Source organism: Coralloluteibacterium thermophilum (genome assembly GCF_042654365.1).
Classification (GTDB): domain Bacteria; phylum Pseudomonadota; class Gammaproteobacteria; order Xanthomonadales; family Xanthomonadaceae; genus Coralloluteibacterium; species Coralloluteibacterium thermophilum.
The window spans coordinates 1-89491 of the sequence record NZ_JBHSGG010000024.1; the positions used below are offsets into that span (position 1 = coordinate 1).

Consider the following 89491-nt stretch of genomic DNA (forward strand, 5'->3'; position numbering starts at 1 on the left):
CGGCCTCCGCGGCCGCGCAGCCCGCCGCGCGCGCTCCCGCGCCGGCGGCCGCGGCCGCGGAGCGTGCGGCGCCGAGCGCCGGCTTCGCGGTGCAGGTGGGTGCCTTCCGTTCCGAGGGCGACGCCAACGCGCTGCGCGACCGCCTGCGCGGCGCCGGCTTCAGCGCGCTGGTGGAGCGCGCGCAGACCGACGCCGGCACCGTGTTCCGGGTGCGCGCGGGCCCGACCGCCAACCGTGCCGAGGCGGACCGCCTGCGTGCGCAGCTGGCCGAGCGCCTGCAGCTCACCGGCAACGTCGTCTCCTACCCGTAACACCGCCCGAACACCGGACCCGCGCGTGAGCCTGAACTGGGCCGATCTCGTCCTCATCGGCATCCTCGCGCTGTCCACGCTGATCGGCCTGGTCCGCGGCTTCCTGGTGGAGGCGCTGTCGCTGGCGATCTGGGCTGCGGCGTTCTGGCTGGCCTTCACCTACGGGCATGCGGCCACGGCACTGTTCGCCGGGGTGGAACCGCCCTCGGCGCGGCTGGTGCTGGGCTACGCGACGGTGTTCGTCGGGGCGATCCTGGTCGGCGGCCTGCTCACCTGGCTGCTGTCCCGGCTGATCCGGGTGAGCGGCCTGTCCGGCACGGACCGCCTGCTCGGCATGCTGTTCGGCCTGCTGCGGGGCGCCGCGCTGGGCTGCGTACTGGTGCTGGTGCTGGGCTTCACGGCCCTGCCGCAGGACCCCTGGTGGGCCGAGTCCCGCCTGCTGCCGCAGTTCGAGCGCGGTGCGGCCTGGATGGCCACTTGGCTCCCGGACTGGGCGGCCGCATCTATCGATTTCCGTCCGGAACCGGCTCCGCCGGCTCCGGCTCCGCCCGGGACGGCCGATGCCGTACCCGGGCCCGACGTTCCAGAGGTCTGACCTTATGTGCGGGATCATCGGCATCGCGGGCACTGCAGAAGTGGCCGGCGCGCTCTACGACGGGCTCACCGTGCTGCAGCACCGCGGGCAGGACGCGGCGGGCATCGCCACCGCGGACGGGCACCGCATCCACATCCAGAAGGGCAACGGTCTGGTGCGCGAGGTCTTCGGCGAGGCGCAGATGCGCCTGCTGCCGGGCCGCGCCGGCATCGGCCACTGCCGCTACCCGACCGCCGGCTCGGAAGGCTCGGACGAGGCGCAGCCCTTCTACGTCAACTCGCCCTACGGCATCGCGCTCGCGCACAACGGCAACCTGATCAACACCGAGGCGCTGCGCCGCGAGGTGTTCGAGCAGGACCGCCGCAACGTCAACACCGAGAGCGACTCCGAGGTGCTGCTCAACGTGTTCGCCCACGAGCTGGAGGCGCAGAAGGCGCTCAGCCCGCAGGCGGCCATCGCCGCCGTCGCCGGCGTGCACCGGCGCTGCAAGGGCGGTTACGCGGTGGTCTCGCTGGTGCTGGGCCTGGGCCTGGTGGCCTTCCGCGACCCCCACGGCATCCGCCCGCTGGTGCTGGGGCGGCGGGAGACGGCGGAGGGGGTGGAATACGCGGTGGCCTCGGAGAGCGTGGCCCTCGACCTCGCCGGCTTCCAGCGCGAGCGCGACGTGCGCCCGGGCGAGTGCGTGGTCATCTCGCCGCGCGGCGAACTCACCGCCGAGGTCTGCGCGCCGGAGAGCAGGCATGCCCCCTGCATCTTCGAGTACGTCTACTTCGCCCGGCCCGACTCGATGATCGAGAACGTCTCGGTGCACAAGGCGCGCATGCGCATGGGCGTGAAGCTGGGCGAGAAGATCCTGCGCCTGCGGCCGGACCACGACATCGACACGGTGATCCCGATCCCTGACTCCTCGCGCGACGCCGCGCTGGAGGTCGCCAACGTGCTGGGCGTGAAGTACCGCGAGGGCTTCATCAAGAACCGCTACGTCGGCCGCACCTTCATCATGCCGGGGCAGAGCGAGCGGGTGAAATCCGTCCGCCGCAAGCTCAACCCCATCCACCTGGAGTTCCGCAACCGCGTGGTGCTGCTGGTGGACGACTCCATCGTGCGCGGCACCACCTCGCAGCAGATCGTGCAGATGGCCCGCGACGCCGGCGCCAAGAAGGTCTACCTCGCCTCGGCCGCGCCGCCGGTGCGCTATCCGAACATCTACGGCATCGACATGCCGGCGGCCAGCGAGCTGGTCGCGCACGGGCGCACGGAGGAGGAGGTCCAGCGCCTGCTCGGCTGCGACTGGCTGATCTACCAGGACATCGCGGACCTCGAGGACGCCGTGGCCGGCGAGAAGCGGCTGGTGACGACCTTCGACTCCTCCTGCTTCACCGGCGAGTACGTCACCGGCATCGAGCCGGGCTACTTCGAGCGCCTCCAGCAGCTGCGCAGCGACGAAGCCAAGAACGGAAGGAAGGCGTCTTGAGCCGGACGCTCCGCATCGTCCAGGACGCCCGGGTCGGGGCGCCGGCGCCGCCCTCGGGCGACGGCGACACCCTGCTGCAGGCGGCGGAGGTGGAGTTCGTGTTCGCCTTCACCCGGCGCGCGGCAGCGGGCGCCTTCGTCGAGGCGGTCGAGCTGCTCTCGGAGTTCCGCGTGGAGCCGCCCTTCGACCGCGACGACGGCTGGCATCGCGCGCGGGTGCTGCGGGTCATGGTGCCGCGCCAGGCGGAGGTCGCGGCCTGCGTGCGCCGGCTGGCGGGCATCGCGGAACCCTTCGGCGGCCTGCCCGACAGCTGGGGCTGCATCCAGGTCGATCGCCTCAACTGAGATGGCGCGCAGCCTCTTCGAGCACGCCCGCGCCTGCCTCGACGCCGACACCGTCGAGCGCAAGCTGGCGCTCACCGCGGAGGGCTTCGCGGCCTTCCAGTGCGGCGACCTCCTGCCCGATGCCGACGCGCCCCCGCCGGCGCCCATCCGCATGCCGGGACGGCCGCCGCGGCCGCGCCTGGTCGAGCCGCGCGCGCTCGCGCAGCGCGGGCTCGGCACGCCGGAGGGGCGTCGCGCCTTCCTGCACGCCATCGCCCACATCGAGTTCAATGCCATCGATCTGGCCTGGGACGCAGCCTACCGCTTCCGCGGCATGCCGGCCGCGTACTACGCCGACTGGGTGCGGATCGCCGCCGACGAGGCGCGGCACTTCGCGCTGCTGCAGGCACGGCTGGCCGAGCTCGGCGCCGCCTACGGCGATTTCGATGCGCACAACGGCCTGTGGGAGATGGCCGAGCAGACCGCGCACAGCTGCCTGGCGCGCATGGCCCTGGTGCCGCGCGTGCTCGAGGCGCGCGGGCTCGACGTCACGCCGGGCATGATCGCCCGCCTGCGCCACATGGGCGACGACGCCACCGTCGCCATCCTCGAGACCATCCTCGACGAGGAGGTGCCGCACGTGGCCGCCGGCAGCCGCTGGTTCCACTGGTGCTGCGAGCGCGAGGGCGTGGCGCCGGAGCCGACCTTCCGCGACCTCCTGTCCAGGTACGCCCGCGGCTCGCTGCGCGGCCCCTTCAACGTCGAGGCACGCATGGCGGCGGGGTTCGGCCCCGAGGAGCTGGCCGCGCTGGAGGCGCTGGCGCCGCCGCCGCGCTAGCCGGGGCGCGCCGGGTCCCCCTGTGCCCGCTACAGGTAGCGCGTCCACAGGACGGCCGCCTCGAACGCGTCCGGCTCCGCCGCGGGGGGCTCGGGACAGGTGCCGGTCGCGGCGCAGGGCGGGACGATCGGCCGGTAGCCCGTGGGCAGGTTCCGCAGGTCGATCGTGGTGCTGCCGCTCATCCGGTGCGCGGCCACGCTCAGCGACAGCGCGCTGATGCTGCCGTGGATCGTCGAGTCGCCGCCGCTGGAGTAGCGGTTGCCGGCGAGCAGGCTGCCGAAGATGCGGTTGGACGCGCCGAGCACGACGTCGCCGCCGACGTAGCGCCCCGCGGCGTCGTAGCTGCCGGCGAGCAGGGCGTAGTGGCCCAGCCCGGCGTTGCCGGGATCGCGCAGGGCGCGGGCGGCCGTGTCGCAGTAGTCGGCGGGATGGCGCCCGGGGAAGGCGGGATGCGTGCAGATGCCGTTCGGGGCGTAGCGGCCGGTCGCCCCGTCCGCGGTGCGGGTGCCGTCGTAGCCGGCGTACGCGAGCGCGTAGACCGAGACCGACCCGCCGGTGGAGACGGTCCGGGTCGCGACGAAGGTGTTGAAGTAGGTGCCGTTGGCGATGTGCAGGCTGCCCTCGAACCAGGCGATGCCCGGCGCGAAGCCGATGCCGTTCAGCGTCCAGGTCCGGGTCGAGGCGTCGTAGGCGATGCAGTTGTTGTAGGTCGAGTGGCCGACGCAGAACGTACCCGGCGGGTCCAGCACGGGCGGGCGGCAGCGCGGCGCCGACGGCGAGGAGCCGGCCGCCAGTTCCCTGCACATGAAGTCCCTGTAGCCCCGGTTCCAGCCGGTCTCCGCGGTGTTGTCGTAGTCGCCGATGAAGTAGGTGCCGTCGGCGATGCCGGCGACCTCGCGCACCGTGACCACCCGGTAGCCGTTGCGGTCGATGTTGAAGGCGTAGTGCGCCGCGGCCTCCACGTCGTAGGCGTTGAAGCTGGCGGCCTCCAGGGTCACCGGCGAGACGGGGGAGATGGCGACCTGGAGGCCCGGCTGGACGCGCACGCCATGCCAGGCGGGGCGGTTCCCGGTGCACTGCGCCGCCGCGCCGCCCGCGCTGCCGCCGACCAGGCCCGATTCGCTGCCGCCGCAGTTGTCGTCCACCAGGTGGCCGCTCGCGCGCAGGCCGTCTTCCTCCGCGATGGAGCCGGAGTGGATGCGCACGCTGCCGGCCGCGGCGACGCGCCGGGCGCCGGCATTGCCCTGCAGGTCCACGGCATAGGGGAGGCCGTCGGCGTCGAGCGCGACCGGGCCGCAGAGCCGCGTCCGGTCGCCGCGGTCGCTGCTGCCGATGGCGGCGACCTCGCCCAGCAGCACGCCGCCGTCGGCGACCACCGAGCCGTTGGCCCTGACCGTCGCGTCGCGGGCGCTGGCGCCGCCGCTCACGCAGATGTCGCCGCGCGCCATGACCGCCCGCGTCGCCGAGACCGAACCGTCGAAGCGGATGTCGCCGTTGGAGCGCAGCGTCCCGAAGCGCGAGCCGCTGGAGATCTGGACCGAGCCCGTGCTCCAGATCGTGTCCACGCCGGTGATGGTGTTGCCGCCGGTGGTCAGGTCGCCCCGCACGTTGATCTGGTACTCGGTGTCGGTGTCCTTGAGCACGGCGATGCTGCCGGAGAGGTTCAGGTCGTCGTTGAAGGTGACGACGGCGTTGGACGGCGGCACGCCGCCGCCGCCGTCGGGCGTTGCGTCGTCCGGCTCCTCCGCCCCGGCCTCGTACACGACCTCCAGGGTCGCCGTGGTCTGCGCGGTGTTGCCGGCACCGGCCTCGCCGGTGATCTCCGCCGTGACCCGGTACACCCCGGGCGTGGCGGTGCGGCAGATCCGCGTCAGCCGGGCGCGCGGCACGCCGATGGCGGCGGTGCCGCCGACCTCCATGTCGAGGGCGGTGGGTGCGGCACCGCAACTGTCCTCCCAGGCGTCGCCGGCCGGTGGGCCGGTCCAGGCGGCGAGGGCGTCGGGCCCGGCCGCGCGCAGGGCCAGGCGCAGGGCCTCCACGCCCCGCCAGGCCGCACCCTGCGCGGCAGTGGCGGCGTGGGTGGTCAGCTGGCGCTGCTGGCTGCCGCGCAGGGCGTGGGCCGCGGCCAGGGCGGTGACGGCGAGGGCGAGGCCGATCAGGAGGATGATCAGCAGGGTCGCCATCCCGTGCTGGCGGCGCGCCGGGGCCCTCATGGCGATGCCGCCCCGGCCGCGCTCGTGCCGACCGCGATGTTCGACAGGCAGGCGGTGAACAGGACGCCCTCGCCGTCGCGCAGCACCAGGCGCTGCGCGAGCGGGCGGGGCGCCGCCGGGTCGAAGGCCTGCTGCGCGAAGGGCAGGGTGCAGGTGCCCTCCAGCTGGAAGCGGGCGTCGGCGAGGGTGGCGACGCGGGCCTCGTCGAGGACGCTGCCGTCGCGCGCCCGCGGGACGAAGAAGGCCGCCGCCGACGACAGCGGCTGGAGGTCCGCGTCCGCCCAGGTCGTGCCGGCGGCACCGGTGCAGGGCCGGGGCGGCAGCCAGTACAGGCCGGGGGCGTCGCCGCGCGTGGCCAGGCGCAGCCCTGCGCAGGCGTCGGTGACCAGGTCCGGCCGGAACCGCCAGACCACCTGGGCGACGCCGGGCGCCGGCTCTGCGATGGCGAGCAGCGCACCGTCCGGCGTGCCCGGGGTGCGTTCGATGCCGAACCCGGCCTGCTGCAGCTCGATCTGGACCGCCAGCAGGGCCGAGGCCAGCTGCCCGTCGCGCTGGCTGGTGCCGATGGCCTCGACCGAGATGTCGATCATCAGCCTGTAGACCGCCAGCATGGAGAGGATGGCGAGCAGCGAGATCAGCAGCCCGACCATCATCCCCACCAGCCCGATGCCCGACTGGGGCGGCGGCATGCGGGCACGCCGCGGGTTCATTGCCGCGTCCCGAGCGTCAGGGGCGGGTCGGCGCCGCCGCCCGTACCGAGGCCGAGCGCCTCCGCGTCGGCCTCGATGACGATCGCCGCCGGCGGCGTCACGGTGTAGCCCGCGCCGCCGATGGAGAGGGTGAGCGGCGCGGCGGCGGCGCACTCGACCTCCGCAGCGGGTCCGTCCGGCAGGGAGAGCGGCAGCGCGGTGCCGCACAGGGACAGGCCCTCGTCCAGCAGCGCGTTGCGCAGTTCGACCAGCGCGATCTGGCTCACCCGGGCCTGGCGCTGGCTGTCCATGATGCGCGCGGTCAGGTGGGCGATGCCGCCGCCCACCAGCGCGGCGACCAGCACGCCGATCAGCGCGTCCAGCAGGATGTCGCCGCGCTGGCGACGGAGGCGGTCACAGCAGGTCGACATCGAGCGGGTCCAGGTTGCCGACGCCCACCGCGAGCGCACGCACGCCGGGTGGCAGCGCGCATTCGCCGCTGCCGAGCGGGCGGCCGCGGGTGTCGAAGGCGACGCAGCGGAAGGCGCCGCCGTGCCCGGCCAGGCGCAGCGAGACGTCGCCGGCCAGCGGCGGGCTCTGCCAGGCGGGGGGCTCGGCGCCCGTCGGCCAGGTGCCGTCGGCGCGGCGCTGGACGACCCGCAGCCCGTGCGTGCCGGCGTCGTAGGCGAGGCGCGCGGCCTCGACCGGCGCACCCGCGGCATCGGTGGTGAGGCCGTGCGGATTGCGCAGGGCCAGCGCCCGGGCGTGCCCGATGCCCTCCATCAGCTGGCTGCGCATCTGCAGTTGCCGATTGCCGTCCGTCCACGCGCGGGCGAAGGGCAGGGCCGCCAGCGCCAGCAGCGCGACGATCAGCAGGGTGACGACCAGCTCGATCAGCGTGAACCCGCGCTGCGGCCGGGATGGGGCGGGTGCGGCTACCATCCGCCGCTCCCCGTACCGGGGCAGTCATTGGCGCTCCGGCTGCCGTTGGCGGTCAGGCGCAGGGTGCAGCCCGCGAGCCTGCCGGCGCCCGCCGCGGTCAGCGTATAGCCCTCGCTGGGCGCGTAGTCGAAGCGGAAGTCGCCGTCGTCGGAGGCGGGCGCGAAGCCCTGGCGGGCCGCGGCGGCGTCGGCGGGAAAGCGCAGCGTCCGCTGCCGGTGGTTCTCGACCACGGCCGACCAGGCCAGCAGGTCGCTCTGGGCCAGGCGGACCTTGCTGCGCAGGATGTAGTTGCCGTAGGCGGGCACGGCGATGGCCGCCAGGATGGCGACGATGGCCACCACCACCATCACTTCCACGAGGGTGAAGCCACGGCTGGCCCGCATCGCGCGGTCTCCCGTCTGAGCCGGCCGCGTCGCAGGTTCTCGCAGACCCGCCTGCCCTGTCCGCACGGCCACGGATGCATCGGGCGCGGGCACGGGAGATAGATGGCACGGCCGGCGTCAACGGGAGGTTGACCGCAGCCGCGGCGTCCCGTCGCCAGGGCCGCGGTGCGGCGGCCCGGGAGGCTCAGTGTGGTCCGGAGGCCGCGGAACGCCCCGCCGCGGCGGTCGCCCTCAGCCCAGCGCCGACAGCCGGACGGCGTCCCCGTCCACGCGCAGCACCGAGCCCTGGTCGAACCAGTCGCCGAGCACGATCCGCGTGCGTGCGACGCCGCCCACGTCGAGCGCGTGCACGGCGGGGCGATGGGTGTGCCCGTGGATCATGCGCACGACGCCGTAGCGGGCGAAGGTCGCCTCGACCGTCGCCGGCGTCACGTCGGTGACGTCGCCGCCGGGACCGGCGCCCACCTCGGCGAGGTGGGCGCGGCTGGCCTCGCGGGCCTGGCGTGCGAAGGCCAGCCGGGCCTCCAGCGGCTGCGCGAGGAAGCCGGCCTGCCATGCCGGGTCGCGGGTCTGGCGCCGGAACGCCTGGTAGGCGGCGTCGTCCGTGCAGAGCTGGTCGCCGTGGCCGATCAGGGTGGGCGTGCCGTAGAGATCCACCACGGCGGGATCGGGCAGCAGGCGCATCCCGGCGCGGGCGGCGTAGGCGTGGCCGATCAGGAAGTCCCGGTTGCCGTGCTGGAAGGCCACCGGCACCCCTGCGTCGGCGACCTCGCGCAGCCCCGCGGCGACGGCCGCCCCGGCGTCCGAAGGGTCGTCGTCGCCGACCCAGGCCTCGAACAGGTCGCCCAGCACGTAGAGCGCGTCCGCGCGCATCGCCTCCTCGCGCAGGAAGCGCAGGAAGAGGTCGGTGACGGCCGGGCGCGCATCCTCCAGATGCAGGTCGGAGACGAACAGCGTGGTCATGCGGCGCGGCTGCCCGCGCTCACTCGGGCGCGTCCAGCAGTTCGACCCGCTCGATGGTGACCGGCGTGGCGGGCACGTCGCGCTGCAGCGGCGCGCGCGCGCCGGTGGGCACTTCGCGGATGGCGTCCACGACCTCCATGCCGTCGACCACCCTGCCGAACACGGCGTAGCCGCGGGTGTAGTCGCTCTGCTCCGAGCTGTAGTCGAAGCGCGGGTTGTCCACGACGTTGATGAAGAACTGCGAGGTCGCCGAGTCCGGCTGCGCGGCGCGCGCCGCCGCGACCATGCCGCGCAGGTTGGAGAGGCCGTTGTTGGACTCGAGCGGGATCGGCGCGCGGGTCGGCTTGGGCTGCATGTCCGGCGTGTAGGCGCCGCCCTGGATCAGCATGTCCGGGATGACCCGGTGGAAGACGGTGCCGTTGTAGAAGCCGCTGCGCGCGTACTCGGTGAAGTTGCGGACCGTCTGCGGCGCCTGCTGCGGATACAGCTCGATGGTGATCTCGCCCATCGAGGTGTGCAGCACCGCCCGCGGCCCGCTGACCGGGGCGGCCAGCTCCTCGGCCGTGGGCACGCGATCGACCGGCGCTTCCTGCGCGCGCGGAGCGGAGGAGAACAGGCCGCCGCTGGCGAGGAGCAGGGCCGCGGCGAACGCGGGCATGCGCTGGAACATGGGGGACTCCGGAAGAACCTGGATCAGGCCGCCATCTTAGCCGAGCGCGCCCGCCGGCCGTGTCGTCGCGGCCCCCGGGCGCGGCCGGGCCGCGCAGCGCGGGCCCGGCGGCGCGAGGCCGGCAACGGCTAAACTAGCCGGCTTCCCGCAACCGCCCGATCCGCCGATGACCTGCCGCACCCGCTTCGCCCCCAGCCCCACCGGATTCCTGCACATCGGCGGTGCGCGCACCGCGCTGTACTGCTGGCTGCAGGCGCGGCACACCGGCGGCGAGTTCGTGCTGCGGATCGAGGACACCGACCGCGAGCGCAGCACCGACGAGGCCGTGCAGGCCATCCTCGACGGCATGCGCTGGCTCGGCCTCGACGCGGACGAGGGCCCGATCTACCAGACCCATCGCTTCGACCGTTACCGCGAGGTCGCCGAGCAGCTCGTCGCCGCCGGCAAGGCCTACTACGCCTACGAGACCCGCGAGGAGCTCGACGCCATGCGCGCCGCGGCCATGGAGGCCGGCACCAAGCCGCGCTACAACGGCCACTACCGCGACCTGGACGCGCCGCTGCGCGACGACCCGAACCGCGTCATCCGCTTCAAGAACCCGCAGGGCGGCAGCGTGGTGTTCGAGGACAAGGTCAAGGGCCGCATCGAGTGGGCCAACGCCGAGCTGGACGACCTCGTGCTGATCCGCTCCGACGGCTTCCCCACCTACAACTTCGCGGTGGTGGTCGACGACCTCGACATGCGCATCACCGACGTCATCCGCGGCGACGACCACGTCAACAACACCCCGCGCCAGATCAACATCTACGAGGCGCTGGGCGCGCCCGTGCCGCACTTCGCGCACCTGCCGATGATCCTCGGCCCCGACGGCGCCAAGCTGTCCAAGCGCCACGGCGCGGTGGGCGTGATGCAGTACCGCGCCGACGGCTTCCTCCCGCAGGCGCTGCTGAACTACCTGGTGCGGCTCGGCTGGTCGCACGGCGACCAGGAGATCTTCTCGCGCGAGGAGATGATCCGGCTGTTCGACATCGCCGACGTCAACCACTCGGCCTCGCGCTTCGACCTCGACAAGCTGTCCTGGCTCAACCAGCACTACTTCAAGCACTCCGACCCCGCCGAGGTCGCGCCCGAGCTGGAGTGGCACCTGCGCGCGCAGGGGATCGACCCGGCCAGCGGTCCCGCGCCGGCCGACGTGGTGGTGGCCCTGGCCGACCGCGTGAAGACGCTGAAGGACATGGCCGAGCGCGCGGCGGTCTGGTACCGCCCGCTGGCCGACTACGACGACAAGGCGGTGGCCAAGCACCTCACCGCCGCCGCGCGCGCGCCGCTGGAGGACATGTACCGGCGCCTCTCGGCGCTGGCGGAGTGGAGCCCGGCGGCCGTGGACGCCGCCGTCAACGCCACCGCCGAGGCGCTGTCGCTGGGCCTGGGGAAGATCGCCCAGCCGCTGCGGGTGGCGATGACCGGCACCCAGGTCAGCCCCTCCATCGACCACACCGTCTACCTTGCCGGCCGCGACGAGGCCCTGCGCCGCATCGACGCGGCGCTGGCCCGGATCCCCGCCGAGGGCTGAGGGGCGGCGGGGCGGGATTCACCGCGGCGGTGCTAGCATCCCGTCCATGGCCGCTTCCGCCCACGACGCCCACGCCTGCACCGCTCCCCACGACCACGTCGACGCGCCCGAGGACTTCGTGCGCGCGGTGGAGGCCGCCTGCGAGGAGCGCGGCCTGCGCCTGACCCCCATCCGCGCCCAGGTGCTTCAACTGATCGCCGATGCGCAGAAGCCGGTCAAGGCCTACGACCTCCTCGACCAGATGAGGAAGACCCGCGAGGGCGCGGCGCCGCCGACGGTCTACCGCGCGCTCGACTTCCTGCTGGAGCAGGGCTTCATCCACAAGCTGGAGTCGGTCAACGCCTACCTGAGCTGCCACCACCCGAGTTCGGCCCAGCATTCGGCGCCCTTCCTGATCTGCGACCGCTGCCTGGCGACGGTCGAGCTGGAGGACGTGCGCATCGGCCAGCAGCTGGAGAAGCAGGCGCTGGCGCTGGGCTTCACGCCCCAGGCCCAGACCCTCGAAGTCCACGGGCTGTGCGCGCGCTGCAGCGCGCAGGACTGACCGCCGTGCGGGCCCTGCTCCGGCGCGGCGCCGCGTTCGGCCTGCTGCTGGCCGCCGCCGGCGCGGCCGCACAGGACTTCCCCGTCACCGCGCCGGGGCGCGCCCAGAGCGCGCCGCAGCCGATCGATTTCGTGCGGCCCGAGGTCGATCCGGCCGAGATGGGCCCGCCGCGGGTCCCGCCGCTGCACGTCCTCGACCGCTTCGTGCTGCCCGGCACGCGCGTGCGCCTGGAGTGGCAGGCCAGCCAGGGCCTCGCCGGCGAGGCGGCGGCGCCGGTGGTGATCGTGCACGGGGCCGAGCCGGGACCGGTGCTGTGCCTGGTGGCGGGCGTGCACGGCGACGAGATCAACGGCATCGAGATCGTGCGCCGCGCGGTCTACGGCCTGCAGCCCGAGACCCTGGCAGGCAGCGTCATCGCCGTGCCCATCGTCAACGTGTTCGGCTACAGCCGCGGCAGCCGCTACCTGCCGGACCGGCGCGACCTCAACCGCTTCTTCCCCGGCAGCCGCTACGGCAGCATCGCCTCGCGGGTCGCCTTCAACTTCTTCGAGAACATCGTGCGCAACTGCGACGCGCTGGTGGACTTCCACACCGGCTCGTTCGACCGCAGCAACCTGCCGCAGCTGCGCGCGGACCTGACCCGGCCCGACGTGCTCGAATTCACGCGCGGCTTCGGCGCCACCCAGGTCCTGCACAGCCCCGGCAGCCGCGGCATGCTGCGGGTGGCCGCCAACGCGATCGGCATTCCCGCGGTGACCTTCGAGGTCGGCGCGCCGCTGCGGCTCGAGAAGCACGAGATCGACGCCGGCCTCGACGGCCTCCGTCACCTCATGCAGCGGCTCGGCATGACGCCGGCGGACCCGGAGGCCGAGACCGGCGAGGCGGCCGCCGAGCAGCCGGTGTTCTACGCCTCGCAGTGGGTGCGCAGCGACATCGGCGGCCTGCTGATCAGCGACGTCGAACTCGGCCAGCGCGTGCAGCGCGGCCAGGTCCTCGGCCGCACCTTCGATCCCATCCTCAACCGCGAGCGCGAGATCGTCGCGCCCATCCACGGCCGCGTGCTCGGCATGGCGCTCAACCAGCAGGTGCTGCCGGGCTATGCCGTCTACCACCTCGGCGAGGAGACCAGCGAGGAGCGCGCGGTCGAGGAAGCGGCCATCGGCGAGGGCGAGGCCGTGCCCGAGGACGGCGAGGGCGGCCCGCGCCCCCTGCGCCGCGTCGCCGCCGAGAACGGCGAGGATGCCGCGGAGGACGAGCTGGAGTACGAGTGAGGGCACCGGGCGCGGGGCACAGGGCGGGGCACGGGGCGCAGGGCACAGGGCACAGGGCACAGGGCACGGGGCACGGGGCACGGGGCACGGGGCACGGGCCACGGGGCACGGGGCACGGGGCACAGGGCTTCGTACGCTTCCCGAGCCCCGAGCCCCGAGCCCCGAGCCCCGTGCCGAGCCGAGCCGAGCCCCAGGCCCCAAGCCCCAAGCCCCGAGCCCCAGCCCCAGCCCCAGCCCCAGCCCTAATCAGCCGCGACGATGTAGTCCGCCCCATGCCGCAGTGCGCCGTCCTGTTCGATGACGGCGTGCGCGCGTGCGCGCAGGGTCTCGATGCGGTGGCGCAGCGCGGTTTCCAGGGCGGGGTCGTGCAGCCGCGGCAGGCGCCGCAGGCACATGTCGAGCTGGCCGTCCACGAAGCGGCGGCCGTAGCGGATCGGGTAGCGCTCCACCGCGACCGGCCGGAAGCCCGCGCGTTCGAGGTGGCGCAGCGTCCAGTCGATGGGGAACTCGCGGTAGGGCCGGTCGCGCACCATCAGCAGGCAGGCATCGCGCAGGCGTCCGATGTCGCCCACCAGGCGCGCATGGGGCTCGTCGCGCAGCACCGGCACGTAGGGCTCGGTGCCGATGACGTAGAGCCGGCCCGCGGTCAGCGGGCGCAGGCGCTCGAACAGCAGGTCCTGCCAGTACGGCGCGAAGCCCTCGATGGCGCCGAGCAGGTAGTCGGCGAGCACGGTGTCGTAGCGCTCGCAGGCGAGCAGGTCCGGGTCCTGCCAGTTGCCCAGCACCACGCGGTCGCCGTCGCGCATGGGGCGGCGCAGCGCGTCGCGGATGCCGTCGGCCATGCCGGGCGCGCCGGTGACGGCGGTCCAGCGCGCGGTCGGGAGCGTCTCGATCCAGCGGATCGAGGACGGACCGCTGCCGGCGTCCAGGACCGCGCCCCACGGCGTGGCGCCGTGGAGGGCTTCGATCTCCTGGAAGAGCGAGGTCATGGGCGTCTCCTTGCGTGCGGCCATGACGGAACAGGGGGCCGAAGCCCCCTGTTCCGTCGCAGCCTGCCGTCGGTGCGTCAGAAGAACGCGCGGATGCCGAAGGCCACGGCACGGCCGGGCAGCGGCGCGTAGTTGCGCAGCAGCGAGGTGTGCGGCCGTGCTTCCCGGTCGGTCAGGTTGGTGCCGTCGAGGAAGACCTCGTAGCCGACGCGCGGCGTATCCCAGTGGTAGGACACGTGCGCGTTGACCAGGGTGTAGGCGGGGCTCGCCTCCTCGTGCTCCGCGACGCGGTCCTGGGCGCCGTAGCGCACGCCGCCGATCGACGCGCGGAAGCCTTCGTGGCTCCAGCCGAGGTCGGCGCCGATGCGCGTCGGCGCGATGCGCGGCAGGTAGCCGGTCTGGTCCAGCTCCACCGTGTAGTTGTGGAAGTGGTCGCCGTGCGGCACCGCGAAGCTGCGCGTCTGGCTCGGCGCGCCGTCGAAGCGGGCGTGGACGTAGTCGCCGAACAGGCGCAGGTCCCAGCGCCCGGTGGCGGTGTCGGCCAGGCGGAACAGCGCCTCGGCCTCGGCGCCGCGGAACACCGCGTCGGTCTGCGCCCACAGGCGCACCGGCAGCCCGTATTCCTCGACGCCGGTATCGGCGAGATAGACGAAGTCGTCGAAGTTCGTGCGGTAGAGCGAGAACTTGAACTCGACCGGGTCGCCGTGGACGTGCAGGCCGATCTCGAGACGCCGCGCCTTCTCGGTGTCCATCCCGATGTCGCCGACCTCGTAGGTGGCGGTGGCGATGTGGGCGCCGTTGGCGTAGAGCTCTTCCTGCGTCGGCGCGCGCTCGGAGACGTCCGCGCCCAGGTGCAGGTGCACGGCCTCGTCCACGCGCCAGATGGCGGCGGTCGAGAGGCTGTTGGCGCTGAAGCGGCGGCCGGGCAGGCCGTTGGCGGGGTCCAGCTCCACGCGGTCGTGGCGCAGCCCGCCCTCGAGCTTGACCGGCCCGAAGTCCTTCTCCTGGATGACGAAGGCGCCGAGGCCCTCGGTGACCGTCGCCGGTACGAAGGCTTCGTCGCCCACGGCCTCGAAGTCGCTGCGGTTGAACTGCAGGCCGAAGGCGCCGCGCCAGCCGCCGTACTCCTTCTGCAGCGCCTCGATGCGCGCGTCGTAGCCCTTGTTGGTGAAGCGGGTGCCGACCGCGCCGTCCTCGAGCTCGACGTGCTCGTAGTCGTTGTAGGCGCCGCGGAAGGTCACGTTCTCCAGGAAGGGGAGCGGCTCGTAGAGGCCCGCGCGGACCTCGTAGCGGTTCTGCTCGAGGTCGATCCGGACGACGTGGTCGTCGTGGTCGTCGTGGTCGTCGTGGCCGTGCCCATGGTCGTGATCGTGGCCGTGGTCGTGCCCGTGGTCATGGCCATGATCGTGCCCGTGGTCGTCGCTCGCGTGGACGTGCGCGCCTTCCGGAATGCCGTAGTTGGTCCGGTAGGTGCTCACCGCGGCGCCGATGTAGCCGCGCTCGCCGAAGAAGGTGCCGCCGATTGCGCCGCCCTTGGTCCGGAAGTGGCTGTTGGCCAGCCGGCCGCGGGCCTGCGCGTCGCCGTCGTCGTGGCCATGGTCGTGGTCGTGATCGTGCCCATGGTCGTGCCCGTGATCGTGGTCATGATCGTGCCCGTGGTCGTCGTGCTCGAGCATGGCCACGCCGGGAATGCGGAAGTCGTCGCCGTCGCGGTAGAAACCGTCGGCATGCCAGCTGAAGCGCGCGTTGCCGCCGTCGAGGCGGAACATGCCGGTCGCCTCGTCGTTGACCGAGTTGCCGCGCAGCTCGGCGCGACCGCTGAAGGGGCTGGTCGCCGGCGTTTCGGGCACGCGGCCGTCCACCACGTTCACCGCGCCGCCGATGGCGCCGCTGCCGTAGATCAGCGTGGCCGGGCCCTTGAGCACCTCGATCTGGTCGGCGAGGAAGGGCTCGATGCTGACCGCGTGGTCGGCGCTGACGGTCGAGGCGTCCATGACGCCCACGCCGTTGGAGAGCACCTGGACGCGCGGCCCTTCCTGGCCGCGGATGATCGGGCGGCCGACGCCCGTCCCGAAGTAGGACGACTGCACGCCGGGCAGCAGCGAGACCGTCTCGCCCAGCGTCGCGGCCTTGCGGCGGTCGAGCTCCTCGCCGGCCAGCACCTCGACCGGCTGCGCGAGCGACTCGGTGTCGTTGCGCAGCGGCGAGGCGGTGACGGTGACCGCATCCAGCAGGCGCGCGTCGGTGTGGCGCTGGCCGTGATCCTGGTCGTGCTGGTGCGCGCCGCGGACCTGGCCGAAGGCGCTGGTCGACAGGGCGAGGCCCAGCGCCAGGACGAGGGGGCGACGGGGCAGGGACGTTCTCTTCATTCGGGTTCTCTCTCCGGAACAGCGCGGGCGCTGCACCGCGGGATGCGCCCGCGGGCAGGATGTTATAAGGTTGCTTATCGGGTTCATGTTATATTGTTTCAAAACATCTTCAACCCAACCTTCGTCATGGCGCACACGCATCCGTCCCATCGCTGGCTGGTCGCCGGAGACCGCCTCGGCTTCGCCGGCTCCCTGCTGTGCGCCCTCCACTGCGCGGCGATGCCGATCGTGCTGGCCCTGCTGCCGGCGCTCGGCATGGGCCTGGTGGGCGGGGTCGATCTCGACCAGGGCTTCGTCCTGTTCGCCGCCTTCCTCGGCATCACCATGCTCAGCCTCGGCTACCGGCGGCACCGCGCGCTGCGCCCGTGGCTGTACCTGTGGCCGGGCATCGCGCTGCTGGTGGCCGGCGCCTTCTCGCACCTGCACGACCACGGCCTCGCGCATGCGCTGGTGATGACCAGCGGCGGCCTGCTGCTGGCGGCCGCGCACCTGTCCAACCTGCGCCGGACCCGGACGGCCGCCGCCGGCTGAGCCTCCGCGCGCCGCATTGCCGGCGCCCTGCGGAATGCTTAGGCTTGCGGCCCCTTACGCACCGAACACATCAGGAGAGACCATGGGCAAGGGCGACAAGAAGACCGCCAAGGGCAAGCGTTTCGCCAGCAGCCACGGCAACGCGCGCCCTCAGTCGGGCAAGGCCACCGCCAAGACCGCGACGCCCTCGTCGCCGGTCGCGAAGAAGGCGCCCGCCAAGAAGGCTGCGGCCAAGAAGGCCTGAGCCGGCCCGGCACGCAGAACGAGAAGCCCCGCGGATGCGGGGCTTTTCGTTTCCGGGCGCTGCGCGCGCTCATGCGGCCGCGCGTCGCAGCTGCCAGGCCGGGAAGGGATCGGGATGGTCCTGCCACGCCACCGGGCCTTCCGCCATCTCGGCGTCGTCCAGCAGGCAGCGGTCCAGGTGTCCGCGCAGGACGCCTTCGTCGATGTCGATGCCGATGAGCGCCAGTTCCTGGCGCCGGTCGCCCCAGATCGGGTCCCAGAGGCCCAGCAGGGCGGCGTGCTCGGCGGGATCGCCGACCTCCTCCGGTGCCGGCGGATGGCAGGTCCAGGCGCCGGCGACGTGGCGTGCGGCGGCCTCCGGGGCGAGCGCCAGCGGAGCGGCCGCAGGCTGGGCCAGGCGTTCGCCCGCCCGGCCGGCCTGCACGCGATGGCGCGCGGCGAACCAGAATCCGGCGGCCTGGTACTGCAGCGCGCCGCCCACGCTGGAGAGTTCGCCGACCCAGTCCATCCGCGAGGCGAGCCAGAAGAAGCCCTTGCTGCGGATCACGCCGGGCAGGCCGTTCGCGAACAGCGCGGCGAGCCGCTGCGGATGGAAGGGCCGCCGCGCGCGGTACACGAAGCTGGTGATGCCGTAGGCCTCGGTCTCCGGGGTGTGTTCGCCGCGCAGTTCCTTCATCCATCCCGGCGCGAGCTGCGCCTGCACGAAGTCGAAGCGACCGGTGTCGAGCACCGCATCGAGCGGCACGCTGCCGCGGTCGGCCTCGACGATGGCGGCGTCGCGGTTCAGCGCGCGCACGACCTGGCGCGTGCGCAGCGCCTGTTCCGGCGAGGCGCGGTCCAGCTTGGTCAGCACGATCACGTCGGCGAACTCCACCTGTTCCGCGAGCAGGTGGACGAGGCCGCGCGTGTCGTCGGGGCCGGCCGCCATGCCGCGGTCCGCCAGCCGCTCGGGCGAGCAGAAGTCGCGCACGAAGGTCTCCGCGTCGACGACGGTGACGAGGGTGTCGAGCCGCGCCACGTCCGAGAGGCTGCGCCCCGCCTCGTCGCGGACGGCGAAGGTGGCGGCCACCGGCATGGGTTCGGAGATGCCGGTGGACTCGATCAGCAGGTAGTCGTAGCGGCCGGCGTCCGCCAGGCGCCGGACTTCCCTGTGCAGGTCGTCGCGGAGCGTGCAGCAGATGCAGCCGTTGCTGAACTCGACCAGCGTCTCCTCGGTGCGCGAGAGGGCGGCCCCGCCGTCCCGCACCAGGGCGGCGTCGATGTTCACCTCGCTCATGTCGTTGACGATGACCGCGACGCGGCGGCCCTCGCGGTTGCGGAGGATGTGGTTCAGCAGGGTGGTCTTGCCCGCGCCGAGGAAGCCGGAGAGGACGGTGACGGGAAGGCGTGGGTCGATGGCGTTCATGCAGTCGTTGATATTGTTATAACGTAACAATATCGTAGAGCCCCCGGCGCGGCGGCGCCAGCTTCGGCGTCTTCCATGGATCACCCCGTCCCCGATCCCGGTTTCCCCGGCCCGGCCCTGCCCGATGTGGCGCGGACCACCCCCGCGCCGCATCGGGTGGCGCTGGACTGGGTGGGCATGTCGCGCATCGAGGTGCCTCTGCGCTTCGGGGCCGCCGACGGCGGGGGCCACGGCGTCGCCAGCGTCGACCTGATGGTCGACCTGCCCGATCCGGACTGCCGGGGCATCCACATGTCGCGCCTGTACCGGCTGCTCACCGAGGCGACCGATGCGGCGGCCTGGACGCCCGCGTGGCTGCTCGACCTGCTGCGCCGCTGCGTGGACAGCCACGCCGACTGCGGCACCCGCCACGCGCGCCTCGCCGCCCACTCGACCTGGATGACGACCCGGCGCGCGCTGGAGACGCCCGGCCTCGCCGGCTGGCGGGCCTACCCGGTCCGCCTGGGCGCGACCTGGGTGGAGCGGGCGCCGGTGGCCTGGCTCGAAGTCGAGGTGGCCTACGCCTCGACCTGCCCCTGCTCGGCCGCGCTGTCGCGCGCCGCGCTCCGCGACGCCTTCCTGGCGCGCTTCGGCGACCGCGGCGACCTGCCTGTGGAGGACGCCGCGCGCTGGCTTTCGGAGCACGGCAGCATCGCCACGCCGCACAGCCAGCGCAGCGTCGCGCGCGTGCGCGTGCCGGTGGATCCCGGCGCACCGGCCTTCGGCATCCCGGCCCTGGCCGCACGCATCGAGGACGCGCTCGGCACGCCGGTGCAGGCCGCGGTGAAGCGCGCCGACGAGCAGGCCTTCGCACGCCGCAACGGCGGCAACCTGATGTACGTGGAGGACGCGGCGCGCCGCATCCGCAGCGCGCTGCGCGAGGCCTGTCCCGGCGCGTCGGTGCACGTCCGCCACCAGGAGAGCCTGCATCCGCACGATGCGGTGGCGCTGGTGGCGGACGCCGTGTGAGCGGGTCTCAGCGCGCGGCCTCGGCGCCCTCGGCGGATTCCGGCACGTAGACCATGCGTCCGTCCGCCAGCCGGTAGGTCACCCCCGCGCGCACGCCCTCGCCCTCGCCGATCTCGCTGTTGGCCTCGTAGCGGGTGAGCGTCTCGCCGTCCTTGATGGTGATGCGCATGTCCGCCTGGCCGGGGTTCTCGATCACGGTGACGTTGTCGCTCGAGAACGGGTTCAGCGGGTTGCGCACGATGACGATCATCAGGATGCCGACGACGACCAGGAAGACGTCGATCAGGTTGACCACGGACAGGATCGGGTCGTCGGCCTCGTCGTGTTCCAGGAAGCGCATCAGCCGGCCTCCCGTGCGCGCTCGACCTCGCGCAGTTCCTGCAGCAGCCAGCGCCGGCGCACGGTGAGGACGAGGAAGGCGATGCTGGCCGCGATCAGCGCCAGGACCACGGACGAGAAGGCGACCACCAGGTTCTCGCCGACGCCGGCCGCGTCCGACTGCGTCAGCGCCAGCAGCGCCGGGCCCATCGGGATCATCGTCGCCACCAGCCCCAGCATCGGCGCGCTGCGGGCGGTGATCCGCAGCCATTCCAGGCGCCGCATGATCCACAGCTCCAGGTCGTCGCTGCCGGCGCCGGTGGCCGCGGCGAAGGCGGCGAGCGCGGAGCGGTGGCGGCCGCGACGGCGTTGCAGCGCCTCCATCGCGAAGGCGCCCAGCACTGCGAAGGCATAGACCAGGGCGACGAGGATCAGCACCAGCACGGGTGCGAGGAAGAGGCGGGAGAGGTCGTAGAGCCAGTGTTCGAGTGCGTTCATCGGTGCGTGGACGGGGACGGGAGAGGACGGTTGGCGCGCGCCTGGCGGGCGGCGCCGAGAAGGAAGACGGCGAGGAGCGGCACGAGGCCGAGCCACGTGCGTTCGGGCCTGGGCTCGGCGGCGGCGACCTGCTGCAGGACCTGGCCGCGCACCGGCTGCACGGCGCCGTCGGCGCCGGCCTCGCCGGGCGACGCGGGCGCGGAGAGCCCGAAGCCCGCCGCCAGGTCCTCGGTGAAGGCGCGGGTGGCGGCCGCGGCGGGCAGGGCGCCGAAGCGCTCGGCCAGTTCGCCGCGGCGCGCGACCAGCTCGCGCAGCGTGCGCGCGTCGGCATCCCAGTAGTCCTTGCGGACCGCTTCGAGCAGGCGGTCGATGAGCTGCGCCTGCGCCTCGGGATTCGCCGCCTCGAACCAGGCGTCGATGCCGAGGTCGCGGACGTCGCGCACGTAGGTGTCGTGGATGGCCTGCCACTGGTCGTCGCGCACGGTGGACGGGTCCGCGACCTGCCAGCCGAACAGGTTGTTGGCGGCGTTCAGCACTTCCAGCGTGCCGGCATAGCCCTCGGCTTGCATCGCGCCGATCCAGTGCGGGTTGAGCGTGCGCGCGCGCAGCTCGCTGGCGAGGAACGCCGCGGCGCCGGCCAGTCGCGGCGTGTCCTGGCGCAGGTCGGAGACGTAGAGCGCGGGGCTCGTGCCGTCGAGTTGGCGCACGGCCAGCGACAGGCCGCCGAGGTACTCGAACGGATGGTCGGTGGACAGCAGGCCATGGAGGTTGGAGGAGCGCGAGAGCACCGCCGCCTGCACGCCGCGCAGCTGCTCGGCGAAGAGGTTGGCGCCGCCCGGTGCGTCGGCGAGCGCGACGCCCCAGTCCTCGGCGCCGTAGGCGTACTGCAGGCGCGAGAGGAACTGCTCGGCCAGCGGTGCCTCGTCCTCCCAGGCGGTCGAATCCAGCACGGCGCCCGACAGCCCGCTGCCGTACTCGCCCGGCGCGTTGCCGAAGATGCGCAGCCGCGCCAGCCGCGCCGCGCGCGCGGGCGGCACGCCGTCCCCGACCAGGCGCGCCGCCACCGCCTCGCTGTTCCGGCGCAGCGGGTTGTCCGGTTCGTCGAGCGCCGCGAGGCGGTCCATGGCCTCGGCGAGCAGGCGCATGAAGCCGTCGAACTGGTCGCGGTAGACGCTGGTGACCTGCACGACCACGTCGATGCGCGGCCGTCCCAGCTCGGCGCGCGGCACGATCTCCAGCGCGGTCACGCGGCCGCCGGCGTCCCACGCCGGGCGCAGGCCGAGCGCATGCAGCACCTGGCTTTCGCTGACGCCGAGGTGGCGGATGGCCTCCGAGGACCACAGGCTGAAGGCGAGCTTGCGCGGCGCCTCGCCGTGCTCGGCGCGGAAGCCCTCGACGAGCCCGTCGAGCGCCTCGCCGCCCGTGGCGTAGGCGGCCCGGGTGGGCAGCTTGTCGGCCTCGAAGGCGTAGAGGTTGCGCCCGCCGCGGACGTCCGGATTGCGGATCGGGTCGCCGCCTTCGCCGGGCGCGACGAGGTGGCCGTCGAGGGCGTCCAGGAGGGCCTCGATCTCGCCGGTCTCCGCGAGCGCCGCATCCAGCGTCGCGGCGCGCTCGACCATGGCGCGCAGCGCGGGGTCGTCGATCTCCGCGGACGGCGCGCCCTCGCGCAGGTGCCGATGGAGCAGGGCATGGGGTGGGGAGGCCGCGAGCGCCGCGAAGTCCTCGGCGAAGACCTCCTGCGGGTCCAGCCCCAGCGCCGCGTAGTAGGGCGTGCCGAGCTGCTGCATGACCGTCGCCAGCCGGTGCTCCGGCGCGGCGGGCACGCCGAAGCTGTGCAGGCCCAGCGGCATGACGCTACGTGCGAGCGCGTGGAGATGGTCGTGCAGCGCCTCGAAGAAGCCATCGAAGTCGCCGTCGATGCGCGCCGCGTCCCAGCCCATGTCCGCGTCGAGCCCGCTCGCCGTGGCCTGCGCGCGGAGCTGCGCGGCGGTGCGGTCGCGCACCGCGCCCGGCTCGGCCTGCAGCCATTCGTGCACCAGCGCGTGGACGTCGCGGAGTTCGTCGTAGAGGCCCGCCGGCGCGAAGGGCGGCGTCTGGTGGCTGACGATCACCGCGCGTCCGCGGCGCTTGGCCTGCATGGCCTCGCCCACGTTGTCCTGGACGTAGGGATAGAACACCGGCAGGTGGCCGACGGCGAGCATCGGGTAGTCGTCGGCGGCGAGGCCGCGGTCCTTGCCCGGCGTCCACTCCTGGGTGCCGTGCGTGCCCATGTGGATCAGCGCGTGCGCATCGAGGATCTCGCGCACGTAGAGGTAGGTCGCGAGGTAGGCGTGCGAGGGCAGGGCGCTCGCATCGTGGGTCGCCTCGCCGGGCCGTGCGCCGCGCGGCGGCTGCGGGAGCACGACGAGGTGGTCGAGCGCGAGGCGCGGCACGACGAAGGCCGACGTGCCGTCGACCTGGCGCACCGAGGGCTGCGCCTCCGGCTCGCCCCAGCGTGCCTGCAGGGCCTCGCGCCGGGCCGCGGGCAGGGTGTCGAGCCAGGCCCGGTAGCGCGCCACCGGCAGCGCGACCGCGAGGTCCCGGGCCAGCAGGGCGTCCAGCGTCTCCGGCCGATGGAGCCCGCCGAGCATGGCCTGCCCGGCCTCGATGAGCGCCGCCTCGTCGGCCGCCGCGACCCGGTAGCCCGCTTCGCGCAGACGCGCGACGAGGTGCTCCAGGCTGCGTGGCAGGTTGAGGTTGGAGGCGGAAAGGTTCTTCTCGCCCGCCGGGTAGTTCCAGAACATCAGCGCCAGCCGGCGCGTCTCGCGCGGCGCCGCGGCCAGCCGCGCCATCGCCGCGAGCTTGTCGGCCAGCAGGTCCACCTGGGCGGGCAGCGGGACCTGCCGGCCGTCCTCGACGGCCGAGATCACCAGCGGGTCGCTCAGGCCCCAGGTCTCGGGCTGCGCGAGGAAGGGGGCGACCAGGTGCTGGGCGAAGCCGCTCGGCGAGGCCGCCCACGCCCCGGCGCTTCCGCGGTGGCCGACGGTCTGCAGCACCGGCACGCCGATGGCCGCCAGTTCGTCGCGCAGCGCCGTCCCGCCCTGGAGGTGGGTCATGTTGACCAGGGCGACCAGGCCGGCGCCCTCGACCAGCGCCGACAGGCTGCCGGGCGCGCGGTCGAACCACAGCGGCACCGGCGCCAGCCCGCGTGCCTCCAGTGCGGCGACCACGGCATCGAGCGTCGCCGTCTGCAGGGCGCCGATGGCGCCGTCGGGCACGATCAGCCCGATCCGGGGCGCGTCCGCCGGCCAGCGCGCGGTGCCCCAGCGGAGGTAGTCGCGGACCGACGCGAAGGCCCCCGGGGCCTGCGGGTGCCAGACGCCCGCGGCGGGCAGGGCCGTCGGCGCGGGGAGGGCCAGCGGGTCGCCGCCCGCGCCCCAGGCCGCGAGCGCGGCGAGCAGGGTACGGAAGTTGGCCTCGCCGCCGCCGCCGTAGTAGCCGGCGAGGCGTCGCCACAGCGGCTCCGGCAGTCCGTTCCCGGCCGGCGGGCCGCCGCCGACGCGCAGCCACGGCGTCGCGGCCGTCGCGAGGCGTTCGTCGAGGGCGGCCTGCACGCGCGCCGCGTCGCCCGGGCGCGGCGTGTCGAGGATCAGCAGGTCGATCGCGCCCCAGTCCGCCGCCGCGGCCGCTTCCGGCGACCACTGCTGCAGGCGCACGCCCGAGGGCGCGCCCCAGGCGTCGAGCTGCCGCACCTTGGCGGGCAGGACGAAATCGGTGGCCACGACCGCGACCCGCACCTGCGCGGGTGGCGTCGCCGCCGTCGCGCAGGCCGCCGCCAGCCACAGCGCCAGTGCGCCGAGCAGCCGCCGCATGGTCAGAACGAGACCGTCAGGCCGAGGCTGTAGCTGCGGCCGCTCTCCGGGTAGGGATGGATGGCCGCCTCCTCGCCGCGCTGTTCGTCGGTGATGTTCTCCACGCCCGCGCGCAGGCTCAGCCACGGCGAGAACCGGTAGCGCAGGTCGGCCGACCACAGCAGGTAGGCGGGCAGGCCCACCGTGTTCGCGCCCGAGTACTGCACCTGGCTGCCGACGTACTCGCCGCGCAGGCGCGCGTCGAAGCGGTCCGCGGGCGCCCACGACAGGCCCAGCGCGCCGCCGTGCCGCGGACGCTCGGCCAGCGGGCGGTCGTTGGCGCGGTCCAGCGTGTGCAGGCGGGTGTAGTTGGCGTCGAGCCGCAGCGTCTCCGCCAGCGGCACGCCGACGGCCAGCTCCAGCCCGCGGATGCGCGCCTCGTCGACGTTGACGTAGGTGCGCTGCTCGCGGCCGCGGATGCCGCAGTCGCTGACGCAGAGCGTCTGCACGAGGTCGTGCAGGGTGTTCTGGAAGGCGGTGGCCTGCAGCGACCAGTCGCCGTGGCGGTACTCGGTGCCGAACTCCCAGGTGGCATTGGTCTCCGGCGCCAGGTCCGGATTGCCGACGATGGTGAACATGCCGCCGCCGCCGGTGGCGCGGTAGCCGGGCGAGAGCTGCTTCAGGCTCGGCGCCTTGAAGCCGCGGCCGTAGCCGCCCTTCAGCGTCCAGCCCGCGCCGAGCTGCTGCACCAGGTAGGCGCGCGGGCTGCGGTGGATGCCGAAGTCCTCGTGGTCGTCGATGCGGGCACCGACCACGCCGGAGAGGGTCGGGGTGAGCTCGATCTCGTCCTGCAGGAACAGGGCGCGATGGACGATGGCCGCGTGGCCGGCGGCGTTGACCGTCGGATCGTCCAGTTGCTCACGCCGCCACTCGCCGCCCAGGCTCACGCGATGCGCGGCTCCGAGCCGCAGGCTGGCGTGCCCGTCCACGGTGTCCTCGCGCAGGTGCTGCGCGCCGGTCGGCGTGCCCCGGCTGCGCGCGTTCACGCGGTCGAGGTCGGTGCGGTAGGCGCGCAGCAGGGTGTCGCCCCACTGCCAGCCGCCCTGGTGGGAGAGCGCCACCTGGCGGCGCTCGATGTCGTCGGCGTAGCGGTAGTGGTAGGGCGCGCCGCCGGCCTGGAGCGCGTCGCGCCAGCGGTCCTCGCGGCTTTCCATCACGTCCAGGTCCACCCGCTGCGCGGCCGAGGGCGTCCAGCGGAGGCCGATCCTGCCGCTGCGCGCGGCGCGGCCTTCCTGGGCGCTGACGAGGGGATCGGCCGCGTCCGGCGTCTCTGCACGGCGCCGGTCCTCGGCGTGGACGGTGAGGCCGAGCACGCCCGGGATCAGCGGGCCACCGGCATAGGCGCCGATCTGGTGGGTCTCGCCGCCGCGCCCGTCGTCGCGGACGCTGCCGCCGGCGGTCACGCTGCCGCGCCAGGCGTCGGTGGCGCTGCGGGTGATGACGTTCACCACGCCGCCCAGCGCCTCCGAGCCGTACAGCGAGGACATCGGCCCGCGCACCACCTCGATGCGCTCGATCGCCTCCACCGGCACCCAGCCCATGTCGAAGTCCGAGTGCGCGATGGCGCCGCCCGAGGGCGTGATGCGGCGGCCGTCCACCAGGGTCAGGGTGTCGTCGGAGGACATGCCGCGCAGGCGCACCCCGCGCCGGCCGAAGCCGATGCCGGTCAGGCTCACGCCCGGCGTGCCGCGCAGCGCGTCGGTCAGGTCCTCGATGGGGCGCCGTTCCAGTTCCTCGCGGGTGATGACGGTGACCGAGGCCGGCACGCCCTCGACCGGGCGTTCCGTGGCGGTCGCGGTGACCACGATCTCGGGAAGGGTCCGGGGCGCCAGCGGCTCGGCGGCGGCGGTGGACGACAGGCAGACGGAAAGCAGCGCCAGCGCGAGCGGGGCGCGGCGGGGAAGCGACAGCGGCATGTGGCCCTCGGGGAGACGGAAAGCGGACGGACGGTCGGCATCACGACCGGGTGAAACAATATATCGTTTCGTCCGCGTCGTCCCCATGACCGATGGCAGGGGCCGGATGCGGCCCCGCCCTCCCGGCGGCGACCCCGCGCGGCGCACATGGGCTACGCGACGCACCGTGGGCGCCTGGTCGCCTTTTCTCCCTGTTCCCCGCACCGACCCGTGCGGGGCGCGACGTCCTCAGCCGATGCGGCGGCCGCCGGCGTAGACGGCGCGCGCACCGCCGCCGCCCAGCCAGTAGCACAGCTCGGCCGGCTGCGCCGCGTCCCACACCGCCAGATCCGCGCGCTGCCCGGCGACGAGGCGGCCGCGGTCGTCCAGGCCGAGCGCCCGCGCGGCCTCGACCGTCGCGCCGCGCAGGGCCTCCTCCGGGGTCAGCCGGAACTGGACGCAGGCCAGGGCCATCGCCAGGCGCAGGGACAGCAGCGGCGAGGTGCCGGGATTGCAGTCGGTCGCCACCGCCATCCGCACGCCGTGGCGGCGGAAGGCCTCGATCGGCGGCAGCCGCGTCTCGCGCAGGCACACGAAGGCGCCCGGCAGCAGCACGGCCACCGTGCCGGCCGCGGCCATCGCGCGCGCGCCGGCCTCGCTGGCGTACTCGACGTGGTCGGCCGAGAGTCCGCCGAACTCCGCCGCCAGCGCCGCCCCCCCGAGATCCGAGAGCTGGTCGGCGTGCAGCTTGACCGGCAGCCCGTGCCGCCGGGCGGCCTCGAACACGCGGCGAGTCTGCGCGGGGTCGAAGCCGATGCCCTCGCAGAAGGCGTCCACCGCGTCGGCCAGTCCCGCCTCGGCCACCGCCGGCAGCATCGTGTCGCACACGAGGTCGATGTAGGCGTCGGCGCGCCCGGCGAACTCCGGCGGCAGCGCGTGCGCGCCGAGGAAGGTCGTGCGCACGCCGATGCCGAGCGCCTCGCCGACGCGCCGGGCGGCGCGCAGCATCTTCGGCTCGCTGTCGGCGTCGAGGCCGTAGCCGGACTTGATCTCCACCGTGGTCACGCCGTCGGCGACGAGCGCGCGCGCGCGCGGCAGGGTGGCCTCGACCAGGGCGTCCTCGCTGGCGGCGCGGGTCGCGCGCACGGTCGAGGCGATGCCGCCGCCGTTGCGCGCGATGCTCGCGTAGTCCACGCCGGTGAGGCGCTGCTCGAACTCGCCGATGCGCTCGCCCGCGAACACCAGGTGCGTGTGGCAGTCGATCAGCCCCGGCGTCACCAGGGCGCCGCCGAGGTCCTCGTGCGCGCGCGCGGCGGTGGAGGGCAGGGCGGCGCGCGGGCCGGCGTAGGCGATGCGGCCGTCGCGGACCGCCAGCGCGCCGTCGTCCACCAGGCCGTAGCCGGCGTCGCCGGCGAGGGTCGCCAGCCGCGCGCCGGTCAGGAGCAGGTCGTAGTCGTGCATGCGCGCAAGTGTAGACGCGCCCGCGGCCGTGGCCGTGCGTGGCCCGGGTCAGGGGCGATAATGCGCGCATGCACACCTTCCATGCCGAACACCTGTGGCGCCCCGACGGCTGGGCGCGCGACGTCGAACTCGCGGGCGCCGGGCGCGGCCGCTTCGTCCTGCCGGGCGTGGTCGATGCGCACTCCCACGCCTTCCAGCGCGCCATGGCGGGCATGGCCGAGCGCCAGACCGCGGCGCAGGACAGCTTCTGGACCTGGCGCGAGACCATGTACCGCTTCGCCGCGCGGCTCGATCCCGACAGCCTGCAGGCGGTCGCGGCGCAGCTCTACGCCGAACTGCTGGAGGCGGGCTACACCCGCGTGTGCGAGTTCCACTACCTGCACCACGCGCCCGACGGCCGGCCATACGCCGACCCGGCGGCGATGTCGCGCGCCCTCGTGGCGGCCGCGCGCGAGACCGGCATCGGGCTCACCCTGCTGCCCACGCTCTACATGCAGGGCGGCTTCGACGGGCGTCCGCTCGATGCGCGGCAGATGCGCTTCGCCCATTCGGTGGATGCCTACCTGCGCCTGGTCGGGATGCTGCAGGCCGAAGCCCTGGACGATGCGCGGGTGCGGGTGGGCGTGGCCTTCCACAGCCTGCGCGCGGTGCCGCCGGAGGCGCTTCGCGCGGTGCTCGACGCCGTGGCGCCGGAGCTGCCCGTGCACATCCATGTCGCCGAGCAGACCGCCGAGGTGGACGACTGCGTCGCCGCCCGCGGCGCACGCCCGGTGGCCTGGCTGCTCGACAACGCCCCGGTGGACGCGCGCTGGACCCTGGTGCACGCCACGCACCTGGAGCCGACGGAGGTGCAGGGCATCGCGCGCAGCGGCGCGACCGTCGCGCTGTGCCCGACCACCGAGGCCAACCTCGGCGACGGCCTGTTCCCGCTGCGCGACTTCCTGGACGCCGGCGGCGTCTTCAGCATCGGCACCGACAGCCACGTCTCGACCTCGTTGGCCGAGGAGCTGAAGATGCTCGAATACGGCCAGCGCCTCGCGCACCGCCGGCGCAACGTGGCCGCCGCGGGCGGAGGCAGCACCGGCGAGGCGCTATTCGCGGCGGCGCTGGCGGGCGGGCGCCGCTCGGGCGGCTGCGACGCGGCCGCCGACGGCGTCGTGGTGCTGGACGCGGAGGCGCCGCGTTTCGCCGGCGCCGGGACGGCCGACGTCCTCGACCGCTGGGTGTTCGCCGGCCACGGCGAGGCCATCGACGAGGTCTGGGTGGGCGGCGAGCGGCTGGTGGCGCAGGGGCGGCACCGCGAGCGCACCGCCATCGCCGCGCGCTACCGCGCGGCCATCGCGCGCCTGCTGGCGGAGTGACCGCCGCCGGGGCGCGCGGCCGCGGCGGGCGGGATCAGCGCAGCGCCGCGCGCAGCCGGGTGGCGTCGCCGTCGTTCGGCAGCGGCGTCAGGCCCAGCAGCTCGGCGAGCACGGGATAGACGTCGACGTTGTCGATCGGGTCGATCACGCGGCCGCGCGCGAAGTCGGGGCCGTGGGCGAGGAACAGCGCCCGCATCGCCGGCTCCTCCGGCGCGAAGCCATGCTCGCCGCCGTTGACGCGCCCGCCGAAGCGCAGCAGGTCCGCGCGGCGCAGCGCCTTCCAGCCGATGGCAGCCTGGCAGATCACTTCCGGGATGCGCGGGTGCGTGCCGTAGTGCCACTCGGCCGGCAGGTCCTCCTTGCGCCAGCACTGCAGGTGCGGGTTCTCGCGCGGCAGGGCGGCGTCCTCACGCGTGGGCGAGAGGCCGACCACCTGGCCGGCGGTGACCACCTCCCAGTCGTCGAGGTCCATCAGGTCGTCGAGGAAGACCAGGCGCTGCGGCGTGGTCTCGGCCATGCCGTGGTCCGAGACCACGATGATGTTGACCCGGTCGAACAGGCCGCGGGCGCGCAGGCCGTCGAACAGGCGCTGCAGGGCTGCGTCGATCTGCGCCAGCGCGGCCACGCGCTCCGGCGACTCCGGGCCGTGGTAGTGGCCGGCGCTGTCCACGTGCTCGAAGTACAGCGTGATGAAGTGCGGCCGCGCCGCCGCGGGCAGGTCCATCCAGCCCAGCAGGCGGTCGACGCGCGCCTCCGGCGGCAGCTTGCCGTCGAACGGCGTCCAGCGGTCCGGGCGCATGCCGGCGATCTCCGCCTCGGAACCCGGCCAGAACATCGTCGCCGCGCTCAGGCCCGCCTTCTGCGCGGTGACCCACAGCGGCTCGCCGCCCCACCAGCGGCCGTCGCCGACCGCCTCGCGGTTGCTGAGCGTGAACCTGCCCAGCTCGGGATCGCGGATGGTGTTGTTCACGATGCCGTGGTGGTCCGGGCGCAGGCCGGTCACCAGCGTGTAGTGGTTGGGGAAGGTGAGGGTGGGGTAGGAGGGGGTCATCCAGCGCGCGAGCACGCCGTCGGCGGCCAGCGCGTCCAGCGCCGGCGTGTCGCCGCGGCCGAGGTAGTCGGGATGCACGCCGTCCAGGGAGATGAGGATCAGGGGCGCGGGCGTGTCGTCGCCGCGGAGCGTGGCGCAGGCGGACAGCAGGAACAATGCGGCGAGGCCGCAGGCGAGGCGGTTCAGAAGGGACATCGGGGGTCTTTCGGAGGGGGAATGCGGCGCGGAGGGTACCAGCTCGGGATTGCGTCCCTGTGGCGTTCGCGCCCGCGAAACGCGCGCTGCGCTAGGGTCGGGGCCGTCCCTCGCGCTCCGGAATCCGCGATGTCCCGTCTTCTCGCCGCCGTCGTCCTCGCCTGCGCCACCGGCGCCGCGGGCGCCCAGGTGGCGCCGCATCTTCCGCATCATCCGCCGCATCCGGCGGTGCTGCCCCCGCCGTCCCCGAGCCCGCTTGCCGAGCAGCGCGAGCGCCAGCGCCAGCTCGACCACGACCGCCAGCGCCGGGAACTGGAGCTGCTGCGCCGCGAGCGCGCGCTCGACAGCCTGCAGGGGCAGAACGCGCAGCGCAGCCTGCACCTGCGGCAGGCGACCACCGCCGAGCCCTTCGTCGCCGACCGCCTGCGGCGCGACGTGCAGGCGCGCGAGGCGGAACGGCGCCTGGAGCGGGCACGCCGCGCGCAGGCCCTGCAGGCGGAGATCGACGCCAGCCGGCCGCCGCCTCCGCCGTTGCCTCCCCTCCCGCCGGTCGACGTCCGCTGAACGGGCGGCGCAGGCCGCGCGACCGGGTCGCATCGCCGTCCGTATCGCATCCAAGGCCGCACCACCAGGAGTCCGCCATGAACCGCCTGAGCATCCTGCTGATCTGCAGCGCCTTCGCCGCCCCGGCCCTCGCCCAGGCGCCGGAGCCGGCGCCGCCTGCGGGTCCCGCGCCGCCCGTCCTGCCCGTGCCCGAGACGCCCGAGCCGGTCGAGGACTTCGGCGACGGCCCCGTCCACGCCGACCCGGTCGACCGCGAGAGCGCCGCCCTGCACCGCGACTGCGTGGAGGAGACCGGCACCCGCATTCGCGACACGTCGCGCGCCGCGCGTGCCGACGATCCGCGTCAGGCGCGCGACTGCGCCCGGCCCGGCCGCGCCTATTCGCGCGAGGACATCGAGCGGACCGGCGAGACCGACCTGGGCCGCGCGCTCGAGCGCCTGGATCCCGCGATCCGCCGCGGGCGGTGAGGCGGGTGGGGCGAAGAAGGGCGAAGGGCGTAGGGCGTAGGGCGAAGGGCGTAGGGCGAAGGGCGAAGGGCGGGGTGTCGTCGCGGGTGGGCATGCCCTGCGTCGGGGCTCTGCGATAATCCGGCGTCTTTCACAGCCGGACCGCCTGCCGCATGAGCAACGACCGCCGCATCGATCCCAGCCGCCGTATCCACGCGCCGCGCGGCGCCGAGCGGACCTGCCGTTCCTGGCAGACCGAGGCCGCCTACCGCATGCTGCAGAACAACCTCGATCCCGAGGTGGCCGAGCGTCCGGAAGAGCTGGTGGTCTACGGCGGCATCGGCCGCGCCGCACGCGACTGGGACTGCTACGACGCCATCCTGCGCACGCTCGAGACGCTGGACGACGAGCACACCCTGCTGGTGCAGTCCGGCAAGCCGGTGGGTGTGTTCCGCACCCATGCCGACGCGCCGCGCGTGCTGATCGCCAACTCCAACCTGGTGCCGCACTGGGCGACCTGGGAGCACTTCCACGAACTCGACCGCAAGGGCCTGGCCATGTACGGCCAGATGACCGCGGGCTCGTGGATCTACATCGGGTCGCAGGGCATCGTGCAGGGCACCTACGAGACCTTCGTGGAGATGGGCCGCCAGCACTACGGCGGCGACCTGACCGGCCGCTGGATCCTCACCGCGGGCCTCGGCGGCATGGGCGGCGCGCAGCCCCTGGCGGCCAGCCTCGCCGGCGCCTGCAGCCTCAACATCGAGTGCCAGCAGAGCCGCATCGACTTCCGCCTGAAGACCCGCTACGTCGACGAGCAGGCCACCGACCTCGACGACGCGCTCGCGCGCATCGGGAAGTACACGCAGGCGGGCGAGGCCAGGTCCATCGCGCTGCTCGGCAACGCCGCCGAGGTGCTGCCGGAGCTCGTCCGCCGCGGCGTGCGCCCGGATGCGGTCACCGACCAGACCAGCGCCCACGACCCCGTGCACGGCTACCTGCCGGCGGGCTGGACGGTCGAGCAGTGGCTCGCCGCGCAGAAGAGCGATCCCGAGGGCGTGCGCGATGCCGCCAAGCGCAGCATGCGCACCCATGTCGAGGCCATGCTCGCCTTCCACGCGCAGGGCGTGCCGACCTTCGACTACGGCAACAACATCCGCCAGATGGCGAAGGACGAGGGCCTGGCGGACGCCTTCGACTTCCCCGGCTTCGTGCCCGCCTACGTGCGGCCGCTGTTCTGCCGCGGCGTGGGCCCGTTCCGCTGGGTCGCGCTCTCCGGCGACCCGGAGGACATCGCCAGGACCGACGCCAAGGTCAAGGAACTCATCCCCGACGATCCGCACCTGCACCGCTGGCTGGACATGGCCGGCCAGCGCATCGCCTTCCAGGGCCTGCCGGCGCGCATCTGCTGGGTCGGCCTGGGGCTGCGCGACAAGCTGGGGCTGGCCTTCAACGAGATGGTGCGCAACGGCGAGCTGAAGGCGCCGATCGTCATCGGTCGCGACCACCTCGATTCCGGCTCCGTCGCCTCGCCGAACCGCGAGACCGAGGCGATGGCCGACGGCTCGGACGCCGTGAGCGACTGGCCGCTGCTCAACGCCATGCTCAACGTCGCCGGCGGCGCCACCTGGGTCAGCCTGCATCACGGCGGTGGCGTCGGCATGGGCTACTCCCAGCATTCGGGCGTGGTCGTCGTCTGCGACGGCAGCGAGGCCGCCGACCGCCGCATCGCCCGCGTCCTGTGGAACGACCCGGCCACGGGCGTCATGCGCCACGCCGACGCCGGCTACGACATCGCCCGCACCTGCGCCCGCGAAAAGGGCCTGCATCTGCCGATGCTGGTCTGAGGCGTGCGTGGAGAGGAGTGGGTAACGGAGGCCAGTGCGTGCACCTCGTCCCGTTTCTCACTCCTCATGCCTCGCTCCTCGCCGCCAAGCCCCTTCCCCGCCTGCGGGGGAAGGCGGGGATGGGGGTGAAGCGCGCAGCGCGCGCTGCCTGAGGCGTGAGTACAAGGAAGTGAGAAATGAGGGCCGCGACCGCTCTTCTCCTCCTTTTCTCACTCATGACCTCCCGTTCCTGCCCAAAAGGCCCCCCTCCCCAACCCTCCCCCGCTGTCCGCGGGGGAGGGCGCTGTGGGCCTGTGGAGTAAGTGGAAAGGAGCAAGAAACGGAGGCCAGTGCGTGCACCTCCTCTCGTTTCTCACTCCTCACGCCTCGCCCCTCGCCCCAGCGCCCAGCCCGCGACCACCGCCAGCCACGCCACGATCATCGCGATCAGCCCCTTCTGCGCGAGCCCGCGGGGCAGGTCGCGCCAGAAGGCCAGCAGCCACACGCCGGCGAAGCAGAGCAGGGCCCACGCCAGCGCGCCGCGCGCGATGGGCCGCCACGCCGGGTCCAGTCGCAGGCGCAATGCCTGCAGCACCATGCCCGTCGTCGCGCACAGGAAGGTCGTCTGCGCGGCGATACCGTGCACCAGGTGCACGAGCCGCGGGTCCTCGTGCGGGAAGCGCATCGGCGCCAGTGCCGTGACCACCAGCGCCGGCGCGCCGAGCGCGAACAGCAGCAGGGGCGCCGCGCTCCGTGCCTCGACCGGGAGCCCGCGGTACAGCCCCACGCCCAGCGCGAGCATCCCGGCCGCCAGCGCCGCATAGGCCGACTGCAGCAGCCAGCCCCAGGGCCCGACCAGGTAGACGCTCATCTGGCTGTGCACCCAGTCGAGCTCCGGGCGCAGCGCATGCACGGACACGGCAGCCAGCAGGAACGCCGCGAGCGAGAGGAGGGCGAGGCAGGCGAAGGGTCTGGGCATAGAATCGCGGCAGGGAAATCCGGGCGTGTCGCGCACCCTCGTGCGGCGCGCGTTCCGGCGAACAGGAGAGCGTATGGAAGCGGACATCGCGCAGATCAAGATCCTTCTCTGGGTCGTCATCGGGCTCCTGACGGCGTTCGTCGCCGGCAACATCCTCTGCCGCGTCGTGGGATGCGGCCAGCCGCGCGAGGACCGGTTCCGCGAACTCTGGCAGAAGGGCCGGATCGACGCGCTGATCGCCGGCACCCGGCTCCGGTTGCAGGAGCACCCGCACGACATCTCCGCGCTGTACTTCGGCGCGAAGGCCCTCGCGGTCAGCGGGCTGCACGACAGCGCCAGGGCCTACGTCCAACGGATCATGCTCATCGAGCCAACCCTGCACGCGGCGTGCAGGGAGCAGCTGGAGGCCATCGACCGGATGGCAGGCGGGGCCGGCAGCCCAGCGGGTGCCGAGTGCGGTCCGGGGGAGGCGCGGAATGGATGAGCTGGTTCCGGCGCTGATCGCGGCGGTCATCGGCGGCGGGATCGCCGTCGCTGCGGGGCCAGCACACCGTTGCGCCTCGTGCGATATCCGCCTGTCGAAGATGCACATTCCCCGCAGCCTTCGCGAGTTCCTCTCCGGGGAAGCTCTCTGCCGCGCATGCCGCGCGAGGGGACGCGGACGAAACCAGGACGAGTCGAGGGTGCGCCCTTCGCAGGGTGTGGAATGAGGGCTCGATCCGCCTGTGGTCGCATCGTAGAGTCCGACCCGCACAATGGGTCGCGCATGTCAGGAGTCGTCGCATGGAAAGGAAGCAGATGGACGCCATCGTCCGGGCCGTCCTCGAACCGGATACGCGGGTGCAGGACGAGATCCGCCGCAAGCGCGAGGCGGAGGCACTGCGCCTCGCACGGCAACGGAAGGTGGCCCTGCTGATGCTCGCCGGCGCCTTGGCGGGCGGCGTGGTCGCTCACCTCGTCGGCGCGCGCTTCTCGCAGGGCATCCTCTGGGGCGGCATCGCCGGCTCGGTACTGGGATGGACGGGGGTGTGGTTCTGGAAGCGTTAGCCTGCCGCTCGATGCCAGGGTGGCCGTGCTGCGCACCGTTCGGGCGGAGGTCGCATTCAGGCGTTGGGGAATCTTGGTGAGAGGTTTGGTGAGCGAGGCAGAAAGACAACAGTCGAAGCTTGATGTGGAGCGGGCATGCAGGTGCCTCTGGGGGAGCCTGGCGCTCAGCGCTGTTGCTTTGGTCGTGGATTTCGATCGCCCCGCGAACTTCCCGGCCGCTGCCCACCTGGTCTCTATTGGAGCAGCCTACGCGTTCCTTGCGTTCCTTGTCGTCAAGATAAAGAGCGGTAAGAACTGGGCAAGGTATGCCAGCTTGACCATAACGGTCCTCGGCTTTCCGTTCTCGGTGCCTGCTGCAATCGACGATGTGTCGAATGCGCTGGATGGAGGCAGTGGTCAGTCAATGGTGCTGGCTTTCGCCAGTCCGGCTTGGCTGGTCCTGCAGGTCATGGGCCTGTGGCTTGTATTCACGCGGCCCGGGAGCAACTGGTTCAAGCGTGGAGAGCCTGCCCTCCAGACGTCGCAGGCCGACGTCGAGGATCCATGCTCACGCCTTGTTGGAAAGCTGGCGCAGCTGCAAGAGCTGCGGGACAAGGAGCTGATCAGCCTCGAGGACTTCGAGAAGAAGAAGGCGGAACTGCTGGCAAAGCTCTAGCTCAAGGCAGGAATGCACCAGGCGACGTGCGGCTCGAGTGGTCGCGCAACGGGCATCCGGTGGCCGTGTTCTTCGGAATGGACCTCATGGGCTTCATCGCGGAGGCGGAGCCTCGGGGTTGCAGCCGGCTCCTTGGCCGGCCTGGTCCCTACGGCAGTCCCTTGGATGAGATCCTCTATGCTCGAATGTTCCGACAGGCCGAACTTCATCCTGGCGGGAACCGCTGTACGTTTCCGCTGAACTCTGCCGTCAACCAGATGGAGCCTGCGTCCGCCGTGGAGATCGTTTCCCTCTCAGAAGTGCCTGCAATGCTCGACGTCGTCGCCGAGTGGTACTACGGGGCCTGGGGACGCGAGGATGGTCTGACTCTCGAGGTCGAGCAGCAGACGTTGCGCGCGAGCCTGGTCGGCACGGGGCTGCCCAGGACCTACCTGGCCTTCGCGCACGGCAGTGCGATAGGGGCGGTGCAACTCAAGCTCGGCGAGATGCCGCAGTTGCCCGGATACGTTCATTGGCTTGGCGCCGTTTACGTCGCGCCTTCGGCCAGAGGCAGGGGAGTGGCCCAGTCCCTTGTGCACCACGCGGTGGAGCAGGCGCGGGCGCAAGGCATCCAGCGGCTCTACCTGCAGACCGAAGACCTCACGGGCGGCTTGTACGCTCGGTGTGGCTGGGCGGCCGTGAGTTTCGCGGAGAGCCACGGGAAAAGGGTGCTTGTCATGGAGCGTCGCTTGGACGTCAACGGTTCATTCGGGTCGAACCCGCTTCGGGACTCCGTTCAGTTCGGTGTGCAGTGCCTATGAATAAGTCGGTTCCGGCAGAATCACCCGATGCCTACGTCGCGGCGCTTGCCGGTTGGCGCAGGTCCCTCGTCGAAAGCCTGAGCCGCGCCGCGCTTTCGGCAGGCGAGCTGGAGGAGCGGATCAAGTGGGGCCACCTGGTCTATTTCCACAACGGCCCCGTACTCCTCATCCGCGCGGAGGAGCAGCGTGTACTTCTGGGATTCTGGCGCGGCAAACGGCTGCGGGAACTCGATGATCGGCTCAAGCCCAGCGGCAGGTATGAGTTGGCCAATATCGTTCTTGTGGAGGGCGAGAAGGTCGATCCTGCGCGAGTCAGGGAGTTGGTGAACGCCGCAATGGGTCTGAACCGCAAGCTCGGCGACCCCACTGCTGCGCCCAAAGTTCGCTAGAGCGCAGCCTGGAGAATCAACTCAGGCCGGAACCCGGAGATCGATCCGCTTCGCGGCGCGTTTGATTCAGACGTTCGGCCGATGAAGGACCTGGCTGATCTCGGGTTTTATCGTGGCGATTGCGTGGGGCGCAGGGCCCGGTTGCGGACAAGGTCGTGCAGCGCGTGTCGCGCAGTAACCGCCGTGGCGGAGGGGGGCGGTTGAGCCGGCGCGCGGCGTCTGCACCTCGGGATATCGAGACGCGTCGCATCCGGACGCTGCGCCCCGCGGGGGTTGGAGGTCACGTCCGGACGCAGGCCGGCTCGCGACCCGTCTCCGGCGTGCGCATACCCCGCCGCCGAAGACAATCCTGTCCACCCGCGCACGGGCCGCGGAGAATCGCCGCGTCCCGTGGCAGGAGAGTTCCGATGAAGCCTTGGCTGTTCCTCGCGGTCGCCATCGTGGGCGAGGTGATCGCGACCTCGTCGCTGAAGGCGAGCGAGGGGTTCACGCGGCTGGTGCCGTCGCTGGTCGTGGTCGCGGGCTACGTGGTCGCCTTCTACTTCCTGTCCCTGGTGTTGAAGACCATCCCCGTCGGCGTCGCCTACGCGATCTGGAGCGGGCTCGGGATCGTGCTGGTGGCGGCCATCGCGTGGCTGGTCTACGGGCAGGCGCTGGACGCCCCCGCAGTGGTCGGCATGGCGCTCATCGTCGCCGGCGTGCTGGTGATGAACCTGTTCTCCCGCAGCGTCCCGCATTGACGCGGCCGCAGGGCGTCAGCCGGGTGTGCGCGCCGCGGCGGGGCCGTCGCCGACCCGCTCGCGCAGCCCGGTGCGCCAGGTCCGGCTGCAGGGGAGGGCGGTACCGTCCTTCAGGTGCACGCGGGCGTCGCCGGTGTCGAGCGGCTCGATGGAGGCGATCCGGTCGAGGTTGACGATGTAGCTGCGGTGGATGCGGGCGAAGCGGCGCGGGTCCAGCTTGTCCTGGAGCGCCCCGACCGTGCTGCGCAGCGGGTAGTCGTGGCCGCGCACGCGCAGGTTCACGTAGTTGCCGGAGGCCTGCGCCCACTCGATGTCGTCCGCGGCGACGAGGAACTCGCGGCCGAGCTTGCGGACGAGGAAGCGCTCGGGCCGCTCGACCGGCTCCACCGGCGGCCCGGCGTCGGGTGCGGTGAGCAGGCTGGCCTCGCCCTGCCAGCGCCGCAGCACCAGGCGGTAGAGCTCGATGCCCAGCACCATCGAGGCGAAGCCGCGCACGTCCTTGAGGTACTCGTAGCCGAACTCGACCGGCCAGACGCCGAAGTCGTAGGTCATGCCCTGGCTGCGGTAGACCGCGACCCGGATCAGCACCATGCCCACCACGTGCAGCAGGCTGATCGCGAGGCTGGCGCCGACATAGAGCGGAAGCAGGCGGCGCCAGCTGTCCCAGTGCAGCGGGAAGCGGCGGGTGAAGGCGACCACCAGCGGCACCATCGCCAGCCAGACCAGGTTGCTCGACCATTCCCACGCCGCCGGCTCCCAGGGCGCGAAGTCGAGACCGCGGCGGTGCAGGTCCATCTGCGTGGTGATGCTGTTGGCGGTCGCGTTGACCACCGTCACCACGACCCAGAAGCCGATCTCGAAGCTGCGGCGCCAGGGCTGGAAGCGATGCCAGGCGGTGTCGTCGGAGGGAGGCATGCCGCGCATTCTAGGAGCGTGGGCGGTAGAACGTCCGAGGCGTTGCAGCCGGGTGCCTCTGCCGCCCACGTTCCCGGGAGTCGCCCTATGCCGTGGTCCCGGTTCGTCCCGCGGGGGCCGCGGTTCGTCCCCCGCCGGCCGCGGACGGTCACCTGCAGGGGGCGGGGACGCGCCGGGAGGGCTGCAATGGCGGCGTTCTTAAGCCCTGGGTGACTCGATGGAACGCCGCTTCGACCTCGACCTGGTGCGCGTCTGCGCCTTCGGCCTGCTCGTGCTCTACCACGTCGGCATGTACTACGTGAGCTGGGACTGGCACGTCAAAAGCCCCGAGGCGGGGCCGGCGCTGGAGCCCTTCATGTTCCTCACCAGCCCGTGGCGGCTGTCGCTGCTGTTCTTCGTGTCGGGCGTGGCCACGGCCTTCCTGCTGGCGAAGGCGTCGCGGGGATTCCTGTCCCGGCGTTCGTGGCGGCTGCTCGTGCCGCTGGCGTTCGGCATGCTGGTGATCGTGCCGCCGCAGTCCTACTACGAGGTGGTCGAGCAACTGCCCGGCGGCTACCACGACGGCTACCTCGCGTTCTGGGGACGCTACCTGGCGGGGGACGGCAGCTTCTGCGACGACGACGGCTGCCTGCGCCTGCCGACCTGGAACCACCTGTGGTTCGTCGCCTACCTGTGGGTCTATACGCTGGTGGTCGGGTTCGCGGCACGGCTGGCGCCGCGGGCGCTCGACGGGCTGCAGGACGTGGCCGGGCGGACCTTCGCCGGCGTGCACGCGCTGCTGCTCCCGATCGTTCTCCTCGCGCTCGCGCGCCTGCTCCTGGTCGGGCGCTTCGAGTCCACCCACGCGCTGGTGGACGACTGGTACAACCACGCGCAGTACTTCGCGGTGTTCCTGCTCGGGTTCCTGCTCGCGCGCGCCGAGGGCTTCTGGGCCGCGGTGCGCGCGCTGCGCTGGCAGGCGCTGGGGCTGGCGGCGGCGAGCCACGCCTTCATCGTCTGGTACTTCTACTTCTCCCCCTTCGCCGGCGCGACGCCGCCGGAGGCGCTGCGGATGGCGCAGCGCGTGGCCTGGGGCCTGAACCAGTGGAGCGCCATCGTCGCGATCCTCGGCTTCGCGCAGCGCTTCCGGCACGCCGACACGCCGATGCTGCGCTGGCTGGGCACGGCGGTCTTTCCGGTCTACATCCTCCACCAGACGGTGATCGTCGTCGCGTCGCAGTGGCTGAAGCCGCTCGCGATCCCGGTGCCGGTGGAAGGCCTCCTGCTGGTCGGCATCACCTTCGCGACCTGTGTCCTCGCCTGTGTCGTCGTCCAGCGCATCCGCGTACTGCGGCCCCTGTTCGGGCTGCCGTGGCGGCAGGCCGGCGGCGGCACGCGGTGAGGCGCACTCACCGCAGCACGGCCGGCTCCAGCCGCGCGAGCTTGTCGGGGTTGCGCATGACGAAGACGTCGGCGACAGCGCCGTCCTCCGCGAAGCCGAAGGACACGGCCGCGGTCACCGCGCCGGCATGGCGCACCAGCAGCCCGGGGCCACCGTTGAGCGCCACCTCCTCCAGGTGTGCGTCTGCCCACCACACGTGCAGGCCGGCCTCGATGAAGCGCAGCACCTCGGGGCCGCGCATCACCCTGCGTGTGGCCGTGGCCCGTCCGCCGCCATCGGCGGTGAGGCGCACGTCGTCGGCCAGGAGCCGGGCCAGCACCGCCGTCGAGCCGCTCTCGACGGCGTCGCGGAATGCCGCCAGCAGGCGCCGCTGCAGCGGGGCGGGGGTGACGTGGCGGACGCGTGCCCGCTCCACGTGTCCCCGCCCGCGGGCGACGAGCTGGCGGCACGCGGCCTCCTGCATGCCGAGCGTGGCGGCGACCTCGGGATAGGGCCGGTCGAAGATCTCGCGGAGCAGGTAGGCGGCCCGCTCGCGCGGGGTGAGCCGCTGCAGCGCGAGCAGGAACGCGGTGCCGAGCGAGGCCGCCATGGCCTCGTCCGTCCCGGGGTCGTCCGGCGCGACCGCATGCACGGGCTCCGGCAGCCACGGCCCCACGTAGTCCACCCGGCTGCGGTCCGCCGCCCGCAGCATGTCCAGGCAGTGCCGCGTGCAGACGGTGGCGAGCCACGCAGCGGGACTGGCGATGCCGTCGCGCTCGCCTGCCTGCCACTTGAGGAAGGTGTCCTGCACCGCGTCCTCGGCGTCGGCGCGCGAGCCGAGGAGGCGGTAGGCGAGGCCGAGCAGCATCGGGCGCGCGGCCTCGAAGACGGCGGCCTGGTCGTCGGGGCCGGCGGGCATGTCAGTGGTTGGCGGCCTGGGTGCGGTTCCAGAGGTTGATCATCGCAACCTCGGCCGTCAGTGCGGCGATCTCGGTCGCGGAGAAGTGCTCGGCGAGCGCGGCGCGCAGCCCGGCGTGGCTCGCTCCGGGATCGAGCGCCGTCAGCGCCTCGGTCCACGCGAAGGCGGCCTTCTCGCGCGGCGTGAAGTCGCTCACGTGCCGCCACACCACCAGGCGGTCGAGGCGCTCCTCGCGCTCGCCGTCCTCGCGCGCCTCGCGGGTGTGCATCTTCACGCAGAAGGCGCAGCCGTTGATCTGCGACGCGCGCAGGGCCACCAGGTGGTGGAGCGTCCGTTCCAGGCCGAGCCCGTCGATCGCGCCCTGTACGCGGAGGAGGGCCTGCATCACCGTCGGCGCCTGGGCGTCGAGCCGGATGGCGAGGGTGTCTTTCATGGTCGTGGTTCCGTTCGAGCGGGAGTGCTCGACGGAACGACGATCCGGCGGCGCCGGATGTGACATGCCGCCTCAGTCCGCGGCTGCCGGCGTCCGCGCCAGCGCGCGCACGACGTCGGCGACGGCCTCCGGCGCGTCGTAGTGCACGGCGTGGCCCCAGCGCGGCACCACGATCGGCGGCGGTGCGCCCGCGATGCGCGCCACCCGCTCGGCCCAGCGCTGCGGGGCGATGGGGTCGCGGGCGCCCCGGATCACCCGGACCGGGATGCGCAGCCGCACCAGCGGCCTTTCGATGCGGTGCGCGACCATGGCGCGCAGCTCCCCGGCGAGGACGGCGCCGCCGGCGCGCGGGTAGTCCCGCGCCGTCCACACGGCGAACGAGGGCCGTTCGTGCGCGCCGCCGCGCAGGGCGCGCAGCAGCTGGGTACGGACGCGGCGCCCGCTGGCGTCGCAGGTCGGCCCCACCAGCACGAGGGCGCGGACGCGATCCGGCCGCCGCGCCGCGACCTCGGCCGCCACCTGGCAGCCGAGGGAGTGGCCGACGAGCACGGCATCCTCGATGGCGTTGGCCGTCATCCAGGCCTCGGCCGCCGCGGCCAGTCCCTCGACGTCCAGAGGGCGCGGGGCGTGGGCGCTGGCGCCGTGGCCCGGCAGCTCCGGCACGTGGACCGGGCCGTGCGCGGCCAGCCGCGCGGCGAGCGGGACGAGATAGCTGCTGCCGATGCCGTAGCCGTGCAGCAGGACGACGGGCGGGCCCGGCGGGGGCGTTCCGCGGCCGGTCAGCGCGCGCACGTGGAGCGGGCGCCCGGTGCCGCAGCCCGGTGGCGGGGCGATCTGCGTCCATCGCACCGCGAGCCGCGTGGGTCGCGCCGGTGGCTGCGCAGTTCGCGCGCGATGCGGACTCCGGTCGCTGTCGCATGGACCGCGAGGACCAGAGCCGCGGCCCCGGCGATGCGCCACGCGCCGCTCATGCGGCCAGCGGCTCCCGCCGCCAGGCGGCGTAGCGCCGTCGCCAGCTCGTCGCCAACGCGGAGGGGGGCTCCGCGAACAGGCGCGCGCCGAGGGAGGCGGCGCGGCGTTCGAGGTCGCGCTGGTGCGCCCGGACCCGCTCCGCGAGCGCATCGACGACGGCGGGCTCCACGTCGGCCATGCCGCGGGCCCGCTCGACCAGCACCGCCAGGTCGTGATGCTGCCCGAGCACCTCGCCGAGTNGGTCGTGATGCTGCCCGAGCACCTCGCCGAGTTCCGCGGCGCAGGCGCACTGCGCACGCATGGGGCCGGGCCAGATCGGCCGCAGCAGGCGCAGGTGGAAGGTGTGGTCCTTGCAGCGCTTGCGCCAGTCGTGGAAGGCCTCCTCGTCGCCCTTTGCGCAGGCGGCGCGCATGGCCTTGCGTCCGCGCCGGTAGCTGGCGACGAGGCCGTCCTCGAAGGCCTCGAAGCCGTCGTGCGACAGCCGCCAGCGCTCGATCCTGGGGAGTGCGGCCGCGAGCGATGCGCGCGCCGCGCGCAGCAGCGCGTCGGGATCGCAGTCGTCCGCGACCGCGGTCCGCCGGAGGCAGAGCTGGTGGCGGATGGGCGCGAGCGCCTCCGCACCGTCGGCGCCCGTGGCCTCCACGACCCGGTCGAAGGCACCGAGCAGGACCTCCGCGTCGCGCAGCGGCCCCAGCGGGCGGGCGATGTCGCGGAAGGCGGCGTTCTCGTCACGGTAGTCGCCGAAGGCAGGGCGGACCAGCCGCAGCAGGCCGCGGACCTTCTTGCAGCGCTTACGCACCTCGTGCACCGCCGCCGCGGTCGTCCTGCGGGGATCGTCGATGCAGCGCAGCGCGCCCTCGACCTGCTCGCGGGCGATGCGGCGCAGCGCCGCCTGGGCGGTGGGATCGTCGTGCGTGACGCGATAGGACATGCCGCTCCTCCGGATCGATTGGACGGAGGTCTAGCACCGGTCCCGTGAGCGCGCGGACAGCGTCGGGTGGATGCGCGGTGGTCGAGGAAGGTTGCAATGACCGATGGCAGTACGCAGCCGGCGCCACGCGGCGGTAGTGTGCGCGCCGCCGGAGGGATCCGGTGTCCCCGGCCCCGACCATGCCCAGCCTTCGCCTCGCTCCACTCCTGCTCGCCGCCGCCCCCGCCTCCGCGATCCAGGTGGACGGGATCATCGACCCGGTCGAATGGGAGGGCGCGCTGCACGTCACCGACTTCCGCAAGACCCAGCCGCTCAACGGCGAGCCCGCCTCGCTGCCGACCGAGGCCTGGGTGCTGGCGACGCCGGAGGGGCTCGCGGTCGCCTTCCGCAACGTGCATCCCGCATCGGTGCCGCGGACGCGCCAGCGCGTGCAGCGCGACTTCGGCTCGCAGGTGGACCGCGTCAACCTGATCGTGGACTTCGACGGCGACGGCCGCACCGGCTACAACTTCACCGTCGCCTCCACCAACGACATCTACGACGCGGTCGTCACCAACGAGTCGGAGTTCAATGCCGACTGGGACGGCAGCTGGCTGCACGCGGTCGCCGACGAGGGCGAGGTGTGGACGGTGGAGATGCTGGTGCCGTGGCACATCGCCTCCATGCGCGACGCGCCCGGCGAGACCCGCACCCTGCGCATCTACCTCGACCGCGTGGTCGGCGCGACGGGCGAGCGCGTCGCCTGGCCGCTGGCGAGCTTCGAGCGGCCGCGCTTCCTCGCCGACTTCACGCCGATCGAGGTGCCCAAGTACAGCCAGTCGCTGCTGGCGGTCACGCCCTACGTGTCCGGGCTCTACGACAGGGTGCGCGGCACCCGCGACGGCAACGCGGGCGCCGACCTGTTCTGGAAGCCGAACGGGCAGTTCCAGCTCTCCGCCACGGTGAACCCGGACTTCGGCCAGGTCGAGAGCGACGACCTCGTCGTCAACTTCAGCGCCACCGAGACCTTCGTCAGCGACAAGCGCCCGTTCTTCACCGAGAACCAGGGCATCTTCGAGTTCACCACGCCCTCGGACGACAGCCAGCTGCTCTACACCCGCCGCATCGGCGGGCCGCGCGACGACGGGCGCGGCGCGGCCGACATCGACGCGGCGATCAAGCTCAACGGCAGCTTCGGCGCCACCAAGTACGGGCTGTTCGCCGCCGACGAGGCGGACGAGGTGGGCCGCTCCTTCCGTGCGCTGCGGCTGGTGCGCGACTTCAGCACGCAGAACCTCGGCCTGATGGTGACCCAGGTCGAGCGGCCCTTCATCGACCGCGAGGCCACCGTCGTCGGCGTCGACCACAACTGGCGGCCGACGCCGCGCTGGAACGTGCGCACGCGCCTGATCGGCAGCGACGTCGAGCACGCCGGCACCCAGGTGCGCGACACCGGCGCCACCGTGTGGGCGGACTACGAGATGGACGGCGGCTGGCGCCAGCAGTGGATCGCCATGCACTTCGGCGACGGGCTGCAGATCAACGACGCCGGCTACCTCGCGCGCAACGACAACGACTACGCGCACTGGCAGGTCTCGCGGCGCTTCACCGACCTCCCCGAGACCTCGCGCTACGTCTCCAAGGACTGGCGCTGGCGCGTCTCGGGCAGCTACAACGAGGCCGGCGACCGTCTCAACAACCAGTTCCGCATGAGCCGGCAGAGCCGGCTGCGCGACGGCAGCAGCGAGTTCCTGCAGGTCAACGTCAACAGCGCGCGCGTCGACGACCTGCTGGCCCGCGGCAACGGCGCGCTGCGCCTGCCGCCGTCGGCGGTGCTGTTCGCGGAGTACTCGCGCCCGCGCAAGGGCGCCTGGGCCCACGCGCTGGAGGCGGAGCTCTACGGCGGCGGCCTCGCCGGCAACGACCGCGCCGGCTGGAGCCTCTACTACACGCCCACCTACTACGTGAGCGACGCGCTCAACGTCTACCTGGGCGGCTACGCCGGGCACCGGCCCTCGTGGCTGGTGTGGCAGGGCGGCGACCTCGTCGGCGAGTTCGACTCCCGCGAGCTGCACGTGGACGCCGGCGTCCACTGGGCGCCCAGCGCCCGCCAGGAGCTGCGCGTGAAGCTGCAGGCCATCGGCCTGAACGCGCGCACCCGGCAGGGCTACAGGGTGGGGCCGGGAGGCGCGCCCATCGCGGTGGACGACCCGGTGGACGACTTCAACGTGCGCACCCTCGGCTTCCAGATCCGCTATCGCTACGAGCTGGCGCCGCTGTCCTTCCTCTACGTCGTCTACGGCCGCGGCGGCTATGCCGAGGAGCCGCTGTACGACGACAGCCGCAGCCTGCTGCGCGACAGCTTCTCCCTGCGCGACGACGAGCAGCTGCTCGTCAAGCTGAGCTACCGCTTCGAGATGTAGCGACCGGGCCGTGGGCGCGGGCTCACGGCCCGCCGCGCGTCTCCAGCAGCGTGCGCAGCGCGCGGATCTCCTCGCGCAGCGCGCGCACCTCGGCGTGCACGTCCTCCTCGATCTGGTCGCGCGCGTGGTCCAGGGCCTGCAGCGTCTCCGCCTGCTCCGCGTCGGCGACCGTCTGCATCGCATCGACGATGACGCCGATGAACAGGTTGAGCATGGTGAAGGTCGCGATGAGGATGAAGGGGATGAAGAACGCCCAGGCGTAGGGGAACTCCTCCATCACCGGCCGCGAGATGCCCATCGACCAGCTTTCCAGCGTCATGATCTGGAACAGCGTGTAGAACGAGCGGCCGATGTCGCCGAACCAGTCCGGGAACGTGCTGCCGAACAGGTTGGTCGCGATCACCGCGCACACGTAGTACACCAGCACCAGCACCATGCCGATGGAGAGCAGGCCCGGCACCGCGCCCAGCAGGGCGCCGACCACCCGCCGCATCGAGGGCACGATGGTCAGGACGCGCAGGACGCGCAGCACGCGGAGCGCGCGCAGCACCGAGAACGGCCCCGTCGCCGGCACCAGCGCGATGGCGACCACCGTGAAGTCGAACAGGCTCCACGGATCGCGGAAGAAGCGCGCGCGGTGGACGAACAGCCGGATCGCGATCTCCACCACGAACACCGCGAGGATGAGCTTGTCGAGCAGGCGGATCGCCGCCCCGGCCGCGTCCATCGCGCGCGGGGAGGTCTCCAGCCCGAGCAGGATGGCGTTGACGACGATCAGCACGAGGATGCCCGCCTGCACGCGCGGATGGCCGATGAAGGCGTGCAGCCGGCCGCGCAGGCCGGCGTGGGCGGGAACAGCGGTGTCGCTCATGATCTCTCCGGAAGGAAGTGGCGCGCAGCGCCGGCGCCGCGGGCGGTGCCGGCGGCGGGTCCGAGGGCGCGAGGACGCGAATGCTAGCGTGCGGCGCCGTGCGCCGCGCGCTGGCGGAACGGACAGCCGGTCACCGAGAATCGGGTGCATGGACATCCGCATCGACCCGCTCACGGGGCCCGCGATCGCAGCGCTGCTGCAGGAGCACCTGGACGACATGGCCCTGCACTCGCCGCCGGAGAGCGTGCACGCGCTCGACCTGGAGCGGTTGCGGCGGCCGGGGATCACCTTCTGGACGGCCTGGGAGGACGGGGCGCTGCTGGGCTGCGCGGCGCTCAGGGCGCTGGATGCCGAGCACGCCGAGCTGAAGTCCATGCGCACCGCACGTGCGCACCTGCGGCGGGGCGTGGCCGCGGCCCTGCTGCGCCACGTCATGGAGGAGGCGCGACGGCGCGGCTTCCGGCGGCTGAGCCTGGAGACCGGCTCGCCGGCGGCCTTCCTTCCGGCGCGTGCGCTGTACACGCGCTTCGGCTTCGTCCTCTGCGGCCCCTTCGGCAACTACGGGCCCGATCCCTACAGCGTGTTCATGACGCGGGCGCTGTAGGCGCGCCGACGCCGCTGCGGCGGGGCGTCCGCCGGGACGACGAGGGCGCCCCGGCGGTGCGCGACCGGGCGGCGGCCGGTGCCGCGTCCTCCCGCGGCCGCCGCTCCTGCGCGGCCATCGCGGCGCGGACCGAGCGCGCCGCCAGGCCGCGCGCGGGTGGGCTGTTCAGGTTCATGGGCGGGTCTCCTTGCCGACGTGCCTCAGGGTGCCGCGCGGAGGCACACGGCACGTAGACGGATGCTGTGTCCCGCTTGCCCGATCCTCGCGACCGTGGCGGATGCCGCGGCCGGGCCACGGAACGGAGCAGGACCATGCGCAGCGGCGTGCGGACGTACTTCAGGCGCAGGATCAAGGATCTCGTGCTCGGCGCGAACGACGGCATCATCACCACCTTCGCCATCGTCACCGGGGCGACCGGCGCCAGCCTCTCGCCGCGGGTGGCGCTGGTGCTGGGCATCGCCAACCTGTTCGCGGACGGGCTTTCGATGGGCGCGAGCAACTACCTGGGGCGCAAGTCCGAGGCCGACAGCGACGCCACCGCCGACCCGCGCGGCGCCCTCGGCGCCGGCCTCGCGACCTTCGCCGCCTTCGTGGTCGCCGGCGCCATCCCGCTGGTCGCCTTCCTCGTGCCCATGGCGCCCGCCAGCCGCTTCCCGGCCGCCTGCGCGCTGACCGCCGGCGCCCTGTTCGGCTTCGGCGCCATGCGCGCCGTGGTCACCCGCCGCTCCTGGCTCTACTCCGGGCTGGAGATGCTCGCCATCGGCGCCGCGGCCGCCGTGGTCGCCTACGTCGTCGGCTGGGCACTGGCCGGGGTGGCGGGGCTGGACATGGTGTAGTGGGTTGGGTTGGGTTGGGTTGGGTTGGGGCTTGGGGCTCGGGGCTTGGGGCTTGGGGCTCGGGGCTCGGGGCTCGGGGCTTGGGGCTTGGGGCGTGGGGGCTTGGGCGTGGGGGCTTGGGCGTGGGGGCACGACAAGCCGCAGTGCCCGCTCCTCCTGCCCCGTGCCCTAACCCCTAAGCCCCAAGCCCTGATAAAGCCCTTCCCCAGCTAGTGCGAGAACCACACCGGCAGATGCGCCCGCTCCGAGAGCGTGCGGGTGACGCCGCCGAAGACCTGTTCGACCACGCGGGCGCGGCCGTAGCCGCCGGCGACGAGGAGATCGCTGCCGGCTTCGCGCGCATGGGCGAGGATCGCCTCGCCGGTGCCGTGGCCGGTCTGCGGCAGGGCCACCGCGCGCGGGCGGACCCCGTGCGCCCGCAGCAGGTCGAGGATGTCGGCCGAGGCGGCTTCCGCGCGCGCTTCCTCGTCGTCCGGCGCGCCCACGGTCAGCACCTCCACCTCGTCTGCGCGGACGAGGACCGGCAGGGCGTCGTGCACCGCGCGCACGGCCTCGCGGACCGGCTTCCAGGCCACCGCGACCCGGCCGAGCCGCACGGGGGAGGGCGTCGCCGGCGGCACCAGCAGCACCGGGCGGCCGGCGCCGAGGAGGAGGGTGCCGAACAGGCGGCGCTCGCCCTCGGTGGGCGCTTCGGTGCGGCCCAGGACCACCGCGTCCGCGACGCGTGCGTGCAGCAGCGCCTGCCGGCCGGGCTCCAGCCACGGGGTGCCGGCGACGTCCACGCGCCAGCGGACCTCGGCCGGGCGCAGGAGCGCACGGGCGCGGGCGGCCAGATCCTCCGCCGCCGCATCGACCGCGCGTTCCAGGCCGAGCCGCGAGACCGCGTCGAGATGCCCGGCCGCCAGCGTCAGCGGGCCGGTGGTGCTCCTGCCCACGAGTACGCGCACCTCGCCGTCGTGCAGCGCGGCGAGCGCGCAGGCGGCGTCGAGCGCGCAGGTCAGGACCCGCCCCTGCATCAGGGGCACGAGAACGGTACGCATCGCGGTGGCCTCAATGTGCGTAGAGGACGGGAAGCGGCGCGGCCGCCAGCAGCTCGCGGGTGACCCCGCCCATGACCCATTCGCGCAGCTTCGAGTGGCCGTAGCCGCCGACGACCAGCAGGTCGGCGCCGGTGCGCGCCACGTGATCGAGCAGGACGCCGCTGATGGCGCGGTCCTCCGCCTGCCGCACGACCACCTCCACCTTGATGCCGTGGCGGGCGAGGTGGCGCGCGATCGCGGCGCCGGGTTCGTCGCCCTCGCCCATCTCGCCGCCGATGGGATCGACGATGACCACGTCCACCGTCTCCGCCTCCCGCAGCAGCGGCAGCGCATCGTGCAGCGCGCGCGCGGCCTCCGGCGTGGGCCGCCATGCGACCACCACGTGGCGCAGCGGCCCGGTGTGCGGTGCGCCGCGGGGGACCACCAGGACCGGCCGCCCCGACTCGAACAGCAGGCTGCCGAAGTAGGTGTCGGCGACCTCGGCCTTGGCGTCGCCGCCGAGGCCGGCCGCCCCGGCCACCACGGCGAGGTCGGCGTAGCGCGCGGAGCGTGCGGCCGCGCCGGACGGCCCCAGCAGCGGCGCCTCGACGAGGCAGACCTCGGCGGGCACCGCCTCGCGCTGCAGGCGCGCGCGCAGCCGCTCCACGTTCTCGTGCGCGCGCGCGCGGAGGGTGGTGTAGACGTCGCCCACCGAGAGGTCGGCGGTGAAGCCCCACGGGCTGATCGCCGGCATCGGCAGGTTCACGATCTCGAGCACGGTGAGGTGCCCGTTGTGCCGGGCGGCCAGGTCGATGGCCGTCTCGAGCGCGTCGCCGTCCGCGGGCGTGCCGGTCATCGGCACCACGATGTCCCTGAGCATGTCGCGTCTCCTGAACGAGGCCTTGGGGCGTGCATTGGGCGCTCTGCGGCACGCGCCGGCCTTGATCTCGATCAACCGCGGCGAAAGGCCCGGCCGCGGCGCCGGCGGGTCGTCGCACGATCTGCGACCGCCGCGGGCATACTGCCGCCGGGAGAACGCTATCCGTCGCTTCGTCGTCGCGAGGTATCGCATGCATCGTCGCCGCACCCCGTACTTCCTCCTCCCGTGCCTGCTCGCCCTCGGCGGCTGCACCGCGCCGCAGGACGCACCGCCGCCGCCCGGCCGCGACGCCGGCGTCGTCGCCGGCCAGGCGCTCTACCGCGAGCGCATCGCGCCGCCGCCGGGCGCCCGCCTGCGGGTGCAGCTCATCGACGCCACCCGCGCCGACGCGCCCGAGGCGGTCCTGCTGGAGCACGAGCAGGACGCCGGCGACGGTCCACCCTTCGCCTTCTCGCTGCCGTACGCGGCGGAGCAGGCGCGGGAGCGCCTGGCGCTGCATGCGGAGCTTCACGACGGCGAGGGCAACCTCTGGTTCGTCACCCCGTCGCGGGTGCCGTACGCCCCGGCCGAGGGGCGGCCGGTGGAGCTCGTGATGGCCTTCGCCGGCGGCGAGCCCACCGCGGGAGGCCCGGACGGCGCGCCCCTTGCCGGACCCTGGGAGGACGCCCGCGCGCGCGGCGTCGTCGTCCGCGCGCTCGGCCAGGAGCCCGGCTGGGTCGCCGACGTCGGCGAAGGCGGCGCGCCGCGGCTCGCGCTGCAGCTCGACTACGGCACCCGCCAGCTCGACGTGCCGGCCGCCGAGGTCGCCCGCGACGGTGCCGTCACCACCTACCGCGGCACCGCCGGAGACACCTCCGTGGTGCTGCGGATCGTCGAGGCGGCGTGCGAGGACGTGATGAGCGGCGAGCCGTTCCCGGCACGCGCCGAACTCGAGGTCGAGGGCCGCCAGCTCGCCGGCTGCGCCCGCCGGCTCGCGCCCTGACGCGTCAGGAGGAGGCGGCGAACAGCGCGCGCTTCTCCGCCGGGCGCAGCCGCTTGATGGCGTATTCCGCGCGGCTGGCGGCGGCGCGGTCGGGGTGGGCGATGGCGCCGAGCACGCGCAGCGGCGGGTTCGCCCGGGTGTAGCGCGCGCCGCGCCCCGCCCGGTGGGCGGCGAAGCGCGCCTCCACGTCCACCGCGATGCCGGTGTAGAGCGCACCGTTGGCGCATTCGAGCAGGTAGACGTACCAGGGGCGCATGCCGCGGATGGTAGGGCCTGCCGTGGCGGCGGCGCACGCGTGGGTCAGGGCGCGGCGATGCCCGCGCGCTGCAGGGTCTCGCGCGCCTCCTCGCGGGCCTCGGGCGTCATCGGCAGCCCGGCGTCGTCGGCGTTGGCGCCCGGCGTCAGCGCCAGCTCGACCAGGATGGGGAAGTGGTCGGAGCCGATGTCGGGCAGGCGGGCGATGCGGCACAGCGTGAAGTGGTCGCTGTGGAAGAGGTGGTCGAGCGGCCAGCGCAGCACCGGGATCCGTGCGCTGAAGGTGTTGAACATGCCGCGGCCGATGCGCGGATCGAGCAGGCCGCTGACGCGCCGGAACAGCCGCGTGGTGCGCGACCACGCCACGTCGTTGAGGTCCCCGGCCACGACCGTGGGCAGCGGGCAGCGCGCCGCCTCGCGGCCGACCAGCACCAGCTCGGCGTCGCGCTCCTCGGAGCCGTCCGCTTCGCCCGGTGCGGGCGGGCGCGGGTGCAGGCAGTACAGCCTCGCCCGGCGGCCGTCCCCGAGCCGCAGCGTGGCGCGCGCCGAGGGGACGTCGTCCTCCACCAGGAAACGGATCTCCGCGTCCTCCAGCGGCAGGCGCGAGTACACGTGCATGCCGTAGAGGTTGTCGAGCGGGCAGCGCAGGACGTGCGGCATGGTCTCCACGAGCCGGTCGAGCCGCGCTTCCCACCAGGCGTCGGTCTCGATCGCGATGAGCACGTCCGGCCGCTCGCGCTGCACGAGGTCGAGCAGGGGCGCGCGTCGCGGTTGGTCATCAGCACGTTGCTGGCGAGGATGCGCAGGCGCGGTTGCCCGGGGGCGGTGCAGGCGCGCACCTCCCTCCGGTGCAGCCGCGTGTACGGCCAGATCCACCACGCCTGCCAGGCCAGGCAGGCGGCGTTGGCGCCGACCACGGCGTAGGCCGCGACATGGTCGAAGGAGCGCAGCGCGAGCTGGAGCGCCAGCACCACCGCCGACAGCACCACCAGCTGCAGGCGCGGGAAGTCGAAGCCGCGCACCCACCAGCGGCTGCTGCGCGAGAGCGGCAGCAGGGTCGCGACGACGAGCAGGGCGGTGGCGGCGCCGAAGATCCAGGTGAGCATCGTTGACCCCGGGAAGCTCCGCGGATTCTGCGGGCGCCGCATTCGCATGGCGTGACGGGCGGCCGTGCAGACTCGCCCGCATGGCTCTCCCCGACCGCATCAGCAGCACGCCTCCGCGCGGCGCACGCAGGCTCACCGCCGCCGAGGCAACGGCGACGCGCGGGATCTTCGGCACGGCCATCGACCTCGACGCCGTGCGCATCCATCGCCGCGGCTACCTGTGGTTCGGGCTGCAGCGTCCGGACACGGCGATGGCGCCCGACGGGCACGTCTATTTCCCGGAGCCATGCTTCCGCGAGGACTTCGCGGATCCCGCGCAGCCCTGGCTGGGGCGCTGGCTCGTCCACGAGATGACCCACGTCTGGCAGCGCCAGATGGGCTATCCGGTGAAGTGGCGCGGCGCGATCCGGCTGGGGCTGTCCTATCGCTACCGGCTGGCGCCGGGCCGCACCTTCCGCGACTACGACATGGAGGCGCAGGGCGAGCTGCTGGCCGACTGGCATGCGCTGCGGACCGGGCGCCCGGACTGCATCCGCGACCCGCGGCACCGCGCCGACCCGCACTTCCGAGGCCGCCTGCAGGCGGCGCTGCGCGACTTCCTGCTCGATCCCGGCGACCGCGACAACCTGCCGCCGCTGGTCGGCCGCTGGCGGCTGCGCCGCTGAGGCGTCAGCGCACGCGGACCTCGACGCCGGCGAAGCCGACCACCTGGCCCGCGCGGATCTTGCAGGTCTTGCGCAGCTCGACGCTGCCGTCGACCGTCACCGCGCCCTCGGCCACGCGCTGCTTGCCCTCGCCGCCGCTGCCGACCAGGCCGGCGAGCTTGAGCAACTGGTTGAGCTCGACGACGTCGTGGCCGGCGTCGAGGGCGAAGTCGATGGTCTTCATGGGGATCGAGGGATGCTGGTCGTGGGAGCGGCTTCAGCCGCGAGGGGATGACGCCGGGTTGTCCATCACGGAGCCGCCGGCCGCTGCGCCAGCCAGCGGTCGAGCGCATTGGCGAAGGCCTGGCGGTCGCGGGGATGCAGCGTCGACGGGCCGCCCGTCTGCACGCCGGCACCGCGCAGCTCGTCCATGAAGTTCCGCATCGACAGCCGCTGCGCGATGGTGTCGGCGGTGTACATCTCGCCGCGCGGGTCGAGCGCCTGCCCGCCCTTGTCGACCACGCGGGCGGCGAGCGGAATGTCCGCGGTCACCACCAGGTCGCCCGCCCGCATGCGCTCGACGATCTCGCCGTCCGCCACGTCCGGCCCGCCCGCGACCTGCATGCTGCGCACGAAGCGCGACGGCGGCGTGCGCACCCACTGGTTGGCGACCAGCACGACCTCGACCCGCGCCCGCTCGGCGGCCCGGAAGAGGATGTCCTTGATCGCGTTGGGGCAGGCGTCGGCGTCGACCCAGATCATTGGGGAAGCGGGAAGCGGGAAGCGGGAAGCGGGAATGGGGAATCGGGAACAGGAGGGCCGACGGCCTGTAAGGTCGTCATTCTAGTCCGACCTCCAGGTCCCCACTCCCGATTCCCTCTTCCCGCTTCAGCTCTTCCCTCCCACGCCCTCACGACCATGCCCACCGACTGGCGCACCCGCCTCATCCATCCGTCCCGCCGCGCGCCAGAGGGGTTCCGGTCGCTGGCGACGGCGACGCATCGCGGTTCGACGACGCTGTTCGGCAAGGCGGCGGACCTGGAGGACAACTGGAAGCAGCGCGAGGGCTACACCTACGGCCTGTTCGGGACGCCGACGGCGCGCGAGCTGGCCCTGCGGGTGGCGGAGCTGGAGGGGGCGGAGGAGAGCTTCCTCGCGCCGAGCGGCCTGGCCGCCATCGCCTTGGTGTGGTTCGCCTTCGCGCGCAGCGGCGCGCACGTGCTGGTGCCGGACAACGTGTACACGCCCAACCGCGTGCTCGCGGACGACCTCGCCCGGCGCTTCGGCGTGGAGGTCGAGTTCTACGACCCCCTGTGCGGCGGCGACATCGCCGGGCTGCTGCGCGAGGAGACCGTGCTGGTGTGGTGCGAGAGCCCGGGCTCGGTGACGATGGAGATCCAGGACGTGCCCGCCATCGCCGCCGCCGCGCACGCGCGGGGCGCGCGCGTCGCGCTCGACAACACCTATGCCGGCGGCGTCCTGTTCGACGCCTTCACGCACGGCGCGGACATCAGCATGCAGGCGCTCACCAAGTACGTCGGCGGGCACAGCGACCTGCTGATGGGTGCGGTGTCGGCGCGTGACCCCGCCTGCCGCGAGGCGCTGGATCGTGCACGGCGCCTGCTCGGCCTCAACGTCTCGCCGGACGATTGCGCGCTGGCGCTGCGCGGCCTGCAGACCCTCGGCGTGCGGCTGGCGCAGCTCGAGGCCTCCGCATTGGCGGTGGCGCGCTGGCTGGACGCGCGCCCGGAGATCGAGACCGTGCTGCATCCCGCGCTGCCCTCGTGCCCGGGGCACGACATCTGGCGCCGGGACTGGTCGGGCTCGGCAAGCCTGTTCTCGGTGGTGTTCGACGCGCGCTTCGACCGGACGGCGATCGAGGCCTTCGTCGACCGCCTGCGCCTGTTCGGCATCGGCTACAGCTGGGGCGGCGTGGCCAGCCTCGCGCTCCCGCACTTCCAGCTGCACCGGCACGGCCGCGGCGTCGGCGAGCGCCTGGTGCGCTTCAACATCGGCCTGGAAGCCGTCGACGACCTGATCGCCGACCTCGCCCAGGCGCTGGAGGGGGTTGGAGGAGTGAGTGGAGAGGAGTGAGAAGCGAGGGCCAGTGCGTGCGCTTCCTCTCGCTTCTCACTCCTCAATCTCTCGCTTCTCGCAGCAGAAGCGCCCCCTCCCCAACCCTCCCCCGCTGTCCGCGGGGGAGGGGGCTGGTCGGTCGAGGAGTCGAGTGGGAAGGAGTGAGAAGCGAGGGCCAGTGCGTGCGTCTCCTCTTGTCTCTCGCTCCTCTCCACTTACTTCTCCGCCGCGAAAGCTCCTTCCCCCGCTTGCGGGGGAAGGCCGGGATGGGGGTGCGGCGCGCGCAGCGCGCTGCTCGAGGGGCAGGGGGAAGAGGCGGGAAACGAGCAGTCGCATCGCTCGTTTCTCACTCCTCATCTCTCGCTTTCCGCAGCAGAAGCGCCCCCTCCCCAACCCTCCCCCGCTGTCCGCGGGGGAGGGGGCTGCCGGTGCTGCGTAGGGTGTGTGACGAGGCGCGGGAAAGAGCGGCGATGCGGGTAGAGAGCGCAACCCTCCGCCGTGCGCGACCTGCTCCTTCCCCCGCCTGCGGGGGAAGGCTGGGATGGGGGTGGCGCGCGTAGCGCGCTGCTTGAGGGTCAGGGAAAGAAGCGGGAAACGAGCAGTCGCACCACGCGTTTCTCACTCCTCATCTCTCGCTTCTCGCAGCAGAAGCGCCCCCACCCCAACCCTCCCCCGCTGCGCGGGGAGGGGGCTGCCGGTGCTGCGTAGGGTGTGTGACGAGGCGCGTAGGGAAAGAGCGACGATGCGGGTAGAGAGCGCAACCTTCCGCCGTGCGCGACCCGCTCCTTCCCCCGCCTGCGGGGGAAGGCCGGGATGGGGGTGAGGCGCGCGCAGCGCGTTGCTCGAGGGGCAGGGAGGAAGAGGCGGGAAACGAGCAGTCGCATCACTCGTTTCTCATTCCTCATCTCTCGCTTCTCGCAGCAGAAGCGCCCCCTCCCCAACCCTCCCCCGCTGTCCGCGGGGGAGGGGGCTGGTCGGTCGAGGCGTCGAGTGGGAAGGAGCGGGAAACGAGCAGTCGCACCACGCGTTTCTCACTCCGCATGCCTCACTCCTCACACCCCTCACTCATGCACGTCGCGCACGAAGCGGTCCAGCAGGCGCACGCCGAAGGCGGTGGCGCCGGGCGGCACGGTCGGCTGGATGCTGTCCTCGAACCAGGCCATGCCGGCGATGTCCAGGTGCGCCCAGGACACGCCCTCGTCGACCCAGGTGCCGATGAAGTGGGCGCCGATGCCGGCGCCGGCACCGCGGCCGCCGCTGTGGCGGACGTCGGCGATGGGCGACTGGATGTCGCGGGCGTAGGAGGGATGCAGCGGCAGGCGCCACACCGCCTCGCCGGAGGCCTCGCCCGCCGCCGTGAGCTGGGCGGCCAGCGCGTCGTCGCGGGAGAACAGGCCGGCGTAGTCGTCGCCGAGCGCGGTCACCACGGCGCCGGTCAGGGTCGCGACGTCGATCACCACCCGCGGGCGGTACTGGCGCTGCACGTACCAGAGCGCGTCGACCAGCACCATCCGCCCCTCGGCGTCGGTGCTGGTGATCTCGAAGGTGCGGCCGGCGGCGGTGCGGACGACGTCGCCCGGGCGGGCGGCCATGCCCGAGGGCATGTTCTCGGCCAGTGCGGCCACCGCGACCGCGTTCACCGGCGCGCGGCGCGCGGCCAGGGCCAGCACCGCGCCGGTCACGGCGGCGGCGCCGCCCATGTCGGTCTTCATCCGCCACATGCCGTCGTTGGGCTTGAGCGAGACGCCGCCGGTGTCGAAGGTGATGCCCTTGCCGACGAAGGCCAGCGGCGGCTCGCCGCGGGTGCCGCCGTCGTAGCGCACCAGCAGCAGGCGCGGCGGCCGGGCGCTGCCCTGGCCGACCGAGAGGATGCCGCCCATGCCGAGTTCCTGCATCGCGGGCACGTCCAGCACCTCGATGCTCACGCCCGGTACGCCGCGGAAGGCGGCGCGGGTGCGCTCCACGAAGGCCTCGGGGTACAGCACGTTGCCCGGCTCGGTCACCAGGTCGCGCGCGAAGCGCACGGCCTCGGCCACCGGCTGCCACTGCGCCCGGTAGCGCTCCGCCGCGGCGGCGCCCGCCGGGGTGCGGATCACCAGGTCGCCCTGGCCGGTCACCGGCATGTCGGTCGGGGGCATGCGGTAGGTGTCGAAGCGGTACTGGCCGAGGTCCGCGCCGAAGGCCAGGTGCGCGGCCGCATCGGGTTCGGTACCGGCCCACAGCAGCTCGATGCGCTCGGCGGGGCTGCGCGCGGCCATCTGCCCGACCGCGCCGCCGACGTCCTCCAGCACCCGCGGCGTGACCGGCCCGCTCCCGATGCCGACCAGCAGCACGCGGTCGTAGCGGCCGATGCCCGGCAGGTCGAGCTGGGTGTTGGGCTTGCCCTGGAAGGCCGCGGCGGCGACCGCGCGACGCAGGGCGCCGGCGTTGGCCGCGTCGATCTCGGCGAAGACGGCGCCGGGGTCGTCGCCTTCGGCGACGGCCAGCGCGATGGTGCCGGACGCGGGCACGGCGTAGGCGTCGAACCGCAGTTCGCGGCGTGCGTCCGCGGGCGCGGAGACGAGGGCCAGGAAGGCTGCCAGCATGAGCGGCCTGATGAGGGTTTGCAGCATCGATGACTCCGTTTGGAAAGCGGGTACGGCGGCCGGGCCGCCACGGACGCGAGCAGGTCCATCGCCCACCCTAGCAACCTCGTCCGCCGCGGGCGAGTTCCAGAGGACCTGTCCATGGCGGACCCGCGCCGCGCGGCGAGGCCGCCCCCGCATCGCGGACGCGGCGCGGACGCTAGCGGTCGATCGCCGGGAACGCGGGGAGCCGGCGCAGCCAGCCGGCCACCCGCTCGGCCCAGGCGCGCTGCCCGGCGGCGTCGGCGATCAGGTCCTGGCGCAGCTCGAGTTCGAGATAGGGCAGGCCGCGGCGCTCGGCATGCACGGGGATGGCGTAGTCGGTCTCGTCGCTCACGGAGTAGGGCGCGTTGTCGCCGACCACCCACTCGCCCTCGGCCCGGATCATGTCGCGCAGCGCGTGCGACGCGCGCGCGTCGTGCTGGTAGAGCACGCCTACGTGCATGTCGCGCGCCTGGTCCATGTAGACCGGGGTGAAGCTGTGCACCGACACCAGCACCGTCGGCAGCCCGGCCGCCGCGCGGCGGTCCAGCTCGGCGGCGATGGCGGCGTGGTAGGGCGTGTGGATCTCGCGCAGGCGCGCTTCGCGCTGCACCGGGTCGAGCCCGACGTTGCCGGGGATGTCGGTGCGCTCGCTGCGCTCCGGCACCAGGCCCGGCACGTGGTGCGGGCGGTTGCAGTCGATCACCAGGCGCGAATAGGTCTGGGTGACCAGGAAGGCGTCGAGCAGCGCCGCGAGGTGCAGGGCCACGCCGCGCGCGCCGATGTCCCAGGCGATGTGCCGGTCCCATTCCGGCGCGGGCACGCCGAGGTCGCCGAGCGCTTCGGGCACGGCGCGGCCGGCGTGGTCGCAGATCAGGACGAAGGGCGAGGCGCCGGCGGCGCGCTCGACGACGAAGGGCGGCGGATCGTTCGGGCCCAGGAGGCGGAAGGCGGACGTCGGGTGCATCCGCGGGAGGGTAGCAGGGGCGGGGAGCGCGTCCGAGGCGTGCGAAGCGGAGAATGCAGTCCCGCTTCCGGCTCGCCCCCGCCGTCCTCAGCAGCCCGGGGTGCGGCCGATGACGTAGCCGGCGGCGACGCCGCCGTCCTGGATCACCGCGACCGAATCGGCGACCTGGGTGCCGCGGCAGTCCGCGGTGCGCACGAAGACCTCGCCTTCCGCGGTCGCCTGCCGGGTGAAGGCCGACAGCGCCTGGGCGACCTCGTCGGGCGTCTGCCCGAGGCTGAGCCCGTGCGGCAGCTCGCCCAGGGTGAGCACCTCCGGCGCCACCGGCGTGCAGCCGGCGGCGAGCGCGGGCCGCGCGGGCATCACCCGGCTCTGGGTCACCACGTCGCCGCTGCGCTCGTCCGCGGCGAAACGCAGCTCCAGTTCGTGGTTGGTGGCGTCGCGGACGCGGTAGCAGATCTCGGTGGCCACGTCGTCGGTGTTCCCGCGGCGGATGCGGTTGGCAGCGCCGAGGCGCAGCGCGACGTCGTCGAGGGTGTCGTGGCCGAGGGCGATGCCGCCCACCCGCGGCGGTTCTGGGGCGGGCGCGCCGGTCGGGGCAGTGGCGCAGGCTGCCAGGGCGAGGGCGCAGGCGGCGGGAAGGCGTCGTTTCACGCGGATGCGGGGCCTGGTTGGACGGACGCCGGAGTATCGGCGGACGGGCGTGGACGGTGCGTCCCGGTCGGGGGTGGCGTTCCTTTCCGGTTCAAGCGCGCCGGTTCGGGCACGGCCTCAGCCGCCCGCAATCAGCGCGGCCAGCGCATCGAGGTCCGCGGCGGCGCCGGGCAGGCCGCTGCCGGGCGCCGGCGGCACGTGCCGGTCCAGCATGAGCGCGAAGGCGATGCGGCGGCCGCGGGCGTCCTCGACCACGCCGGCGAGCGCATGGCTGTAGCGCAGGGTGCCGGTCTTCGCGCGCAGGCGCCCCGCCGCGGGCGTGCCCTGCATGCGGTTGCGCAGGGTGCCGTCCACGCCCGCGACCGGCAGCGCGTCCAGCAGCGCGGCGCCCCAGGGCTGGCGCTGCGAGTGCGCGAGCAGGGCGGTGGTCGCGCGCGGCGTCACCAGCGTCTTGCGCGACAGCCCGGCGCCCTCCTCGAGCAGGGCGGTGTCGGGGTCGATGCCCGCCCCGGCGAGGAAGGCCCGCAGGCCGCACACGCCCCAGCCCTCGGTGGAGGCGGGCGGCCTGCCGCCGTCGACGCAGTCGCCGCGCGCCTGCGCCGCGAGCCCGGCCTGCAGCAGCAGGTGCTGGGCGGTGAGGTTGTCGGAGTCCTTGAGCGCGGGCCGCACCAGTTCCGCCAGCGGGGGCGAGACGACGCGGCCCAGCGTCGTGCCCGCGGGCAGCGGCGGTGCCGGCCAGGCGTGCACCCGCACGCCGCCGTCGATCCGGATGCCGCGCTCCGCCAGCGTCCCGTGCAGCTCCCGGGCGGCCATGCGCGCGGGGTCGGGCGCGGCCAGGCGGAACTCGCGCGCCGCGCCGGTGGCGCGGCCGTGCACGACGAGTTCGTCGCTGCCGGGCGCGCGGTAGAGGCCGAGGTCGTCGGCGCCGCCCGTGCCGGGCGCGAGGTGGCTGCGGGTGCTCAGGCCGGCGGCGGCCGGCGCCTCGACCCGCCCGTCCGGGTGCACGCGCACGAGCACCGCGTTGCCGCCGCTGCCGAGCGCCGGCGCCGTCGCGCCGAAGGCAGTCTGCAGGTCGCCGGCCTCCCAGCCCGACCCGAAGGGCGGCCCGGCGTAGCGGGTGGTCTCGGCGACCAGGTCGCCGCGTACCCGGCGCACGCCCGCCTGCGCCAGCGCGTCGGCCAGGCGGCTGCGCCACTGTGCGGCGGCCTCGCCCTCGCGCATGCGGCCCAGGCTGGGATCGCCGCCGCCGCGCAGGACCAGGTCGCCGTGCAGCACGCCGTCCGCGTCGATCCGGCCCGTCGCCTCCAGCGTCGTCTCGATGCGGTGCTCGGGGCCGAGCAGGGCCAGCGCCAGCGCCGCGCTGTACAGCTTGGCGTTGGAGGCCGGGATCGCGCGCGCGTCGGGGGCGTAGGCGGCGAGGGTGCGCCCGCTGTCCAGGTCGAGCACGTGGATGCCCCAGTGCGAGGCGGCGAAGCGCGGCTGGGCGACGTGCCGTGCGATGGCGGCCACCAGGCGTGCGTCGTCGCCGTGCACGGCGGCGGGCGCGACGGTCGCCGGCGACGCGGCTGGCGCGGCCGGCGGCGGTTGCGGTGCCGGTGCGGGACGCGGCGGCGCGCTCGCGCAGCCGGCGAGCAGGAGGGCGAGCAGCAGGAGCGGGCGTGGGCGCGGTGCGTTCATGCGTCCTCCGACAGGCGCGCGAGCAGTGCCTGTGCCGCGGCCGGGTTGCGCGCCTTGGCGGCGCTGATGAAGAACACGAAGACCTCGCGCGGCGCGCCTGCGCCGGCGTCTCCGTCGCCGATCCTCGGCAGGCCGGCCGGCGTTCCGCCCTCGGCCCAGGTCCGGGCGTGTCCGGTCCAGGCGTCGAGTTCGGCGGCCGTGTAGCCGAGCGCTTCGTGCTCCCGGCTGCGCATCAGCCGCGCGTAGGCGAAGTCCGCGGTGAGGTCGGCGATGTTCGGGAACGCCGCGGCGTCGGTGTACACCGTCGCCACGCCGTGGCGGCGCGCGAGCGCGAGGTAGTCGGCGCAGGCGAAGCTCGGGTGCCGCACTTCCAGCACGTGGCGCAGGGGCAGGCCGCCGGTCGTGCGCGGCAGGGCGGCGAGGAAGCCGTCGAGGTCGTCCGGGTCGAAGCGGTGCCCGGCCTGGAACTGCCAGAGGACGGGGCCGAGGCGGTCGCCCAGCTCGGCGGGCCCGCCGGCGAGGAAGCGCGCCGCGGCGTCCGCGGCCGGCGCCCAGCGGCTGCGGCCGACCACCGCCTTGGGTGCCTTCAGCGCGAACACGAAGCCGTCCGGCACGTCGCTCGCCCAGCGCGCGAAGGTCTCGGGCTTCTGCGGCCCGTGGAAGGTGCCGTTGATCTCGATCGCGCTCAGCCGGCGGCTGGCGTATTCCAGTTCGCGCCGCTGCACCAGGCCCTTCGGATAGAAGTTGTCGCGCCAGGGGGCGAAGGTCCAGCCGCCGATGCCCACGCGGATGCGGCGGGCGGCCGCGGGCGCGGCGCTGGCGAAGAGGTCGGCGGGGCGGGTGTCCATGGCGGGGGAGTCTCGGCGGCGGCGCGGCAGGCCCGGATGAAGGTGTCGGGGCGTCAGCGCCCCACGTCCTTGGCCTCGGCGGTGGCGAGCAGCTCCGGCGCGTCCAGCCGGCGCGGCCGGCTGATGAGCGGATGCACCAGCACCGCGGCGAGGATGACCGCCACGCCGAGGTAGAACTGCAGGCTGAGCTCGTGCTGCTCGCCGAGCAGCAGGATGGCCAGGACGATGGCGTAGACCGGCTCCAGGTTCACCGCGAGCTGGGCCGCGAAGGCGGTCATGTGCCGCAGTGCGACCAGGGACAGCGCGAAGGGCAGCAGGGTGCAGGCCAGCGAGAGCACCACGATCAGGACCGCGTCGCGCGCATCGGGAAGCGCGAACAGCGCGCCGGCGAAGGCCGGGAATATCAAGGGCATCAGCGGCGCGAGCAGGGTCAGGGCCAGGGTGCCGGCACCGAGTTCGACGGCGGTGACCGTCAGCGGGTCGGCGTGCTCGACCAGGCGCTTGTTGAGCGAGCCGAACAGCGCCACGAGCAGGGCGGAGAGCGCGCCGACGGCGATGCCCACGCGCATGTCCACCGAGACGCCGCCCACGACCAGCGCCACCCCGGGCAGCACGCCGAGGCCGAGGGCGAGTTCGCGCCGCGAGAACCGGCGCCGCGCCAGCACCGGCTCCACCACCGCCGTGAACGCCGTGGCCAGCGCGATGCAGGTGGCCGCCACCGAGGCGTTGGCGAGCTTGATGGCGCCGTAGAAGGTCAGCCAGTGCAGGGCCACCAGCACGCCGACGCCGGCGTAGGCGCCGACGAGCCGCCAGGGCAGGGCGCGCAGGCCCCGCCACACGCGCGGCACCAGGGCCAGCGCAGCCACCACCAGCAGCATGCGCCACCACACCAGCGGCAGCGCGGCCAGGGTGATCAGCTTGCCGAGGATGGCCGTGAAGCCCCACAGCAGGACGCAGGTGTGGATCTGGAGCTGGGCGCGCGTGGCGGGTGCGAGCGGCATGCGGACGGGCGGCGGACGATGGAGGGGGCGCAGTGTCGCCGATCGGCCGCCGCGCGGGCAGGGCGCGCGGCGGGGACGGCCGCGTGGCGGTCAGGGCGCCCGTCCGGCGGCGCCGGACGACCCCGTACATGACGCCTTTATCCGGCTTCCGGCATCATGAGCGGCCAATCCCAGTACGCGGCCGCTCGGTCGTGGAGCCGATCCGATGCCTGCCCCGACAACGCCCACCGCGGATACCGCGGTGTCTCTCCGTTTTTCCGATCTCGCCCTGTCGCCCGCCCTCCTGGCCGCGCTCGCCGACGTCGGCTACGAAACGCCCTCGCCCATCCAGGCCGCGACCATCCCGCCGCTGCTGGCCGGGCGCGACGTGCTGGGCCAGGCCCAGACCGGCACCGGCAAGACCGCGGCCTTCGCGCTGCCGGTGCTCTCGCGCCTGCGCGCCGAGGCCGGCCGGCCGCAGGCGCTGGTGCTCGCGCCGACCCGCGAGCTGGCGATCCAGGTCGCCGAGGCCTTCCAGCGCTACGCCACCCACATCCCCGGCTTCCACGTGCTGCCGATCTACGGCGGCCAGAGCTACACGCCGCAGCTGGCGGCGCTGCGCCGCGGCGTGCACGTCGTCGTCGGCACCCCGGGCCGCGTGATCGACCATCTCGAACGCGGCTCGCTGGACCTCTCCGGGCTGAGCACCCTGGTGCTCGACGAGGCCGACGAGATGCTGCGCATGGGCTTCATCGACGACGTCGAGACCGTGCTCAAGAAGACCCCGCCGGAGCGCCAGGTCGCCCTGTTCTCGGCGACCATGCCGCCGCAGATCCGGCGCATCGCCCAGACCTACCTGCGCGATCCGGAGCAGGTCACCATCCAGGCCAGGACCACCACCGCGGCCAACATCCGCCAGCGCTACTGGCTGGTCTCGGGCGTGCAGAAGCTCGATGCGGTGGCGCGCATCCTCGAGGCCGAACCCTTCGACGCGATGATCGTGTTCGCGCGCACCAAGACCGGCTGCGAGGAGCTCGCGCAGAAGCTGCTGGCCCGCGGCTTCGCGGCAGCAGCCATCCACGGCGACGTGCAGCAGGCGCAGCGCGAGAAGACGGTGGCCCAGCTCAAGGCGGGCGTGCTCGACATCCTGGTCGCCACGGACGTGGCGGCGCGCGGCCTGGACGTGGAGCGCATCAGCCACGTGCTGAACTACGACATCCCCTACGACACCGAGAGCTACGTGCACCGCATCGGGCGCACCGGGCGCGCCGGGCGCAGCGGCGAGGCGATCCTGTTCGTCACCCCGCGCGAGCGCGGCATGCTGCGCGCGATCGAGCGCGCCACCCGGCAGCCGATCACGCCGATGGAGCTGCCCACGATCGAGCTGGTCAACGACCAGCGCGTGGCGCGCTTCCTCGACCGCATCACCGGGGCGCTCGCCGAGGGCGGGCTGGAACTGTTCCGCGGGCTGATCGACCGCTACGAGCGCGAGCACAACGTGCCCGCCGCCGACATCGCGGCGGCGCTGGCCAAGCTGGCCCAGGGCCGCACGCCCCTGCTGCTGGACCCGGACGCCGTGCCCGAGCGCGGCGAGCGGACCTTCCGCGGCGGCGCCGGTCCCTACGGCCGCGAGGCCGGCTCGGGCGAACGCAGCCCGCGCGAACGGCCGGCGCCCGCCGCGCGTGCCGAACGACCGCAGCGCGCGGAACGCCCCGAGCGCGTGGAACGCCCCGAGCGGGCGGAACATCCGGAGCGCGTGGAGCGTCCCGAGCGCGCGCATCCGGAGTCGGCGACGGCGGCCGCGCCCGCGCGCGCGCCGCGGCACGACGCGCCGCGTCCGCCCAGCGAGTACGGCATGGAGCGCTTCCGCATCGAGGTCGGCCACGCGCACGGCGTGAAGCCGGCGAACATCGTCGGGGCCATCGCGAACGAAGCCGGGCTCGACGCCCGCCACATCGGGCGCATCGACATCCAGGACGACCACAGCATCGTCGATCTCCCCGAGGGCATGCCACGGGAGCTCATGGCGCACCTGAAGAAGGTCTGGGTCTCCGGCCAGCAGCTCCGCATCAGCCGGCTGTCGGAGCCGGCCTCCGGGGCGCGCGCGGCGCGCCCGCGCGGGCCGCAGCGCCCGCAGGCGAAGTCGCGCCGGTGAGGACGCCGCCGCCCTCGCGCCGGACGGGCTGCCGTTCCGTCCCGTCCCGCCCGCGTCGCCCGAGGCGGTAGGGGAGCCGTCCGTGCGCCGGTCGCGGATGTGGGGTCGGGCGCTGTGGGTGCTCCTCTGCACCGCGGTCTGCGCCGGGCCGACCGCCGCGCAGGTGCCCTACCTCCTCGTCGGCGAGCCGGCGCAGGCGCGCCAGATCCCCGCGCAGTGCGAGGAGACCTACCGCGACGGCCCGCGGCAGGAGGTGCTGATCCCCGCGCCGCCCAGCGGCTGGAGCGGCGCCCCGCAGGCGGTCAACGTGCTCAACGTGGCCCACTCGGCGGTGGTGATCGAGCACGGCGACCGCCGCGTCTGCGGCATCCTGCGCGACGCGCGCACGCTCGATTCGCGCTTCACCGCCGGCGTCGGGACCGTGCTGACCCCGCCCGAGGGCGACACCGCGCCGGTGCGGGTGAGCTTCGCGCCGCCGGTGCTGCGGGCGTGGCCACCCAACGTCCACATCGGCGTGCCGGCGCAGGTGCAGGGTGCCGACAGCATGCGCTTCGCCATCCGCGTCGCCTGCATCGCGATCATCGTGTCGCTGGCCTTCTCGGCGTTCCTGACCTTCGTCGGCTCGCGCGAACGCGCCTTCCTGGCCTACGCCGGCTTCGCGCTGGTGTTCGCGTTCTGGCTGGCGCTGCTGTGCGGGCTCACCGGCTATCCGCGGCCGTGGTTCGAGATGGCCGGGCTGGAACCGTGGCTGCTGGTCTCGCTGTCGCTGCCGATCGTCTACGGTGTGCTGCACGTGCTGGCCAAGCTGAGCGGCCTGGAACACCTGTGGCCGCGCGCCCGCGCGCTCACCGGCGCGACCGCCTGGGCTGTGCTGCTCGTGGCGACCGTGGCCGTGCTGCTGCTGCCGCATGCGGCCCTGCCCGCGGTGGCGCTCGGGGCGGAGGCCTTCCTCCTGCTCGCCTGCCTGGCCGCCGCGGCGGTGGCGGTGGTCTCGATCGCGCGCGGGCGCTACCGGGCGGTGAGCGCGCTCGCCTGCGCGCTGCCCTTCCTGCTGCTGGCGGTGGCGAGCGTGGCCGGCCCTCCGGCGGCGCTGCGCTACAAGGTCGAGGCCATGATGCTGGCCGGCACGCTTTGCCTGACGATCGCGGTGCTCAACCTGCAGTTGCGCCTCGGCAGCCTGCGCCGGCAGCGCGACGCCATGCAGGTGCTGGCCGACACCGATGCGCTGACCGGGCTGGCCAACCGCCGGGCGGCGCTGCGCGAGCTGCCGGGCATGCTCGACGCGGCCCGGGACGGCGGCGCGCCGCTGGCGATCGCCTTCCTCGACGTCGACCACTTCAAGCACATCAACGACGGCTACGGCCACGAGATCGGCGACCGCGTGCTGGTGGAGGTGGCCCACCGCCTGCGCGACGGCATCCGCGCCAGCGACCGCATCGCGCGCATGGGCGGCGAGGAGTTCCTCGTGGTGATGCCGGGCGCGCCGCCCGCGGCCGCGCGGCAGCGGCTGGAAGCGCTGCGCGGGCGCATGGCGGCGGTGGGCCCCGCCCTGGGCTGCCCGGATCTCGAAGTCACCATCAGCGCGGGACTGGCGCACCTCGGCGACAGCGACGGCTCGGTCGCGCAGCTGCTGCGCATGGCCGACGACGCGATGTACGGCGCCAAGCGCGCCGGGCGCAACCGCGTGGTGGAGGCGGTGCCGATGCCCGATGGCGCCACCGCGCTGCGCGGGGCGGCCGGCGAGGGGGCCGCGCCCCCGCTGGGTCCGTGACGCGCGGCGGCGCGGTCAGCGGCCGGTGCGGCGCCGGCGCGGCGCCTTCTCCTTCGCCGGTGCCGGCGAGACCGCGGCGTCCCCGTCGGCGCTCGCACGAATGAAGGCGCGCACGCGCGGGTAGACCTGCTCGCGCCAGCGGCGGCCGCTGAAGATGCCGTAGTGGCCGGCGCCCTCGGCCTCGAAGTGCGCCCTGCGCGTCTCCGGGATGCCGCTGCACAGGTCGTGCGCGGCGCGGGTCTGGCCGAGGCCGGAGATGTCGTCGAGTTCGCCCTCGATGGTCAGCAGCGCGCTGTCGCGGATGTCCTGCGGGCGCACCGGCGCATCGTCCACGACCCACTCGCCGCGCGGCAGCAGGTGCTTCTGGAAGACGATCTCGATGGTGTCGAGGTAGTACTCGGCGGTCATGTCGAGCACCGCGTTGTACTCGTCGTAGAAGCGGCGGTGCGACTCGGCGTCGTCGAGGTCGCCGCGCACGAGGTCCAGGTAGAAGTCCCAGTGCGACTCGAAGTGGCGGTCGGGGTTCATCGCGATGAACCCGGCGTGCTGCAGGAAACCGGGGTAGACGCTGCGGCCGCGTCCCGGGTAGTTCGGCGGCACCTCGTGGATGACGTTGTTCTCGAACCAGGACAGCGGCTTGGTCGTCGCCAGCGTGTTGACCTGGGTCGGGCTGCGGCGGGGATCGATGGGGCCGCCCATCATGGTCAGGCTGCGCGGGGTCGGCTCGCCGGCCGAGGCCATCAGCGAGACCGCCGCGAGCACGGGCACCGTGGGCTGGCAGACGCTGATCACGTGCACGTCGCGCGCGCCGAGGTGGCGGATGAACTCGCGCACGTAGGCCACGTAGTCGGCCAGGCCGAAGCCGCCCGACTCGACCGGCACCATGCGGGCGTCGATCCAGTCGGTGATGTAGACCTTGTGGTCGGCCAGCAGGGTGCGCACGGTGTCGCGCAGCAGGGTGGCGTGGTGGCCGGACAGCGGCGCCACCACCAGCACCACCGGATCCTGCTTCAGCGCCTCGATGCACTCCGGGGCGTCGCCGTAGCGCTTGAAGCGCAGCAGGCGGCAGAACGGCTTCTCCAGCACGGTCTGCTGGAGCACCGCCACGTCGTGGCCGTGCGCGCGCACCTGGTGGATGTCGAACTCCGGCTTCTCGTAGTCCTTGCCGATGCGGTAGAGCAGTTCGCAGCCGGCGGCGACGCGCGAGGCGCCGGGCAGCTGCGCCAGCCAGCTCGAACGCTCGGAGAACATGTTCGCGCAGGCCTCGGACCAGTAGGTCACGGGGCTCCAGAGCGCGCGCTGCAGTTCGTGAAGGGTATAGAGCATGCACGTGGCCGGCGGCGGAATCCGGCCATTTTACTGCACCGCAGCACCGCCTGCCGGAGCGGGGGCGGGCGCCGGCGCGGGACCGAAGCCGGTCCTGCCGCTGTGCGGGATGGCCTCGGCGGCGAGCCGCACGGCGGCGTCCTCCGCCATGCCGCAGGTGCGCAGGCGCCACGCCATCCAGCGCCGGAACAGCGTCGTGTGCATGTTGTGCAGGACGAGTTCCGTCGCGTAGGGCGTGCGCGGGTTGCGGTCGAGCAGGCGCACGATGTGGTAGCCGATCGGCCGGATGCCCATCGGATGCACGTAGATCTCGAAGCCGCGGTAGAAGGGATCGTCGAGGAGCGCGTCGATGCGCGCGACGACCGCCGCCGCCTCGGCGTCCAGGCCGGCGCGCAGCCGCGGGTCGCGTTCGTACAGCAGGCGCTCGAAGCCACGCCGGCCCGGCGGCGCGAGGTCCTGCGCCAGGCGCCAGACCTCGCGGTTGATGCGGTCGTAGTGCTCGAAGCCGCCGTGCCGGCGCAGCGCCGCGGCCGCCTCCGGGGCGACCGCGGTGACGACGAAGTTCTCGGCCTGGTTGTTGATGTCGTCGAGGCTGTCGCGGTCGAACACGTGCTCGACGAAGCCGGGCAGCCCCACCAGCGCCTGCGGGCCGAGCGCGGCGGCGCGGCGCGCCTTGGCGTCGCCCAGCACGTCGCCCGCGGCGCGGCCCAGCAGCACGCTGTCGCTGTCGTGCAGGCTGACGAAGGTGCCGATGCTGAGCTCGCCCGCGGTGAACTCGGTCTCGAAGGCGGGGCCGAACAGCTCGGCCAGGGTCGCCAACTGCGCGACCTGGCGGCCGACGCCGCACTCGCTGCGCACGCGGCCGCTGTAGAAGGTCTCGATGGCCGCGAGGTGCGAGCCGGACGGCTGGTAGCGTCGCCCGAAACTGCGGGTGCGCTCCCAGCCCTGGCTGCGGGCGCCGCCCGCGCCGAAGCCGATCCAGCCCAGTTGCAGGGCCGAGAAGCGGTAGCCGGGATTGGCCTGCAGGCGTTCCGCGGCGCGGCGCGTGGCGTCGCCCAGAAGGAAACCGTAGGCGCAGCGCGTCGCGGGATCCGCCAGCGCCGCGCGCAGCGTGCGTGCCCGCAGGGCAGGATCGCTCCCGGCCGGCAGCACGATGCGCAGGTCGCCGGCGGCCTGCGCTTCTGCGAGGTCGGCGCGCGCGCAGGGAAGGCCGCCGGCGATGGTCGCCAGCGGTTGCGGGCGTTCCTCGATGCGCCAGCCGAGTTCGCGCAGGAGCGACGCCTCGCAGTCGGCGGCATGCGCCGGCACGGCCGCGGCGAGGCCCAGGACCAGCGCCGCGACGGGGCGCCGCAACGCAGGCCGCGTCCCGCTGCCACGCGACCACCACCTCGCCTTCGCCGGCATGAACGCCGTCTGCATTTTCACTTCGACATCCCGCGCGGTTCACTCGTGCGGCACGGCGCGATCCGGAGACTGCGCGCACCGCTCGGGCCGTTCTGGCCCGGCCACCGATCCTCCAGGAGAGTACCGAAATGGCTACCAAGACGTTCACCCGAACTGCGCTCGCCACCGCGCTGGCCTTCGGCACCGCATTCGCCGGCAACGCGCTCGCGCAGACCACCGGCACGACCGGCACCACCAACACCACGGGCACCAGCGATGCCCGCACCACCGGGCAGCAGGTCGGCCAGACCAGCCAGACCGGGCAGGTCGGCCAGCAGTCCGGCCAGACCAACACCTACGGCGACCGCCAGCAGGGCACGCAGGGCACCACCGGCACCCAGGGCACGACCGGCGCGACCGGAACCCAGGGCACGGCGGGGACCACCGGCACGACCCGCACGCAGGGCACGACCGGGACGACCGGCACGCAGGGCGCGACCGGTACGCAGGGCACGGGCACCCGCGGCACGACCGGCACCACCGGCGCCCACGGCGACACCACGACCCGCGACGCCCACGGTTCCCCGACCAACCGCGACACCATGGGCGGCGACGGCGGCCGTGCGACGGAGTCGGAGACCAACCGCAACCGCAACACCCAGGGCCAGGGCGCCGGCCAGGATCACGACGACGACCGCAGCGCCATGCGCGGCGAGTCCGACCAGCCGGTCGCCGATACCTGGATCACCACCAAGGTGAAGTCGAGCCTGCTGGCCGACGGCGACGTCGCCGGCATGGACGTCAACGTGCAGACCGTCAACGGCGTGGTGCACCTGAGCGGTGCCGTCGAGGACCGCATGCAGATCGAGCGCGCCACCGAGATCGCGCGCGGCATCGAGGGCGTCACCAACGTCGACGCCTCCGGCCTGCGCGTGGACGTCGCCTCCGCCCGCGGCACCAGCAACGACATGGGCCGCGACCGCGCCCACGATGCCGACGACCGTCGCAACGCGGACCGCACCGCGATGGCCGGCGACGACCGCCGCGCCGGCGCGTCCGACCAGCCCGTCAACGACACCTGGATCACCACCAAGGTGAAGTCCAGCCTGCTGGCCGACGGCGACGTCTCGGGCCTCGACATCAGCGTCGAGACCGTCAACGGCGTGGTGCACCTGAGCGGCGACGTCGAGAGCCAGATGCAGGTCAGCCGTGCGCAGGAGATCGCCCGCGACATCGAGGGCGTGACCGCCGTCGAGGCCTCGGGCCTGCGCGTGGACACGGCCCAGGCGCGCAACTGACCGCGCGTCCGTCCCGCTCCGCTCGACACCGGCGCGGCGCACCCTTGCGGGTGCGCCGCGTTCTTTTCCGGCCTGCGGGCGCGGCGCGTGCAGGCTACTGGCGGTCGCCCGCCTCCCGCGCCGCGCGCGCCTCCTGTTCGGCCTGGGCGGCTTCGCGCGCGAGCCAGCGCCGCATGGCGTCGCGGAAGGCGCGCGCCCGGCGTTCGCGTTCGAGCTCCTCCGATGCCAGCGCCCGGTGCAGGGAGACCGCCACCGCAGCGAGCAGGAGCACGAAGGGCAGCGCCGCGATGGTGACCATCGCCTGCAGCGCGTCGAGGCCGCCGGCCGCGAGCAGCGCGGCTGCGACCAGGGCCTGGAGGACGCCCCAGACCACGCGGCGGCGGAGCCGCGGGTCCGGATCGCCCCCCGAGGACATGCTCGCCAGCACCAGGGTCGCCGAGTCGGCCGAGGTCACGAAGAAGCTCACCAGCAGCAGGATCGCCAGCACCGAGAGCAGGCTGCCGAGGGGTAGGGCGTCGAACAGGCTGAAGAGCACCTGCTCGCGGCCCACCGCAAGCGCGCCCCCGAGGTCGGCGTGGCCGCCCAGCTCCATGAAGAGGCCGGCGCCGCCGAACACCGAGAACCACATGAAGCCGACCAGGGTCGGCAGCAGCACCACGCCCACCACGAACTCCCGCACGGTGCGCCCGACAGAGATGCGTGCGATGAAGGCGCCGACGAAGGGCGCCCAGGCGATCCACCACGCCCAGAAGAACACCGTCCATTCGCCCACCCAGCCCGCGCCGGAGTACGGCGACATGCGCAGGCTCATGTCGGGGAGGGTGTTGATGTAGCCGCCCAGCGTGGTGGTGAAGGTGTCGAGGATGAAGCCGGTCGGGCCCAGTGCGAACACCGCCAGCGCCAGCACGGCCGCGATCACCAGGTTGGCGCTGGAGAGCCACTTGATGCCGCGGTGGAGGCCGCTGACCGAGGACAGCATGTAGAGCACGAAGGCGACCGCGATCACGATCAGCTGCAGCGTGAAGCCCGTCGGCAGGCCGAACACGCGGCCGAGGCCCGCGGAGATCTGCATGGCGCCGAAGCCGAGCGTGGTGGCCACGCCGACCGCGGTGGCGACCACGGCGATGGTGTTCACCGCGCCGCCGAACACCCCGTTCGCATGGCGGCCGACCAGCGGTTCGAGCAGTTCGCTGATCTGCCCGCGCGCACCGCGGTTGTAGCGGAACCAGGCGATGGCCAGCCCCATCAGCGCGTAGATCGCCCAGGGATGCAGGCCCCAGTGGAAGAAGCTGTAGCGCATCGCCGCGCGCGCGGCCGGGAAGCCGCCCGCCTCCAGCCCCTCCGGCGGATCCAGCAGGTGGTCGATCGGCTCGGCCGCGCCCCAGAACACCAGGCCGATGCCCATGCCGGCGGCGAACAGCATCGCCAGCCACGTCGTGCTGGAGAACTCGGGCTCCGCGTCCTCGCCGCCGATGCGCAGCGAGCCGAAGCGCCCGAACGCGAGGTACAGCAGGAACACCACGATCAGCGCGACGATCATCAGGAACAGCCACCCGGCGTGGCTGAGGACGCCGGCCAGCATCCCCTGCGCGATGGCGTCGAGGGTGGACGGCAGCAGGATGCCCAGGGCGACCAGGGCGCCCAGCAGGAGGATGGAGATGCGGAAGACCATGGCGGGTGGCGGCAAGCGGTGGAGCGGGAATCGTCGTGGCCGGCGCGTGAAACCCGCGCCTCCACGGGTCAGGGGCGCAGCGGCGGGGCCGCGGCGGCCTCGGTGAGGTCGGCGAGCTGGTCGAGGAAGTCCTCCCAGTGGCGCTGCTGCTCGAAGTCCGCGAAGGCGGCGGGGAAGGCCGGGTCGCGCCAGCGCCGGGCGATCCAGGCGTTGTGGTGCAGCAGGCGCACCGCGCGCGCTGCGCCGACCAGGTGCAGCTCGGCGCGGTCGAAGCGCCGGAAGGTCTCGTAGCCCTCCAGCAGGACCTGCAACTGGCGGGTCTGCTCGGCGCGGCTGCCCGACAGCAGCATCCAGAGGTCGTGCACCGCGGCGCCGCTGGCGGCGTCGTCGAGATCGACGAAGTGCGCGGTGCCGTCGCGCCACAGCAGGTTGGCGGGATGACAGTCGCCGTGCAGGCGCAGGATCGCGGTCTCGCCCGCATCCGCCTGCGCCGTCTCGATGACGGCGAGCAGGTCGTCGCAGACGTCGAGCATGCGCGGGACCAGGTGCGGCGGGAGCCAGCCGTCGTCCAGCAGGGTGTCGGCGGCGGCCTCGGCCCGCGCCGCGAGGTCGAAGCGCTCGCGGTGGCGGAAGACGCCGGCCTCGCCGACGAGATGGAGGCGTCCCAGGCTGCGCCCGAGCGTCGCCAGGGTGTGCTCGCCGGACAGCTCCGGCGCGTGGCCGCCCTGCATCGGGAACAGCGCGAAGCGGAAGCCGGCGTGCTCGTGCAGCGTCCGCCCGCCGATCGCCAGCGGCGCGACCACCGAGAGATCCGCCGCGCGCAGCTCCGCCGCGAAGGCGTGCTCCTCGAGGATGGCCTCAAGCTTCCAGCGCTGCGGCCGATAGAACTTGGCGACGACCGGTGCCGCGTCCTCCAGACCGACCCGGTAGACCCGGTTCTCGTAGCTGTTGAGGGCGAGGATGCGGCCGTCGCATTCGAGCCCCAGCGCCTCCACCGCGTCGACGAGCGTCTGCGGATCGAGCCCGTCGAAGGGGCGGGGCGGTGCGTTCGGGGTGCGTTGCATGCGCGACAGACTAACGTGCCGCGCGGAGATGAACGGAGCCGCGCGCCTGCACGCCGGCCCCCGCGATGCAGGAACTAGAATCGACGTGAGGACCGGGAACCCATCGCGGGCATGGCAGTAGAGCGCATCATCGACTACATCGGCGTCAGCGACGAGGAGGTCGCCCACCTGCGGCTGATCCTCCGGAAGCTCGCCCGGCGCCTCCCGGAGCGCTGGACCCTGGGCCCCGAGGCGCGCGCCGACATGGTGCTGGTGGATCCCGGCAGCGTCGCCGGCGACGCCGCGCAGCAGCGCGCCTTCGAGCGCGGCGTGCCCTGCGTCGCGGTGCGGCGCGCGGACGGACCGGAGCCGTTCGGCCGGACGCTGCGCCTGCCGCTGCGCGAGGACGAGGTCCACGACCTGCTGGCGGGCTTCGAGCCCTCCGGCGGCACCGTCGCGCCGGTGCCGCTGATCTCCCACGGCATCGACTTCTTCGTCACCGACATCGGCGAGGACTTCCAGATCGATCCCGAGCTGCTCTCGGCCGTGCCGGACGCGCGCCTCGTCGAGCCGGTCCCCGCCGACGACGCGGTGCCCGATCCCGACGTGCTGTTCCGGCGCGATCCCTTCGAGCAGACGGTGCACGCCCTGGTGCCCGGCGCGCTCGACAGCGGGACCGAGGTCGAGTACGTCGCCGAGACCAGTGCCCGCGCCGCCGCGCGCGCGGAGGACCGCGACCCGCTGGGCGCGCCCGCGGGCGAGGCGCCCAACGTCTCGCCGCGGCTGCATCGCCGCGCGCAGGACGAGGGAAGCTGGCCGTTGCGCGACTACCTGCTGCTGCCGGTGGTGCGCGGCCCGTCGCGCATCCAGCTGGCCGGCCTCCCGCCGCTGGTGATCGACCCCAAGCGCGAGGCCTACGACGCTCCGGTGCCGCTGCCGGACCTCGAGCTCTACTGCATCCAGCCGCTGCGGCGGGCGGACTGGCATCCGCTGTCCAGCGCCGAGATCGAGGCGCTGCATGCCTCCGGCCGCCTGCGGCCGTGGCGGCGCCTGCTGTGGATGGACCGCCTCGTCGCCTCGGGCGGCAACCTCGATCCGCACTTCGATCGCGCCGGCACCTTCTGGATCACGCGCCCGCTCGACATCGAGGACGACTACCCGCACCACGCGCGCATCGTCGCGGCGATGGCGCAGCCGCGGCGCCTGCACGAGATCGCGCAGGTCGCGGAGGCGCCGATGGGCGACGTGTTCGACGTGGTCAACGCCTTCGACGCCATCGGCGACCTGGCCTGGGAGCCGAAGGTGCGCGAGGAATGGGAGGCGCGCATGGGCCGGGAGCGCGAGCGGCGCGAGGCGCTCGACCGCGAACTCGCCGCACGGCGGCGCGAGCTGGAGGCCGAGGCGGACGCGGACGACGCGCCGCCGCGGCGCGGGGCCGGCTGAGGCGCCCGCCTACCGCGCGGCCTCGCGCACCGGCAGCGGCACGTTGCACAGCTCGACCCGGCCGACGGGGTCGATGAACCAGTCCTCGTGGCGGTTGCGGCGGGCCTCGACCAGTCGCCGGAAGGTGGGCGTGTCCGTGCGCAGGATCTCGATGGCCTCGCGCTCGTCCTCGGGCAGGTCCGCGGCCAGCCGCACGCGCTCGATGCGCACGCGCTGCACCGCCTCGGTGTAGAAGCCCAGCGGCCCGGTGCCGCGCGGCAGGGCGGACAGGTGCTCGATGCCGCGGATCACCCGGCCGACCAGGGTGATGTTGCGGTCGAGGTGGCGCGGCGCGTGGCCGATGACGGCATAGAGCTCCGCGCCGGTGCTGCTGTCGGCGGCCATGCCGCGGCCGGCGCCGACCATCCCGTAGCAGTGCGCCAGCCACGCGCGCCCCCGCGCCGGGTCGCGCGCGACGGGAAAGCCCTCGGCCCAGCCGACCTCGGGCGCGTAGACGTCGCCCTCGGCCAGGGCGGCGAGGTGCAGGCCGTCGGCGTCGCGCTCGAACTCCGCCGGGAGCCGCGTCCGCGCGCCGCCCAGCCCGCGCGCGCCGGCCTCGCCTGCCGCCGCATCGCCCCACTGCGCCACGTAGTTGTCCTGTACGCGGTTGATCGACAGGCCGTCCCAGAAGCCCTCCCGCGCCAGCGTACGGACGTTCTCCACGTGCGCGGGGGCGAAGCCCGGGGCCAGCTCGATCACCACGCGGCCGCCGGCGAGATCGAGGTAGAGCGTGTCGGCCGGATCCGGGCGCCGCCAGTCGTCCGCCGTCGAAGTCTCCAGGACCGACGCGGTGGTCGGCGGCGCCTCCCCGGCGCGTGCCGAGGGCAGGGCGAGCAGGGCGGCGAGCACGGCGAGCGTGCCGGTACGGATGGACATGCGGTTTCTCCCCGGAACGTCCGCGGCCGCGGACGCGGGCGACTCTAGTCCCGCACAGCCGGACGCGCCATGGGAGCTTCAGGCGAGGAGTGAGAGATGAGAAGTGAGAAACGAGTGGGGTGCGACTGCTCGTCCGCATTTTTCTCCATGCCCCCCCTCAAGCAGCGCGCTGCGCGCGCCTCACCCCCATCCCAGCCTTCCCCCGCAGGCGGGGGAAGGTGCTTTTCGGCTGGAAGTGAGTCGGGGGAGGAGTGAGAAACGAGACAAGCGCGACCATCCGCACGCGTTCCTCACTCCTCTCCACTCACTCCTCAAGCCCACCAGCTCCCTCCCCCGCGGACAGCGGGGGAGGGTTGGGGAGGGGGCGCTTGGCGAGGAGCGGGAGATGAGGAGTGAGAATCGAGTGGGGTGGGACTGCTCGTCCGCATTTTTCTCCATGTACCCCCTCAAGCAGCGCGCTGCGCGCGCCTCACCCCCATCCCTGCCTTCCCCCGCAGGCGAGGGAAGGAGCTTTTGCGGCGAGAAGTGCGTGGGGAGGCGTGAGAAACGAGAGAGGCGCGACCATCCGCACGCGTTCCTCACTCCTCCCCACTCACTCCTCAAGCCCACCACCCCCCTCCCCCGCGGACAGCGGGGGAGGGCTGGGGAGGGGGCTTTGCGGCGAGGAGCGGGAGATGAGGAGTGAGAAACGAGAGAGGTGCGGCTGCCCGTCCTCGTCCCCGCTTCTCTCCACGCGCGCCTTGCCCGTCAGAACTCGTCCACGAACTCCACCCCGGCCTCCATGTCGAAGGCCACCGCCTCGGCGAGTTCGCGGATGCGGCGCACCGCCTCCTCGTTCGGCGCCTCGATCTCGATGGCGTGCAGGTCGGCGCCGCCGCCACCGGCGTCGGAGACCAGGCCCGCCGAACTGGAATCGTCGTCGTCGAGGTGCGGCATCAGGTCGTCGACCTCCTCGACATGCTCCACGCCCGGGATCGCGAGCAGCGTGCTCATGAGGGTCGCGGTGGCCTCTTCGCTGCCGGTGAAGCGGATTCGGACGGTGTGCATCGGGCGGAACTCCGGGGGACATCGGGAGCCGCAGCGTGGGCGAGCGCCGCTCCACGCGGCGTCAAGGCGCGCGGCATGACTTCCGGCCTGCGCACTAGTACGAAGTCAACACTATTGTGAGGTTCGAAGGAGCAGGACCATGCCCGACCTCGACGCCCACCGCCGCAAGTTCGAGAAGGAGCTCGCCGCCGGCACCACGTCCCTGGTGCTGCTGGCGGTGCTCGCCGCGGCGGAGGCGCCGATGTACGGCTACCAGATCGCCAAGTCGCTGGAGCGCAGCGGCGGGGTGCTGTCCGGCAAGCAGAGCGCGCTCTACCCGGTGCTGCGCAACCTCGCCGAGGCGGGGCTGCTCTCCAGCCACGTGGAGCCCTCGGCCAGCGGGCCGCCGCGTCGCTACTACGCCATCACCGAGGCCGGTCGCGCGGTCCTGCGCGACTGGGCCGCCACCTGGACCGCGACGCGCCGGTCCGTCGATTCCGTCCTCAAAGGAGTGCCATCGTGACCACCCCACTGCCGCGCACCATCGAGGAATACCTCGCGCAGCTGCGCGCGGCGCTGCGCGACGCCGATCCCGCGCTCGTGCAGGACGCGCTCTACGACGCCGAGGAATACCTGCGCTCGGCCTTCGCGGAGCAGCCGGGGCGCCCGCCGGCCGAGGTGATCGCCGAGATCGCATCGAGCTACGGCGCGCCGGAGGAGGTGGCCGAGATCTACCGCGACCAGGAAGTCACCGTGCAGCGCGCGCTGCGCCCGCCGCCGGCGCCGCGGCCGCGCGGCGCGCTGGCGCGCTTCTTCGGCGTCGCGGTCGAGCCGCGCACCTACGGCGCGCTGTTCTACCTCGCGCTGTCGCTGGCGACCGGCGTCTTCTACTTCACCTGGGTGGTGACGGGCCTCGCGCTCTCGGCGGGGCTGTCGATCCTGATCGTCGGCATCCCCTTCGTGATCCTGTTCTTCGCCACGACGCGCGTGCTGGCGCTGATGGAAGGCCGCATCGTCGAGGCCATGCTCGGCGAACGCATGCCGCGCCGGCCGCTGTACGCCGCGCGCGACCGCCCGCTGCTCGCGCGCATCGGCGCGATGTTCACCGACATCCGCACCTGGTCGACCCTGCTCTACCTGGTGCTGATGCTGCCGCTGGGCGTCGTCTACTTCACCGTCCTCACCGTGCTGCTGGCGGTCGGGCTGTCGATCGCCGTGGCCCCGCTGGCGGGGGCGCTCGGGCTGGACATGCAGGTCTGGGTCGGCGGGCTCGAACTCGTCGAACTGCCGCTGTGGACGTTCCCGCTCACCCTCGGCGTCGGCCTCCTGCTGCTGTTCGTCACCCTGCACGTCGCCCGCGGCATCGGCTGGCTGCACGCGCAGCTCGCCAAGCACCTGCTGGTCCGCCCGCAGGCGGATTGAGGGCGGAAGCCTGCACGAGGAGGTGCGTGTGCGGCGCTGGGCTTCTAGCCCACCTCCAGCGCCGCCGCATCGCCCAGGCGTGCGGGGGAGAGCCAGCAGTGCGGGCCGCAGAAGGCGAAGCCCGCGCGCCCGAAGGCGCGGCGGTAGACGGCGGCGGGGCGGGGGATGAAGCCCTCCATGTCGCCGTCGATGGCGTCGTCCGCGCCGTAGACCTCCAGGAAGGCCATGCCGCTGCACAGTTCGGCGAAGCCGGAGAGGCCGCGCCGCAGCTCGGCGTCCGGGACGTAGTGCATGACGTCGGCGCAGACCAGCAGGTCCACCGGCGGGCCGGGGCGCAGCCAGGCCATGTCGCCGAACCGGGCCGGCCGCAGGTTGCGGCTGCGGCCGTAGCGGGCGATGGCGTACTCGCTGGAATCCAGCCCCAGGTACGAGACCCGGGGGCGGAGCTTGAGCAGGGGCGCGCGCCACGCGCCTTCGCCGCAGCCGACGTCGAGCACGCTGCGGATGGGGCGGCCGAGGTGGTACTCGGCCACGGCCACGGCGGCGGCGACCTTGTGCGCGAGCGCCTGGCCGCCCCCGATGCCGCGGCCGCGGTACCAGCGGTCGAAGTAGGCGCGGTCGTACTGCTTGTCCATGGGCGCTCGCCGGAAAGGGGCGGCGATTGTCGCAGTTGCGGGCCCCGGGCGAAAAAAAAGCCGGGCGGCAGCCCGGCTCTGGAGAGAGACCTCATCGGTTCGCACCGTGGTGCGGGCTCCTCGGACGGCGCGGAGGGAGGGGGCGCGCGCAGCCGGAAACCTGGCGCTATCCTGCCGCGCCGTCCCTGAGCGTCCGCCAACATATGGAATCCAAACGATTTCCTCGCCCCGCGCTCACGCTGGGCAGGGGCGGGGGTGGGGCGGTGAGCGCGCTCCGGCTGGCGGCGCGCCAGGCCCGGCGGCTGCACCTGCACGCGCAGGGGCTCGCGGCGCCGCCGCGGCGCCGGGCGCGGCCGGAGGACGTGGTGGACGCGGTGCGGCGGATGCAACTGCTGCAGATCGACACCATCCAGGTGGTCGCGCGCAGTCCCTACCTGGTGCTGTTCTCGCGGCTCGGCGGCTACCCGCGCGAATGGCTCGACCAGGCCCTGGCCCGCGGTGCGCTGTTCGAGACCTGGGCGCACGAGGCCTGCTTCGCGCCGATCGAGACCCTGCACCTGCACGGCGCGCGCGACGAGCCCGCGCGGCACTGGGCGCGGCGGCGGGCGGAGCGGATGCTCGCCGAGCATCCGCAGGCCATGCACGCCCTGCTCGACCACGTCCGCCGCCACGGCGAAGCGCGCTCCAGCGACTTCGAGCGCAGCGGCGGCGCGGCCCAGGGCTGGTGGGACTGGAAGCTCGAGAAGCAGGCGCTGGAAGCCTGGTTCGCGCTGGGCGCGCTGATGGTCGCGCGGCGCGAGAACCTCCAGCGCGTCTATGCGCTGCGCGAGACGGTGCTGGCCCGGGCCGGGGCGCTGCCGGAGCCGCCGGTGCCCGATCCCGCGGCACGGCGGCGCGAGGTGGTGCTGCGCTCCGTGCAGGCGCTGGGCATCGCACGGGCGCGCTGGATCGCGGACTACTTCCGCATCGCGCCGCGCGTCGGCCCGGAGGAGCTGGCGCCGTTGGTCGAGGCGGGCCACCTGCTGCGGGTCGAGGTGGACGGCTGGCCGGACCCCGGCTACGTGCATGCCGCGCACGCCGGGGCGCTGGAGGCCGCCGCCGCCGGGCGGCTGAAGGCGCGGCACACGACGCTGCTCTCGCCCTTCGATCCGGTGGTCTGGGACAGGGAACGCGCGCGTGCGCTGTTCGGCTTCGACTACCGCATCGAGTGCTACGTGCCGGAACCCAGGCGGCGTTACGGGTACTTCGTCCTGCCGATCCTGCGCGGCGATGCGCTGGTGGGGCGGCTCGACGCCAAGGCGCACCGTAGCGAAGGCGTGTTCGAGGTGCGCGGGCTGTGGCTGGAGGAGGGCGTGCGCGCGTCCTCGGCGCTGCTGAAGGACATCGCCACGGCCGTGGCGCGCGCGGCGGCCTGGCACGGCACGCCGGAGGTCCGCGTGCTGCGGACCCGTCCGTCCGCCCTGCTGGCGCCGCTGCGGGCCGCCGTGGCGGCGGTCAGCGCATCCGCCGCGCCAGTGCGGCGCGCTCGCGCTCCAGCCGCATGACGTAGCGGTTGAGGCTGCGCTGCAGCCCGTTGCCGGGCTGCTGGAACTGGCAGCCGGCCAGGCGCACTTCGGCGCCGCGGAAGGTCGCGGGCGCCAGGCGGACGATGCGCAGGCCGAACCGCAGGTCCGGCTCGTCGGGCAGGTCCATGCGGCAGCGCGCCAGCTCCAGCCCCGGACGGAAGCGCGGATCCCCGGCCGGCACCCGCAGCCCCAGGCCGCCGGCGCTGAGGTCGACCACGGTCGCCACGAACTCGCCGCCGTCTTCCAGGCCGCCGAGCGTGCACTGGAGGGGCGCGGCGGGCGGAAGTTCGAGGCGGTAGAACTCCCGCCGCTGCAGTTCGACGACGAGCTCAGGCAGCGGCGCCACGAAGGCCTCGCGGCCCTCGTGCACGCCCAGCCGGCAGGGCCCGCAGTCGAAGCGGACCGGCACGCTGTCCAGGCGCGTGCGGCAGGACAGGCGCGCGCCGGCGCCGACGCGACGGTCGAGCGCGGCATCCGGGCTGGTGTCGAGCACCAGTCCCGCGTCGTCGGCCGCGAGCACGGCGGTGAGGAAGGAGCGGCCGTCGCCCGCGAGCTGGGCGTCGAGCAGGCAGCCGCGGTCGAGCATGGTGCGCAGGAGCGCGACGATCCGCGCCCGGTCGCTGATCGCATTGCCGGCCGAATCCGCTTCGCTCATTCGTGTGTCCGCTCCCCGGATCCCCTGCACGTGCCTATCGGCCGCCCCGGGGAATTCTTGAGCCCCCCGTGGAACACACTCGACCGCGGGCTCCATCGTGCGACCGGGCCGCACGGAGTAAGGTGCGCGCCATGTGTGGCCGGCGGGCGTGCCCGCGGCCGTCGTTCCGCCCGGATTCCCGATGCCCCGTTTCCTCTCCGCCTGGTTCCGCATTCCCTTCTGGCAGCGCGTGCTGGGCGCCTTCGTGCTCGGCGCCCTGGTCGGCTGGCTGGTCGGTCCCGCCGCCGAGACCTGGTTCCAGCCGCTCGGCACGCTCTACGTGAACCTCATCCGCATGATCGCCACGCCGCTGGTGTTCTTCGCGGTCATCAACGCGGTCGCCTCGCTGCATGGGCAGCGCTCCATCGCGGCGCTCGGCGGACGGACCTTCGGCTGGTTCGCGGCGACGGCGGTGCTGGCGGTGGGCGTCGGGCTGGCGGTCGCCTACGTCTTCAACCCGGGGCTCGGGGTGGAGCCGGGCTCGCTGGCGATGGCCGCGGACTACGCGCCGCGCGAGGTGCCGACGCCGGTCGAGGTGCTGCTCGCCGTGGTGCCCACCAATCCGTTCGCGGCGCTGGCCGAGGGGCGGATCCTGCAGGTGATCTTCTTCGCGGGCCTGCTCGGCTTCGCCCTGGTGAAGCTGGGCGAGCGCGCCGCCGGGCTGCGGAGCCTGGTCGGGCAGGCGAGCGACGTGATGATCCAGGTCACCCGCTTCGTGCTCGAGGTGACGCCGATCGGCACCTTCGGCCTGATCGCCGCCCTGGTCGGCGCCTACGGCTTCGAGCGCCTGCTGCCGCTGGGCAACTTCGTGATCGCCCTGTACGCGGCGTGCGCGCTGCACATCGTCGTGGTGTACGGCGGCCTGCTGCTCGCGCACGGGCTGAATCCGCTGAAGTTCTTCCGCGGCGCCGCGCCCGGCATGCAGGTGGCCTTCGTGAGCTCGTCGAGCTTCGCCTCCATGCCGGTGGCGCTGCGCGCGGTGACCCACAACCTGGGCGTCAACCGCGACTACGCCGCATTCGCCGTGCCGCTGGGCGCGAGCATCAAGATGGACGGCTGCGGGGCGATCTATCCGACGCTGGCGTCGATCTTCATCGCCCAGTACTTCGGCATCGAGCTCAGCTTCGCCCAGTACGCCGCCATCCTGCTGGCCTCGGTGCTCGGCAGCTTCGGCACCGCCGGCGTGCCGGGCACGGCGGTGGTGATGGCGACCGTGGTGCTCTCGGCGGCGGGGCTGCCGCTGGAGGGGCTGGGCCTGCTGCTCGCGATCGACCGCATCCTCGACATGATGCGCACCATGACCAACGTCACCGGGCAGATGCTGGTGCCGGTGCTGGTCGCGCGCGAACAGGGCCTGCTCGACCGTACGGTCTACGAGACGGCGTCGAGCGACGTGGGCATCGGCGCCGGGGACGAGGCCGGGCCGAAGGGCGATCCGGACGTGCCGGCGCGCCAGGGCTAGGCCATCGCGTCCGGGGCGGGCGTCAGATCCGGCTGTAGTGCCAGGACTGCATGCGCCCGTTGGCGTAGGGCATGACGCCGTGGAAGGCGCGCGGGTCGTCGTCGAACACCAGCGGCAGGAACTCGCGGTCGCCTTCCCACATCGGCAGCTCCATGATGCGGTCGAGCGGCTTCCACTCCAGGGTGCCTTCGGCGTTGCTGGTGTAGGGCGTGCCCTCGAAGGCGGTGATCACGAACACGAAGCCCAGCCAGTCCTCGCCGTTGCGCCCGAAGCCGGGCCAGCTGATGGTGCCGCGCAGGGTCATGGCGGTGCAGGCGATGCCGGCCTCCTCCATGATCTCGCGGCGCATGCCGGCCACCACGTCCTCGTCGCGCTCGAGCTTGCCGCCGAGGCCGTTGTACTTGCCCAGGTGCTCGTCCTCGGGCCGCGCGTTGCGGTGGATCATCAGCACCTGGCTGCGGTCCGGCGAGAGCACGTAGCCGAGGGTGCCGACGATGGGGGTGTAGGGCATGGCGTGACGGACGCGGTGTGCACGAAGGGGGCGGCATGATACGGCGAGGCAGGCGCCGTCGCGCCCTGGACCATCAACATCGAACGCCCGGCACGCCCGCCACCGGCTGCCGAAAGCGCCTTCATCGGCTGTTCCGGACATATGCCGGCCTCGCGCCTGCGGCGTCCGGACGCTAGCCTGACCCGCCTTTTCACCAAGCCAAAGCCAAGGAGCCGCCCATGCAGGTCCGCGCCGCCGTCGCCCACAAAGCGGGTGCCCCCCTCACCATCGAGACCGTCGACCTCGAAGGGCCGCGCGTCGGCGAGGTGCTGGTCGAGCTGAAGGCCACGGGCGTCTGCCACACCGATGCCTTCACCCTGTCCGGCGACGACCCGGAGGGCCTGTTCCCCGCGATCCTCGGCCACGAGGGCGCGGGCGTGGTGGTCGACGTCGGCCCCGGCGTCACCACGCTGAAGAAGGGCGACCACGTCATCCCGCTGTACACGCCCGAGTGCCGCCACTGCGAGTACTGCCTCAATCCCAAGACCAACCTCTGCCAGGCGATCCGCGAGACCCAGGGCCGCGGCCTGATGCCGGACGGCACCAGCCGCTTCTCCATCGGCGGGGAGAAGATCCACCACTACATGGGCACCTCGACCTTCGCCCAGTACACGGTCGCCCCGGAGATCGCGCTCGCCAAGATCCGCGAGGACGCACCGTTCGACAAGGTCTGCTACATCGGCTGCGGCGTGACCACCGGCATCGGCGCGGTGGTGTTCACTGCCAAGGTGGAGGTCGGCGCGAAGGTGGTGGTGTTCGGCCTCGGCGGCATCGGCCTCAACGTGATCCAGGGCGCGCGTCTGGCGGGCGCCTCGATGATCGTGGGCGTCGATCTCAACCCGGCGAAGAAGGCCATGGCCGAGCGCTTCGGCATGACCCACTTCGTCAACCCGGCCGAGGTCGAGGGCGACCTGGTGCCCTACCTGGTCTCGCTGACCAAGGGCGGCGCCGACTACACCTTCGAGTGCATCGGCAACACCAAGGTGATGCGCCAGGCGCTGGAATGCGCGCACAAGGGCTGGGGCACCTCCGTCATCATCGGCGTGGCGGGCGCGGGGCAGGAGATCTCGACCCGTCCGTTCCAGCTCGTCACCGGCCGCAACTGGCGCGGCTCCGCCTTCGGTGGCGCGCGCGGGCGCACCGACGTGCCGACCATCGTCGACTGGTACATGGACGGCAAGATCGAGATCGACCCGATGATCACCCACACCATGCCGCTGGAGGACATCAACCGCGCCTTCGACCTGATGCACTCCGGCGAGTCCATCCGCTCCGTGGTGCTGTACTGACGTCCCGGTCGCCATGAGGACGCTGCTGCTGTTCATGGCGACTGCGCTGGCCGAGATCGTCGGCTGCTACCTGCCGTACCTGTGGCTGCGCGAGGGGCGCAGCGCCTGGCTGCTGTTGCCGGCCGCCGGCGCGCTGGCGCTCTTCGTGTGGCTGCTGAGCCTGCACCCGACCGCGAGCGGCCGGGTGTACGCGGCCTACGGCGGCGTCTACGTCGCCGTCGCCCTGCTGTGGCTGTGGCAGGTGGACAGGGTGCGGCCGACGCACTGGGACCTGCTCGGCGCGGCGGTCGCGCTCGCCGGCATGGCCATCATCATGTTCGCGCCGCGCCCGACCTGAGCCGGCGCCGGCATCCACGACATCCGGGAGGCTTCACGATGAGCATCGAGACCGTGTCCGAGCAGCGCTGCTTCGGCGGCATCCAGGGCACCTACCGGCACACCTCCACCGCCACGCGCGGCGAGATGACCTTCGCGGTCTACCAGCCCCCGGCGGTCGCCGAGCGGGCGTGCCCGGTGCTGTACTACCTGGCGGGCCTGACCTGCACGCCGGAGACCTTCACCATCAAGGCCGGCGCGCAGCGCGTCGCGGCGGAGCTGGGCCTGGTCCTGGTGGCGCCGGACACCAGCCCGCGCAGCACCGGCATCGAGGGCATCACCGACGCCTACGACTTCGGCGAGGGCGCGGGCTTCTACCTCGACGCGACCCAGGCGCCCTACGCCGAGCGCTTCAACATGTACTCCTACATCGTCGACGAGCTGCCCGGCATCGTCGCCGCGAACTTCCCCGTGGACACCGCGCGCACCGGCATCTTCGGCCATTCCATGGGCGGGCACGGTGCGCTGACCATCGCGCTCAGGAACCCGCAGCGCTACCGCTCGGTCTCGGCCTTCGCGCCGATCGTGGCGCCGTCGCAGGTGCCGTGGGGCGAAAAGGCGCTGCCGAAGTACCTCGGCGAGGACCGTGCGGCCTGGGCCACCTACGACACCGTCTCGCTGATCCGCGAGGGCCGGCGCGTCGACGGCACCATCCTCGTCGACCAGGGCGAGGCCGACCAGTTCCTGGCCGAGCAACTGCGCCCCGAACTGCTGGAGGACGCCTGCGCCGAGGCCGGCCAACCGCTCGAACTCCGCCGCCATCCCGGCTACGACCACAGCTACTGGTTCATCCAGACCTTCGTGGAGGATCACCTGCGGCATCATGCCGGGGTGTTGGGGTAGGGGCCTGGAAAAGCGGGAATGGGGAGCCGGGAATCGGGACCTGGAGGGTGAGTCGCTCCTGGGCTCCGGGCTCCGGGCTCCGGGCTCCGGGCCCTGGGCCCTGGGCCCTGGGCCCTAAGCCGGACGTAGGGTCTCGGGAACTCGTTGGCCTCCAAGTCCCGATTCCCACTTCCCGATTCCCGCCTCACCCATAATGGGCGCCTCACTCCCCAAGAGCGCTCCAATGGCCTATCTCTGGACCAAGACCTTCCACCTCATCTTCGTGATCGCCTGGATGGCGGCGGTGTTCTACCTGCCGCGCATCCTGGTCAACATCGTCGAGGCGGGCGAGCAGCCGGCGGTGCGCGACCGGCTGGTGCTGATGGGGCGCAGGCTGTACCGGTTCGGCCACGTCATGTTCGGCCTCGCGTTCGTGCTGGGTCTCGCGCTGGCCTTCCACTTCGGCATCCTCGGCGGCTGGCTGCATGCCAAGATCGCGCTGGTCGTCCTGCTGCTGGTCCATTTCGTCGTCAGCGGCCGCTGGCTCAAGCGCGCCGCCGCCGGCACGGTGCCCATGTCCGCCAGGGGCCTGCGCTGGTTCAACGAGCTTCCGCTGCTGCTGCTGATCGGCATCGTGTTCCTGGTGGTGGCGAAGCCGTTCTGAAGGATGAGGGCGTAGAAGGGCTCGGGGCACAGGGCTCAGGGCTTAGGGCTTAGGGCTTAGGGCACAGGGCTTAGGGCTTAGGGCACAGGGCTTAGGGCTTAGGGCTTAGGGCTTAGGGCTTAGGGTTCGGGGCACTGGGTGGCTCGTTCTGTCGCACGCCCCGTGCCATGCCCCATGCCCCATGCCCGGTGCCCGGTGCCCGGTGCCCTACGCCCCAAGCCCCAAGCCCCCCCAAGCCCAACCAAGCCCCCCGCCCCTGTAGCGCCCCCATCACCGGTTATGGTCTAGCCTCGACCTCCGGGTCCGATCCCCATCCGAGTCCCGCTCTCCATGCCGCCCCGCATCCGTCGCGCCCATCCCGCCGCCGTTCCTCCCGTCAAGCGTCGCGAGCTGTGGGCGTGGGCGGGGTACGACTTCGCCAACTCGGGCTACACCACGGTGGTCATCACCGCGGTGTTCAACGCCTACTTCGTGCGCGTGGTCGCCGACGGGGCGGACTGGGCGACGTTCGCGTGGACGGCGGCGCTGTCGCTGAGCTACCTCGTCATCGCCCTCACCGCGCCGGCGCTCGGGGCCTGGGCCGACCTGCAGGCGCGCAAGAAATTCCTGCTGGCGATCACCACCACCCTGTGCGTGCTCGGCACCGCCCTGCTGGGCTTCGTCGGGCCGGGCGCGGTGGCGGTGGCGCTGGCCCTGATCGTCGTCACCAACGCCGCCTACAGCATGGGCGAGAACGTGATCGCGGCCTTCCTGCCGGAGCTGGCGCACGAGGACGCCATGGGCCGGCTGTCCGGCTACGGCTGGGCCTTCGGCTACATGGGCGGCCTGCTGGTGCTGGGCGTCTGCCTGTGGTGGATCATGGCCGGCGCGGCCGCCTTCGGGGTCGCGGAGGCCGATGCGGTCCCGCAGACCATGCTGATCACCGCGGCGGCGTTCGCGCTCGCGGCGCTGCCGACGCTGCTCCTCCTGCGCGAGCGCACCCCGCCGCAGCCGGTACCGGCCGGCGGCGTGTGGCGCGCCTCGTTCGCGCGCGTCCGCGACGCGCTGGCGGGAAGCCAGGGCTTCACCGACCTGCGCCGCTTCCTGGTGTGCATCGTCTGCTACCAGGCCGGCGTCATGACCGTCATCACCATCGCGGCGATCTTCACCGAGCAGGCGCTGGGCTTCACCACGGAGGAGAGCATCCTTCTCATCCTGGTGGTCAACGTGACCGCGGCCGTGGGCGCCCTGCTGTTCGGCCTGGTGCAGGACCGCCTCGGGCACCGGACGACGCTCGCGATCACCCTGCTGGCGTGGCTGGTCGCGATCGGGCTGTTCTGGGTCGGCGGCGAGCGCACCGTGGTGTGGATCGCCGCGAACATCGCCGGTCTCGCCCTGGGCGCGTCGCAGTCGGCGGGGCGGGCCCTGGTCGGCTACCTCTGCCCGCAGCGGCGCGAGGCGGAGATCTTCGGGCTGTGGGGCCTGGCGGTGAAGCTGTCGTCGGTGATCGGGCCGCTGGCCTTCGGTGTCGTGAGCTGGCTGTCCGGCGGCGACTTCCGCCTCGCGATGCTGGTGACCTCGCTGTTCTTCGTCGCCGGCCTGCTCATCCTCGCGACGGTGGACGTCCGCCGCGGCCATGCCGCGGCACGCGCCGCCGACATCGCGCCGCCCTGAGCCCGCACGGAGCATCCGCCATGGCCGCACGCCGTCGTCCGAGGGTTTCCGTCGTGTCCGCCGCGCCGCTCGCCGACCGCGTGGTGCTGGTGACCGGCAGCGCGCACGGCATCGGCGCCGCGATCGCCGCCGGCGTGCTCGCCGCGGGCGGACGCGTACTCGCCGCGGACGTGGACGCCGAGGCCGGTGCGGCCGCCGCCGCGCGGCTGGGCGCGCCCGACCGCATCGTGTTCCGGCGCTGCGACGTGGCAAGGGAGGCCCAGGCGAAGGCCGCGGTCGCGGCGGCCCTGCGCGCCTTCGGTCGCCTCGACGGCGTGGTCAACAACGCCAACATCGCCGGCCCCGTCACGGGGCCCGTCGCGCAGCTCGACCTCGCGGAGTGGAACCGCCGCATCGCGATCAACCTCACCGCGGCCATGCTGTTCGCCAAGCACGCCGCGGCGCCCCTGCGCGCCGCGCGGGGCGCCATCGTCAACATCGCCTCGACCCGCGCGCACCAGTCCGAGCCGGACACCGAGGCCTATGCCGCCTGCAAGGGCGGGCTGGTGGCCCTGTCGCATGCGCTGGCCGTGAGCCTCGGCCCGGCCGTGCGCGTCAACGCGATCAGTCCCGGATGGATCGAGACCGGCGACTACGCCGCCCTGCGGCGCATCGACCACGACCAGCATCCGGTCGGCCGCGTCGGCGTTCCCGACGACATCGCGGCGCTGTGCGTGTTCCTGCTGTCGGACGCCGCCGGCTTCATCACCGGCCAGGAGTTCGTCGCGGACGGCGGCATGACGCGGAAGATGATCTACCGGGAGTAGGGGGTTGGAGGAGCGAGTGGAGAGGAGTGAGAAACGAGGGCCGGTGCGTGCGCCTCCTCTCGTTTCTCGCTCCTCCCCACGCACCTCTCGCCGCAAAGGCTTCCTCCCCGGCCTGCGGGAAGGCTGGGATGGGGAAAGGCGCGCGCAGCGCTGCTTGAGGAGTGCATGGAGAAATGAGGGCGAGCAGTCGCGCCTCTCACTCTCGCTTCCTCATCCCTCGCTCCTCGCCGCAAAGCGCCCCTCCCCAACCCTCCCCCGCTGTCCGCGGGGGAGGGGGCGGTTGGGGCCTGAGGAGTGAGTGGAGAGGAGTGAGAAGCGAGGGCCAGTGCGTGCCTCCTCTCGTTTCTCACTCCTCTCCAGTCACTTCTCCGTCGCGAAAGCTCCTTCCCTCGCCTGCGGGGGAAGGCTGGGATGGGGGTGAGGCGCGCGCAACGCGCTGCTCGCGGTGGCGCCCGCTGGAGAACAACGGGCGACGGGAGGAAGCGCAGGCGCGGCGAGCGAGAGCGGCGCGTCCCTCTCGCTTGTCAGCCCTTCTCCCAGGCTCCTCGCAGCCGTCCGGCGTCAGCCGGAGGTGCGCCGGCCGCTCTTCGCCGTCGAACGGCGTGCGCCGGAGCCGGCGGACTTCGTCGCCGTCTTCCGCGCACTCTTCTTCGTCGTGCTCTTGCGCGCGCTGCTCCTGCTGGCGGAGGTGCCGCCGGAGGACGACTTCGCCGCCTTCTTCCCGGACGAGCGCCTGGCGGAGGACTTGCGCGACGCGGCCTTCTTCGACGCGGTCTTCCTCGCCGCCGGCTTCTTCGTCGTGGACGTCCTGGCGGCCGACTTCTTTGCCGCGGTCTTCTTCGTCGTCGACGTCTTCGCTGCCCTCTTCCGTGCGCTGGACTTCTTCGCGGTGGACTTCTTCGTCGCGGAACGGCCGGACGAGGACGTGCGCGCGCCCTTGCTGCCGCTGCCGCCGGCCTTGCCGCCGCCGTCCTGCTTGTTCACGGTGGCCCAGGCGCGGCGCTCGGCTTCGTCCTCCGGGACCCCGCGCTCCTCGTAGCCTTCCTCGATGTGCTCGGCCTTGCGCTTCTGCTTGCTGGGGGTTCACCCCCGTTTTCACGGACACTTACGAGAAGGCCGATCAAGGCCATGAGGAGTGT

General features: G+C 73.3%; 87 protein-coding genes. 43 read left to right on the plus strand and 44 right to left on the minus strand.

Annotation, left to right across the window (positions count from 1 at the left end; genetic code table 11):
* The 5 genes from ACFO3Q_RS08640 to ACFO3Q_RS08660 form a co-directional block, all read left to right on the plus strand.
* On the plus strand, positions 1-311 hold a 311-nt coding region (locus ACFO3Q_RS08640), incomplete at its 5' end, for an SPOR domain-containing protein (RefSeq protein WP_377004260.1).
* 25 nt (positions 312-336) lie between these two features.
* Complete coding sequence (locus ACFO3Q_RS08645) at positions 337-906, plus strand: CvpA family protein (RefSeq protein WP_377004261.1); 570 nt, start codon at positions 337-339, stop codon at positions 904-906.
* A gap of 4 nt (positions 907-910) precedes the next feature.
* Positions 911-2380 carry an amidophosphoribosyltransferase gene (gene purF, locus ACFO3Q_RS08650; protein WP_377004262.1) on the plus strand — a complete coding sequence of 490 codons (1470 nt, stop codon included), beginning with the start codon at positions 911-913 and terminating at the stop codon, positions 2378-2380.
* Complete coding sequence (locus tag ACFO3Q_RS08655; RefSeq protein WP_377004263.1) at positions 2377-2724, plus strand: ribonuclease E inhibitor RraB; 348 nt, start codon at positions 2377-2379, stop codon at positions 2722-2724. Before purF ends, ACFO3Q_RS08655 begins: the two co-directional genes overlap by 4 nt.
* A gap of 1 nt (position 2725) precedes the next feature.
* Positions 2726-3541 carry a ferritin-like domain-containing protein gene (locus tag ACFO3Q_RS08660; RefSeq protein WP_377004264.1) on the plus strand — a complete coding sequence of 272 codons (816 nt, stop codon included), beginning with the start codon at positions 2726-2728 and terminating at the stop codon, positions 3539-3541.
* A 29-nt stretch (positions 3542-3570) separates the two neighbouring features.
* On the opposite strand, the gene ACFO3Q_RS08665 is transcribed toward ACFO3Q_RS08660, so the two are convergent.
* The 7 genes from ACFO3Q_RS08665 to ACFO3Q_RS08695 form a co-directional block, all read right to left on the minus strand.
* Positions 3571-5724 (minus strand): hypothetical protein, encoded by a 2154-nt coding sequence (locus ACFO3Q_RS08665; RefSeq protein ID WP_377004265.1) that lies wholly within the window; start codon positions 5722-5724, stop codon positions 3571-3573.
* Between the two features lie 26 nt (positions 5725-5750).
* Positions 5751-6443 carry a hypothetical protein gene (locus ACFO3Q_RS08670; RefSeq protein ID WP_377004266.1) on the minus strand — a complete coding sequence of 231 codons (693 nt, stop codon included), beginning with the start codon at positions 6441-6443 and terminating at the stop codon, positions 5751-5753.
* Between the two features lie 17 nt (positions 6444-6460).
* Positions 6461-6874, minus strand: a complete 414-nt coding sequence (locus tag ACFO3Q_RS08675) for a hypothetical protein (protein ID WP_377004267.1) — start codon at positions 6872-6874, stop codon at positions 6461-6463.
* Positions 6858-7385 (minus strand): prepilin-type N-terminal cleavage/methylation domain-containing protein, encoded by a 528-nt coding sequence (locus ACFO3Q_RS08680; protein ID WP_377004268.1) that lies wholly within the window; start codon positions 7383-7385, stop codon positions 6858-6860. Before ACFO3Q_RS08680 ends, ACFO3Q_RS08675 begins: the two co-directional genes overlap by 17 nt.
* Positions 7379-7768 (minus strand): type IV pilin protein, encoded by a 390-nt coding sequence (locus tag ACFO3Q_RS08685; protein ID WP_377004269.1) that lies wholly within the window; start codon positions 7766-7768, stop codon positions 7379-7381. Before ACFO3Q_RS08685 ends, ACFO3Q_RS08680 begins: the two co-directional genes overlap by 7 nt.
* Positions 7769-7999: 231 nt before the next feature.
* Entirely contained in the window at positions 8000-8731 is a 732-nt protein-coding gene (gene lpxH / locus ACFO3Q_RS08690; RefSeq protein ID WP_377004270.1) for a UDP-2,3-diacylglucosamine diphosphatase, read from the minus strand.
* 19 nt (positions 8732-8750) lie between these two features.
* Positions 8751-9401 carry a peptidylprolyl isomerase gene (locus ACFO3Q_RS08695; RefSeq protein WP_377004271.1) on the minus strand — a complete coding sequence of 217 codons (651 nt, stop codon included), beginning with the start codon at positions 9399-9401 and terminating at the stop codon, positions 8751-8753.
* Between the two features lie 166 nt (positions 9402-9567).
* On the opposite strand from ACFO3Q_RS08695, the gene gltX reads away from it, so the two are divergent.
* The 3 genes from gltX to ACFO3Q_RS08710 are packed head-to-tail and all read left to right on the plus strand — an operon-like array spanning position 9568 to position 12789.
* Positions 9568-10974: a glutamate--tRNA ligase gene (gene gltX, locus ACFO3Q_RS08700; RefSeq protein WP_377004272.1), complete on the plus strand. Its 1407-nt coding sequence runs from the start codon at positions 9568-9570 to the stop codon at positions 10972-10974.
* Positions 10975-11020: 46 nt separating this feature from the next.
* A complete protein-coding gene (locus tag ACFO3Q_RS08705; RefSeq protein WP_377004273.1) occupies positions 11021-11518 on the plus strand; it encodes a transcriptional repressor in 498 nt (165 codons plus the stop codon).
* Positions 11519-11523: 5 nt separating this feature from the next.
* Positions 11524-12789 (plus strand): succinylglutamate desuccinylase/aspartoacylase family protein, encoded by a 1266-nt coding sequence (locus ACFO3Q_RS08710; RefSeq protein WP_377004274.1) that lies wholly within the window; start codon positions 11524-11526, stop codon positions 12787-12789.
* 242 nt (positions 12790-13031) lie between these two features.
* On the opposite strand, the gene ACFO3Q_RS08715 is transcribed toward ACFO3Q_RS08710, so the two are convergent.
* Together ACFO3Q_RS08715 and ACFO3Q_RS08720 are read right to left on the minus strand one after the other, a co-directional pair.
* Positions 13032-13778, minus strand: coding sequence for a class I SAM-dependent methyltransferase (locus tag ACFO3Q_RS08715; protein ID WP_377004275.1), 747 nt, complete (start codon positions 13776-13778; stop codon positions 13032-13034).
* Between the two features lie 77 nt (positions 13779-13855).
* Positions 13856-16147 (minus strand): TonB-dependent receptor, encoded by a 2292-nt coding sequence (locus tag ACFO3Q_RS08720; RefSeq protein WP_377004276.1) that lies wholly within the window; start codon positions 16145-16147, stop codon positions 13856-13858.
* A 126-nt stretch (positions 16148-16273) separates the two neighbouring features.
* Between ACFO3Q_RS08720 and ACFO3Q_RS08725 the strand changes: the two genes are divergently transcribed.
* Complete coding sequence (locus ACFO3Q_RS08725; RefSeq protein WP_377004277.1) at positions 16274-16678, plus strand: MerC domain-containing protein; 405 nt, start codon at positions 16274-16276, stop codon at positions 16676-16678.
* 82 nt (positions 16679-16760) lie between these two features.
* The gene (locus tag ACFO3Q_RS08730) at positions 16761-16922 is read left to right on the plus strand and encodes a 30S ribosomal protein THX (RefSeq protein WP_377004278.1); all 162 of its coding nucleotides are present in this window, start codon (positions 16761-16763) and stop codon (positions 16920-16922) included.
* 69 nt (positions 16923-16991) lie between these two features.
* Here the strand turns inward: ACFO3Q_RS08730 and ACFO3Q_RS08735 are convergent, their stop codons facing one another.
* Entirely contained in the window at positions 16992-18326 is a 1335-nt protein-coding gene (locus ACFO3Q_RS08735; RefSeq protein WP_377004279.1) for a GTP-binding protein, read from the minus strand.
* Between the two features lie 75 nt (positions 18327-18401).
* Between ACFO3Q_RS08735 and folE2 the strand changes: the two genes are divergently transcribed.
* Positions 18402-19334, plus strand: a complete 933-nt coding sequence (gene folE2, locus ACFO3Q_RS08740; RefSeq protein ID WP_377004280.1) for a GTP cyclohydrolase FolE2 — start codon at positions 18402-18404, stop codon at positions 19332-19334.
* Positions 19335-19341: 7 nt separating this feature from the next.
* Here the strand turns inward: folE2 and ACFO3Q_RS08745 are convergent, their stop codons facing one another.
* The 5 genes from ACFO3Q_RS08745 to hutI form a co-directional block, all read right to left on the minus strand.
* Entirely contained in the window at positions 19342-19674 is a 333-nt protein-coding gene (locus tag ACFO3Q_RS08745; protein ID WP_377004281.1) for a DUF2149 domain-containing protein, read from the minus strand.
* Entirely contained in the window at positions 19674-20150 is a 477-nt protein-coding gene (locus tag ACFO3Q_RS08750; RefSeq protein ID WP_377004282.1) for a MotA/TolQ/ExbB proton channel family protein, read from the minus strand. Before ACFO3Q_RS08750 ends, ACFO3Q_RS08745 begins: the two co-directional genes overlap by 1 nt.
* Positions 20147-24001, minus strand: coding sequence for a cobaltochelatase subunit CobN (gene cobN, locus ACFO3Q_RS08755; protein WP_377004283.1), 3855 nt, complete (start codon positions 23999-24001; stop codon positions 20147-20149). Before cobN ends, ACFO3Q_RS08750 begins: the two co-directional genes overlap by 4 nt.
* A gap of 2 nt (positions 24002-24003) precedes the next feature.
* Positions 24004-25956, minus strand: a complete 1953-nt coding sequence (locus tag ACFO3Q_RS08760; RefSeq protein ID WP_377004284.1) for a TonB-dependent receptor domain-containing protein — start codon at positions 25954-25956, stop codon at positions 24004-24006.
* 228 nt (positions 25957-26184) lie between these two features.
* Positions 26185-27396, minus strand: coding sequence for an imidazolonepropionase (gene hutI / locus ACFO3Q_RS08765; RefSeq protein WP_377004285.1), 1212 nt, complete (start codon positions 27394-27396; stop codon positions 26185-26187).
* A 68-nt stretch (positions 27397-27464) separates the two neighbouring features.
* Here hutI and ACFO3Q_RS08770 point away from each other — a divergent pair, with 68 nt between their 5' ends.
* Positions 27465-28757, plus strand: coding sequence for a formimidoylglutamate deiminase (locus ACFO3Q_RS08770; protein ID WP_377004286.1), 1293 nt, complete (start codon positions 27465-27467; stop codon positions 28755-28757).
* 34 nt (positions 28758-28791) lie between these two features.
* Here ACFO3Q_RS08770 and ACFO3Q_RS08775 read toward each other — a convergent pair whose 3' ends face one another.
* Positions 28792-30003 (minus strand): alkaline phosphatase family protein, encoded by a 1212-nt coding sequence (locus tag ACFO3Q_RS08775; RefSeq protein WP_377004287.1) that lies wholly within the window; start codon positions 30001-30003, stop codon positions 28792-28794.
* 129 nt (positions 30004-30132) lie between these two features.
* On the opposite strand from ACFO3Q_RS08775, the gene ACFO3Q_RS08780 reads away from it, so the two are divergent.
* From ACFO3Q_RS08780 to hutU, 3 genes are all read left to right on the plus strand, one after another.
* Complete coding sequence (locus ACFO3Q_RS08780; protein WP_377004288.1) at positions 30133-30567, plus strand: hypothetical protein; 435 nt, start codon at positions 30133-30135, stop codon at positions 30565-30567.
* A 77-nt stretch (positions 30568-30644) separates the two neighbouring features.
* Positions 30645-31034 (plus strand): hypothetical protein, encoded by a 390-nt coding sequence (locus tag ACFO3Q_RS08785; protein ID WP_377004289.1) that lies wholly within the window; start codon positions 30645-30647, stop codon positions 31032-31034.
* 152 nt (positions 31035-31186) lie between these two features.
* Positions 31187-32860 carry a urocanate hydratase gene (hutU, locus tag ACFO3Q_RS08790; protein ID WP_377004290.1) on the plus strand — a complete coding sequence of 558 codons (1674 nt, stop codon included), beginning with the start codon at positions 31187-31189 and terminating at the stop codon, positions 32858-32860.
* A 352-nt stretch (positions 32861-33212) separates the two neighbouring features.
* Here hutU and ACFO3Q_RS08795 read toward each other — a convergent pair whose 3' ends face one another.
* Positions 33213-33818, minus strand: coding sequence for a DUF998 domain-containing protein (locus tag ACFO3Q_RS08795; RefSeq protein ID WP_377004291.1), 606 nt, complete (start codon positions 33816-33818; stop codon positions 33213-33215).
* A gap of 73 nt (positions 33819-33891) precedes the next feature.
* Here ACFO3Q_RS08795 and ACFO3Q_RS08800 point away from each other — a divergent pair, with 73 nt between their 5' ends.
* From ACFO3Q_RS08800 to ACFO3Q_RS08825, 6 genes are all read left to right on the plus strand, one after another.
* On the plus strand, positions 33892-34302 hold the full coding sequence (locus ACFO3Q_RS08800) for a hypothetical protein (protein ID WP_377004292.1): 411 nt from the start codon (positions 33892-33894) through the stop codon (positions 34300-34302).
* A gap of 299 nt (positions 34303-34601) precedes the next feature.
* Positions 34602-34865 carry a hypothetical protein gene (locus ACFO3Q_RS08805; RefSeq protein WP_377004293.1) on the plus strand — a complete coding sequence of 88 codons (264 nt, stop codon included), beginning with the start codon at positions 34602-34604 and terminating at the stop codon, positions 34863-34865.
* 88 nt (positions 34866-34953) lie between these two features.
* Positions 34954-35520 (plus strand): SHOCT domain-containing protein, encoded by a 567-nt coding sequence (locus ACFO3Q_RS08810; protein WP_377004294.1) that lies wholly within the window; start codon positions 34954-34956, stop codon positions 35518-35520.
* A 161-nt stretch (positions 35521-35681) separates the two neighbouring features.
* Positions 35682-36320 carry a GNAT family N-acetyltransferase gene (locus ACFO3Q_RS08815; protein ID WP_377004295.1) on the plus strand — a complete coding sequence of 213 codons (639 nt, stop codon included), beginning with the start codon at positions 35682-35684 and terminating at the stop codon, positions 36318-36320.
* Positions 36317-36709, plus strand: a complete 393-nt coding sequence (locus ACFO3Q_RS08820) for a DUF1801 domain-containing protein (protein ID WP_377004296.1) — start codon at positions 36317-36319, stop codon at positions 36707-36709. Before ACFO3Q_RS08815 ends, ACFO3Q_RS08820 begins: the two co-directional genes overlap by 4 nt.
* Positions 36710-37116: 407 nt before the next feature.
* Positions 37117-37449 (plus strand): DMT family transporter, encoded by a 333-nt coding sequence (locus ACFO3Q_RS08825; RefSeq protein WP_377004297.1) that lies wholly within the window; start codon positions 37117-37119, stop codon positions 37447-37449.
* Positions 37450-37464: 15 nt separating this feature from the next.
* On the opposite strand, the gene ACFO3Q_RS08830 is transcribed toward ACFO3Q_RS08825, so the two are convergent.
* A complete protein-coding gene (locus ACFO3Q_RS08830; RefSeq protein ID WP_377004298.1) occupies positions 37465-38364 on the minus strand; it encodes a LytTR family DNA-binding domain-containing protein in 900 nt (299 codons plus the stop codon).
* Between the two features lie 217 nt (positions 38365-38581).
* Between ACFO3Q_RS08830 and ACFO3Q_RS08835 the strand changes: the two genes are divergently transcribed.
* Positions 38582-39745, plus strand: a complete 1164-nt coding sequence (locus ACFO3Q_RS08835) for an acyltransferase family protein (RefSeq protein WP_377004299.1) — start codon at positions 38582-38584, stop codon at positions 39743-39745.
* A gap of 7 nt (positions 39746-39752) precedes the next feature.
* On the opposite strand, the gene sigJ is transcribed toward ACFO3Q_RS08835, so the two are convergent.
* From sigJ to ACFO3Q_RS08855, 4 genes are all read right to left on the minus strand, one after another.
* Complete coding sequence (gene sigJ, locus ACFO3Q_RS08840; RefSeq protein WP_377004300.1) at positions 39753-40643, minus strand: RNA polymerase sigma factor SigJ; 891 nt, start codon at positions 40641-40643, stop codon at positions 39753-39755.
* Position 40644: 1 nt separating this feature from the next.
* On the minus strand, positions 40645-41076 hold the full coding sequence (locus tag ACFO3Q_RS08845) for a carboxymuconolactone decarboxylase family protein (RefSeq protein WP_377004301.1): 432 nt from the start codon (positions 41074-41076) through the stop codon (positions 40645-40647).
* Positions 41077-41148: 72 nt separating this feature from the next.
* Positions 41149-41868, minus strand: coding sequence for an alpha/beta fold hydrolase (locus ACFO3Q_RS08850; RefSeq protein ID WP_377004302.1), 720 nt, complete (start codon positions 41866-41868; stop codon positions 41149-41151).
* 175 nt (positions 41869-42043) lie between these two features.
* Positions 42044-42979, minus strand: coding sequence for a CHAD domain-containing protein (locus ACFO3Q_RS08855; RefSeq protein WP_377004303.1), 936 nt, complete (start codon positions 42977-42979; stop codon positions 42044-42046).
* Positions 42980-43158: 179 nt separating this feature from the next.
* Here ACFO3Q_RS08855 and ACFO3Q_RS08860 point away from each other — a divergent pair, with 179 nt between their 5' ends.
* Positions 43159-45381 (plus strand): DUF5916 domain-containing protein, encoded by a 2223-nt coding sequence (locus ACFO3Q_RS08860; protein WP_377004304.1) that lies wholly within the window; start codon positions 43159-43161, stop codon positions 45379-45381.
* Positions 45382-45403: 22 nt separating this feature from the next.
* On the opposite strand, the gene ACFO3Q_RS08865 is transcribed toward ACFO3Q_RS08860, so the two are convergent.
* Positions 45404-46252, minus strand: a complete 849-nt coding sequence (locus tag ACFO3Q_RS08865; RefSeq protein ID WP_377004305.1) for an ion transporter — start codon at positions 46250-46252, stop codon at positions 45404-45406.
* Positions 46253-46400: 148 nt separating this feature from the next.
* Between ACFO3Q_RS08865 and ACFO3Q_RS08870 the strand changes: the two genes are divergently transcribed.
* Together ACFO3Q_RS08870 and ACFO3Q_RS08875 are read left to right on the plus strand one after the other, a co-directional pair.
* Complete coding sequence (locus tag ACFO3Q_RS08870; RefSeq protein ID WP_377004306.1) at positions 46401-46856, plus strand: GNAT family N-acetyltransferase; 456 nt, start codon at positions 46401-46403, stop codon at positions 46854-46856.
* A gap of 311 nt (positions 46857-47167) precedes the next feature.
* Positions 47168-47692, plus strand: a complete 525-nt coding sequence (locus tag ACFO3Q_RS08875; protein WP_377004307.1) for a VIT1/CCC1 transporter family protein — start codon at positions 47168-47170, stop codon at positions 47690-47692.
* A gap of 209 nt (positions 47693-47901) precedes the next feature.
* On the opposite strand, the gene ACFO3Q_RS08880 is transcribed toward ACFO3Q_RS08875, so the two are convergent.
* Positions 47902-48732 (minus strand): universal stress protein, encoded by an 831-nt coding sequence (locus ACFO3Q_RS08880; protein WP_377004309.1) that lies wholly within the window; start codon positions 48730-48732, stop codon positions 47902-47904.
* 10 nt (positions 48733-48742) lie between these two features.
* Positions 48743-49591, minus strand: a complete 849-nt coding sequence (locus ACFO3Q_RS08885) for a universal stress protein (RefSeq protein WP_377004310.1) — start codon at positions 49589-49591, stop codon at positions 48743-48745.
* Between the two features lie 190 nt (positions 49592-49781).
* Between ACFO3Q_RS08885 and ACFO3Q_RS08890 the strand changes: the two genes are divergently transcribed.
* Positions 49782-50573: a YbaY family lipoprotein gene (locus ACFO3Q_RS08890; protein ID WP_377004311.1), complete on the plus strand. Its 792-nt coding sequence runs from the start codon at positions 49782-49784 to the stop codon at positions 50571-50573.
* A gap of 4 nt (positions 50574-50577) precedes the next feature.
* Here the strand turns inward: ACFO3Q_RS08890 and ACFO3Q_RS08895 are convergent, their stop codons facing one another.
* Both ACFO3Q_RS08895 and ACFO3Q_RS08900 read right to left on the minus strand, forming a co-directional pair.
* Positions 50578-50829: a GIY-YIG nuclease family protein gene (locus ACFO3Q_RS08895; protein ID WP_377004312.1), complete on the minus strand. Its 252-nt coding sequence runs from the start codon at positions 50827-50829 to the stop codon at positions 50578-50580.
* A 44-nt stretch (positions 50830-50873) separates the two neighbouring features.
* A complete protein-coding gene (locus ACFO3Q_RS08900) occupies positions 50874-52115 on the minus strand; it encodes an endonuclease/exonuclease/phosphatase family protein (protein ID WP_377004313.1) in 1242 nt (413 codons plus the stop codon).
* Here ACFO3Q_RS08900 and ACFO3Q_RS08905 point away from each other — a divergent pair.
* Positions 52015-52599: a hypothetical protein gene (locus ACFO3Q_RS08905; RefSeq protein ID WP_377004347.1), complete on the plus strand. Its 585-nt coding sequence runs from the start codon at positions 52015-52017 to the stop codon at positions 52597-52599. The two genes, ACFO3Q_RS08900 and ACFO3Q_RS08905, sit on opposite strands and share 101 nt — an antisense overlap.
* Before the next feature lie 4 nt (positions 52600-52603).
* Here ACFO3Q_RS08905 and ACFO3Q_RS08910 read toward each other — a convergent pair whose 3' ends face one another.
* Positions 52604-52822 carry an RNA-binding S4 domain-containing protein gene (locus tag ACFO3Q_RS08910; RefSeq protein WP_377004314.1) on the minus strand — a complete coding sequence of 73 codons (219 nt, stop codon included), beginning with the start codon at positions 52820-52822 and terminating at the stop codon, positions 52604-52606.
* Between the two features lie 65 nt (positions 52823-52887).
* A complete protein-coding gene (locus tag ACFO3Q_RS08915; protein WP_377004315.1) occupies positions 52888-53340 on the minus strand; it encodes a YaiI/YqxD family protein in 453 nt (150 codons plus the stop codon).
* A 156-nt stretch (positions 53341-53496) separates the two neighbouring features.
* On the opposite strand from ACFO3Q_RS08915, the gene ACFO3Q_RS08920 reads away from it, so the two are divergent.
* Positions 53497-54672 carry a cystathionine beta-lyase gene (locus ACFO3Q_RS08920; protein ID WP_377004316.1) on the plus strand — a complete coding sequence of 392 codons (1176 nt, stop codon included), beginning with the start codon at positions 53497-53499 and terminating at the stop codon, positions 54670-54672.
* A 1043-nt stretch (positions 54673-55715) separates the two neighbouring features.
* Here the strand turns inward: ACFO3Q_RS08920 and ACFO3Q_RS08925 are convergent.
* From ACFO3Q_RS08925 to ACFO3Q_RS08950, 6 genes are all read right to left on the minus strand, one after another.
* Positions 55716-57266: a leucyl aminopeptidase gene (locus ACFO3Q_RS08925; RefSeq protein ID WP_377004317.1), complete on the minus strand. Its 1551-nt coding sequence runs from the start codon at positions 57264-57266 to the stop codon at positions 55716-55718.
* A gap of 172 nt (positions 57267-57438) precedes the next feature.
* A complete protein-coding gene (locus ACFO3Q_RS08930; protein ID WP_377004318.1) occupies positions 57439-58227 on the minus strand; it encodes an N-formylglutamate amidohydrolase in 789 nt (262 codons plus the stop codon).
* Between the two features lie 87 nt (positions 58228-58314).
* Positions 58315-58878 (minus strand): hypothetical protein, encoded by a 564-nt coding sequence (locus tag ACFO3Q_RS08935; RefSeq protein ID WP_377004319.1) that lies wholly within the window; start codon positions 58876-58878, stop codon positions 58315-58317.
* A 117-nt stretch (positions 58879-58995) separates the two neighbouring features.
* Entirely contained in the window at positions 58996-60555 is a 1560-nt protein-coding gene (gene dacB / locus ACFO3Q_RS08940) for a D-alanyl-D-alanine carboxypeptidase/D-alanyl-D-alanine endopeptidase (RefSeq protein WP_377004320.1), read from the minus strand.
* Entirely contained in the window at positions 60552-61403 is an 852-nt protein-coding gene (locus tag ACFO3Q_RS08945; RefSeq protein WP_377004321.1) for a DUF72 domain-containing protein, read from the minus strand. Before ACFO3Q_RS08945 ends, dacB begins: the two co-directional genes overlap by 4 nt.
* 53 nt (positions 61404-61456) lie before the next feature.
* Positions 61457-62404 (minus strand): DMT family transporter, encoded by a 948-nt coding sequence (locus ACFO3Q_RS08950; protein ID WP_377004322.1) that lies wholly within the window; start codon positions 62402-62404, stop codon positions 61457-61459.
* A 205-nt stretch (positions 62405-62609) separates the two neighbouring features.
* Here ACFO3Q_RS08950 and ACFO3Q_RS08955 point away from each other — a divergent pair, with 205 nt between their 5' ends.
* Positions 62610-64538 (plus strand): DEAD/DEAH box helicase, encoded by a 1929-nt coding sequence (locus tag ACFO3Q_RS08955; protein ID WP_377004323.1) that lies wholly within the window; start codon positions 62610-62612, stop codon positions 64536-64538.
* Between the two features lie 82 nt (positions 64539-64620).
* Positions 64621-66309 (plus strand): sensor domain-containing diguanylate cyclase, encoded by a 1689-nt coding sequence (locus ACFO3Q_RS08960; protein ID WP_377004324.1) that lies wholly within the window; start codon positions 64621-64623, stop codon positions 66307-66309.
* Positions 66310-66324: 15 nt separating this feature from the next.
* Here the strand turns inward: ACFO3Q_RS08960 and ACFO3Q_RS08965 are convergent, their stop codons facing one another.
* Both ACFO3Q_RS08965 and ACFO3Q_RS08970 read right to left on the minus strand, forming a co-directional pair.
* Positions 66325-67635, minus strand: a complete 1311-nt coding sequence (locus tag ACFO3Q_RS08965; protein WP_377004325.1) for a polyhydroxyalkanoate depolymerase — start codon at positions 67633-67635, stop codon at positions 66325-66327.
* A 30-nt stretch (positions 67636-67665) separates the two neighbouring features.
* Complete coding sequence (locus ACFO3Q_RS08970) at positions 67666-69039, minus strand: hypothetical protein (protein WP_377004345.1); 1374 nt, start codon at positions 69037-69039, stop codon at positions 67666-67668.
* Positions 69040-69167: 128 nt separating this feature from the next.
* Here ACFO3Q_RS08970 and ACFO3Q_RS08975 point away from each other — a divergent pair, with 128 nt between their 5' ends.
* Positions 69168-70316: a BON domain-containing protein gene (locus ACFO3Q_RS08975; protein ID WP_377004326.1), complete on the plus strand. Its 1149-nt coding sequence runs from the start codon at positions 69168-69170 to the stop codon at positions 70314-70316.
* Between the two features lie 94 nt (positions 70317-70410).
* Here the strand turns inward: ACFO3Q_RS08975 and ACFO3Q_RS08980 are convergent, their stop codons facing one another.
* Together ACFO3Q_RS08980 and ACFO3Q_RS08985 are read right to left on the minus strand one after the other, a co-directional pair.
* Positions 70411-71988 carry a BCCT family transporter gene (locus ACFO3Q_RS08980; protein ID WP_377004346.1) on the minus strand — a complete coding sequence of 526 codons (1578 nt, stop codon included), beginning with the start codon at positions 71986-71988 and terminating at the stop codon, positions 70411-70413.
* A gap of 68 nt (positions 71989-72056) precedes the next feature.
* Positions 72057-73052, minus strand: a complete 996-nt coding sequence (locus ACFO3Q_RS08985) for a serine/threonine protein kinase (RefSeq protein ID WP_377004327.1) — start codon at positions 73050-73052, stop codon at positions 72057-72059.
* Between the two features lie 111 nt (positions 73053-73163).
* On the opposite strand from ACFO3Q_RS08985, the gene ACFO3Q_RS08990 reads away from it, so the two are divergent.
* Entirely contained in the window at positions 73164-74474 is a 1311-nt protein-coding gene (locus ACFO3Q_RS08990) for a hypothetical protein (protein WP_377004328.1), read from the plus strand.
* Positions 74475-74483: 9 nt separating this feature from the next.
* On the opposite strand, the gene ACFO3Q_RS08995 is transcribed toward ACFO3Q_RS08990, so the two are convergent.
* Positions 74484-75389 carry a peptidylprolyl isomerase gene (locus ACFO3Q_RS08995; protein ID WP_377004329.1) on the minus strand — a complete coding sequence of 302 codons (906 nt, stop codon included), beginning with the start codon at positions 75387-75389 and terminating at the stop codon, positions 74484-74486.
* Between the two features lie 747 nt (positions 75390-76136).
* Positions 76137-76436, minus strand: coding sequence for a hypothetical protein (locus tag ACFO3Q_RS09000; RefSeq protein ID WP_377004330.1), 300 nt, complete (start codon positions 76434-76436; stop codon positions 76137-76139).
* A 139-nt stretch (positions 76437-76575) separates the two neighbouring features.
* Between ACFO3Q_RS09000 and ACFO3Q_RS09005 the strand changes: the two genes are divergently transcribed.
* Together ACFO3Q_RS09005 and ACFO3Q_RS09010 are read left to right on the plus strand one after the other, a co-directional pair.
* Entirely contained in the window at positions 76576-76938 is a 363-nt protein-coding gene (locus tag ACFO3Q_RS09005) for a PadR family transcriptional regulator (RefSeq protein ID WP_377004331.1), read from the plus strand.
* Entirely contained in the window at positions 76935-77837 is a 903-nt protein-coding gene (locus ACFO3Q_RS09010; protein WP_377004332.1) for a sensor domain-containing protein, read from the plus strand. The genes ACFO3Q_RS09005 and ACFO3Q_RS09010 overlap by 4 nt, the downstream gene beginning before the upstream one ends.
* Before the next feature lie 44 nt (positions 77838-77881).
* Here the strand turns inward: ACFO3Q_RS09010 and ACFO3Q_RS09015 are convergent, their stop codons facing one another.
* Positions 77882-78472, minus strand: a complete 591-nt coding sequence (locus ACFO3Q_RS09015; RefSeq protein ID WP_377004333.1) for a class I SAM-dependent methyltransferase — start codon at positions 78470-78472, stop codon at positions 77882-77884.
* 263 nt (positions 78473-78735) lie between these two features.
* Between ACFO3Q_RS09015 and ACFO3Q_RS09020 the strand changes: the two genes are divergently transcribed.
* The gene (locus ACFO3Q_RS09020; protein ID WP_377004334.1) at positions 78736-80016 is read left to right on the plus strand and encodes a winged helix-turn-helix domain-containing protein; all 1281 of its coding nucleotides are present in this window, start codon (positions 78736-78738) and stop codon (positions 80014-80016) included.
* On the opposite strand, the gene ACFO3Q_RS09025 is transcribed toward ACFO3Q_RS09020, so the two are convergent.
* Complete coding sequence (locus ACFO3Q_RS09025) at positions 79967-80692, minus strand: flagellar brake protein (RefSeq protein ID WP_377004335.1); 726 nt, start codon at positions 80690-80692, stop codon at positions 79967-79969. The genes ACFO3Q_RS09020 and ACFO3Q_RS09025 overlap by 50 nt on opposite strands.
* A gap of 181 nt (positions 80693-80873) precedes the next feature.
* On the opposite strand from ACFO3Q_RS09025, the gene ACFO3Q_RS09030 reads away from it, so the two are divergent.
* On the plus strand, positions 80874-82193 hold the full coding sequence (locus ACFO3Q_RS09030; RefSeq protein WP_377004336.1) for a dicarboxylate/amino acid:cation symporter: 1320 nt from the start codon (positions 80874-80876) through the stop codon (positions 82191-82193).
* A gap of 22 nt (positions 82194-82215) precedes the next feature.
* Here the strand turns inward: ACFO3Q_RS09030 and ACFO3Q_RS09035 are convergent, their stop codons facing one another.
* On the minus strand, positions 82216-82704 hold the full coding sequence (locus tag ACFO3Q_RS09035) for an NUDIX hydrolase (RefSeq protein ID WP_377004337.1): 489 nt from the start codon (positions 82702-82704) through the stop codon (positions 82216-82218).
* Between the two features lie 218 nt (positions 82705-82922).
* On the opposite strand from ACFO3Q_RS09035, the gene ACFO3Q_RS09040 reads away from it, so the two are divergent.
* The 7 genes from ACFO3Q_RS09040 (at position 82923) to ACFO3Q_RS09070 (ending at position 89391) form a co-directional block, all read left to right on the plus strand.
* Entirely contained in the window at positions 82923-84032 is a 1110-nt protein-coding gene (locus ACFO3Q_RS09040) for an S-(hydroxymethyl)glutathione dehydrogenase/class III alcohol dehydrogenase (protein ID WP_377004338.1), read from the plus strand.
* 13 nt (positions 84033-84045) lie between these two features.
* Positions 84046-84369 carry a YnfA family protein gene (locus ACFO3Q_RS09045; protein ID WP_377004339.1) on the plus strand — a complete coding sequence of 108 codons (324 nt, stop codon included), beginning with the start codon at positions 84046-84048 and terminating at the stop codon, positions 84367-84369.
* 38 nt (positions 84370-84407) lie between these two features.
* Positions 84408-85250, plus strand: coding sequence for an S-formylglutathione hydrolase (fghA, locus tag ACFO3Q_RS09050; protein WP_377004340.1), 843 nt, complete (start codon positions 84408-84410; stop codon positions 85248-85250).
* A gap of 223 nt (positions 85251-85473) precedes the next feature.
* Positions 85474-85893, plus strand: coding sequence for a CopD family protein (locus ACFO3Q_RS09055; RefSeq protein WP_377004341.1), 420 nt, complete (start codon positions 85474-85476; stop codon positions 85891-85893).
* Positions 85894-86223: 330 nt separating this feature from the next.
* Entirely contained in the window at positions 86224-87546 is a 1323-nt protein-coding gene (locus tag ACFO3Q_RS09060; protein ID WP_377004342.1) for an MFS transporter, read from the plus strand.
* A gap of 20 nt (positions 87547-87566) precedes the next feature.
* Positions 87567-88352 carry an SDR family oxidoreductase gene (locus ACFO3Q_RS09065; protein WP_377004343.1) on the plus strand — a complete coding sequence of 262 codons (786 nt, stop codon included), beginning with the start codon at positions 87567-87569 and terminating at the stop codon, positions 88350-88352.
* Between the two features lie 571 nt (positions 88353-88923).
* Complete coding sequence (locus ACFO3Q_RS09070; RefSeq protein WP_377004344.1) at positions 88924-89391, plus strand: hypothetical protein; 468 nt, start codon at positions 88924-88926, stop codon at positions 89389-89391.
* Positions 89392-89491: the final 100 nt, after the last annotated feature.

Excerpts from the sequence above, each read along its gene's own strand:
- ACFO3Q_RS08820 (WP_377004296.1), top strand. The coding sequence starts at position 36,317 with ATGAATAAGTCGGTTCCGGCAGAATCACCCGATGCCTACGTCGCGGCG.
- ACFO3Q_RS08965 (WP_377004325.1), bottom strand. The coding sequence starts at position 67,635 with ATGCTCTATACCCTTCACGAACTGCAGCGCGCGCTCTGGAGCCCCGTG.
- ACFO3Q_RS08920 (WP_377004316.1), top strand. The coding sequence starts at position 53,497 with ATGCCCACCGACTGGCGCACCCGCCTCATCCATCCGTCCCGCCGCGCG.
- ACFO3Q_RS08720 (WP_377004276.1), bottom strand. The coding sequence starts at position 16,147 with ATGAAGAGAACGTCCCTGCCCCGTCGCCCCCTCGTCCTGGCGCTGGGC.
- ACFO3Q_RS08800 (WP_377004292.1), top strand. The coding sequence starts at position 33,892 with ATGGAAGCGGACATCGCGCAGATCAAGATCCTTCTCTGGGTCGTCATC.
- ACFO3Q_RS08680 (WP_377004268.1), bottom strand. The coding sequence starts at position 7,385 with ATGGTAGCCGCACCCGCCCCATCCCGGCCGCAGCGCGGGTTCACGCTG.
- ACFO3Q_RS09030 (WP_377004336.1), top strand. The coding sequence starts at position 80,874 with ATGCCCCGTTTCCTCTCCGCCTGGTTCCGCATTCCCTTCTGGCAGCGC.
- ACFO3Q_RS08885 (WP_377004310.1), bottom strand. The coding sequence starts at position 49,591 with ATGCTCAGGGACATCGTGGTGCCGATGACCGGCACGCCCGCGGACGGC.
- ACFO3Q_RS08895 (WP_377004312.1), bottom strand. The coding sequence starts at position 50,829 with ATGCGCCCCTGGTACGTCTACCTGCTCGAATGCGCCAACGGTGCGCTC.
- ACFO3Q_RS08770 (WP_377004286.1), top strand. The coding sequence starts at position 27,465 with ATGCACACCTTCCATGCCGAACACCTGTGGCGCCCCGACGGCTGGGCG.
- ACFO3Q_RS08985 (WP_377004327.1), bottom strand. The coding sequence starts at position 73,052 with ATGCAACGCACCCCGAACGCACCGCCCCGCCCCTTCGACGGGCTCGAT.
- ACFO3Q_RS08750 (WP_377004282.1), bottom strand. The coding sequence starts at position 20,150 with ATGAACGCACTCGAACACTGGCTCTACGACCTCTCCCGCCTCTTCCTC.
- ACFO3Q_RS08705 (WP_377004273.1), top strand. The coding sequence starts at position 11,021 with ATGGCCGCTTCCGCCCACGACGCCCACGCCTGCACCGCTCCCCACGAC.
- ACFO3Q_RS08730 (WP_377004278.1), top strand. The coding sequence starts at position 16,761 with ATGGGCAAGGGCGACAAGAAGACCGCCAAGGGCAAGCGTTTCGCCAGC.
- ACFO3Q_RS08695 (WP_377004271.1), bottom strand. The coding sequence starts at position 9,401 with ATGTTCCAGCGCATGCCCGCGTTCGCCGCGGCCCTGCTCCTCGCCAGC.
- ACFO3Q_RS08950 (WP_377004322.1), bottom strand. The coding sequence starts at position 62,404 with ATGCCGCTCGCACCCGCCACGCGCGCCCAGCTCCAGATCCACACCTGC.
- ACFO3Q_RS09005 (WP_377004331.1), top strand. The coding sequence starts at position 76,576 with ATGCCCGACCTCGACGCCCACCGCCGCAAGTTCGAGAAGGAGCTCGCC.
- hutU (WP_377004290.1), top strand. The coding sequence starts at position 31,187 with ATGAGCAACGACCGCCGCATCGATCCCAGCCGCCGTATCCACGCGCCG.
- fghA (WP_377004340.1), top strand. The coding sequence starts at position 84,408 with ATGAGCATCGAGACCGTGTCCGAGCAGCGCTGCTTCGGCGGCATCCAG.
- ACFO3Q_RS09035 (WP_377004337.1), bottom strand. The coding sequence starts at position 82,704 with ATGCCCTACACCCCCATCGTCGGCACCCTCGGCTACGTGCTCTCGCCG.
- ACFO3Q_RS08735 (WP_377004279.1), bottom strand. The coding sequence starts at position 18,326 with ATGAACGCCATCGACCCACGCCTTCCCGTCACCGTCCTCTCCGGCTTC.
- ACFO3Q_RS08760 (WP_377004284.1), bottom strand. The coding sequence starts at position 25,956 with ATGCCGCTGTCGCTTCCCCGCCGCGCCCCGCTCGCGCTGGCGCTGCTT.
- ACFO3Q_RS09045 (WP_377004339.1), top strand. The coding sequence starts at position 84,046 with ATGAGGACGCTGCTGCTGTTCATGGCGACTGCGCTGGCCGAGATCGTC.
- ACFO3Q_RS08780 (WP_377004288.1), top strand. The coding sequence starts at position 30,133 with ATGTCCCGTCTTCTCGCCGCCGTCGTCCTCGCCTGCGCCACCGGCGCC.
- ACFO3Q_RS08910 (WP_377004314.1), bottom strand. The coding sequence starts at position 52,822 with ATGAAGACCATCGACTTCGCCCTCGACGCCGGCCACGACGTCGTCGAG.
- cobN (WP_377004283.1), bottom strand. The coding sequence starts at position 24,001 with ATGCGGCGGCTGCTCGGCGCACTGGCGCTGTGGCTGGCGGCGGCCTGC.
- ACFO3Q_RS08945 (WP_377004321.1), bottom strand. The coding sequence starts at position 61,403 with ATGGACACCCGCCCCGCCGACCTCTTCGCCAGCGCCGCGCCCGCGGCC.
- ACFO3Q_RS08785 (WP_377004289.1), top strand. The coding sequence starts at position 30,645 with ATGAACCGCCTGAGCATCCTGCTGATCTGCAGCGCCTTCGCCGCCCCG.
- ACFO3Q_RS08980 (WP_377004346.1), bottom strand. The coding sequence starts at position 71,988 with ATGGTCTTCCGCATCTCCATCCTCCTGCTGGGCGCCCTGGTCGCCCTG.
- ACFO3Q_RS08905 (WP_377004347.1), top strand. The coding sequence starts at position 52,015 with ATGGCTCTCCCCGACCGCATCAGCAGCACGCCTCCGCGCGGCGCACGC.
- ACFO3Q_RS08825 (WP_377004297.1), top strand. The coding sequence starts at position 37,117 with ATGAAGCCTTGGCTGTTCCTCGCGGTCGCCATCGTGGGCGAGGTGATC.
- ACFO3Q_RS08745 (WP_377004281.1), bottom strand. The coding sequence starts at position 19,674 with ATGCGCTTCCTGGAACACGACGAGGCCGACGACCCGATCCTGTCCGTG.
- ACFO3Q_RS08925 (WP_377004317.1), bottom strand. The coding sequence starts at position 57,266 with ATGCTGCAAACCCTCATCAGGCCGCTCATGCTGGCAGCCTTCCTGGCC.
- ACFO3Q_RS08845 (WP_377004301.1), bottom strand. The coding sequence starts at position 41,076 with ATGAAAGACACCCTCGCCATCCGGCTCGACGCCCAGGCGCCGACGGTG.
- ACFO3Q_RS09025 (WP_377004335.1), bottom strand. The coding sequence starts at position 80,692 with ATGAGCGAAGCGGATTCGGCCGGCAATGCGATCAGCGACCGGGCGCGG.
- ACFO3Q_RS08830 (WP_377004298.1), bottom strand. The coding sequence starts at position 38,364 with ATGCCTCCCTCCGACGACACCGCCTGGCATCGCTTCCAGCCCTGGCGC.
- ACFO3Q_RS08930 (WP_377004318.1), bottom strand. The coding sequence starts at position 58,227 with ATGCACCCGACGTCCGCCTTCCGCCTCCTGGGCCCGAACGATCCGCCG.
- dacB (WP_377004320.1), bottom strand. The coding sequence starts at position 60,555 with ATGAACGCACCGCGCCCACGCCCGCTCCTGCTGCTCGCCCTCCTGCTC.
- ACFO3Q_RS08975 (WP_377004326.1), top strand. The coding sequence starts at position 69,168 with ATGGCTACCAAGACGTTCACCCGAACTGCGCTCGCCACCGCGCTGGCC.
- ACFO3Q_RS09000 (WP_377004330.1), bottom strand. The coding sequence starts at position 76,436 with ATGCACACCGTCCGAATCCGCTTCACCGGCAGCGAAGAGGCCACCGCG.
- ACFO3Q_RS08805 (WP_377004293.1), top strand. The coding sequence starts at position 34,602 with ATGGAAAGGAAGCAGATGGACGCCATCGTCCGGGCCGTCCTCGAACCG.
- ACFO3Q_RS09015 (WP_377004333.1), bottom strand. The coding sequence starts at position 78,472 with ATGGACAAGCAGTACGACCGCGCCTACTTCGACCGCTGGTACCGCGGC.
- ACFO3Q_RS09060 (WP_377004342.1), top strand. The coding sequence starts at position 86,224 with ATGCCGCCCCGCATCCGTCGCGCCCATCCCGCCGCCGTTCCTCCCGTC.
- ACFO3Q_RS08775 (WP_377004287.1), bottom strand. The coding sequence starts at position 30,003 with ATGTCCCTTCTGAACCGCCTCGCCTGCGGCCTCGCCGCATTGTTCCTG.
- ACFO3Q_RS08685 (WP_377004269.1), bottom strand. The coding sequence starts at position 7,768 with ATGCGGGCCAGCCGTGGCTTCACCCTCGTGGAAGTGATGGTGGTGGTG.
- ACFO3Q_RS08715 (WP_377004275.1), bottom strand. The coding sequence starts at position 13,778 with ATGACCTCGCTCTTCCAGGAGATCGAAGCCCTCCACGGCGCCACGCCG.
- ACFO3Q_RS09055 (WP_377004341.1), top strand. The coding sequence starts at position 85,474 with ATGGCCTATCTCTGGACCAAGACCTTCCACCTCATCTTCGTGATCGCC.
- gltX (WP_377004272.1), top strand. The coding sequence starts at position 9,568 with ATGACCTGCCGCACCCGCTTCGCCCCCAGCCCCACCGGATTCCTGCAC.
- folE2 (WP_377004280.1), top strand. The coding sequence starts at position 18,402 with ATGGATCACCCCGTCCCCGATCCCGGTTTCCCCGGCCCGGCCCTGCCC.
- ACFO3Q_RS08835 (WP_377004299.1), top strand. The coding sequence starts at position 38,582 with ATGGAACGCCGCTTCGACCTCGACCTGGTGCGCGTCTGCGCCTTCGGC.
- ACFO3Q_RS08970 (WP_377004345.1), bottom strand. The coding sequence starts at position 69,039 with ATGCCGGCGAAGGCGAGGTGGTGGTCGCGTGGCAGCGGGACGCGGCCT.
- ACFO3Q_RS09040 (WP_377004338.1), top strand. The coding sequence starts at position 82,923 with ATGCAGGTCCGCGCCGCCGTCGCCCACAAAGCGGGTGCCCCCCTCACC.
- ACFO3Q_RS08890 (WP_377004311.1), top strand. The coding sequence starts at position 49,782 with ATGCATCGTCGCCGCACCCCGTACTTCCTCCTCCCGTGCCTGCTCGCC.
- ACFO3Q_RS08990 (WP_377004328.1), top strand. The coding sequence starts at position 73,164 with ATGGCAGTAGAGCGCATCATCGACTACATCGGCGTCAGCGACGAGGAG.
- ACFO3Q_RS08670 (WP_377004266.1), bottom strand. The coding sequence starts at position 6,443 with ATGCCGCCGCCCCAGTCGGGCATCGGGCTGGTGGGGATGATGGTCGGG.
- ACFO3Q_RS08880 (WP_377004309.1), bottom strand. The coding sequence starts at position 48,732 with ATGCGTACCGTTCTCGTGCCCCTGATGCAGGGGCGGGTCCTGACCTGC.
- lpxH (WP_377004270.1), bottom strand. The coding sequence starts at position 8,731 with ATGACCACGCTGTTCGTCTCCGACCTGCATCTGGAGGATGCGCGCCCG.
- ACFO3Q_RS09065 (WP_377004343.1), top strand. The coding sequence starts at position 87,567 with ATGGCCGCACGCCGTCGTCCGAGGGTTTCCGTCGTGTCCGCCGCGCCG.
- ACFO3Q_RS08675 (WP_377004267.1), bottom strand. The coding sequence starts at position 6,874 with ATGTCGACCTGCTGTGACCGCCTCCGTCGCCAGCGCGGCGACATCCTG.
- ACFO3Q_RS08795 (WP_377004291.1), bottom strand. The coding sequence starts at position 33,818 with ATGCCCAGACCCTTCGCCTGCCTCGCCCTCCTCTCGCTCGCGGCGTTC.
- ACFO3Q_RS08995 (WP_377004329.1), bottom strand. The coding sequence starts at position 75,389 with ATGTCCATCCGTACCGGCACGCTCGCCGTGCTCGCCGCCCTGCTCGCC.
- ACFO3Q_RS08665 (WP_377004265.1), bottom strand. The coding sequence starts at position 5,724 with ATGGCGACCCTGCTGATCATCCTCCTGATCGGCCTCGCCCTCGCCGTC.
- ACFO3Q_RS08865 (WP_377004305.1), bottom strand. The coding sequence starts at position 46,252 with ATGAGCGACACCGCTGTTCCCGCCCACGCCGGCCTGCGCGGCCGGCTG.
- ACFO3Q_RS08875 (WP_377004307.1), top strand. The coding sequence starts at position 47,168 with ATGCGCAGCGGCGTGCGGACGTACTTCAGGCGCAGGATCAAGGATCTC.
- ACFO3Q_RS08870 (WP_377004306.1), top strand. The coding sequence starts at position 46,401 with ATGGACATCCGCATCGACCCGCTCACGGGGCCCGCGATCGCAGCGCTG.
- ACFO3Q_RS08860 (WP_377004304.1), top strand. The coding sequence starts at position 43,159 with ATGCCCAGCCTTCGCCTCGCTCCACTCCTGCTCGCCGCCGCCCCCGCC.
- hutI (WP_377004285.1), bottom strand. The coding sequence starts at position 27,396 with ATGCACGACTACGACCTGCTCCTGACCGGCGCGCGGCTGGCGACCCTC.
- ACFO3Q_RS08725 (WP_377004277.1), top strand. The coding sequence starts at position 16,274 with ATGGCGCACACGCATCCGTCCCATCGCTGGCTGGTCGCCGGAGACCGC.
- ACFO3Q_RS08900 (WP_377004313.1), bottom strand. The coding sequence starts at position 52,115 with ATGGCCGTGCCGAAGATCCCGCGCGTCGCCGTTGCCTCGGCGGCGGTG.
- ACFO3Q_RS08660 (WP_377004264.1), top strand. The coding sequence starts at position 2,726 with ATGGCGCGCAGCCTCTTCGAGCACGCCCGCGCCTGCCTCGACGCCGAC.
- sigJ (WP_377004300.1), bottom strand. The coding sequence starts at position 40,643 with ATGCCCGCCGGCCCCGACGACCAGGCCGCCGTCTTCGAGGCCGCGCGC.
- purF (WP_377004262.1), top strand. The coding sequence starts at position 911 with ATGTGCGGGATCATCGGCATCGCGGGCACTGCAGAAGTGGCCGGCGCG.
- ACFO3Q_RS08955 (WP_377004323.1), top strand. The coding sequence starts at position 62,610 with ATGCCTGCCCCGACAACGCCCACCGCGGATACCGCGGTGTCTCTCCGT.
- ACFO3Q_RS08915 (WP_377004315.1), bottom strand. The coding sequence starts at position 53,340 with ATGATCTGGGTCGACGCCGACGCCTGCCCCAACGCGATCAAGGACATC.